The sequence below is a fragment of the Sphingomonas anseongensis genome (assembly GCF_023516495.1).
GTDB lineage: Bacteria > Pseudomonadota > Alphaproteobacteria > Sphingomonadales > Sphingomonadaceae > Sphingomicrobium > Sphingomicrobium anseongensis.
Genome location: NZ_JAMGBC010000001.1, coordinates 2,120,893 through 2,225,188, shown reverse-complemented (window position 1 = coordinate 2,225,188; position 104,296 = coordinate 2,120,893). Strand labels below are relative to the sequence as shown.

109 protein-coding genes and 2 tRNA genes (1 of these 111 cut by a window edge) are annotated in these 104,296 nt (G+C 64.9%); 44 read left to right on the top strand and 67 right to left on the bottom strand.

Translation table 11 applies throughout. The features are described 5' to 3' along the window. The 26 genes from LZ519_RS11510 to LZ519_RS11390 form a co-directional block, all read right to left on the bottom strand. Positions 1-642, bottom strand: a 642-nt coding sequence (locus tag LZ519_RS11510; protein ID WP_249868808.1) for an outer membrane protein, incomplete at its 3' end; no start/stop codon positions are given. Between the two features lie 160 nt (positions 643-802). Further along, entirely contained in the window at positions 803-1,300 is a 498-nt protein-coding gene (locus tag LZ519_RS11505; protein ID WP_249868807.1) for a DUF2793 domain-containing protein, read from the bottom strand. A 9-nt stretch (positions 1,301-1,309) separates the two neighbouring features. Next, positions 1,310-3,463, bottom strand: coding sequence for a phage tail protein (locus LZ519_RS11500; protein ID WP_249868806.1), 2,154 nt, complete (start codon positions 3,461-3,463; stop codon positions 1,310-1,312). Continuing rightward, positions 3,464-3,880 (bottom strand): NlpC/P60 family protein, encoded by a 417-nt coding sequence (locus LZ519_RS11495; RefSeq protein ID WP_249868805.1) that lies wholly within the window; start codon positions 3,878-3,880, stop codon positions 3,464-3,466. Continuing rightward, the gene (locus LZ519_RS11490) at positions 3,877-4,686 is read right to left on the bottom strand and encodes a DUF2163 domain-containing protein (protein ID WP_249868804.1); all 810 of its coding nucleotides are present in this window, start codon (positions 4,684-4,686) and stop codon (positions 3,877-3,879) included. The genes LZ519_RS11495 and LZ519_RS11490 overlap by 4 nt, the downstream gene beginning before the upstream one ends. Then, on the bottom strand, positions 4,686-6,983 hold the full coding sequence (locus tag LZ519_RS11485; RefSeq protein WP_249868803.1) for a phage distal tail protein, Rcc01695 family: 2,298 nt from the start codon (positions 6,981-6,983) through the stop codon (positions 4,686-4,688). Before LZ519_RS11485 ends, LZ519_RS11490 begins: the two co-directional genes overlap by 1 nt. Continuing rightward, a complete protein-coding gene (locus tag LZ519_RS11480; RefSeq protein WP_348539397.1) occupies positions 6,980-7,555 on the bottom strand; it encodes a tail tape measure protein in 576 nt (191 codons plus the stop codon). Before LZ519_RS11480 ends, LZ519_RS11485 begins: the two co-directional genes overlap by 4 nt. After that, on the bottom strand, positions 7,552-7,749 hold the full coding sequence (locus tag LZ519_RS11475; protein ID WP_249868802.1) for a phage tail assembly chaperone: 198 nt from the start codon (positions 7,747-7,749) through the stop codon (positions 7,552-7,554). The genes LZ519_RS11480 and LZ519_RS11475 overlap by 4 nt, the downstream gene beginning before the upstream one ends. Next, a complete protein-coding gene (locus LZ519_RS11470; protein ID WP_249868801.1) occupies positions 7,746-8,057 on the bottom strand; it encodes a gene transfer agent family protein in 312 nt (103 codons plus the stop codon). Before LZ519_RS11470 ends, LZ519_RS11475 begins: the two co-directional genes overlap by 4 nt. Then, complete coding sequence (locus tag LZ519_RS11465; RefSeq protein ID WP_249868800.1) at positions 8,054-8,461, bottom strand: phage major tail protein, TP901-1 family; 408 nt, start codon at positions 8,459-8,461, stop codon at positions 8,054-8,056. The genes LZ519_RS11470 and LZ519_RS11465 overlap by 4 nt, the downstream gene beginning before the upstream one ends. Positions 8,462-8,485: 24 nt before the next feature. Next, positions 8,486-8,860 (bottom strand): tail completion protein gp17, encoded by a 375-nt coding sequence (gene gp17 / locus LZ519_RS11460; RefSeq protein ID WP_249868799.1) that lies wholly within the window; start codon positions 8,858-8,860, stop codon positions 8,486-8,488. Beyond that, complete coding sequence (locus LZ519_RS11455) at positions 8,857-9,060, bottom strand: hypothetical protein (RefSeq protein ID WP_249868798.1); 204 nt, start codon at positions 9,058-9,060, stop codon at positions 8,857-8,859. Before LZ519_RS11455 ends, gp17 begins: the two co-directional genes overlap by 4 nt. Beyond that, the gene (locus LZ519_RS11450) at positions 9,057-9,383 is read right to left on the bottom strand and encodes a head-tail adaptor protein (protein WP_249868797.1); all 327 of its coding nucleotides are present in this window, start codon (positions 9,381-9,383) and stop codon (positions 9,057-9,059) included. The genes LZ519_RS11455 and LZ519_RS11450 overlap by 4 nt, the downstream gene beginning before the upstream one ends. Further along, the gene (locus LZ519_RS11445; RefSeq protein ID WP_249868796.1) at positions 9,380-9,898 is read right to left on the bottom strand and encodes a head-tail connector protein; all 519 of its coding nucleotides are present in this window, start codon (positions 9,896-9,898) and stop codon (positions 9,380-9,382) included. Before LZ519_RS11445 ends, LZ519_RS11450 begins: the two co-directional genes overlap by 4 nt. Next, entirely contained in the window at positions 9,898-10,182 is a 285-nt protein-coding gene (locus tag LZ519_RS11440) for a phage fiber-tail adaptor protein (protein WP_249868795.1), read from the bottom strand. Before LZ519_RS11440 ends, LZ519_RS11445 begins: the two co-directional genes overlap by 1 nt. Before the next feature lie 31 nt (positions 10,183-10,213). Beyond that, positions 10,214-10,348, bottom strand: a complete 135-nt coding sequence (locus LZ519_RS11625) for a hypothetical protein (protein ID WP_283937325.1) — start codon at positions 10,346-10,348, stop codon at positions 10,214-10,216. Positions 10,349-10,352: 4 nt separating this feature from the next. Further along, on the bottom strand, positions 10,353-12,314 hold the full coding sequence (locus LZ519_RS11435) for a glycoside hydrolase family 55 protein (RefSeq protein ID WP_249868794.1): 1,962 nt from the start codon (positions 12,312-12,314) through the stop codon (positions 10,353-10,355). A gap of 107 nt (positions 12,315-12,421) precedes the next feature. Further along, positions 12,422-13,546 carry a phage major capsid protein gene (locus tag LZ519_RS11430; protein ID WP_249868793.1) on the bottom strand — a complete coding sequence of 375 codons (1,125 nt, stop codon included), beginning with the start codon at positions 13,544-13,546 and terminating at the stop codon, positions 12,422-12,424. A 92-nt stretch (positions 13,547-13,638) separates the two neighbouring features. Next, on the bottom strand, positions 13,639-14,151 hold the full coding sequence (locus LZ519_RS11425) for a hypothetical protein (RefSeq protein ID WP_249868792.1): 513 nt from the start codon (positions 14,149-14,151) through the stop codon (positions 13,639-13,641). A gap of 18 nt (positions 14,152-14,169) precedes the next feature. Beyond that, positions 14,170-14,553, bottom strand: a complete 384-nt coding sequence (locus tag LZ519_RS11420) for an HK97 family phage prohead protease (protein WP_249868791.1) — start codon at positions 14,551-14,553, stop codon at positions 14,170-14,172. Further along, positions 14,550-14,861, bottom strand: coding sequence for a DUF6127 family protein (locus tag LZ519_RS11415; protein WP_249868790.1), 312 nt, complete (start codon positions 14,859-14,861; stop codon positions 14,550-14,552). Before LZ519_RS11415 ends, LZ519_RS11420 begins: the two co-directional genes overlap by 4 nt. Further along, a complete protein-coding gene (locus LZ519_RS11410) occupies positions 14,858-15,973 on the bottom strand; it encodes a phage portal protein (RefSeq protein ID WP_249868789.1) in 1,116 nt (371 codons plus the stop codon). The genes LZ519_RS11415 and LZ519_RS11410 overlap by 4 nt, the downstream gene beginning before the upstream one ends. A gap of 38 nt (positions 15,974-16,011) precedes the next feature. Next, positions 16,012-16,434 carry an HNH endonuclease gene (locus LZ519_RS11405; RefSeq protein WP_249868788.1) on the bottom strand — a complete coding sequence of 141 codons (423 nt, stop codon included), beginning with the start codon at positions 16,432-16,434 and terminating at the stop codon, positions 16,012-16,014. Between the two features lie 36 nt (positions 16,435-16,470). Next, the gene (locus LZ519_RS11400) at positions 16,471-17,790 is read right to left on the bottom strand and encodes a DNA-packaging protein (RefSeq protein WP_249868787.1); all 1,320 of its coding nucleotides are present in this window, start codon (positions 17,788-17,790) and stop codon (positions 16,471-16,473) included. A gap of 2 nt (positions 17,791-17,792) precedes the next feature. Beyond that, the gene (locus LZ519_RS11395; protein WP_249868786.1) at positions 17,793-18,278 is read right to left on the bottom strand and encodes a hypothetical protein; all 486 of its coding nucleotides are present in this window, start codon (positions 18,276-18,278) and stop codon (positions 17,793-17,795) included. Positions 18,279-18,415: 137 nt separating this feature from the next. Next, the gene (locus tag LZ519_RS11390) at positions 18,416-18,676 is read right to left on the bottom strand and encodes a hypothetical protein (protein WP_249868785.1); all 261 of its coding nucleotides are present in this window, start codon (positions 18,674-18,676) and stop codon (positions 18,416-18,418) included. A gap of 93 nt (positions 18,677-18,769) precedes the next feature. Between LZ519_RS11390 and LZ519_RS11385 the strand changes: the two genes are divergently transcribed. The 7 genes from LZ519_RS11385 to LZ519_RS11695 all read left to right on the top strand — a co-directional run bounded on the left by LZ519_RS11385 (position 18,770) and on the right by LZ519_RS11695 (position 25,765). Further along, entirely contained in the window at positions 18,770-19,156 is a 387-nt protein-coding gene (locus LZ519_RS11385; RefSeq protein WP_249868784.1) for a hypothetical protein, read from the top strand. Positions 19,157-19,268: 112 nt separating this feature from the next. Beyond that, entirely contained in the window at positions 19,269-20,939 is a 1,671-nt protein-coding gene (locus LZ519_RS11380; protein WP_249868783.1) for a serine hydrolase domain-containing protein, read from the top strand. Between the two features lie 44 nt (positions 20,940-20,983). Further along, complete coding sequence (gene purL / locus LZ519_RS11375; protein ID WP_249868782.1) at positions 20,984-23,221, top strand: phosphoribosylformylglycinamidine synthase subunit PurL; 2,238 nt, start codon at positions 20,984-20,986, stop codon at positions 23,219-23,221. A 48-nt stretch (positions 23,222-23,269) separates the two neighbouring features. Then, positions 23,270-23,719 carry a hypothetical protein gene (locus tag LZ519_RS11370; RefSeq protein ID WP_249868781.1) on the top strand — a complete coding sequence of 150 codons (450 nt, stop codon included), beginning with the start codon at positions 23,270-23,272 and terminating at the stop codon, positions 23,717-23,719. Positions 23,720-23,757: 38 nt separating this feature from the next. Then, on the top strand, positions 23,758-23,949 hold the full coding sequence (locus LZ519_RS11365) for a (2Fe-2S)-binding protein (RefSeq protein ID WP_249868780.1): 192 nt from the start codon (positions 23,758-23,760) through the stop codon (positions 23,947-23,949). Positions 23,950-24,005: 56 nt separating this feature from the next. Then, positions 24,006-24,485, top strand: a complete 480-nt coding sequence (gene bfr / locus LZ519_RS11360; protein ID WP_249868779.1) for a bacterioferritin — start codon at positions 24,006-24,008, stop codon at positions 24,483-24,485. Positions 24,486-24,505: 20 nt separating this feature from the next. After that, positions 24,506-25,765 carry a DUF418 domain-containing protein gene (locus LZ519_RS11695; RefSeq protein WP_249868778.1) on the top strand — a complete coding sequence of 420 codons (1,260 nt, stop codon included), beginning with the start codon at positions 24,506-24,508 and terminating at the stop codon, positions 25,763-25,765. Here LZ519_RS11695 and LZ519_RS11350 read toward each other — a convergent pair. From LZ519_RS11350 to panB, 8 genes are all read right to left on the bottom strand, one after another. Further along, positions 25,762-26,199 carry an Hpt domain-containing protein gene (locus LZ519_RS11350; RefSeq protein ID WP_249868777.1) on the bottom strand — a complete coding sequence of 146 codons (438 nt, stop codon included), beginning with the start codon at positions 26,197-26,199 and terminating at the stop codon, positions 25,762-25,764. The genes LZ519_RS11695 and LZ519_RS11350 overlap by 4 nt on opposite strands. Positions 26,200-26,276: 77 nt before the next feature. Further along, positions 26,277-27,635: a ribosome biogenesis GTPase Der gene (gene der / locus LZ519_RS11345; RefSeq protein ID WP_249868776.1), complete on the bottom strand. Its 1,359-nt coding sequence runs from the start codon at positions 27,633-27,635 to the stop codon at positions 26,277-26,279. Between the two features lie 43 nt (positions 27,636-27,678). Continuing rightward, a complete protein-coding gene (locus LZ519_RS11340) occupies positions 27,679-29,007 on the bottom strand; it encodes an outer membrane protein assembly factor BamB family protein (protein WP_249868775.1) in 1,329 nt (442 codons plus the stop codon). Beyond that, positions 29,004-29,729: a tetratricopeptide repeat protein gene (locus LZ519_RS11335; RefSeq protein ID WP_249868774.1), complete on the bottom strand. Its 726-nt coding sequence runs from the start codon at positions 29,727-29,729 to the stop codon at positions 29,004-29,006. The genes LZ519_RS11340 and LZ519_RS11335 overlap by 4 nt, the downstream gene beginning before the upstream one ends. 128 nt (positions 29,730-29,857) lie before the next feature. Continuing rightward, the gene (locus tag LZ519_RS11330) at positions 29,858-33,454 is read right to left on the bottom strand and encodes an ABC transporter permease/M1 family aminopeptidase (protein WP_249868773.1); all 3,597 of its coding nucleotides are present in this window, start codon (positions 33,452-33,454) and stop codon (positions 29,858-29,860) included. 16 nt (positions 33,455-33,470) lie between these two features. Continuing rightward, positions 33,471-34,346, bottom strand: coding sequence for an ABC transporter ATP-binding protein (locus LZ519_RS11325; protein ID WP_249868772.1), 876 nt, complete (start codon positions 34,344-34,346; stop codon positions 33,471-33,473). 112 nt (positions 34,347-34,458) lie between these two features. Next, positions 34,459-34,872, bottom strand: a complete 414-nt coding sequence (locus tag LZ519_RS11320; protein WP_249868771.1) for a DUF2147 domain-containing protein — start codon at positions 34,870-34,872, stop codon at positions 34,459-34,461. Positions 34,873-34,981: 109 nt separating this feature from the next. Next, positions 34,982-35,851 carry a 3-methyl-2-oxobutanoate hydroxymethyltransferase gene (gene panB / locus LZ519_RS11315; protein WP_249868770.1) on the bottom strand — a complete coding sequence of 290 codons (870 nt, stop codon included), beginning with the start codon at positions 35,849-35,851 and terminating at the stop codon, positions 34,982-34,984. A gap of 147 nt (positions 35,852-35,998) precedes the next feature. On the opposite strand from panB, the gene LZ519_RS11310 reads away from it, so the two are divergent. Next, complete coding sequence (locus tag LZ519_RS11310; RefSeq protein WP_249868769.1) at positions 35,999-36,181, top strand: hypothetical protein; 183 nt, start codon at positions 35,999-36,001, stop codon at positions 36,179-36,181. A 6-nt stretch (positions 36,182-36,187) separates the two neighbouring features. On the opposite strand, the gene LZ519_RS11305 is transcribed toward LZ519_RS11310, so the two are convergent. Beyond that, positions 36,188-36,622 (bottom strand): hypothetical protein, encoded by a 435-nt coding sequence (locus LZ519_RS11305; protein WP_249868768.1) that lies wholly within the window; start codon positions 36,620-36,622, stop codon positions 36,188-36,190. A 56-nt stretch (positions 36,623-36,678) separates the two neighbouring features. Further along, positions 36,679-37,254: a L,D-transpeptidase family protein gene (locus LZ519_RS11300; protein WP_249868767.1), complete on the bottom strand. Its 576-nt coding sequence runs from the start codon at positions 37,252-37,254 to the stop codon at positions 36,679-36,681. Positions 37,255-37,395: 141 nt separating this feature from the next. On the opposite strand from LZ519_RS11300, the gene LZ519_RS11295 reads away from it, so the two are divergent. Continuing rightward, positions 37,396-37,644 (top strand): glutaredoxin domain-containing protein, encoded by a 249-nt coding sequence (locus LZ519_RS11295; protein WP_249868766.1) that lies wholly within the window; start codon positions 37,396-37,398, stop codon positions 37,642-37,644. Here the strand turns inward: LZ519_RS11295 and LZ519_RS11290 are convergent. Genes LZ519_RS11290 through guaA form a run of 4 tightly spaced genes read right to left on the bottom strand, consistent with a single transcriptional unit; the run spans position 37,641 to position 41,762 of the window. Then, positions 37,641-38,027 carry a GNAT family N-acetyltransferase gene (locus tag LZ519_RS11290; protein WP_249868765.1) on the bottom strand — a complete coding sequence of 129 codons (387 nt, stop codon included), beginning with the start codon at positions 38,025-38,027 and terminating at the stop codon, positions 37,641-37,643. The two genes, LZ519_RS11295 and LZ519_RS11290, sit on opposite strands and share 4 nt — an antisense overlap. 52 nt (positions 38,028-38,079) lie before the next feature. Next, complete coding sequence (locus LZ519_RS11285) at positions 38,080-39,573, bottom strand: M28 family peptidase (RefSeq protein ID WP_249868764.1); 1,494 nt, start codon at positions 39,571-39,573, stop codon at positions 38,080-38,082. A 15-nt stretch (positions 39,574-39,588) separates the two neighbouring features. Beyond that, complete coding sequence (locus tag LZ519_RS11280) at positions 39,589-40,158, bottom strand: hypothetical protein (protein WP_249868763.1); 570 nt, start codon at positions 40,156-40,158, stop codon at positions 39,589-39,591. Between the two features lie 44 nt (positions 40,159-40,202). Next, on the bottom strand, positions 40,203-41,762 hold the full coding sequence (gene guaA / locus LZ519_RS11275) for a glutamine-hydrolyzing GMP synthase (protein WP_249868762.1): 1,560 nt from the start codon (positions 41,760-41,762) through the stop codon (positions 40,203-40,205). A 79-nt stretch (positions 41,763-41,841) separates the two neighbouring features. Here guaA and LZ519_RS11270 point away from each other — a divergent pair, with 79 nt between their 5' ends. After that, positions 41,842-42,372 carry a DUF488 domain-containing protein gene (locus LZ519_RS11270; protein WP_249868761.1) on the top strand — a complete coding sequence of 177 codons (531 nt, stop codon included), beginning with the start codon at positions 41,842-41,844 and terminating at the stop codon, positions 42,370-42,372. Here LZ519_RS11270 and LZ519_RS11265 read toward each other — a convergent pair. Next, entirely contained in the window at positions 42,369-43,370 is a 1,002-nt protein-coding gene (locus LZ519_RS11265) for an LLM class flavin-dependent oxidoreductase (protein ID WP_249868760.1), read from the bottom strand. The two genes, LZ519_RS11270 and LZ519_RS11265, sit on opposite strands and share 4 nt — an antisense overlap. A 191-nt stretch (positions 43,371-43,561) precedes the next feature. Between LZ519_RS11265 and LZ519_RS11260 the strand changes: the two genes are divergently transcribed. Next, positions 43,562-44,980 (top strand): MBOAT family O-acyltransferase, encoded by a 1,419-nt coding sequence (locus tag LZ519_RS11260; protein ID WP_249868759.1) that lies wholly within the window; start codon positions 43,562-43,564, stop codon positions 44,978-44,980. Continuing rightward, on the top strand, positions 44,955-46,145 hold the full coding sequence (locus tag LZ519_RS11255; protein WP_249868758.1) for a hypothetical protein: 1,191 nt from the start codon (positions 44,955-44,957) through the stop codon (positions 46,143-46,145). Before LZ519_RS11260 ends, LZ519_RS11255 begins: the two co-directional genes overlap by 26 nt. Before the next feature lie 57 nt (positions 46,146-46,202). On the opposite strand, the gene LZ519_RS11250 is transcribed toward LZ519_RS11255, so the two are convergent. Both LZ519_RS11250 and rplQ read right to left on the bottom strand, forming a co-directional pair. Continuing rightward, positions 46,203-46,763 carry a hypothetical protein gene (locus LZ519_RS11250; RefSeq protein WP_249868757.1) on the bottom strand — a complete coding sequence of 187 codons (561 nt, stop codon included), beginning with the start codon at positions 46,761-46,763 and terminating at the stop codon, positions 46,203-46,205. Positions 46,764-46,891: 128 nt separating this feature from the next. Beyond that, a complete protein-coding gene (rplQ, locus tag LZ519_RS11245) occupies positions 46,892-47,308 on the bottom strand; it encodes a 50S ribosomal protein L17 (protein WP_249868756.1) in 417 nt (138 codons plus the stop codon). A 423-nt stretch (positions 47,309-47,731) separates the two neighbouring features. Here rplQ and LZ519_RS11240 point away from each other — a divergent pair, with 423 nt between their 5' ends. Further along, on the top strand, positions 47,732-48,070 hold the full coding sequence (locus LZ519_RS11240; protein WP_249868755.1) for a hypothetical protein: 339 nt from the start codon (positions 47,732-47,734) through the stop codon (positions 48,068-48,070). A 267-nt stretch (positions 48,071-48,337) separates the two neighbouring features. On the opposite strand, the gene LZ519_RS11235 is transcribed toward LZ519_RS11240, so the two are convergent. The 4 genes from LZ519_RS11235 to rpsM all read right to left on the bottom strand — a co-directional run bounded on the left by LZ519_RS11235 (position 48,338) and on the right by rpsM (position 50,749). Further along, entirely contained in the window at positions 48,338-48,631 is a 294-nt protein-coding gene (locus tag LZ519_RS11235) for a hypothetical protein (RefSeq protein ID WP_249868754.1), read from the bottom strand. A gap of 133 nt (positions 48,632-48,764) precedes the next feature. Further along, on the bottom strand, positions 48,765-49,832 hold the full coding sequence (locus LZ519_RS11230; protein ID WP_249868753.1) for a DNA-directed RNA polymerase subunit alpha: 1,068 nt from the start codon (positions 49,830-49,832) through the stop codon (positions 48,765-48,767). A gap of 87 nt (positions 49,833-49,919) precedes the next feature. Then, on the bottom strand, positions 49,920-50,309 hold the full coding sequence (gene rpsK, locus LZ519_RS11225) for a 30S ribosomal protein S11 (RefSeq protein WP_241447108.1): 390 nt from the start codon (positions 50,307-50,309) through the stop codon (positions 49,920-49,922). A gap of 71 nt (positions 50,310-50,380) precedes the next feature. Beyond that, a complete protein-coding gene (rpsM, locus tag LZ519_RS11220) occupies positions 50,381-50,749 on the bottom strand; it encodes a 30S ribosomal protein S13 (RefSeq protein WP_249868752.1) in 369 nt (122 codons plus the stop codon). Positions 50,750-50,994: 245 nt separating this feature from the next. Between rpsM and LZ519_RS11215 the strand changes: the two genes are divergently transcribed. The 6 genes from LZ519_RS11215 to LZ519_RS11190 are packed head-to-tail and all read left to right on the top strand — an operon-like array spanning position 50,995 to position 56,740. Further along, entirely contained in the window at positions 50,995-51,921 is a 927-nt protein-coding gene (locus LZ519_RS11215) for a bifunctional riboflavin kinase/FAD synthetase (protein WP_249868751.1), read from the top strand. A gap of 38 nt (positions 51,922-51,959) precedes the next feature. Continuing rightward, the gene (ileS, locus tag LZ519_RS11210; protein WP_249868750.1) at positions 51,960-54,887 is read left to right on the top strand and encodes an isoleucine--tRNA ligase; all 2,928 of its coding nucleotides are present in this window, start codon (positions 51,960-51,962) and stop codon (positions 54,885-54,887) included. Next, complete coding sequence (gene lspA, locus LZ519_RS11205; protein ID WP_249868749.1) at positions 54,880-55,380, top strand: signal peptidase II; 501 nt, start codon at positions 54,880-54,882, stop codon at positions 55,378-55,380. The genes ileS and lspA overlap by 8 nt, the downstream gene beginning before the upstream one ends. Further along, positions 55,373-55,768, top strand: coding sequence for a DUF3035 domain-containing protein (locus LZ519_RS11200; protein WP_249868748.1), 396 nt, complete (start codon positions 55,373-55,375; stop codon positions 55,766-55,768). The genes lspA and LZ519_RS11200 overlap by 8 nt, the downstream gene beginning before the upstream one ends. A 28-nt stretch (positions 55,769-55,796) precedes the next feature. Then, a complete protein-coding gene (locus LZ519_RS11195; protein ID WP_249868747.1) occupies positions 55,797-56,348 on the top strand; it encodes a winged helix-turn-helix domain-containing protein in 552 nt (183 codons plus the stop codon). A gap of 35 nt (positions 56,349-56,383) precedes the next feature. Next, on the top strand, positions 56,384-56,740 hold the full coding sequence (locus tag LZ519_RS11190) for a hypothetical protein (RefSeq protein WP_249868746.1): 357 nt from the start codon (positions 56,384-56,386) through the stop codon (positions 56,738-56,740). Here LZ519_RS11190 and sseA read toward each other — a convergent pair. Then, entirely contained in the window at positions 56,737-57,567 is an 831-nt protein-coding gene (gene sseA, locus LZ519_RS11185; RefSeq protein ID WP_249868745.1) for a 3-mercaptopyruvate sulfurtransferase, read from the bottom strand. The genes LZ519_RS11190 and sseA overlap by 4 nt on opposite strands. A gap of 29 nt (positions 57,568-57,596) precedes the next feature. On the opposite strand from sseA, the gene ung reads away from it, so the two are divergent. Both ung and queF read left to right on the top strand, forming a co-directional pair. Further along, positions 57,597-58,298, top strand: coding sequence for a uracil-DNA glycosylase (gene ung / locus LZ519_RS11180; protein WP_249868744.1), 702 nt, complete (start codon positions 57,597-57,599; stop codon positions 58,296-58,298). A gap of 10 nt (positions 58,299-58,308) precedes the next feature. Then, positions 58,309-58,752 (top strand): preQ(1) synthase, encoded by a 444-nt coding sequence (gene queF, locus LZ519_RS11175; protein WP_249868743.1) that lies wholly within the window; start codon positions 58,309-58,311, stop codon positions 58,750-58,752. On the opposite strand, the gene LZ519_RS11170 is transcribed toward queF, so the two are convergent. From LZ519_RS11170 to hflK, 6 genes are all read right to left on the bottom strand, one after another. After that, positions 58,753-60,774 (bottom strand): OPT family oligopeptide transporter, encoded by a 2,022-nt coding sequence (locus LZ519_RS11170; protein WP_249868742.1) that lies wholly within the window; start codon positions 60,772-60,774, stop codon positions 58,753-58,755. A 10-nt stretch (positions 60,775-60,784) separates the two neighbouring features. Next, positions 60,785-61,198, bottom strand: a complete 414-nt coding sequence (locus tag LZ519_RS11165; RefSeq protein WP_249868741.1) for a nuclear transport factor 2 family protein — start codon at positions 61,196-61,198, stop codon at positions 60,785-60,787. 10 nt (positions 61,199-61,208) lie between these two features. After that, a complete protein-coding gene (locus LZ519_RS11160; protein ID WP_249868740.1) occupies positions 61,209-61,820 on the bottom strand; it encodes a hypothetical protein in 612 nt (203 codons plus the stop codon). 125 nt (positions 61,821-61,945) lie between these two features. Then, a complete protein-coding gene (locus LZ519_RS11155) occupies positions 61,946-63,484 on the bottom strand; it encodes a Do family serine endopeptidase (protein WP_249868739.1) in 1,539 nt (512 codons plus the stop codon). Positions 63,485-63,551: 67 nt separating this feature from the next. Continuing rightward, on the bottom strand, positions 63,552-64,415 hold the full coding sequence (gene hflC, locus LZ519_RS11150; protein ID WP_283937323.1) for a protease modulator HflC: 864 nt from the start codon (positions 64,413-64,415) through the stop codon (positions 63,552-63,554). Continuing rightward, positions 64,412-65,494: an FtsH protease activity modulator HflK gene (hflK, locus tag LZ519_RS11145; protein ID WP_249868738.1), complete on the bottom strand. Its 1,083-nt coding sequence runs from the start codon at positions 65,492-65,494 to the stop codon at positions 64,412-64,414. The genes hflC and hflK overlap by 4 nt, the downstream gene beginning before the upstream one ends. 75 nt (positions 65,495-65,569) lie before the next feature. Between hflK and LZ519_RS11140 the strand changes: the two genes are divergently transcribed. From LZ519_RS11140 to LZ519_RS11130, 3 genes are all read left to right on the top strand, one after another. After that, positions 65,570-66,577 (top strand): Mrp/NBP35 family ATP-binding protein, encoded by a 1,008-nt coding sequence (locus tag LZ519_RS11140; RefSeq protein WP_249868737.1) that lies wholly within the window; start codon positions 65,570-65,572, stop codon positions 66,575-66,577. Beyond that, positions 66,561-67,001: a CoA-binding protein gene (locus tag LZ519_RS11135; RefSeq protein WP_249868736.1), complete on the top strand. Its 441-nt coding sequence runs from the start codon at positions 66,561-66,563 to the stop codon at positions 66,999-67,001. Before LZ519_RS11140 ends, LZ519_RS11135 begins: the two co-directional genes overlap by 17 nt. Before the next feature lie 117 nt (positions 67,002-67,118). Continuing rightward, positions 67,119-67,976, top strand: coding sequence for a type II secretion system protein GspD (locus LZ519_RS11130; protein WP_249868735.1), 858 nt, complete (start codon positions 67,119-67,121; stop codon positions 67,974-67,976). 1 nt (position 67,977) lies between these two features. Here LZ519_RS11130 and LZ519_RS11125 read toward each other — a convergent pair whose 3' ends face one another. Continuing rightward, positions 67,978-69,324 carry a TldD/PmbA family protein gene (locus tag LZ519_RS11125; RefSeq protein WP_249868734.1) on the bottom strand — a complete coding sequence of 449 codons (1,347 nt, stop codon included), beginning with the start codon at positions 69,322-69,324 and terminating at the stop codon, positions 67,978-67,980. 9 nt (positions 69,325-69,333) lie between these two features. Further along, positions 69,334-70,245 carry a 4-hydroxybenzoate octaprenyltransferase gene (gene ubiA, locus LZ519_RS11120; protein WP_249868733.1) on the bottom strand — a complete coding sequence of 304 codons (912 nt, stop codon included), beginning with the start codon at positions 70,243-70,245 and terminating at the stop codon, positions 69,334-69,336. Positions 70,246-70,450: 205 nt separating this feature from the next. Between ubiA and LZ519_RS11115 the strand changes: the two genes are divergently transcribed. The 4 genes from LZ519_RS11115 to pip are packed head-to-tail and all read left to right on the top strand — an operon-like array spanning position 70,451 to position 74,028. Continuing rightward, positions 70,451-70,897: a PilZ domain-containing protein gene (locus LZ519_RS11115; RefSeq protein ID WP_249868732.1), complete on the top strand. Its 447-nt coding sequence runs from the start codon at positions 70,451-70,453 to the stop codon at positions 70,895-70,897. A 36-nt stretch (positions 70,898-70,933) separates the two neighbouring features. Beyond that, positions 70,934-71,674 (top strand): 16S rRNA (uracil(1498)-N(3))-methyltransferase, encoded by a 741-nt coding sequence (locus LZ519_RS11110; protein ID WP_249868731.1) that lies wholly within the window; start codon positions 70,934-70,936, stop codon positions 71,672-71,674. Between the two features lie 12 nt (positions 71,675-71,686). Then, positions 71,687-73,057 carry a glutamate--cysteine ligase gene (locus LZ519_RS11105; protein ID WP_249868730.1) on the top strand — a complete coding sequence of 457 codons (1,371 nt, stop codon included), beginning with the start codon at positions 71,687-71,689 and terminating at the stop codon, positions 73,055-73,057. Beyond that, positions 73,057-74,028 (top strand): prolyl aminopeptidase, encoded by a 972-nt coding sequence (pip, locus tag LZ519_RS11100; protein WP_249868729.1) that lies wholly within the window; start codon positions 73,057-73,059, stop codon positions 74,026-74,028. Before LZ519_RS11105 ends, pip begins: the two co-directional genes overlap by 1 nt. Here pip and LZ519_RS11095 read toward each other — a convergent pair whose 3' ends face one another. From LZ519_RS11095 to trpD, 8 genes are all read right to left on the bottom strand, one after another. Beyond that, positions 74,029-76,230, bottom strand: a complete 2,202-nt coding sequence (locus tag LZ519_RS11095) for a penicillin acylase family protein (protein WP_249868728.1) — start codon at positions 76,228-76,230, stop codon at positions 74,029-74,031. Positions 76,231-76,280: 50 nt separating this feature from the next. After that, positions 76,281-78,560 (bottom strand): hypothetical protein, encoded by a 2,280-nt coding sequence (locus LZ519_RS11090; protein WP_249868727.1) that lies wholly within the window; start codon positions 78,558-78,560, stop codon positions 76,281-76,283. Between the two features lie 187 nt (positions 78,561-78,747). Beyond that, entirely contained in the window at positions 78,748-81,246 is a 2,499-nt protein-coding gene (gene ligD, locus LZ519_RS11085; RefSeq protein ID WP_249868726.1) for a DNA ligase D, read from the bottom strand. A gap of 3 nt (positions 81,247-81,249) precedes the next feature. Next, entirely contained in the window at positions 81,250-82,155 is a 906-nt protein-coding gene (ku, locus tag LZ519_RS11080) for a non-homologous end joining protein Ku (RefSeq protein ID WP_249868725.1), read from the bottom strand. 28 nt (positions 82,156-82,183) lie between these two features. Next, positions 82,184-83,017, bottom strand: a complete 834-nt coding sequence (trpA, locus tag LZ519_RS11075; protein WP_249868724.1) for a tryptophan synthase subunit alpha — start codon at positions 83,015-83,017, stop codon at positions 82,184-82,186. Next, entirely contained in the window at positions 83,014-84,189 is a 1,176-nt protein-coding gene (trpB, locus tag LZ519_RS11070) for a tryptophan synthase subunit beta (protein ID WP_249868723.1), read from the bottom strand. The genes trpA and trpB overlap by 4 nt, the downstream gene beginning before the upstream one ends. Next, on the bottom strand, positions 84,180-85,568 hold the full coding sequence (gene trpCF / locus LZ519_RS11065; protein WP_249868722.1) for a bifunctional indole-3-glycerol-phosphate synthase TrpC/phosphoribosylanthranilate isomerase TrpF: 1,389 nt from the start codon (positions 85,566-85,568) through the stop codon (positions 84,180-84,182). The genes trpB and trpCF overlap by 10 nt, the downstream gene beginning before the upstream one ends. Then, complete coding sequence (gene trpD, locus LZ519_RS11060; protein WP_249868721.1) at positions 85,561-86,616, bottom strand: anthranilate phosphoribosyltransferase; 1,056 nt, start codon at positions 86,614-86,616, stop codon at positions 85,561-85,563. Before trpD ends, trpCF begins: the two co-directional genes overlap by 8 nt. Before the next feature lie 285 nt (positions 86,617-86,901). Between trpD and LZ519_RS11055 the strand changes: the two genes are divergently transcribed. From LZ519_RS11055 to LZ519_RS11025, 7 genes are all read left to right on the top strand, one after another. Continuing rightward, positions 86,902-86,975 (top strand) — tRNA-Gly (locus LZ519_RS11055). A 79-nt stretch (positions 86,976-87,054) separates the two neighbouring features. Further along, positions 87,055-87,140, top strand: a tRNA-Tyr gene (locus LZ519_RS11050). Between the two features lie 141 nt (positions 87,141-87,281). Further along, complete coding sequence (locus LZ519_RS11045; protein ID WP_249868720.1) at positions 87,282-87,851, top strand: response regulator transcription factor; 570 nt, start codon at positions 87,282-87,284, stop codon at positions 87,849-87,851. Between the two features lie 66 nt (positions 87,852-87,917). Further along, the gene (locus LZ519_RS11040) at positions 87,918-88,262 is read left to right on the top strand and encodes a hypothetical protein (protein ID WP_249868719.1); all 345 of its coding nucleotides are present in this window, start codon (positions 87,918-87,920) and stop codon (positions 88,260-88,262) included. A 42-nt stretch (positions 88,263-88,304) separates the two neighbouring features. Further along, the gene (locus LZ519_RS11035) at positions 88,305-88,775 is read left to right on the top strand and encodes a hypothetical protein (protein WP_249868718.1); all 471 of its coding nucleotides are present in this window, start codon (positions 88,305-88,307) and stop codon (positions 88,773-88,775) included. A 9-nt stretch (positions 88,776-88,784) separates the two neighbouring features. After that, complete coding sequence (rlmB, locus tag LZ519_RS11030) at positions 88,785-89,528, top strand: 23S rRNA (guanosine(2251)-2'-O)-methyltransferase RlmB (protein ID WP_249868717.1); 744 nt, start codon at positions 88,785-88,787, stop codon at positions 89,526-89,528. Then, positions 89,528-90,145, top strand: coding sequence for a DNA-3-methyladenine glycosylase family protein (locus LZ519_RS11025; protein WP_249868716.1), 618 nt, complete (start codon positions 89,528-89,530; stop codon positions 90,143-90,145). Before rlmB ends, LZ519_RS11025 begins: the two co-directional genes overlap by 1 nt. 4 nt (positions 90,146-90,149) lie before the next feature. On the opposite strand, the gene LZ519_RS11020 is transcribed toward LZ519_RS11025, so the two are convergent. Then, the gene (locus LZ519_RS11020; RefSeq protein ID WP_249868715.1) at positions 90,150-91,334 is read right to left on the bottom strand and encodes a hypothetical protein; all 1,185 of its coding nucleotides are present in this window, start codon (positions 91,332-91,334) and stop codon (positions 90,150-90,152) included. 109 nt (positions 91,335-91,443) lie between these two features. Further along, positions 91,444-92,136 (bottom strand): pirin family protein, encoded by a 693-nt coding sequence (locus tag LZ519_RS11015; protein ID WP_249868714.1) that lies wholly within the window; start codon positions 92,134-92,136, stop codon positions 91,444-91,446. Between the two features lie 154 nt (positions 92,137-92,290). Between LZ519_RS11015 and LZ519_RS11010 the strand changes: the two genes are divergently transcribed. Next, positions 92,291-94,123: a DUF885 domain-containing protein gene (locus LZ519_RS11010; protein ID WP_249868713.1), complete on the top strand. Its 1,833-nt coding sequence runs from the start codon at positions 92,291-92,293 to the stop codon at positions 94,121-94,123. Here the strand turns inward: LZ519_RS11010 and LZ519_RS11005 are convergent. After that, positions 94,111-95,901 carry an ABC-F family ATP-binding cassette domain-containing protein gene (locus LZ519_RS11005; RefSeq protein WP_249868712.1) on the bottom strand — a complete coding sequence of 597 codons (1,791 nt, stop codon included), beginning with the start codon at positions 95,899-95,901 and terminating at the stop codon, positions 94,111-94,113. The two genes, LZ519_RS11010 and LZ519_RS11005, sit on opposite strands and share 13 nt — an antisense overlap. Before the next feature lie 124 nt (positions 95,902-96,025). Between LZ519_RS11005 and LZ519_RS11000 the strand changes: the two genes are divergently transcribed. From LZ519_RS11000 to wecB, 8 genes are all read left to right on the top strand, one after another. After that, a complete protein-coding gene (locus LZ519_RS11000) occupies positions 96,026-97,264 on the top strand; it encodes a hypothetical protein (RefSeq protein ID WP_249868711.1) in 1,239 nt (412 codons plus the stop codon). Between the two features lie 121 nt (positions 97,265-97,385). Continuing rightward, positions 97,386-97,679 carry a PepSY domain-containing protein gene (locus LZ519_RS10995; protein ID WP_249868710.1) on the top strand — a complete coding sequence of 98 codons (294 nt, stop codon included), beginning with the start codon at positions 97,386-97,388 and terminating at the stop codon, positions 97,677-97,679. A gap of 152 nt (positions 97,680-97,831) precedes the next feature. Further along, entirely contained in the window at positions 97,832-98,506 is a 675-nt protein-coding gene (locus tag LZ519_RS10990) for a response regulator (protein ID WP_249868709.1), read from the top strand. A gap of 80 nt (positions 98,507-98,586) precedes the next feature. Next, positions 98,587-99,894, top strand: coding sequence for a sensor histidine kinase (locus LZ519_RS10985; RefSeq protein WP_249868708.1), 1,308 nt, complete (start codon positions 98,587-98,589; stop codon positions 99,892-99,894). A 92-nt stretch (positions 99,895-99,986) separates the two neighbouring features. After that, the gene (locus LZ519_RS10980) at positions 99,987-102,008 is read left to right on the top strand and encodes a M13 family metallopeptidase (RefSeq protein WP_249868707.1); all 2,022 of its coding nucleotides are present in this window, start codon (positions 99,987-99,989) and stop codon (positions 102,006-102,008) included. 44 nt (positions 102,009-102,052) lie between these two features. Beyond that, complete coding sequence (locus LZ519_RS10975) at positions 102,053-103,066, top strand: polyprenyl synthetase family protein (RefSeq protein ID WP_249868706.1); 1,014 nt, start codon at positions 102,053-102,055, stop codon at positions 103,064-103,066. Positions 103,067-103,098: 32 nt separating this feature from the next. Next, complete coding sequence (locus tag LZ519_RS10970; protein ID WP_249868705.1) at positions 103,099-103,380, top strand: NADH dehydrogenase ubiquinone Fe-S protein 4; 282 nt, start codon at positions 103,099-103,101, stop codon at positions 103,378-103,380. A 49-nt stretch (positions 103,381-103,429) separates the two neighbouring features. Beyond that, positions 103,430-104,296 carry the 5' portion of a non-hydrolyzing UDP-N-acetylglucosamine 2-epimerase gene (wecB, locus tag LZ519_RS10965; RefSeq protein ID WP_348539401.1) on the top strand. 246 nt of this gene lie beyond the right edge of the window, so only the first 867 of its 1,113 coding nucleotides appear in the window; its start codon is at positions 103,430-103,432; its stop codon lies off the right edge, out of view.

The window sequence follows — 104,296 nt, the reverse complement described above, 5'->3', positions numbered from 1 at the left end:
CGTCTTCAGATCGTCGGGAGTGTTCCCAGACTTGAGGTTCGGAACGTTGAAGAACCGATACTTCAGGCCAAGGTCCAGGGTCGGCGAAAGCGCGGTGCGAACACCGGCCACCACCTGCCATGCCAGCTTGGTCTGCGAGACTTCCGCGTCCACCAGCGTGGTGTCGACGACCGGATCGGTTCCGCCGATCGAATAGCGGACGTCGGCAATGCCAATACCCGGGCCGACATAACCGCTCCAGCTGTCCTCGTCGCCGAGGTCGAGCAGGCCGTTGATCATGAACGACAGCGAGCGGCCGTGGCCGTCGGCGCCGAGGTGGCTACCGAAGCCCAGACCGGTCGACGGCTGATCGCGAAGCTCGACTTCATCGAGGCTAGCGTGCTTGTAACCGAGTTCGCCTTCGACCCGGACCATGCCGAAATCATATCCGCCAACGACATCAACGTCCCAACCCGGCTTGAAGTCCAGGATCATTATGTCCTGGGCCGTCGTCGTGTTGGATGCGTCCCTGACGTCGAAGCCAGCGTCTTCGACGAGCATCACGCCACCCTCAATCCCCGCATAGAAGCTGTGATCGCGGGCAAGTGCCGGTGTCGCCAACGCCGTCGTAGCCAGCGCCAGTGCAATGGCAAACTTGCGCATAAAGTAGTCCCCTTTCAAACGCGTTCGAGAACAGAACTGCTCAATTCTCTTATGAGAGGGTCTGTTTCGGCGCAACCGGGCAAGTCGCGGCGCTGTTGCCAAAAAGCCGCATTCATCAAAGCATATGCTCATCAACTTACTGTTACGAAACGATTTTCGTTCATGATGAGATTAGACCATGTTGGCGCAAAGCAGCTAGTATTTGGCCTATTGCAAGACGCGCTTCGGCATCCATCACCGCGCCTCCCGATGGATCGGCAACTGCTCCGCCTCTCGCACCGACCACCTGCAACCCGTCGATCACCAGGCTAGCCCCTCGTAAAATCCCCGTCTCCCAGGCGCCGGAACGGTACAGTGCAAGCGTCCCCGAAGACTTCACGAAAAGCTGCATTCCCTCCGCGGGAGCAAGGAAGCGCCAACCGCCGCTGCCGTAGGCCGCAACGTCGCTCGCAAACCCTGCCCAATCGCCTGTCGGGCTGTCACCGACCAGGTAGGTGCTCCCGGCAACAGGCGAAGCTGGCGGGTCATTCGCGGGCCCGTCTTCAACAGCACACCCGACGAGTACGTCGAGAATCTGGAGGGCCTCGTTATGCCACAGCTCCTTCTGCGCTTGGCCGGGCATGAGTAGGGGCAGCGAAAGCCGCTCGGTGGATTCCATGTCTCGTCCTCAATTGATTATTGAAAGTGATGCGGGCCTCGACACTGCGAAATCGCCGACCTGCTCGACCACGAGCTGCAAATTCCCGCTGCCCAACTGGCCGATCTGGGTGGCGGTGAATTGAGCCGCCGGCGATGGCGTCTCGACTTGGACCTTTGCAGAGCTGCTCATCAGCGTTGCTCGATACAGTTCGACGGCGCTGCCGAGTGGTGCATCGACCCCGTCGAGCCAGTCCCAGCCCAGGCAGCTTCGCCGAACCCAGGTGCAATTTAAGTTGCCGAACGTGTCGAATGAGGCGCGCAAGTGCACCGGGCTCGGCTGCCTCATCGCCTCGCCGGTCACGAGATGCTCGACAAAGGCAGTGCCGTCGTCGCCGAGGCCGAGCGGAGTCACCCGCACCCGCGCGCCCACCTGCGCGCGCGTTAGCGGAAGAGTCAGCAGCCGCGCGGGATTCAGCAGCACGAACGGGTCGCCCACGTTGTGGTCCGCCATCGCCCAGTCCGTGCCGAGCCGGCCACGCAAAAGCCGGCTCAGCCGGAACGTGCCGCTGCCCAACGGAACCGCGTTGCCGAACTGGAACATCTCGGTGCCGAGAAGCGCCGTGTTCGCGCCGGCAGCGAGCGAATCATCATCACGGCTCTCCAGCCACGCATCCGCATCGCTGAGCTTAACATCGACGCTGTTGAGCAAATCAAAGACCGCTGATTGGCCGCTTCCCAGCGCGGTCAATGCTGATCCGATTGCCGCCGCACGCGCGGAATTCGCGGAAAGGGCGACTCCATTGGTTTCGATTGTGAGGGGTATCGACCGCCCGTTATTCCCGGAGGCGGCAATCGCAACTATCGGTGAATCCGCCCTACCCGAGCCGTCATCGGGCAGCTCGACGATTGCAAGTCGCGTCGGCAAAATCTCGATCGCCGGCGAGGTGACGGCACGGCCCGGGTCGGCCGGAAGCGCGTCGACTGCGCCGTAATTCGGCCGCAGCTCCACCACGACGGTAAGCGAATCGATCGTAACCCGCTCCGCCCTCCAGGCGTCGGCACCCTCCCCGACGTGGACAAGGCTGCCTGGCCGCAGATCGATGCGATCAGGAGGCAGGCGAAGCGTGAGCTTGTCCCTCTGCGCCCAGCGCAGGGCGAGCAATGTTTCCGCCAGGCCCTTTGCCGAAATGGCGTCCAACACTGCCGGCAGCTCAATCTGCTCGACCGACCCCGTCCGATCGTTCAGCGACGACCGCGCCAGGCCCGCCTGATACTCGCGTGCCGGGTCGTAGTACGAAATCGTCACGGCCGAAGGCAGCGCGGCTGAGGGCGTTTGCGATCGCTCTATGCGCGGAGCACGACGGTCATCGCCGCTGCACCCGCTGTCTTCCTCGCTGACGAAGCTGGTTCCCGTAGCCGGCGAGATGAGCTTTGACCCGTCGTCCAGCAGCGGAACACCGAATGCGCTTACCAGCTGCTCGACCGCGGCCTGGGCGGTATTTCCATAAGCGGCATAGCCGCCGATGGACTGCACGTCGGCGCTCTCGATCACAGCGCCGCTTACGTCGGCGAGCACTGACGCCACCGTCACTGGCGCCGCATCGGCAATCACCTCGAAGGTGAGGTAAGGAATCCTGTTCCCGAAATCCGCGAGCTGAAGGTTCTCGAACACGGCCAATGCCAGCCCGCGAAACGCCGGTGTGGAATCGATCCCTTCGATCGAAGCGATGAGCTGGTCGCGTTGCTGGTCTTCCGACCCATCGTACAGGCGAAAATCGGTCGCGACCGAAAACACTCCGTCAGCGTTTCGGATCAGCTTGCCGTCGGCCCAAATCCTGCCGATGCCGCTGATCCTGCGCGACGACAGCGCCACAGCGAAGCTTGCGGAGTAGTTGTACGTGACCGTGTCCGGCTGGCCTTTTGCCGCCTCCGTCTGCGCCTGCTCCTGCAGCTCGGTCGACCAGACAACGGTCCCCGCCACCCGCATCGTGCCGAAGATCTTCGGGATGGCCGATCCGTAGCTGGAGGATTGAACTGCGAGGTCGCCGAGGCGTGGACCGCGCCCGGGGCCCGGCCCCAAGAGCTGCTGGTCGATGCTCTGCCCAAGCAAGCTCCCGATTGTCCCGCCAACGGGTCCGCCAAGGGCAGTCCCGACAGTGCTCAACACCAATGTTGCCATCATTCAACTCGACTGGAGGTTGCAGAGCGCGAAGCGGTACATGCCCAGGATAGGCCACTGCGGAGCGCCCGGCGTTTCCACCACCCGCCGCGCTCGCGCGTCCGCGTGTACGAAGCTGCGGCCGCAATCGACAGCGAGGTGAAGCTGCCCTCCGCGAACAGCGCAAAGCACGACATCTCCCACTCGTGAAGCTTCGTTGCTCAAGCGCTGAAAGTAGCGCAACAACTGCGCGTCCAGCTCCGCCGCACTGTTGCCGCTCAGGCTGTAGTCGCGCCGGACTTGCTCCGGCGGAATTCCGAACACCCGGAGTATCAGTCCGACGCAATCGAGGCCCGTTGCCGGGTCTCGCCCTTGTGGCCGGAACCTGACGCCGACGAGGCTGCGCGCGCGCGTCACGGCGCACGGACCCTCGTCGCTCATGCTCCCGGATAGCGGGTGAGAAGGTCGCCGCCCGGAAGGTGCGGCTCGCCCCGGAAGTTCGCCGCGTTGTTGAACCGCGACACGCACGTTTCGAAGCGTTTGTCGCAGCCTTCGCGAAGCTGCACCACCGTCCCCGCGGCCACTTTTCCGCGCGGCCGATCGCGAAGCGAGACCTGGGAGCCGCTGATGGCAAGGATGGCGCTCGCCAGGCCGCAATTCTCACCGCCAAGATAACGCAGCCGGCCGAACAGGAAGCGAACCTCGACGCTGGTATCGAGCTCGAGCACATTTTCGCTCGCGCCCACGACCTTCGCGCGCATCGTTCGTCCTGACATGTCGACCCGGCACTGCCTGTCGCCCAACGCCGCCCGACACTCCGGTGACGTGCTCGGGCACGGCGCGAAGCCGAGGCGCGCGGCGGCGCCGCGCATTTCGGCGGAGAAGCCGTCGCCATCGATGGAAACTTCACCCAACTCGCCTGCCAGCAGCGCCACCGTCTCCGCCTGCGGAGCGCTCCAGTCCGCCGCGATCAGGTTCAACGCGGCTCCGTCCCAGCGGCCCAGCATCAGGTCCGCTTCGGTCAGGCTGTCAGCGCTGAGTACCCCGTCGACGTCGGTCGAATCTCCATCAAGGCCAAGCGATCGGCTGATTGACGCCGGAGTGACGCCAGGCGCTGCGTGGTACGTCACGCCGTCGGCGACCATGTCCCGGTCGCTGCTCGTCAGCGCGAGCCCGGCGCCGTCACTCCTCTCAAGCCGCCAGCAATAAGCGATGGACGTGAGCGGTCCTTGCGCGATCGCAGCCATCACCCTTCCCGGATCTCGATCAGGGGAACGCTCGGTGCCTCGCCAGCCATGAAAGTGGCCCGGTTGATCTCTAGCCGGTCCTCGGCAAAGCGCACCGGGACGTCGAAAAGGAATCCGGCGGTAATGGTCGCGCCCGGCGCGGGCGGCTCGTCGAACACGACGTCGCCAAGCGCCTCCAGGCTCCAGCCGCTGACCTGCTCGATTCCGTCGATCGCCACCCGCACTGTGCCGGCGACCGGCCTCGTGACGTGCCGCTCCTCCCCGCCGGAATAGCTTTTGGTGAGCTTGAAGCTGGTCGTCGCCCCGTCGCCGGTGCCGATCTGCTGGTCGAGCGGTGTCGGATCTCCCGCCATTCCATTCGAGCTGAAGTCGAATGGGTCGCGGAAGCGGAACCCGACTGCCGCTCCGCGCCGCGCGCGAAAGAAGGCAAGCAGCGTCTCGAGCTCGGCGTCCCCTCGAACTCCGGGCCCCGCGTCGAACCTCAATCGCGCCTGCTGCCAATTTGCGTTGCGATACTCATTGCCGCTCGCGCTTGTGACGACATTGGTCGAAAAAGCGGGAGCGACGCTGGCCTCCGCGCCGATCTCGATTGGGAAGCTCACATCGTCGAAAGCGATCACCGGCGATTCTCCGAATAAGGTAAGTCCGTCGCGCACGACCTGCGGAAGCGACCACAAGAAGACCTCGGCCACTCCGCGCGAATTCGCATCCACGGCTGCTGAAACGATGTCGCCCCAGCTGTCGCGCTCGGCCACCTGGGCGACGAAGCCTGCGAAATAATGCTGTTTCTCGAGCGGGTAGCCGAGCCGCTCTTCGACCTCGGCATAGGCATTGACGCGGCGCCTAGTGAGACCCGCGGTCAACCACTCATAATCCTCCAGCTGGAGCACGTCGAAGGCCGGGCTTGCCCAGTCGGTCGGCAAGTTGGCGCGTTTGAGTTCTGGCGACCTTGGGTCGAGCACCGTCGGTAGATAGGCGAGCACGAGCAACTCCGCCTCGGGCGCGCTCGCCTTCACGGCTTGCGCGATCGCCGCCGTGGACGCTGCGAGCAATTTGCCCGCGCGGTCGAGCAAAGCGAGCTGGTCGGCGGACATCTGGCCGCGCACGTCGGCGATCTCTACCGGCGCGCCGCCGAGCGCCGAGTTGGCGGCCTCATCGTAAAGGCAAAGCGCCCCGGTCGGAGTCACCCACCACCACGGCTCTCCGATCTGGATTCTTGGCTGGAGCCCGAACTCGGCCGAGATTGCGGCGAGCTCCACCGCCACGCGTCCCAAAAAATCGATCGCATCCGTGTTAGCCGGCGAGACAAGGCTCGATGGCGGATCCCAAGCCGTCAGCGCCGGACTTCCATCGAATGCGCGCTGCTTCCATTGTTCGGGACAGAAAGTGTCCAGCACCTCGTACGACAGCGACCAGATCAGTTCGTGCCCACGCTCCGCCGCGGCTCGTGCAAACTCCCGATGCCAGGCCAGGGCAGCCGCGTTGAATGTCCGGCTCGAGTCTAGCAGCCCCGCGCCGTCGAGCGCGAAGTAATGGCTCATCCCGACGTAGTGGCTGATCGTCCCGCGGAACCCGAGCCGCTCGGCGGTGTCGATCACCCGCTCCGGCGCAAGATCGTACATGTCGTCATAGCCTGTCGCGATCCGCAATGGATGTTCGGGCACGACGGCGTCCTTCATCGACAGGACGCTGTTCGATCCGTCGCAGCGGATGTCGCCGATCGTGAGGCTCACCCGAGCGGGCGCGGATCGCACCTCCTGCGACCCTTCGATGTAATCGGACGGCACGATGCTGATGAACATCCTGTCGATGTCACCGGGATGCACCGGGTCGGAATCGTCCGGCAGGGAAAAGCCTGCCTCGAGCCCATCGAAGTCGATCGAGACCGTGGCGTCTTCGGGCGTGCCGGACGCGTAATTCCACAGCCGCACGAACCAGCTTCGCGCATTGCCGTCAGCGTCGCGTCCCTCGATCGTCAGCGTCGGCCCGTTGACTTCATCGAGAGGAATTGCGCCGCTCGACTGCCACCGGAACGAAAGCTCCGTATGCGAATAATCGCGGTTCGTTTCCCTCGCATGTGCCGGGTGCGCCCGACCGTCTTGGCTCTCGAAGATCAGCCCGACCAGATCGCCCTTCCTGAGAAACTCGGCTTCCACCTGGAGGCCGTGCCCGTCGCTCGTGGTGACGACGCTCGCGACTGTCCCGAGCGGGAAGTCGACGCGCCAGTGAAGCGGGTCGAACCTTTTCACCCAGGTGGTGACGATCGGCGCGTCGGGGCTGGTGAACCAGTGGTTCACTGCTCGCCCTTTCTAAGCGCTGAGCGCACGGCCCGGGCAATCTGCCGCGACGACCGGCGAAGCGCGTGCGGCTCGTCGCCCCTGGCCGGAGAGACGACCGAGATCGCGACGCGCACATCGCGCGAGCCTTGGTTGAGCTTCTCGATCCTCCCGCCGCCCGAGGGCACGAACAGCTCCGGCCCGCGCTCGCCGACCAGGTACGGGCGTCCCCCACTCACGGGCCCGCCGGTTGCTCGTCCCGGCGACCCGGCAAGGCCTGCGATGAGGTTGCTCAGCCCGCTCAGAAGCCCGGCTCCGACGCCGCCGCCGCCCTGCGGCTGGAACAAGGCGCGAAGCGAGGCCGAAGCGATGTCGGCCATCGCCGCGAGCGCCACCTTCTTCAGGTCGCCGAACCCGATCTTGCCGTTGGAGATCGCTCGAGCGAGCGCGCTGTCGATCAGCCGGCCTGCGCGCCCGACGCCTTGCACAAGCGGGCCCTCGAGCTCACCCCGCATGGTCGAAACGTCGCGGGCGAAAGCCGCGGTGTCGGCGCGAACGCTGATCACCATCTGCTCGATGTCCTGGTCCATCATTTCTCTCGATTGTCGGGAAACTGGCTCAGCATCCGCTCGAGCGAGCTTCGGTCCATTTCAGCGCCCGGCTGACCGTCCAGCCCGAGCGCTGTCGCCAGTTCAGCGGGGGTCGATCGCCAGAATTCCTCCGGCCGCCACCCGAGCAGCGCCGAAGTGATGCCCGCCAGCTCGGCCGCTCGGTCGCCGAATGTCATTTGCCTTTGAGTATCTGCCCCAGCACGAGGCGAAGCGTGGGGCTGATCCCCGCCAGCCCCTGCTCCACCACCGCATCGCCGATCCGCTCGCGAGTGATCGCTTTCGGCCGGGCGCCGGACAGGTGATCGAACAACGCCGCAATTTCCCTCAGCGCGAGCTTGCCCTCGCTGGCCCGTTCGACCAGCGCGAACAGTGGCCCAAGCTCCTGCTCCGCCGCAACGAGCGCCGAGAAGCTCGGCCGAAGGACCAGCGTCTCCCCTCCGACCTGAAGCCTCGCTTCGCCTCGGTGCGGATTGGCGCTGCTCACAGCGCTTCGACCTCGCCCGAGCTTTCGAGCGCGAGCGTGTAATTGCGCTCTCCATTAAAGTCGCCGGCATATTCGAGCCGAGTCACCAGGAACTGGCCCTGCATCCGCTCGCCGCTCTCGAAGCTCAGCTGGTAATCTTGCAGTCCGCCGGTCAAGGCGAGGGCTCGAACCTGCGCTTCGGCGCTGCTTCCGGTGAAGATGCCGCTCGCCGCGACCGACACCGAGCGCACTCCGGCACCCGACAGAAGCTCGCGCCATCCGCCGCTTCCCTTGTTGGTGATCGCAACCGCATCGCCGTTGATCGACAGCTGCGTCGTCTTCAGCCCGGCGACAGTGACGAACCCCGGCGGACTTCCGCCGTCGCCGATCTTGAGCAGGAATGCGCTTCCGCGTTCCGCCGCCATACTCTTCTCCTTCTTTTGATTGGGTCAGGCGGCGAGAAGCCGAGCCCGAAAGTCCACTGCCGTTGCCCACGGGCCGGCGACGTCGCGAATGGTCCGCCGCCTCACGAGGGAGAGGCTCACCAGCTGCCATTCGCTCGCCACCTCGATCGCGAGAACTCTCGCTTCGATCTCGTCGGCAAGCGACTGGAGCCGCGCCGGCTGGTCGTCCCAAAGGGTCACGGCCACGAGCACTTCGCGCCCGCTCCCGTTCTTGTGGCTCCAGTCCGTTTCCGTGGACGCATCGATCGCCGCATAAGGAAAGGTTGCGCGCGCCGGCGGGCCGTCAAACACTCCGGTCAATTCGGCCACGCTTCCGATGCTCGTCGCGAGCGCTGCCTGGATCGTCGCTCCTGCGCTCATCGGCTCGACCTTCCGGCAAAGCGGAGCAGCGGATCGGCAATCCATCTGTTTGCAAGTTTGCTTCCGCGGACCACGACGCTTTCGCCATCGACCGCTGCCGCCAGTCCCTGCCCGCGCATGGTCGTCGCTATCTGTTGGAGCCGGACGCTTTGTGCCGCCCGAGCGATCCGGTTTGCGCGCGCCAGCAACGCCTCCATCATGACCGCGCCTCCTCGCAGCGAAGAACCAGCCGATCGGGCAAGGCTGGGTCATCCAGCAATTGCCGGATCATCATGATTCGCCCGGTCCAGCGGACTCGCTGGTCGATCGCGATCCCGTTGCGCCGGCGGATTGTCACCCGCAGCTTCGGCATCGCGCTAAGTGCCTGCGCTTCGCTTTGCGCACCGACCCCCTCGAGCTCGATCGCTGCCAGGCAGTCTGCAACTCGCTCCCAACCGGTTTCCTGGAGGCCCGTGACTGTGCGTGAGTTGACCGGCCGCTCTATGGTGATGCGCTGGCGAAGCGTCCCTGCGAACTCGCTCATGCCAGCGCCATCCGTCGGTAGGGGCGCCACAGCGCGGTTATCGCCGCCGGGATGCTTCCCCCGTCGCCATCACGGGCCGCGAAAAGATGTGCGACAAGTCGCAGGACCCCGTGGCGGATCGGCTCAGGAATCCCATTGCGATCGGTTGCAATGCCAGTCGTGCCGCTCACTTCTATGATGCCGGACACCGCCGGGTCGACGATCCTGACCCAGCCGTCTCCGCGCGAATCGACGTCGATTGCATAAGTCGAAACCGGTAGCGGCATGCCGTTGCTCGAAACCGAGTTCACCGACCGCACCGGCGAAGCCCCCAGCTTTTGCCAGTCGCCGCTCGCCGTCAGCGCTTCGGTAAAGCCCCGCTCGATGAGTGCATGGCCGATGAATGCTTCGCACAGGCCGCTAGCGCTTCGGATCAACCCTGCAAGCAGCGCCTCTTCCTCGCCGGTTTCCACTCGCGCGAAAGCCTGCGCTTCGGCCAGGGTGACCAACGGCTCGGCGCTCGAACCCCCGGTCATCAGCGCTTCTCCAGCCGCATGGTGATGGAGCGGCTGTCGGTCAGGCCGGACGCCAGGATCACGTGATTTCTGAGGTCGTAGCTGTGACCGCTGATACCGCCCGACGCAGTGACCGTCGCGGTGCTGCCGTCGAAGCTGGCCCAGTCGATATTGACGCCGCCCTGCTCTACCGGGCTGATTTCCCACCGGCTCGCTATCAGGCTGTCCGCGCCAAGATATTCAGCGCCCCAATCTACGGCGTAATTCAGCACCGCCTCGGGGTCTTTTAGCAACAATGTCATCATGTCCTCGCTTCAGGAGGTGTGGGTCCGCGCGTCAGCGGAGCTCGGGTGCCGAGCGCCGGTCCGCCTTGGCGACCGTCACGCGCGATTTCGGCGGCTGATTGCCGCTTTTGGATTGCGCGGTTTCCGCTACCGCCGGTTCGGCCAGGGAGAAGGAAGCGATGCTCATCGCGTCAGGCCGCCAGGCTCGTGCGAGCTTTCCAGGTGGCTTGCGGTCCGGGCACCGTGCAGCGCCAACTGTCGACGGCGCCGGCCGCCGGCTCCTGGAGCTCGACAATGTCACCCAGGATCCCGCTCACCGGCAACGCCGTCATCGTCATTCGCCGGCTCGAATAGACCTGCTTGTTCGATCCGGAGAGAAGCCCGCCCGAAATATTGACCCAGGGTGTCTTCACTCCGACCTGGTCGCCAGCAAGCCGGAGGTAGCCGACGCCGCTGGATTGATCGACGGTCGCATCCGCGGCGGTTCCGACGCTTGCTCCGCTAACCCGGCGAAAATCGCCGCCCCAGACGGAAACGTCGACGGCATAGGCCGCGCCCGATTGATAGCGGATCGCATAGGCCCGGCCTCCATAGTCGTTGTCGAGCAGCCGCACGCGCCCGCAGCGATCTGCGGTGATGCTGACCTGGAAGCGGCTGTCGAACTTGTGATTGACGACATCCAGGCTCGTATTGTCGAGATTGGCGAGCGGCACGCCGGCTGTTCCCAGGATCGCCGGTCCTACAGGGGCGATTGCCGGATCGCTGCTGTCTATGCGGGATTCGCACCCGACCAGGCGCAGGCTGGTGGTCGAACTATAGGTCGTTGACGTCCAGGGCGTGAGCGATCCCACGCTGTTCGTCGCCGCATTATATTTGTGCAGGAACAGGCTTCCGCTCACCTGCGATCCGGGCTGGAGGACCTGCCATCGGTTGAAGTTCACGTCGGCTGCGATGCCGAACACGCAATTGCTTGCACGCAGCATGACTCCGGCGAAATGCGCCTTTTCTGGAACGGTTACGTTGTCGAGATGAAGCTCGACCAGCCCGTTCTTCCAGTCTGCAGCGTTTGACCCGAAGTCGAGCCGGTTGACGTTGCTGTTGCTGATCTGGACCCGCTTCGACGTCGTGGATCCGCTGACCGGTTCCGCTTCGATCACGTCGCCGGCAAATCCCGTGATCACGGCATTTTTCGGAAAGGTCCCGAACTGGATGTCCGAACGCAGCCGCGTCCGGTCGATCACCGCGCAATTGTCGACCACGAAATAGCTGCAGCGGTCCTCCACGGCCGAAGCGAAGCTGATCCCGTCCGCGGCCGGGTCCTTGATCACGACATTGTGGAACCGGATCATCTTCACGGCTGCGTTGGGCGTGATCGCGAACGTGTGGCTTTGCTCATAGGCCCACGGATCCTCTGGGACCGGCGAACCTCTTGCGTTGTGATCCAGCAGCAGGTCGCGAAACTCGATGACGTCCATCGGCGACGTCGGCCGCAGGAAGAACATGCGCTTGCCGTCGGCCTGGATCGCGCCGTCCTTGATCTTGATGACGGAGGACGCGCCCTCGCCGAACATCACAAAGCTCGCGGCCCCCACTGTGAACATGTCGAGCGCCTGGGGATTGATCAGGTAGGTGCCCCGCGGGACGAAGATCGGCGTTCCCGTCATGCAGCCGTGCACGAACGCTGCGACGATCGCAGGCGTGTCGTCCGCTGCTCCGTCCCCGACGGCCGCGAAGTCCTTGACGCTGATGATGTCACCAGCCTTGTCTGCGATCGGCCGCGCCGCCAGCCCCGTCGAAGCGGCGGAAAAGCTCGTGGCCGCGCTCACATCGGAAACAGTGGCGGCGCTCTGGTACCATTCGGCGGCAGTGACCAACGCGACGCTTTTTGTGCCGTTGGAAAAATCGGTCAGCACGCCGCCGATCGGATCGCGCGAAATGCTTCCGTCCGCCTGCAGCGTTCCGCGGCCGACTTCGCTCTCGGCAGACCGGTCGAGCGAAACGACCGAATAATAGAAATTGTCGCCGGCGCTTAGTGCCGACGCAAAGCTGGTAAAGCCCGGCGGAACGTCGCTGAGGACCAGGTTCCCGGTCCCTGTCGTCGTCGTGAAATTCCGGACGAGATCGGCAAACTTCGGCTGAAACGAATCCGCCATTGCGGCTCCTCTGTCTGAACGAAATGCAAGTGGGGCCGCGGGAAGGGGTTACCCGCGGCCCCGTGGCTGCGCACAGGCTGTCCGGGGGACAGCCGGCACAGCTATGGTCAGGCGAACTGGAGCAGCTTGATGGCTTCCGAATTCACGACCTGCCCGCCAACGCGCTTGGTCGCGTAGAAGTGGACGTACGGCTTGTGCGTGTAGGGATCGCGGAGGATCGTCGTCGAATTGCGCTCCGCGATCACGTAGCCCGCCTTGAAGTTGCCGAAGGCGATCGACAGGCTTCCGGCACCGATGTCCGGCATGTCCTCGGCCTCGATCAAAGGATAGCCGAGAAGCGTTGCTGGCTGGCCCGCCGCAAGGCTCGGCTGGAACATGAAGGCCCCGTCGGCGGTCCGGAACTTGCGGATTTCCGCAGCGGTCGCCGAGTTCATCACGAACACCGCGCCCTGCCGGTAGGGCGAGCGCAGCGACTGCACGAGGTCGATGAGATCGTCCTCCGGGTCGGTCGCAGCGAAGCCGCCGGCAACGCCGGTCCCGATCGTCTGCAGAGTGCCCATCGGGCGAACTCCGTCCAGCGCACCCGACGTCGGCGAGCTCAGAAAACCGAGCGGCTGGTTGATTCCGGTTCCGCCGACAAAGGCGGCGCCTTCGGCCCTTGCGAACTCGGCCGCGATTTCCTCGGCCAGGAACGTCTCGACGTCGAACATTGCGTCGTCGAGCATCTGCTGGGTGACCGCCGGATTGGCGTACAGCTCGCCGGACGGCGGCACGATCTCGGTGAAGGTTGGCGTGCCCGTTTCGGCGCGGCCATCCTCGAAGCCGACGAAGCCCGACGGGGTCCCGCCGCTGGCGATCAGCTTGCGATAGCCGGCGCTCCCGACCTTGACGACATTGGCGATCGAACGGATCGGCGAGATGGCTTTGAGCGTGCTGTCGATCTGCTCATCGATTTCCTTCGGCACCGCGTAACCGCCGATGGAATCTGAAGAATTGTCGATCGCCTTGGTCTCGAGCCCGGCCTCAATTCCCTTTCGCAAATATTGTTCACTGAACATATTTGCGCCCTGCGATTTGACCCCATCGAGCGCCGGCCGCTGCGGCGCGATCGCACCGCTCGCGATCTTCGCCTTGAGCAAATCGAGCTCGGCCTTGAGCCGCGCAACTCCATCTTCTTCGCGCTCCAGGGCGTCGAACGACTCCTCGAGCGTATCCGCCTTCACTTCCACCATTCGCATTGTCTCCTTTTGAACTCGCGCAAAAAAAGGCCGCGGTTTCCCGCGACCCTCGTCACCTCATTTCGTCATCCCGGACTTGATCCGGCTCAGAACCTCTTCTGGTATTTCTCGCCCGGGATCGCCCGGATCGAAATGATGCGATCCACGACCATCAAATGTTCGTAATCGTTCTCATGCCCGAAATTGCCGGGCACCTTCGTTCGCCTGCCAATGAATTCAATCCGATGGACACCGTCGGGCAGATCGCGCAGCAGGTGCGCGTTTGCTGAAAACGTAAGCCACGTTCCTCGCGGTGCTTCCTGAAGTGAACCCTCGTTCCAATGACACTGCTGCCTTGTCGGCATTGGACAGAAATTCGACCACTCCCAACCGTGGTCCCAAAGTCCGCTCCACCGTTGCGCTGGCAACATCTCGAAGCAGTTCGGATCGTCCGGATCCCAAGCCGCCACACCCCCGAACCGCAGGTCGTTCAGGCAGCGCTCTTTCATGCCGGGATTTGCGGCGCGGATTTTCTGCATCTCAGCATCGGAGAATGCGGGCTTCCGATGGTCGCAGCCGACCAGCAGCAGGCTGATCGCGATGACAAACCAACCCCTCATGCGCGGAGCTTCGCTTAATCAAACATCAGTTTCAACCGCATGTACCCGCGCCAGCCTCTGCATCGGCCGCTTGACCAGGCTGACTTCCACTAGGTCGAGCTCCCGCAACTCCCGCAGCGATCCCGCCGCCCGTGCCTCCCGCACCCGATAGCCGAAGCTGAGCCCGCGAAGCCCACGGCGCACCAGCTCGCCGACCCGCTCGTCGACCACTCGCGCAATCACCCGAAGCCCGCGCTTGTCCTCGCTCAGATGCTCGACGCTCCCGACCGGTTGGCCCTTGTGCTGCAAAAGCAGCGGCACCTCGCCGGCGCGCTTCAGCGCCTCCGCGAACGCACCCTTTCGAACGACGTCGCCGCCGCTGTCCGGGCGGTCGAAGATCGCCGCATAGCCCGCGACCCTCATCCGCTCACCAGGTCCGTAAGCCGAAGCTTCACCGCGATCCCGATCAGCAGCATCGCCAGCGCGATCCGTACCAGCCACGTCACCACCGCGCGCCACGCGGTCCGCTTGGCGTCGCGCCACGCGGACAACAGCTCGCGCAATTCGTCCATGTCCCGCCGCGCCCGCGCATCGTCGAGCCCCAGCGCGCCCAGCGCCCTTCGCGCTCCGGACTGGCTCGATTCCTCGACCAGGGCGCGAAGCGTCACCACGTCGATCACTCGCCCGTCGGCCTGCGCGACCAGGGTCGCAAGCAACGCGTCGTTCGTCATTCGGCTTTCTCCGCAGAGAAGCCGAGCATCGCCCTCTTTTCCGAATCGCTCAGGAACCCAGCCGCGCCGACCTGCTCCCAGAGCTTCGCCCGGTCCTCGGCAAGCTCGCTGATCTGGTCGGTGTCGACCGCTAGGCGTACCGGCCCCATCCAGTCGCTCAGCATCTCCGACAGCGCGTCCAGGATCCGCGCCGCCATCGGCAGGATCGTCTGCCGATACAGCGCCCGCCCCGCCTCGCGGGCATTGGCATAAGTGGCGTCCCCCGGAAGCCCGACCAACACCGGGGGAACGCCGAAGGCGAGCGCGATGTCGCGCGCCGCGCCTTCTTTCAAAGCGACGAAATCCATGTCCGCAGGCGTCAGGCTCAGCGCCTGCCACTTCAGCCCGCCCTCGAGCAGCAGCGGCCGCCCCGCATTCTGCGTCCCCGAAAATTCGCTCTCCAGTTCGCTCTTCAGCCGAGCGAACTGATCGGGCGAAAGCAGCGCCCCGTCCGCGGGCTCATATGTCAGCGCACCGCTCGGCCGCGCCGCATTGTCGAGCAGCCCCTTGTTCCATCGGCTCGCCCGGTTGTGCACGCTGGCGGCGGCGATCGCCGCGTCCAGGCAGCCCATCCCATAATGGTCGTCGCGCGGGTGGAGCGAGCGGATGTGCGCAACCAGCGCCCGCCCAAGCCCGTCCTCCCTCGCCAGCCGCGTCGTGCGTCCGCCGGCGCGATATTTGTAAGCAATCGGCCATCCGTTCGAATCCGGCTCGACGCTGACCCGCTCCGGCCGAAGCATCGCCAGCTCGCCCGGCTTCTCGTCCGCATCGATCAGCACCTGCACATAGGCATTGCCGTGCAACAGGAGCGCCGCGCCGATGCCTTCCAGCAGTGCCCCGTCGACCAGCTTCGCCGCCGCCTCGTCGCCTTCCGCCGAATAGACGGTCAGCGACCCAAGCATCCCCGCGACCAGCCGCACCGCGCGCTGTCCGACCGGGTTGTTGCGATAGACCTCGTCGAACTGCGCCTCGTAAGAGCGCGCAAATCCCTCGCCGCCCGACGCGCCGAGCCAGGCAGGCACAAGCGCCCGCTGAGGCTCCGGCGCGCTCTTGCGGCCGAACCACCATGCCATATTTGCTCCTGATGTTGCGGCCTTGCTGCCGCCAATAACTAGCTGCCGAGATGCTTCAGGCAGCGCTCAATATGCTCGTCGAGAGCCTTCAAATACTTCCCGCCCACTTCAGGCCGGAAGCTTATGAGATCAACACTCCCCTTTCGACGATTGCAGTCGCCGCACGCAAAAACGAGGTTGTGCAAATAGTCGCCGCCGCCATCCTTCTTGGGCCGCAGGTGATCTCGAGTGCAATCCTGCGACAGTCTCTGTTTCGGCATGTGCTTCTCACAGTGAAAGCACTTCGCCCCATATTTCTCGAGCGCCGAGCGCAATGCCGCCGCAGCGCCTAGCTCCTTCTTATCATGCCCTACTTTGTAGAGCGGTGTGCCATTGCCATCGACACGCGAGAACTTGATCCGATTGTACGGTTCCTGGCTCGCCAGCGGATGCGCGGCCACAATTCGGTTCAACATACTCATCCGCGCAGTCTTGCCGATGAACTTTGAAAATTGCGTTTAAAGCCGCCGCACCCGCGGCAGCCCGCTCTTCGTCTCACCCAATTCGGTCATCGCCCACACCATCGCGTCGGCGCGGTCTGGAGACCGCCCCGGCCCTTCATATTCGCCGCCGGCGATCATTCCCGCCATCTGGTCCTCCAGCTTCGGGAAGCACCCCGCAAGGAACGCCTTGCCCGCCTCGAACCGAAGCGCGACCGGCTCCGCGCGCGCCACCTTGCCCTTCGACGCGTGGACCAGCTTCACCTTCACCGGACAATCGGCCGCGCGAAGAACGCTCGCCACCATCGCCCCGCCATTGTTCGCTTCGGCAACCACCACAGACGCGCCCCAGCGGGCGGCCGCTGCAGCGACGCGATTGGCCCAGCCTTCGGGGCTCAGCCCCTGCACCGTCTCGTCGGCGATCACGTAGAGCTCCTCGCCGCGTTTTCCCGCGACCACGATCCCGCACGCATCGACTCCCTCGCCGACCCCCGCCGGCGGGTCGACTCCGACCACGATCCGCTCGCAAACAGGCGCCGTCGACCGGCACCTCTCCATCAATTCCCGAGGCCACAGCGACCCCTCGATTTCCTCGATCAGCTCGCCGTCCAGCTCCTGCCGCCCGATCCGCGTTCCGCCATAGGTGGCGACCATCACCTCGACGAACCGTTCGTCCAGGTTGATGTTGTCCCCGGTCCGCCCGGTCGTCGTCACGGTCCACTTCTCGTCGCGGATCCGCTTCAGCAGCTCAATGCTCCTCGGCGTCGTCGTTACCAGCGCCCGCGGCCGGCTTCCCCGGCGAAGCCCCATCTGCAAGTTCATCCACGCCGATTCCGGGCTCCGCCATTTGGCGAGCTCGTCGCACCAGGCGAAATCATGCTCCGGCCCGCGAAGGCCTTCCGGATTGTCGCCTGAAAACAGCTGCGCCTCGCTCCCGTTGGGCCAGCGAAGCCGTCCCATGCTCGGCTCCCAGCTCACCCGGTGCCGCCGCCGCTTGGCGACGCTCAATATCCCGCTGACGCCCTCGACCATCACCCGCCGCGCTTCGTCGATCGTCGCTCCGACCAGCGCGATCCTAACGCCAGGCCTGCTGCGTGCGATCTTCTCCACCCATTCGGCGCCCGCGCGGGTCTTCCCGAACCCGCGCCCGGCCATCATCAGCCAGGTCCGCCAGCCCTCTGTCTCTGGCGGCAGTTGCGCCTGGTGCGCCCAGCTTTCGAAGTCCGCGTCCAGCGCCAGTACGTCGGCGGGAGTCATGCTCCAGATGATGCGCCGCTGCTCCTCGGGAGAAGCAGCGAGCAGGGCGCGGATCAGGTCGCGCTCCGTTCTATATTTCACCGTCAGTCCCGGTTGCGCAGCCGCTGCAGTTTCTTGAACAGCCGCTCCCGGACCTCCTCGATCTCAACCTCAGCCGGCTCCTCGATCGCCTCAATCGCGCTATCACGGTGCATCTTCAGCAGGTGCATGGCGATCTGGTTCGGATACTCACGCATCCGCTCCTCGGAACCATCCTTGCGGACCACGATCTTCTCGGTTCCGTTCAGTGCACGGTCGAGCATCACCAGCTCCAGCCGCTGGTAGGCGGTCGCAATTGCCTCGGCCCAACCGGCGCGGAATGCCGCCACTTTCTTCCTGCGAACGTAGGCGGCCGTCAGCGATATGCCCGCCGCCTCGGCCGCGACCGTGACGTTGCAGGTTTCGCTGAGCGCCGAGAGAAACTGCTTCTCTCTAGCCCGCGTCCACTCGCGCCTGCGGGCCTTCCTGACGATCGGCCTGGCGCCGCCGGCAACAACCAGCTCCTTCGACTTGCGCCCGCCTTTGCCCACTCGCTGTCTCCACAAACAAAAAGGCCGCGCCTCGTGTGAGGCCGGCCCGACTCGGATTCTTCGACTGTGACAGGATGTACCGAAACAGCGTCACGCTGTCAAGGGTTTTTTACCTAATTGGTACAAAACTGGTGTGGCTACTCCTTACCGGCGGCGTTTTCCTGGTTGGCCTGGGACTCATCGGATCCGGGCGCGACGCCCAGCTCGGCGAGCGGCTCCTTGGGCGCGTTGGTGATTTCGTTGCCGACCGTCGCAGCACCGTCCTGGCTGCCCGATCGGCTGGCGATGCTTGCGAGGAGGACGAGAAGGAATGCGATAGCGAGCCCGGTCATTCCCACGCGCACCCGCTGCGCCGTGCTTCCGGCGCGATGCTCAGTAAGGCCGGTTCGGTGGGGCATCGTCGACGAAGCTATGGCTGGCTTCGACAATATGCAAGTTGCGAACAGCAACTGCTCTTGACGAACTTCGGTCCGGCGGCGAAACCGCCCGGCATGACTCGCATCCCGCTTCTGCTCGCACTTGCTGCAACCGCTGCGCTCGCCGGTTGCAAGAAGGAAAACCACACCATCATCGCCGGTCCTGACGGTGACGCCGCCAACCAGGCGCCGCCCACCAACGGCCCGATCGTCCTCCCGCCGTCGATCGCGTCCAGCAAGATCTACCGCTGCAAGGACAACAGCGTGGTCTACATCGACTGGCTGTCGGACAATAAGTCGGCCAACTTCCGCGCGAACCAGACCGACGTTCCGGTCACGCTCGCCACTACGGAAGCCGGCAAGCCGATGACGGCGCAAGGCTATTCGCTTACCGGCACTCCGGAAGGCGGCACCATCACCCTCGAGCGTCCTGGCAAGGGGAGCCAGAGCTGCAAAGCCTAAGCGCTCACTGACATCGAATTTGACCCCGCGGCGGAAACGCTGCGGGGTTTTTCTTTACCTCCTTGACGACGGTCCCACCGGGCCACAGGCTCGGTTCCAAGGGGGAGCATCCATGCTGATCGACCGGCGCGGCTTTGCGAAAGGGGCGGCCGCTTTTGCTGCCGCTGGAGTATTCAGTGGAAAGGCCGCGGCCCAGCGGCTCGTTGCGGGATCGCCCCAGGCCCGGGCGCTTGCCGCCATCCGCGACTATGCGGAGGCGCATCGCCGCTACCTCAATCTTCCCGGAATGACCGTCGGAGTGACCAGCCCCAGCGGCTTCGCGACGTCGCTCAGCGTCGGGTTTGCCAATGCCGAGACCCGCGCCCCGATCGCTCCCGACACGCTGGTTCAGATCGGCTCGATCAGCAAAAGCTTCCTCAGCGCGCTTCTCCACCAGTTCGCTCAGGAAGGCCGCTTCAAGCTTTCCGACCGGATCGTCCGCTTGCTCCCGGAAACGGCGCTCCCGCGCACCAGTCCGATCGAGGTGCAGCACCTGCTCGACCACGTCGCCGGGTTGCCCGGAGATCCGCCGCTCTTCGTCCGCGGCGGTTTGTGGACGGCCTATGCGCCGGGCAAGCACTGGCATTATTCGAACACCGGCTACGACCTGCTAGGCCAGCTCGCCGAACATTTCGGGAAGAAACCGCTCGACCGGCTGCTCGCCGAGCGGATTTTCGAGCCGCTGGGGATGCGCCTTACCCGAGGTGCAATCACGTCGGGCGAACGGCTGCTCTACGCGCAAGGGTATGAGGCTGCCGACGAGACCGTCCCCTTCGTCCGGGGAGCGCCTTTCGCCCAGGCGCCCTGGGTCGACGTTACCACCGGCGCCGGCTGCATCGGCTCGACCGCGTCCGACATGAATCACTATCTCCGCACCCTCGCCAACGCGGCCAAAGGCCTCGGCGGAATGGGTCTCGGCGCGAAGGAAGCGCTCGCCTACGTCACTCACAAGGTGCCGAGCGACTCTCCGGAAATGGCCTATGGGAACGGCCTGATGCACGTCGAGGACAAGGGCCGCCGCTATCTTCATCACACGGGCGGCATGGTGTCATTCGCTTCGTCATTCCACGTCGACGTCGACAATGGCGTGGGGGCGTTCGCCAGCTCCAATGTCAGCGCCTTCCTCGATTATCGACCTCGCAAACTGACCTTCTTCGCCGTCCAGGCACTTGCCGCGGCCGAGGCCGGGCAGAAGCTCCCCGACCCGCCCGCGCTGGAGCCCAAGCTTCCCGAGGCCGCCGACTATGTCGGGATCTACCGGACAAGCACGGGCCGCAGCTTCGAGGTACGCGGCGGGCCCAGGCTGACGATAATCTCGAACGGCAACGAAGCCCCGCTGGAACCCGCCGGCGAAAATTCCTTCCGCACTCTCCACCCCGATTTCCGGGCCTTCACCTTGATGTTCGAACGCGGCAACGGAAAGGCGATCGTCGCTCACTGGGGTCCGCAAAGCTTCGTTCGCGAAGGGGTCATGGCGAAACTGCCGGGAAGCGATCCGGCCCTCGCTCGCCTCGCGGGCCGCTACGTCAACGACAGCCCGTGGTGGGGCACGACGATCGTCGTCGAGCGCGGCGGCAAGCTGTGGATCGGTACCGACACCCCAATGACGCCGGTCGGAAAGAATCGCTGGCGGGTGGGGGAGGAAAGCTGGAGCCCGGAACGCGCCTCCTTCGCCGATTTCATCGACGGGCAGCCGCAGACCTTCGTCTTCTCCGGCGTCGAGTTCGCGCGGCAGGACACGTGAGGCGAGCCTAGCCCGCGCTCGCGAGGGCGGCTAAGGGCGCCCCCATGGACGTCGCCGAACTCTCCCGAATCACGCCCGAAATCGTCGCCGAGCACGGCCTCAACGACGAGGAATATCAGCGTATCCTGAAAGCGCTCGGCCGGGAGCCGAACCTGGTCGAGCTGGGGATCTTCTCGGTGATGTGGTCGGAGCATTGCTCCTACAAGTCGTCACGGGTGCACCTGAAGAAGCTTCCGACCGAGGCCCCCTGGGTGATCCAGGGCCCCGGCGAGAATGCCGGCGTGATCGATATCGGCGACGGCGATGCGGCCATCTTCAAGATGGAGAGCCACAACCACCCGTCCTACATCGAGCCCTACCAGGGGGCGGCGACCGGGGTCGGCGGAATCCTGCGCGACGTCTTCACCATGGGCGCTCGTCCCGTCGCCAACTTGAACGCGCTCCGCTTCGGCTCGCCCGACCACCCGAAGACCCGGCACCTCGTCGCGGGCGTCGTCCACGGGATCGGCGGCTACGGCAATTGCGTCGGGGTCCCGACCGTCGGCGGCGAGGTCAATTTCGACGAAAGCTACAACGGCAACATTCTCGTCAACGCGATGACCGTCGGGGTCGCGAAGCAGGACAAGATTTTCTACTCGGCCGCCGCGGGCATCGGCAATTCGGTCGTCTATGTCGGCTCGAAGACCGGGCGCGACGGAATCCACGGCGCAACCATGGCGAGCGCCGACTTCTCCGAGGACAGCGAGGAAAAGCGCCCGACTGTCCAGGTCGGCGATCCGTTCACCGAAAAGCTTCTGATCGAAGCCTGCCTCGAGCTGATGGCCTCCGACGCGATCGTCGCCATCCAGGATATGGGCGCCGCCGGCCTCACATCCTCCTCGGTCGAAATGGCGAGCAAGGGCGGCGTCGGAATCCGCCTCGACATGAACAAGGTGCCGTGCCGCGAAGAAGGCATGACCCCGTACGAGATGATGCTCTCCGAAAGCCAGGAGCGGATGCTCATGGTCCTCAAGCCCGGCCGCGAGGCCGAGGCGGAAGCCATCTTCCGCAAGTGGGAGCTGGATTTCGCGGTGATCGGAACGGTGACCGACACTGGCCGCATGGAGCTCGTCTGGAACGGCGAAACCGTCGCCGACATCCCGCTCGACCCGCTCGCCGACGAGGCGCCGCTGTACGAGCGCCCCTATGCTGCGCCCAAGGCGCCCGCGCCTTTGACCGACATCCCCGAAAGCGCCGACCTCGCCGCCGACCTCGTCGCTCTGATGGGGTCCGCCGCTCTCGCCTCGCGCCGTTGGGTCTGGGAACAGTATGACCAGACGGTCGGCGCCGACACGGTGCAAAGGCCGGGCGGCGACGCCGCGGTCGTCCGGGTCCATGGGGCGAAGAAAGCGCTCGCGATCACCACCGATTGCACGCCGCGCTATTGCTTTGCCGACCCATTCGAAGGCGGCAAGCAGGCCGTCGCCGAAGCCTACCGCAACCTCTGCGCTGTCGGCGCGAAGCCGCTTGCGATCACCAACTGCCTGAACTTCGGAAATCCGCAGCGGCCGGAGATCATGGGGCAGTTCGTCGGCTGCGTCGAAGGCATCGCCGAAGCCTCCCGCGCCCTCGACTTCCCGGTCGTTAGCGGCAACGTCTCACTCTATAACGAGACCAAGGCCGACGACGGGTCGTCGCTCGCGATCTTGCCGACCCCCGCCATCGGCGGTGTCGGGCTTCTCGACGATCATTCGACGATGGCCACCATCGCCTTCAAGCAGCCGGGCGACGTCCTGGTCGTCATCGGCACGCGCGGAGGCCACCTCGGCCAGTCGCTGTGGCTTCGACAGATTCATGATCGAGCCGACGGCCCTCCGCCGCCGGTCGATCTTGAGGCGGAGCGCCGCACCGGCGAGTTCGTGCGCGAGCAGGCAAGGCTCGGCGCACTCAGCGCCGTCCACGACGTCTCGGACGGCGGCATCGCCGTCGCGATCGCCGAGATGGCGCTTGCCGGAAACGTCGGGGCGTTGATCCAGCCGTCAGGCCCGGGCCATGTCGCACGCCAGTTCTTCGCCGAGGACCAGGGGCTGTACGTCGCGACGATCGATGACGGACACCTTCTCGATTTCCTCACGGGCGCCGACGCCGCGGGAGTCGAGGTCGAGCCGATCGGCCGGACCGCCGGCAAGCGGCTGATCTTCGAGCTTGCCGACCGCGATTTCTGCATCCCGCTCGATCAGCTCCGCGCCGCCCACGAGGGCTTCTTCCCCAGGCTGATGGGCGAGGACGCGGCTCTGGCCTAGACAGCGCCGGGGACCGCGCTAGCCTCGCCGCGAAAAGGGGGGCTGCTCATGTGGAAGCCGATCGCGCTGGCGACTCTCGTAAGCGGAATGCTCGATATCCTGCTCGCGATCGGGCTGACGCTGGCCTACGGGCGCGAACCCGCCAACATGCTTCGGTCGGTCGCTTCCGGCGCCTTCCCGGCCGCCGTGGACATGGGCACGTCCGGAGCGATCCTCGGCCTGCTCGTCCATTTCGCGCTGATGGCGATCATGGCGACAGCGTTCGTGCTGCTGGTTCGGTCGCGGCCGGTGCTTCTCGAAACGCCGTGGAGGACCGCGCTCGCGTTCGGCGTCATCACCTATTTCGCAATGAACTGGCTGGTCGTCCCGCTCCGCTTCGGAACGCCGCTTCCGCCCAAGACGATGTCGATCGCAACCCAGCTGTTCGCCCACATCGTGCTCGTCGCGATCCCGTTCGTCCTTATCGCCCGCCGCTTCCTCAGGGCCGCTCCTGAATAACGTTGCGAATGGTTCGCATTATCGTTATATGCCGGCAAATGATCCTGTGCGTCTGCAACGCCATCACCGAGAGCGAAGTTCGCGACCTGGCCCGCGCCGGCGCCCCAACGCCCGAACAGGCCTATGCCGCGCTCGGCCATGAGCCGCAGTGCTGCAGTTGCCTCTCCTACGCGCAGAAGCTCATGGACGAAGAGCGACGGGCTCACCCCAAGCTTCGCGCCGTCGCCTGACTTGACCCTCTTCCCGCCGCGGCGCATGTGGCCGGGGCGACGCGAGGAGGCCGCGAATGAAGGGCGACCCGAAGGTCATCGAGCTACTGAATGAAGCGCTCAAGAACGAGCTGACCGCGGTCAACCAATATTGGCTCCACTACCGCCTTCTGGACAACAAGGGCGTCAAGCGGCTGGCCGAATTCGAGCGGTCCGAATCCATCGACGAGATGAAGCACGCCGACAAGCTTGCCGAGCGCATCCTGTTCCTGGACGGGCTTCCCAATTTCCAGATGCTCGGCCGCTTGCGCATCGGCGAAAGTGTCGAGGAGATCCTCCGCGCCGATCTCGAGCTGGAGATGGAGGCGCTGGACCAGCTCAAGCCCGCCATCGCGCATTGCGAAGACGTCCGCGATTACGTCAGCCGCGACCTGTTCGCCGAAATCCTCGAAAATGAGGAGGAGCATGTCGATACTCTCGAACAGCAGTTCGAGATGATCGCGAGCATGGGCATCCAGAACTACGTCCAGCTTCAGTCAGAGGCCGCGAAAGACTAGGTCGCCGAAGGGGGCGGCAGGTGGCGACGGCTTCATCCGACCGGATCGTCAGCCTCGACCTCATCCGCGGTATCGCGGTGATGGGGATCTTCTCCGTCAACATCGTCGCCTTCGCGATGATCCAGGCCGCCTATCTGAGTCCCCCCGCATACGGGGGCTGGCACGGGGCCGACGGCCTGGTCTGGGCGCTCAACATGCTGCTGGTCGACGGCAAGTTTCGAACCCTGTTCTCGATGCTCTTCGGTGCCTCGATGCTGCTCGTGATCGAGCGCGCGGAGCGGTCCGGGCAGAACGGCTGGACCGTCCATTGGCGGCGAATGGCCGTGCTTCTCGCTATCGGCGCCGCCCATGCCACCCTGATTTGGCACGGCGACATCCTCACGCTCTATGCGACCACCGGCTTCGTCGCCTATTTCTTCCGCCGGATGCCGGTCCAACGGCTCGCCGGCCTCGGCCTGTCGCTCTCGCTGTTCAACCTGCTGCTGTTCGGGGCGATTGCGGCGACCCTCGTCCATCAGGACCTGGCCGCCCACGGCCCTCATCCCGACGCCGAGACCCTGCGCAACTGGAACGCGAACGCGGGCTCCTTCTTCCCAACGGCCAAGGCAATCGCGCAGGACAAGGCGATCTATGGCGGGTCGTGGCTTGCGATCGTCGCCCATGAGGCGAGCAGTGTCGCGCAGATCATCACCAACAACCTCGTGCTCCTGCCCGACACGCTGGGACTGATGCTTCTCGGCATGGCCGGGTACAAGTCGGGCTTCCTGACGGGCGAGTGGAGTGACGATCGCTACCGCCGCGTCGCAGCCTGGGGCATCGCCCTCGGGCTGGCCGGTTTCGGTGCGTTGGTCGCGGCGGATTTCGCCACGCGCTTCTACGTGCCGCTCGTCCTTGGCGGCTTCATGGCGGCGATGGTCCCCTTCCGGCTCGTCATGGCCTTCGGCTACGCCGCGCTGATCGTGCTTCTGTTCCGCCGCCCGAGCGCGCTTCGCGCCCGCTTCGCTGCTGTCGGGCGAGCCGCCTTTACCAACTACATCGGCACCTCGCTGGTGACGACGCCGATCTTCTACGGCTGGGGCCTTGGGCTTTACGGCAAGCTCGGCCGGGCCGAGGCGTGGCTGCTTGTGCCGCTGGTCTGGGCGTTGATGCTCTTGTGGTCGAAGCCGTGGCTCGACCGCTTCACCTACGGACCGTTGGAATGGCTGTGGCGCTCGCTCGCCCGAGGCAAGCTGCAGCCAATGCGAAGGAAGCCGGACGCTCCGGCGGCCGCGGCCGCCTAGATCCGGCCGAAAGTCTGGTTGTTTGCCTTACGGCCGAAACCGCTGGCCGCAGGCCGCGAGCGCGACAGCAGCGGATTGGTCGCCTTGTCGAACAGCTCAACCGTCTGCTCGAACATCTTACGAAGCTCGACCACCTCGGGCACCAGCTCGTCGGGGAAGCGGCGGGATTCGACGCAGAACCGCGCCGTCGTCTCGATCAGCTCGGCGATCTTGGCCATGGGCTCGGCACCGAGCTGGCGCGATTCGCCCTTGAGCGTGTGCGCCGGGATGACGAGCGCAGCAGTGTTCTGCTCGCGCATCGCCTGTTCGATCTGGCTGACCGACTTGGCGCCGTCCTCGCGGAAATAGCCGAGGATTCGAATGAAGCCCGGCCCGAGCTCGGTCCGGCTACGCTCGAAATGCACCCAGTCGACGATATCCTGGTCGTCGCTCACCCACTTCTCCTTGGCGCCCGGCGTCCCGGGCACTCGTCCACTAGCCTCCAGTTAGCGCGCGAACGGTAAATTTAGCCTTAGCGGGACTGGTCGAACGGATTCTTGGGCGATCGCAGTGTCATGCGCAGCGGCACGGGCCCCAACCCAAGCTCCCGCCGCATCGAATTGAGCAGGTAGCGGCGATAGCTTTCCGGAAGCTCGCTGACCCGAGTCCCGAAGACGACGAAGCTCGGCGGCCGTGATTTCACCTGGGTGATGTAGCGAAGCTTGATCCGCTTGCCCCCGGGAGCCGGCGGCGGATTGGTTTCGATCGCCGCCTCGAACCAGCGGTTGAGCTCGCCCGTGCCGATCCGCCGCGACCATTGCTCGCGAACCTCGAACGCGGCTCCGATCAGCTGGTCGATCCCCTTGCCGGTCTTGGCGGAGACGGTGAGCACGGGAATGCCCTTGATCTGGGCCAGCCCCTCCTCGAGCGCCGCCTTCACTCCGTTGAACAGCGACGAGGCATTCTCCGCCACGTCCCACTTGTTGATTGCGATCAGCAGCGCCCGGCCCTCGTCGATCACCTGCTCGGCGATCCTGAGGTCCTGCGCCTCGAGGCCGCGGGTGGCGTCGAGCAAGAGCACGACGACTTCGGCCATGTCGATCGCGCGGCGAGCATCGGCGCTCGACAGTTTCTCCAGCTTGTCGGTGACCTTCGACCGCTTCCTGAGGCCGGCAGTGTCCACGATCTTGACCGGCCTGCCCTGCCATTCCCAGTCGATCGAGATGGAGTCGCGGGTTATGCCAGCCTCCGGTCCGGTGATCAGCCGCTCCTCGCCGACCATCCGGTTGACGAGCGTGGACTTGCCCGCATTCGGCCGGCCGATGATCGCGAGCTTGAGGGGAGCGCCCGAGTCGGGCTCCTCGTCCTCGATTTCCGGCTCATCCGCACCTTCGCGTTCGAGGAGCGGAAGAAGCGCTTCGAACAATCCGGCAATCCCCTCGCCATGCTCGGCGCTGATCGCAACCGGGTCGCCGAGGCCTAGCCGATAGGCGTCGAGCACTCCCGCCTGGCCCGATCGAGCCTCGGCCTTGTTGCCGACAACCACGACAGGCGTCTTGCTGACCCGAAGCCAGCGTCCGATTTCCTCGTCCAGCGAGGTGATCCCTTCGCGCGAATCGAACAGGAACAGGGCAACGTCAGCCTCGCGAACCGCGGCCTCGGTCTGCTTGCGCATCCTCCCCGGCAGCGTCTGCGGGTCCTCGTCTTCATAGCCAGCGGTATCGATGATCCGGAATTCGAGCCCGAAAAGCTCAGCCTCGCCCTCGCGGCGGTCGCGGGTCACGCCCGGGCGGTCGTCGACCAGCGCCAGCTTCTTCCCGACGAGCCGGTTGAACAGCGTCGATTTCCCGACGTTGGGACGTCCGACGATTGCGACGGTGGGAAGCGGCATTGCGCCTCTCTAAGGCCGCGCCGCCAGCCGTCCACCCTCCGCTTTAGCGGAACGCGTGCAACCGCCCGTCGTCGTCGAGAACGTAAAGCATGTTGTTGGCGACCACCGGCGGCAGGCTGACGCCCGCCTTCAGCTCGGTTTGCCCCTGCACCGCTCCGCGGTCGGGATCGACGAAGATCAGCGCGCCTTCGCTGCTAGCGACGATCAGCCGCCCGCCCGCAAGGATCGGCCCGGCATAGCTGATCGGCCCGTTCTTGCTCTTGGCGTTGCGGAATTCGGGAAGCTGGGTGATCCAGCGAATCTTGCCCGAGGCCCTGGCGATCGCCATCAGCTTGGCGTCGTCGGTAACCACGAACAGCCAGTCGCCGGCGACCCAGGGAGTCGTGATTCCCGCGAGGTTCAATTCCCACATGCGCTGGCCGGTGATGAGCTCGAGGGCAACCATCCGGCCGCCCTGTCCGATCGCGATCACCTGGCCGTTGTCGATCACAGGATCGGCGTCGACGTCGGCGAGCGAGGAGACGCTGGTCCGGATGCTGGTCCGCGCGAGCGCGTCCTGCCAGACCACTCGGCCGTTCTCGTAGCGGTAGGCATTGAGCTCGCCGGAGGAGAATCCGGCAACGATCGTGCCCTGTGCATAGGCCGGTGAGGCGACCCCGAAGATTCCCGCGATCTCGAGCGCCGCAGCGGCGCTCCAGTTGGTCGAGCCGTCCGTCAGCTTGAGCGAATAGAGCTGGTTGTCCTGGCTCATGACATAGACTGCGTCGCCGCCCACGGTCGGCGATCCGCGAAGCGGTCCGCCGGGACGAACCTGCCAGACGATCCCGCCGTTCGTTGCGTCCAGCGCCGCGACGAAGCCCAGTCCGTTGGTCGCGTAGATCCGCCCGTTCGAATAAGCGACTCCGCCGCCGTAGAGCGAAGCGTCGTTACCCCTCTCGGTGCCGAACTGGCTGGCCCAGACGGTCGCTCCTGTCTGCGCGTTGAAGGCGCGCACGGTCGCGGTGGTGTCAATCGTGTAGACGCGGCCGTCGGCGACGATCGGAGCAGCAGCGAGGCGCGCCGCGACACTCGTTCCCTGGCCGATGGACACGGCCCAGGCCTGGTTGAGGGTGCCAGGAAGGGCGACGTGGCCCGGGTTCTTGGATTCATTGCCCCCGGACTGCGCCCAATTGGCGTTCGTCACGGGCGCCGGAAGGCTCATCGGAAGCGCGGCCGTCGCCGGATCGACGGAAACGTTGGTTTCGGTCGCGAGTACCGCGATCCGCTCGCCGACGACCGGAGTCGAAGGCTTGCCCTTCTTGAAGATCCCGCATCCGCTAGCGGCGAGCGCCGCGGCAATCAGGAATCCAATCTTCAGCTGCTTGCGGTTCATTCACTTGTTCCTGGCTGGCTCGCCGGCGGTGCGGCGGCAGTGATGTCGATGCCGAGCGTGCCGGCGATTTGCTGAGCGCGGTTGCGGAGCGTTTCCGGCACCTCCAAGTTCGTCGCAATCGCGGCGAACAGGCGGCCGGCCTTGTCCTTCTGGCCCTGCTTCAAATAGGCCATCGCGGTCATCTCGCCCGCGGTTCCGAACCAGGCGTTGCCCGGCTTGGCGAGCGGCTCGAGCCTGGCGATCACCTCCTCCGGCTTGAGCGTATCGAATTCGAGGGCGGTCGAGCGGATCGTCGCGGCGTCGCGATAGGGGTCGGGAATGCCCTTGTCGTTCACGATTGCCCTGTATTTGCCTAGCGCCGTGGCCCGGTCGCCGGAGTCGAGCGCGATGGCCGCATCAGCCATCAGCGCGACTGCCCGAACGACGTCGTTGCCCGAATCCTCGAGCGGCTTGAGGCGGGTCTTCGCGCCTTCGGCGCCGCCGCTTCCGATTTGCTCGTAAATCTTGGTCAGCTCTTCCGACTGCGCCTGCGATTTCTCGATCTGCTTCTGCTGCCAGTAGAGATAGCCGCCGACGGCAGCGAGGAAGAGAATGAGAGCAGCGATCAGCCACTTGCCATAGGTCTTGGCGAAGCTTTGCAGCTGGTCCCGCCGCAGGTTCTCGTCCACCTCGCGAAGGAAGGCCTGGTTGGGTTCGTCAGGAGTGTCGGGGGTCAGAGCCAAGGATGCCTCAACTTACGAAGACCGAACGGCCGTTGCGGAGCCGCTTCCCTCCCCCACGGGAGATGAACGGAAGCTGGCGGCGCTTCGTCTAGCCGCTGCGGTGGGAAAGGCAAAGGGGCTGGGCACGCTCAGCCGGCGCTTACGTCCTTCACATTGTCGTCGCTGTTCCGGTCTACGTAGAAATTATACGGATCCACGCCGGCGAAGCTGGGCTTCGCCTTGCTCCGGATCACGATTCGCTGGTTGCCGTTGCGGATCCTCTCGTGGCCGATGACGATCACGTCCTTGGCGGAAAAGGCGCCGAGCCCCGGGCGGGCGGTGAACAGCCCGACCTCGATCGGCTCGTCGAGCTTGGCCTTGGTCTCATCGCCCTTGCCGTTCGCATAGACCTTGCCGGCCGACACCGTCAGCGTCGTCTCCCACTCGCTGCCGACCTTCTTGGTCACCGCTTCGCTGACCTTGAGGTCATAGAGCGTGATCTTCTCGAACAGGTCGGTGATCAGCTGCTGCTGCTCGGGCGTCTTCGCTTCCTTCCGGAACTCGTCGATCAGGTCGACGGAGCGAAGATAGGGCGCGCCCTTGAACCGGAACCTCGCATCGAAGCGCGCGAGCGCCCGGTTGACCGCATCCTCGCCCAGCCGCTCCTGGAGCAGGTACATCGCGACCGCGCCCTTGCGGTAATGGATGTAGGGCTGGTTCTCGACCCGCTCGAGCGGAAGCTCCTCGACCGCCTCGGCTTTCCGCCCGCTCAGATAATTGTCGAGCTCATATTTCAGGAAGCGGCGGATCTTGTCCGGGCCGTAGAGGTGCTTCATCACCATCAGCGCCGAATATTGCGCTAGCGTCTCGCTGGTGATCGTCCCGCCCTGCATGTCGGCGCCAATGACCTGGTGGGCCCAATATTGGTGGGCCATTTCGTGGGCGACGACATAGGTGGTGAAGTCGATCTTCTCGGGATCGTTGGTGTTGGCGTTGAAGCCGATCGATTCCGAATAAGGCATCGTTCCCGCAAAGGCCTGGGCGAAGCTCGCATAGCCCGGGAATTCGATGATCCGGGCATAGTTGAACTGATAGGGCCCGAAGTTCGCGCGATAATAATCGAGCGCACTGCCCATCGCGTTCAGCATCTTCTGGACGTTCCAGTCGTGGCCCGGGTGGTAGAAGACGCTGAGCTTGATGCCGTTGTGCTCGCGGGTCGCCTGCTCATACTTCGCCGACTGGATCGAGAAGAAGTTGAGGATCGGCGCCGGGCTGACGAACCGCGCGGTCCGCCGTCCGTTGCTGGTCGTGTCCGAGGTTCGGTTGCCCGGCGCGATCGGGATCTGGTCCGCATCCGTCGTCAGCGTGATGTCGGACATCACCCAGTCGGCGTGGATGTAGTTACGCGCCGTGGCCTTCATGTCTTCCAGCTTCGCCGGGCGAAGCTCTGGCGGAAGGCCCTGGCGGCGGCGCTGGGTGCGATCGCTGAGCAACCCGTTGCGGTCCATCCCGATGACCGGCGCGAAGGAGAAATTGTTCGCGAACGTGCCGTTCTCGATGATGTCCGTCTCGGGCCGGCCGGCGCGGAAACCGCGGTGCCAGATCTGCGAAGCGAAGTTCAGTTGCGCCGATGCGCCGGGAGCAAGCGGCGTATCGAAACGGTAAATCCGATAGGCGAACTTGGGGTCGTCCTGGATTAGCCGCGCGCCCTGGATCGTCAGGTTGGTGAACTTGGCGTCGCGATCGCCCTGCCGAACATGCACCTCGCTGATCGGCGCGCTGGTCTTGTTCTGGAGCAAGTAGCTGCCGGTCGCGACCAGTTTCTTCTCGTTCGGGAACAGCTTGACGTCCAGGGATACCCTGGTGACCGCCGGCATCGGCAGGCTCTCGAACTTCAAATACTTCCGCTCATACTCGGCCTGGTATTTCTCGACGTCGTCCGACGTCTGGTAGCGGTTGAGAACCTTGATGTTGTAATAAGCGTAGGCGCCAGTCGCGGCCATCGCGACAGCAGCGGTGCCTAGCACCGCAAGCGAGGTCGCCGACGCATTGCGCCGCATGCGCCGCAGCCTCACGCGAAGCGAAAGATCGGTCCCGCGCGGCCACAGCAGATGAGCGACGACGATCAGGATCACGGCGAAGCAGAGCCAGTAGAGCTGGAACACGACCGAGCCGAACCAGAAGCTTCCCTGGCCGACGAAGTCGCTCAGTGGAACATTGGGCCCTTCGCCGTAGCGGTAGAGCGGGTCGGAATAACCCATGTTCTGGAGGAAAATCCCCGCGACGAACCAGACGAACAGGATTGCCCAGCCCGCATATTTGTTGGGGCTGAGCACCTGAACGAAGACGGCAAGCACCGCGATCAGGAGGCCGTCCACGGCTGCGGGCAGGATGAACCATGTGATGAAGTCGCCGGCCCCTAGCTCGCGAGCGCCGTTCAGCACTTCGTAGAGGATGCCCGTGAGAAGGCCGGTCGAGTTCACGATGAGCAGGACCACGAAGATCGCCAGGATCTTCGGGACAGTCATCACCCAGCTCGCGACGGGCGTTGAATCGAGGATCTCGTTGACGTTTCGGTCACGCTCCCGCCAGACCAGCTCGCCGCCATAGAAGGCCGCGATCAGAAGCAGGGTCACTCCATAGCCCCCGCGGACCATGCTCACCGTCGCCGACACTGTCGGGTGATCCGACGTTCCGTAGGTCGACGGGCTGAACCAGAGCAGGACCGAGCTCAGTCCGACTCCGAACAGCGTCAGCACGATGAGGCCGGGGCTGGTCAGCACCTGGCGCATCTCGATCCGAAGGCGCGACACGAATTGCGCCCAGCGCGACGGCTTGAGATCACGGGCAGTGAAGGCCCCGCCGCCAAGCTTCGGCGCCACCTTGGATGCCACGCCTTCGCGCGCTTCGCGCTTTGCCATCCGCCTGAGGCGCCATTTCGACGGCGCGCGCTCGGTCATCGTGAAGGTCCACAGCGTGAAACCGAGGAACGCCAGCCCGAGAAGCACCGCGAAGATGCGGTTGAACAGCAAGGTGCCGCTCAGCTCGACCAGCCGATTGTTCATTTCCGACTGGGTCCAATAGCGAGTGACCTGTCCGAGAGCGGCGGTGCCCAGGGGCTCCCACTTTGCAGCGGTCTCTCGATATTCGATCTTCTGGCCGACGATGCTGGAGGTGATCAGATAACCGATCACCAGCGCGACGGTGCCGATATACGCCGCCATCATCGACCTCAGGCGCGTCGCCAGCGCAAACAGGATGGCGCTGGTCAGGAAGATGTTGGGAATGGCGAAGATCAGGAACGGCCAGCCGTAATATTCGAACTTCTGCGGGCCGATCGTTTCCGGATCCACCCAGGGCATCATCGACCCGAAGGCCATCCCGAGCGGGATCGCGACGTAACCCAGAAGGGCGATGATGAAGCCGCCGAGGAATCGCCCAAGGATGATCTGCGTGGGCGAAACAGGCGTCGATCGGACGATCGGCGCAAAGCCGCTGCTGTCGTCGCGAACGATCGCATTGGCGACGAAAGCGGTGACCACGAACAGGTAGAAGAGCGAGAAGACCGAGGTCGCGACCGCGATCGCATAAGGCGCGTTTTCGTGGACTGCACCGGGGGTCCCGATGCTGACGTTCTCACTCGCGGTGATCCCGAAGCCCAGAAGGAAGAAGATCGCCACGGCGACCCAGAAAACCGGGTTCTTCAGCTGGTAGCGGATTTCGAACCTGGTGATTCCCAGCAGCATTGCCCCGCCCTCCCGCTCAGGCCGCGCGGCGGAGGGTCGAGAGCGTCGAGAAATAGACGTCCTCGAGCCCTCCCTCGACCGGCTCGAAGCCTTCGGGCTTCTTGTCGGCCAGCACGTGGACGATCGTGTTTCCGGCGAACAGCCGGGTCGAGATCACCTCATGGGTCTGCTGATATTGCTCGAGCTCGAAATGGGGAATCGTCTTCTTCCACACCTTGCCGCGGGTCGAGGCGATGAGCTCAAGCGGCTTGCCTTCAAGCTGCACTCGCCCGTTGGCGAGGACCGCCATCCGCGGGCACAGGTCGGCAACGTCCGCCACGATATGGGTCGAAAGGATTACGACGACATTGTCGCCGATCGCCGCGAGCAGGTTGAGGAAGCGGTTGCGCTCCTCCGGATCGAGGCCCGCAGTCGGCTCGTCGACGATGATCAGCTCGGGGTTGCCGATCAGCGCCTGCGCGATCCCGAATCTCTGCCGCATCCCGCCGGAGAAGCCGGCCAGCGACTTGTAGCGCACGCCCCACAGGTTGGTCTGGTTGAGGAGGGTCTCGACGACCTGCTTGCGCTCCGACGCCGAGGTGATCCCCTTGAGGATCGCGACCTGGTCGAGCATCGAATAGGCCGAAACGCGCGGATAGACTCCGAAATCCTGGGGAAGGTAGCCGAGCGTCCTTCGAAGCCGCTGCGGCTCGGCGAGAACGTCGATGTCGCCGAAGCGGATCGTGCCCGATGTCGGCTCCTGGAGAGTCGCGACGGTCCGCATCAGCGTCGACTTGCCGGCCCCGTTCGGCCCGAGAAGCCCATACATCCCGCGTGGGATCGAAAGGCTGACGTCATCCAGAGCGACGGTGCCGTTCGGATAGGTGTGCGACAGGTTCTGGATTTCGAGCATCGTTCCCCCCGGAGAGCTGAGCAACGAGGCCTAACTGGCTGATTTCAGACTAGCAACCGCCGGTTGGCAGATTCGACGAACGGCTGTGGGGCTTATGGTTATTCCCGGCGCCCTATCGAACTCTCGTCCACTTCTGCGACTTGCACCCGATGCCCGCGAAAAGGCAGCCGCGCGCCACGACCGTATTCTCGTCCTGGACAGTGCCGGTGCCGGTAAGGACCTTGTTGAGATCGGGGACGAACACCTTTCCCTTCCACACCTTCGGGCTGACTTCACGGAATTCGCGGAAGAGCTCGGTTCCGACGAGGTTCGGCGTCCCGCCGCGCGCGGAATCTGCCTTGGCCTTGTCGTTCGCCCAGACGACGGTCCCGCAACGGGTCTTTCCGCAGGGATGGATTCGCACGTGAACGCTGTTCGACGGGTTGCGCAAGACCAGGTCCTGACTGCTCTTCTGGGCAAGGGCCGCCGGCGGGGACAGGAGACAGGCCGTCCCAGCCAAGGTCGCGACCCGAAGCAGATAACGCATACTTCCCCCTGTCTGTGAGGGAGACGAAGTAGGCGCAGGGCCCAGCTGGCAAAATCGGCATAATGCTGGAGGCAGCGCCAAAGGGCGGACCTCCGCCCCTAGCTTCGCGCTAGCTTTTCGGCCGGTAAGTTTGCTCGCTGGACGGGAAAGTCCGCGACCGCACTTCCTCGGCATATTTCTGGGCCGCGCCGGCGATTTCTCCGGCGAGGTCATGATAGCGCTTCACGAAGCGCGGGGTACGCTCGAACAGGCCGAGCATATCCTCGGTGACGAGGACCTGCCCGTCGCACTGGGCCGACGCGCCGATCCCGATGACCGGAATCGCGACTTCCTTGGCGATCCGCGTGGCGAGTTCTTCCATCACCCCTTCGACCACCATCACGAAGGCGCCGGCATCGGCGACGGCGACGGCGTCGGCCAGGATCTTGTCCGCCTCCATCCCTTCGCGGCCACGCACGCCGTAGCCGCCGAGCACGTTCACCGCCTGCGGAGTCAGCCCGACGTGGCCGATCACCGGGATTCCGCGGTGCGTCAGGAAATCGATGGTCTCCGCCATCGCTTCGCCGCCTTCCAGCTTCACGGCCGCGCAGCCCGTCTCCTTGAGCACATGGGCGGCGCTCGCGAACGCCTGCTCGGGCGATTCCTCATAGCTTCCGAACGGCATGTCGACGCCGACCAGCGCGTGCCAGCTTCCGCGAACCACCGCGGCGCCGTGAGCGCACATCATGTCCAAGGTCACGGGAATGGTCGAGGGCAGGCCGTAGATTACCTGGCCGAGGCTGTCGCCGACCAGGAGCATGTCGCAATGCGGGTCGAGCAGTTGTGCCATGCGCATCGTGTAGGCGGTGAGCATCACGATCGGCTGCTCGGTCTTGCCTTCAACCTTGCGCCCGCGGATCGAAGGGACCGTGGTCCGCTTTCCGGGGACCGGCGACGGCGTCGCCCGGCTGGTATCGGTATCGATCGTCACTTTGGACATCGGCGGGCTTCTACGGGTCGGCGGCGCTTCAGCCAAGCCCGCTACGGAAACGCATTGGCGATAATGCGGAACAACAAAGGTCCGCAAAAGTCGGGCGTGCAGGTGCGGCGCTCGATCGGGTGCCGTGGTGAGTGAATTGGAGTGACAATGATGATGGATCGTCACCTGCTGACCGATCTTGGCCTTGCCGCCCTGATCGCGATCCCAGCGGTGCTCCCAGCAGCACCGACCCCCCGAAGCGTCGACAGTCATGTCGCCGCGGCCCAGTCGTCGGTCGCGATGGCGGACTTGAGATCGGACGCGGCCCGCGCTTCGCAGGCCCAGGGCTAAGCGACGCTAACGGAGCCAGCCTCGCTTCGCCGAGTGGCGAGCGAACCAGAAGATCGTCCAGGTGATCGCCGCGACCGCGATGGCGACTGCCAGGTCGTTGGAACTGATCGTCTCACGCAGGTTGGGAACCAGAAGCAGGCCCGCCAGCCAAACCACCACCGCAGCCAACGATATCAGCATCAGGGGTTGGGCAAGCTTGCGTCGAAGCAGGAGCATGAGTGCTCCGGCCAGCCCGATCCACACAGCAATCGCATAGGCGGCGGTCAGCCAGACGGGCTCCGCATCGAACGCCGCCCGCTGGTCGAGCGGAAGCGAAGCGGGGTCGGCGGTGACGTGCATGAGATAGGTTACGCAGCCGAGCGCCATGAACAGGAGCGAGGCGATCGCACCGGCCCAATACCAGCGGGCGAGCGGCCGCCGCGAATAGAGATTGTCGCGCATTGTTCCCCCCTGCAGTCGGATGCAGGATAGCAGACGAACGGCCTTTCGCCAGCGGATCAGCCTTCGATAACGACCTTCGTGCCGACCTGGGTGAGGCCATAGAGGCGCTCAGCGAACTTCAGCGGCAACCGGACGCACCCGTGGCTTGCCGGATAGCCGGGGTTCGGTCCCGCGTGGAAGGCGATGCCCTTGGCGTCGTACATCTGCATGAAGGGCATCGGCGCATTGTCATATTTGCGGCTGTAGCCCTTCACCTTCTTCAGGCGCACCTGCCAGAAGCCGAGCGGCGTTTCGCGGCCCTTCTTGCCGGTGGAGGCAGTTGCAACTCCCACAAGCTTGTCGCCGCGATAGACGTAGAAAAGCTGCTGGAGCCGGTCGATGACGACCTTGGTCTCGCCGTCCTTCGGCACCTCGGCCGCCCATTTATATTCCCCGGGCTTGAGAGTCAGGGGGCCGAACAGCGCGACTGCGTCCTTGTGCGCCTGGGGCGCGGCGCCTTGGCTCCATTGATAGGGTAGCTCGAGCGACACAGGCGGTGGCGGCGCAACGGCCACGCGCCTCGGCGCGGTCGAGCAGCTTGCGAGCAGCGCAGCGACGGCCGCCGCGACGGTCCATTTGATCACGGTCCTCATGGATCAGTGAAACAGCCGAAGCGGCGGCTTTCGTCAATCCGTCGGTAAACGCGAAATTAGCGGTTAACCGCGAAAAAATGCAGCGGGGCCGGAACTTGGTCTCTGCCGCCGCGCTTGGACAGGCCCAGCAGGAGTAAGCCGGTGCCTCAGTCCGTGACGCTTTTTCGAATGATCCTTCCGGAGCATACGTGCCCCTATGGTGTGCGGGCTGCGGAGTTGCTCGACAGCGCGGGGATCCGGTTCGAGGACCGGGTCCTTCGATCGCGCGAGGAGGTAGACGCGTTCGAGGCCGAGCATCAGGTCGACACCACCCCGCAATGCTTTGTCGACGGCGAACGGATCGGCGGGTCGGAAGAGCTGGAACGCTGGTTGGAAGCCCAGGCGGCCTAGTCGCGCACCTGCTTGGCAAAGCGCGCGCTGGTCCGGTCGTACCCGTTCCGCTCCCAGAAGCGGTGTGCGTCGGTTCGCCGCAGGTTGCTGGTCACCTCGACAAGCTGGCAGCCTTTGTCCGCAAGCATCCGCTCCGCCGCGGCGACCATCTGCGCGCCGATGCCCTGGCTCCTGAAAGTTTCGTCGACCACCATAAGGGATATTCGCCCCACGGGGGCCGGCCGGTGGAGCACCAAAGTCATCGAGGTGGTCAGGCAGCCGACCACCCCATCATCCATCTCCGCCAGCAGGGCGCAATGACCTGCGGCTTCGATTTCGGCGAGACGGGATTCGACCTCCTCGGCCGTCACTGGATAGCCAAGCTCGTCGATCAAACGCGCCATTGCTTCGGCATCACCCGCCGTCGCGATGCGGATCCGGGCCTCGCTCACAATGTCAGCGCGGCCTCAGCGGGCTTGTCGGTTTCCATGCGGGAGGCTGCGGGTCGTCTGCCACTCGCTCGACGAGCTTGTAGAAGAAGCGGTTGAAATCGGCCGCGGCCTTGAAGTCCATCGGCTGCTTCAGATCGTCCTGCGGCTTGTGATAGCCGGTGCGGTACCAATGGCGGTAGATCTGCTCGCTCTTCGTTCCGGGCCGATAGCCGAACACGAAGTTCACCGCCGGAATGCCGGCCTGCATGAACGGCCAATGGTCGGTCCGGCGGAGCAGGTTCCGCTCCGGCTCGGGATCGTTTTGCACTGCGATTCCAAGCCCGTTGGCAACGGCCCGCGCATCTTCGCCAAGGCTGCTGTCGTCGAGCCCGTGCACGGTTAGCAGCTTGAGCGGGAAGATCGGCCGCAGCTGGTCGAGATTGATGACACCGGCGATCCGCGACAGCGGCATCGTCGGATGAGCGACGAACCAGCGCGACCCCAGCAGCCCCTTCTCCTCGCCGGTCCACGCGGCGAATATCACTGGTCGCTGGAATGGCTTTCCGTGCCTCCGCTCGGCGAGGCGGATCAGAAGCGCCACATAAGCGGCGTCGTCCAGGGTCCCGTTGTATAGCCGGTCGCCATTGACCGGCTCGCCGTAGCCGTAGCCGTCGAGATGGGCGCCGAGCAGGATCGCCTGGCCGGCGAGCTTCGGGTCCGACCCCGGAAGAATCCCGACGACGTTCGGCGATGCGATGTCGCGCTGGCGTATCGTGAAGCTGGCCCTGAAACGCTCGCGAAGCGAGAAGCTCGGCAGCGGCTTTCCCGAAGCGCCGTCGCGGATGAGGACATTCCCCTTTTTCGAAACGGTCGTCAGCAGCTTCCCGAGAGAGCCCGCGTTGAGCGTCATCCTGAGGAACGGATCGCGGTCGGGCTTGGCATCCGCATGGGTGACGGTGCGTGCATAAGCATAGGGCCAGCGCGGCGGCTCGACCGCGAATCCAGGGTCGGCGATCGTCAGGATCCCGACAGCCCCGGCAGCGCGAACTGCCTTCTCGCGCTCGGCGCCACTGGGCAGCCCTTCGCGATGCGTTCCGTGGCAGACGACGATCGCGCCCCGCGCGTTGCGAAGCGCGCCGGGGGCGCAATAGCCGCCGTAATAGAGAGGCGCGTCGACGCGCGCCGGGGTAGCCGCGTTGGGGGAAATCGTAAGGTCGTGAAGGAAGACGAGCGGGCGGGCGCCGGCCCGGATCGTTGCTTTGGTGATGGCGATCTCGTGCATGGGCACCGTCTGGAACCAGCCGCCGTTCTCGCCTGCAGGCTTAACCCCCGCTGCCTCGAGCCTCGCAGCGACTAGCTTCGCCGCGCGAAGATAGGCCGCCGAGCCGGTGTCGCGCCCTTCCATCGCATCGTTGGAAAGCTCGCTCGTGGTGCGCCACCATTCGGTGGTGTCGGCATCCATCTTCGGCCCCGCCCCTCCGACAAGGATTGAGACGGCAATGGCAATCGCAAGCTTCACAGACATAAATCGCCTTCATCCAACCGTGTCGAAGACGAGCCACGGATAAGCGAGCAGGTACACGACCGCAAAGATCGCGAGTGCGCCATGGAAGCGCTCATTGCGCGTCCGCATCGCGATCACGAGCAGCACGGACAGTGCGACAATCGAAACCAGGTAGGACGGGCCTAGCGACCGGAAATGCGCCATCCCCTTGAGCAACGTATCGGCGACATCGATCACCTGGCCCGCCAGCAGCAATCCGAAGAACCACCGCCGGCGGGAATAGAAATAGTCTTTGAAGCCGTCGTAGCCGGCAAGGTCGCGCGGGAAGAGCAACGCACACCACAAAAAGATCAGGAATGCGTATGCAAGGACAAATAGGAAAAGCGTGAACGTCCAAACTTGGACACTCGAGAGCCGGAATTCGAACCACCACCAGAAGATCGCCCGGAGGAAGATCGCGGCGACCCAAAGCAGGTGCACCCAGTAAAGCTTTTCGCGTTTGGGATGCTGGACGATCCCGCCGATGCCGTGGAGCAAATGCGTGACTCCCAGCCCGATTATCACCGAGGCCAGCACCATCACATAGTTGAACATGTCCATGGCGCCGCTTCCCCCCAAAGCGCAGTCCTAGAGAATGCGACCAGTCATTCCCATTCGATCGTTCCCGGCGGCTTCGACGTATAGTCGTAGACGACCCGGTTGATGCCCTGGACCTCGTTGACGATCCTCGTCGCTGCGCGGCTTAGAAAGACGGCGTCGAACGGATAGACGTCGGCGGTCATCCCATCGACGCTGGTCACCGCCCGAAGCGCGCAGACGAAATCATATGTCCGGTAATCGCCCATTACGCCGACGGTCTGCACGGGAAGAAGCACCGCGAATGCCTGCCAGATGGCGTCGTACAGACCGGCGTTGCGGATCTCCTCGAGGTAGATCGAATCCGCCTTGCGGAGAATGTCGCATTTCTCCTCGGTCACCTCGCCGGGGATTCGGATGGCGAGACCGGGGCCGGGGAATGGATGGCGGGCGACGAAAGCTTCGGGGAGTCCGAGCTCGCGGCCGAGCACGCGGACCTCATCCTTGAACAGTTCGCGAAGCGGCTCGACCAGCTTCATGTTCATCCGCTCGGGAAGCCCGCCGACATTGTGGTGGCTCTTGATCGTGACGCTCGGACCGCCGGTGAAGCTGACGCTCTCGATCACGTCCGGGTAAAGAGTCCCTTGGGCGAGGAAGTCGGCGCCTCCTATGCGCTTCGCCTCCGCCTCGAACACGCTGATGAACTCGGCGCCAATGAACTTGCGCTTCTTCTCCGGGTCGGTGACGCCCTTCAGGCCGCCGAGGAAATCCTTGCTGGCGTCGACGTGGACGAGCGGGATGTTGTAGCTGTTGCGGAACAGGGAGACGACTTGCTCAGCTTCGCCCGCGCGCATCAAGCCATGGTCGACGAACACGCAGGTCAGCTGCTCGCCGATCGCCTCGTAGATAAGAACGGCGGCGACCGCGCTGTCGACGCCGCCCGAGAGCCCGCAGATCACCTTCCCGTCGCCCACCTGCTCGCGGATCTCGGCGATCTTGGCGTCGCGGAAACCCGCCATAGTCCAGTCGCCGGCGCAGCCGCAGATGTGCCGGGCGAAATTGGCGAGGAGCTTGCCGCCGTCCGGAGTGTGAACCACCTCCGGGTGGAACATCAGGCTGTAGCGCTTCGCCTCCTCGTTGGTGGCGATCGCGAAAGGAGCGCCTTCGGACTTGGCGACGATTTCGAAACCGGGCGCCAGAGTCTCGACCCGGTCGCCATGGCTCATCCACACCTGGTGGGTCTCGCCGACGTTCCACAGTCCGTCGAACAATGCCGACGGTGCGACCACCTCGATGAAGGCGCGGCCGAATTCCTTCTGGTCGGAGGTGACGACCTTGCCCCCCAATTGCTGGTGCAGCGTCTGCTGTCCGTAGCAGATGGCGAGCAATGGAAGGCCGCTGTCGAACACCGCCTGGGGCGCTCGGGGGCTCTCGCTGTCTATTACGGACGACGGTCCGCCGGAGAGGATGACGCCCCTCGGCTTCATCCGCTCGAACGCCTCTTCGGCCGTGTTGAAGGGCGCGATCTCGCAATAGACGCCCGCTTCGCGCACCCGCCGGGCGATAAGCTGGGTGACCTGACTTCCGAAGTCGATGATGAGGATGGAGTCGGTGGGTTGGACCGTCATGGCGGGCGGATAGGTATCGCGCCGCCCGCTGTCAAAAAGTCGCTATCGATCCTCTAGGCCGCCGGTGCGTTCACAGAGCATGAGCGAGCAGCCTCCGATCTTCACCATCGGCCATTCGACGCGATCGATAGAGGAGTTCGTCGAGCTTCTTCGAAGCGGACCGGCGAACCTCGTCGTCGATGTGCGGACGGTGCCGAAGTCGCGCCGGAACCCGCAATATGGCGAGGACGTGATTGCGGACGAGCTGGCTCCCTACCAGGTCGGCTACACGCGGATCGCCGGTCTCGGCGGACTCCGTGGCCGATCCCACGAGGTCCCACCCGAAGTGAACGGCTTTTGGGAGAACCAGAGCTTTCACAACTATGCCGATTACGCGCTATCGCCGCAGTTTGCCGCTGCCCTCGACGAGCTGCTCGAGCTGAGCTCCGAGCGCCGCTGCGCGATCATGTGCGCGGAAGCCGTCTGGTGGCGCTGCCACCGGCGGATCATCGCCGACTATCTGCTCGCGCGCGGACGGACGGTGCTGCACCTGATGGGCGACAGCCGAGTCACTCCGGCGCAGCTGACGCCGGGCGCAAAGGTCGAGGACGGCTCGATTGTCTATCCCTAAGCCGCGGGTTCCGGTTGCGGCTGGAGCACCGCCTCGGCGAGCAACTCGTATGAGCGGATTCGCGCGTCCGGGTCGTAAATCTGGGCGGTGACGATCAGCTCGTCCGCCTTGGTCTTCCTGATGAACTCCTCGACCTCCTGCCGCGCCTTGTGCGCAGCACCGATCGCCGAGCAGGACAGGACGCTTCGGAGGATCGCGCGCGCCTGCATCGGCAGGGTGTCGGCGTAACCGGCTTTAGGCGGCGGCAACTGCATCGGCTGCCCCGTTCGAAGCGCGACGAATGCCTGCTGGATCGACGTCGAAAGCAGCTCCGCCTCGTCGTCCGTGTCGGCAACGAATGCATTGAAGCCGAGCATCACATATGGCTCGGCAAGTTGCTCGGACGGCTCGAATCGCTGCCGGTAGAGCTCGATCGCCTCCATCATCATCTGCGGCGCGAAGTGCGACGCAAAGGCGTAAGGAAGCCCCAGCGCCGCCGCCAGTTGCGCACCGAACAGGCTCGACCCGAGTATATAGAGCGGAACGTCCAGCCCCTCGCCGGGAATGGCCCGAACTCTCCCGTTGTCGCCCCGGAAATAACGCATCAGCTCGACGACATCGTTGGGGAACTGGTTCTCGTCGGCCGTCATGCTGCGCCGCATTGCATAGGCCGCCGCCTGGTCGGTCCCGGGCGCGCGTCCGAGGCCGAGATCGATCCGGCCCGGAAACAGCGACTCCAACGTCCCGAACTGCTCGGCGATGACGAGCGGCGCATGGTTCGGAAGCATCACGCCGCCCGCGCCTATGCGGATGGTCGACGTCTGCGATCCCACAAACGCGAGCGCCACTGCCGTGGCCGCGCTTGCGATGCCCGGCATCGAATGGTGCTCGGCCATCCAGTAGCGGGTGTAGCCGAGCCGCTCGGCGGCTCTCGCAAGCTCGGCCGAATGTCGTAGCGCGTCGCCGGCGTTGCCGCCTTCAACGATGGGTGCGAGGTCGAGGACGGAGAGCTTTACCATGTCCCCTCAAATGGTCGGCGCCGGCTTCCGTTCAATGCCTGATCGCACAGCCGCCCTTATCGAAAGATAGGATTGCCGGACAACATTGATGGTGCGACGCCGTGCGCCGTCCACCGGCCCTGTATTGCCGGCGGCGCGTACAGCTTAGGGGAGCTGTGCATGGCTGGTGATTACGGGCGGGGGGCTGCCCGGTGATCTTCAATTCGCTGACGTTCATCGTCTTCTTCGCCGTCGTGTTGGCGATGCACAACGCGCCCTTCAGCTGGCACCAGAAGAAGATCAACCTGATGATCGCGTCGTATCTTTTCTACGCCGCGTGGAATCCGCCGTTCGTTATCCTGCTTTGGGTCTCGACGGTGGTCGACTGGTGGGCGGCGCAGTGGATGGTTCGCGCCAAGCGCGAGCACACCCGCCGAGTCTGGATGCTGATCTCCGTCGTCGTGAACCTCGGGATGCTCGGCTATTTCAAATATGGCGGCTTCCTGATGGACAATTTCGTCTCGGTCGCGAGCTCGATCGGGATCGTCTACCAGCCGCCGAAGTGGGACATCATCCTGCCGGTCGGGATCAGCTTCTATACGTTCGCGACCCTGTCTTACACGCTCGACGTCTATCTTCGGCGATCGGCTCCCGCGGGTAGCTTCCTCAATTACGCCCTGTTCGTGACCTTCTTCCCGCATTTGGTGGCCGGCCCGATCATGCGGCCGACCGAGCTGGTGCCGCAGTTCGAAACGCCGCGGAGGGCGCACTCCAACCAGATATTTTTCGGCCTGGCGCTCCTCACCCTCGGCATGTTCCAGAAGGTGGTCCTCGCCGACGGCTTCCTCGGTCCGGTTGTGGAGTCCGTCTACGACGCGCACGGATCGGTGCCCGGAATGCTCGACAGCTGGGTAGCGACGCTCGCCTTTGCCGGACAGATCTTCTGTGACTTCGCGGGCTATTCGACCTCGGCGATCGGGGTTGCCTTGTGCCTGGGCTTCGCGATGCCGGACAATTTCCGCTTCCCCTACGGCGCGGTCGGCTTCTCCGATTTCTGGAGGCGCTGGCACATCACCTTGTCGAGCTGGCTTCGCGATTATCTCTACATTCCGCTCGGCGGAAACAAGCACGGGCCCGCGCGCACCTATGCCGCGCTGATGGGCACGATGCTTCTGGGCGGACTGTGGCACGGCGCGAACTGGACCTTCGTCGTCTGGGGCGGGCTCCACGGTCTGTATCTGTCCGTCGAGCGCTGGCTGAAGACGCGGTTCAAGGGCTTCACTCCCGGCCGAGTGACCTTGCTCGCTCTAGCTGCGCTCACGTTCGTGCTCGTCAACGTCACCTGGGTCTTTTTCCGGGCAAAGACGTTCGGCGGCGCGGCGCTCGTCCTGAAGGGAATGAGCGGGCTCGCCGTCAAGCCGGAGCCGCTCATCCCGGCGGGCCCGATGATCATCGCCCTGGCGATTGTCGGAGCGATCTTCGGAACGCACGTGGCGATGCGCAACACGACGCTGGAGGCCGTGCTGGAGCGCACTCCCGCCCTGGTCCTCGGGTCGGCGTGGGCAGTTTTGCTTTTCGCGGTGATCATCGAACAGGGGCAAGGCAATGCCTTCATCTATTTCGCCTTCTAAGGCCCGAAGGCACGAGATCCACGGGACTCACGAAGGCGCGCTCCCCCCAGGCCTGAGGAAGACCGCGTCCGACCGGCCCGGGCAGGCTCAGCCGGTCCCCACCCGCGACATTCCGGCGCAGCCCTGGGCGAAGATGGGCATCGCCGTGTTCCTCGCGGTCGCGCTGATGGTGTCACTCTGGGAATATCAGGCACGGACCGCCATCGGACTTCGCCCCGGCGACATCGGCGACAGCCCGCAGGCATGGGCAGAGGCCCGGCGAGCGGCCGACCATGCGACCGTTGCGATCATCGGCGACAGCCGCATCCTGTTCGATACGGACCAGCAGCGCTTCCAGGCTTTGACCGGAGTGCGCCCGGTCCAGGTCTCGCATGTCGGCACCAATGCGCGAATGCTGCTGGACGGCTTCGCCGACGACCCCAATTTCCGCGGGCTGTTGATCGTCGGCCTCGCCGACACGATGTATTTCGGGATGCCGGTGATGGGGCTCGGGCAGACCGCCGTCGACAATTACTCGAAGAACGGGAAGCCTTCGCAGCTAAGCGGGCTGTGGCTCGACCGCCAGCTTCAGCGCTTCCTGGCGTTCATGGACAACGAATATCGCCTCAGCCGAATGGTCAACGAGGTGGACACGGGTTGGCGAAAGGGCGTCGACAGCCCCTACGAAGACGTCTGGAAGATTTCGGTCACCTATCCCGGCCGCCAATATGTGATGTGGGACCGGATCGAGACCGACCCCTATCTTCGTGCCCACGCCAGGCACGCCTGGGATGGCTTCAAGGGCAAGCCGATCCCGCCGCCGCTCGCGAATGCAGTGATCGCCAGGAGCGCCGAGGCCATTCGCCGGATCCGCGCCAGAGGCGGTGACGTCATCTTCGTCCGGCCTCCGTCAGCGCCGCCGATTCGTGTCAACGAAGAGCAGCGAATTGCCAAGGCGCGCGGATGGGACGCGCTTCTCGTCGGGACGCGTGCGGCAGGAATCCACGCGGACGATCTTGCCCAGGCGCAGAAGCTGAACCTGCCCGAATGGTCGCATCTCAGCGGCAAGTGCGCGACAGTGTTCACGGACGCTTATGTGCGGCGGCTGGTCCAGCTGTCTCCGCGCCTGCACTTGCGGGCGGACGCCCCGCCGCCGCTCACCCGAGCCGACTGCGTCAGCTTATAAGGAAAGGCGCCGGAGCTCGCGTGAGCCCCGGCGCCTCGTTCGCCCTGGTTGGAGCGATTAGTAGCGGCGGTCGATGTCGATGTCGCGGACGTAGCCGCGATAGTCGACGTCGCACTTGAAGGTCAGGTCCGCCTGGGCGTTGTTGTAGCCGCCGTACGTACCGTAACCGCCATATCCGCCGTAGTTCATGCCACTGGTCGCATAGCCGCGAACGCGCAGGGTCGTGTTCGACCGCTGGTCGACGCGCGTGACCCCGAGGACCCGGCCTTGGCTGTAGGCATTGGTGTAGCCGTATGCTCCTCCGTAGCCGGCGTAGCCGCCGTAGCCGCCATAGTTGCTGTAGCCGGCGAGCCGTTGCTGAACCGCGGCCGTGCACTGCTGCACCGCCCTTTGCTGGTTCATGCCATAGCCGTATTGGCCGCCGTACTGACCGTACTGCCCGTACTGGCCGTACTGGCCGTACTGGCTGCCATAGGGATTGATCACCGACTGGATCACCTGGCCGATGACGTTTCCGTAGCCGGAACCCGGATAATATTGCGCAGCGGCCGGGGCCGATGCGCCGAGCAGAGCGGCCATTCCAACCGCACCGATCGCAATCTTTTTCACAGCCTTCATGGCCACTCTCCTTCGAACAAGCTCGATTCGATGGACACAACGAACCGAGGATGCGGAAGGTTTAGGCGCGCGCGATTGCACCGCCGCTGAATGCAGCGGTCTGCCAATATTCAGCTTGGTTGAAGGGCTTAGGCTTCTTCGAGCTCTTCGGTCATGACCGGGCCGGAATCCTGTCCCTTGGCGGCGGGGTCACGGTCGACGAACTCGATGATCGCGATCGAGGCGGAGTCCGACATGCGGATGCCGGCTTTCACCACGCGGGTGTAGCCGCCGTTGCGATCGGCGTAGCGAGGGCCGATGACGTCGAACAGCTTGCGCTCCTGGGTCTCGTCCATAATCCGCGAGTGGGCGATGCGACGGTTCGAAAGTCCGCCCTTCTTCGCCAACGTAACCAGCTTCTCGACGTAAGGACGAAGCTCCTTCGCCTTGGCGGTGGTGGTGGTGATCTGCTCGTGCTTGATCAGCGCGGCCGCCATGTTGCGGAACAGGGCCGTCCGGTGGCTCGAGGTGCGCTGAAGCTTACGATGGCCAACACGATGGCGCATATTCATTCTCCGTTCGTCTGGAGCCCGTGTGAGGTAGCTCCGGCCAGGCCGCGCTTGTGGGGGCGGCCGTCCCCAAAACAAAAGCGGCGGGAAGCGTCCCGCCGGCAGGCGCTCCTCAACCCCAAGAGCGCTTCGAAGTCAAGCTTGGCGATCTCACCACCAATGACGCGGAGACTAGCCCCGCCAACCGTACGTGAGCGTCGATCAAGGCCTGCCGGCGGGCGCCCGCGACCGGTCGCCGACATCCCTAGCTGTCCGAATTTCGTGCCAAAGATCAACTTCTTATGGCTGTTCACGTCTCCTGCCGCACGGGGGGCGCGAGTCGTCGTTACTGAACGGACGAACTCGGCACTCGCTCGTTTTGATCCCCAGCCAAGCAGGGCGTGGACTCGCTTCGCCCTGCCCAACACCAGGAGAAGACCGATGAGTAAGCGTATCATGATGGCGGCAGCGGCCGCTTCGATTGCCTTTGCCGCCCCGGCAGTAGGCCAGAACCTCGGCAGCGGACTCGTCAACGTCCAGATCGGCGACGTGACCTTGCTGAACAACTTCCTGAACAACGACCAGATTGCGGCGCTCAACAACCTCAACATCCCGGTCACTGTTCAGGTCCCCATCGGCGTTGCGGCCAACGTCTGCGACGTCAGCGCCAACGTGCTCGCCAAGCAGCTCAAGAGCGGTGACGCGACCTGCACCGCCAAATCAGGCTCGCAGGCTCTCGCTCAGAGCGTGAACAAGCAGCTTCTCAGCCAGAAGAAGTAACCAGACTCACCGATTGAGGGGTGGCCGACGCATTGCCGGCCGCCCCTTTTTTCGTGGGCCTGGCCGCTCTGATTTAATGATGACAATCATGTCGCTTCCGCAGCAAAGCTTGCGCCCGAAGCTCTGATTTTGCTTGTAACGGGACCGGTTTTCTGGCCAGAGAATCGCGTTGGCAGCCACCCGCCAGAGGCTCAAGCCGGCATTTGGGCGGTCCTTTTCCCTTCGGGGATTGGGGCCGCCCCTTTAATTTGTGGCGCTTTCCCGACCTCAGCGCCGCTTGGGCGCGGCGGTCCTTTTCTTGCGCGCTCGCCCGTGGCTTGCGGGGCGCTTCTTGGCCTTGCCAGCCGTTCGGCCTGCCGCGACGCTGGTCCCTACCGCTTCGATCGGGCGTGACCCGGCCGGCACTTCCGAGACATAGTCCCTCGGCTTGCGGTACTTTGCCGAAACTCCGGGCATCACCTTCTTCACCAGGGCGAAGCCGGCAATCGCCGCGATCGCTGCGCCGAACACCATTCGAAAGTTGAAATTCCTGTAGGGATCGTTGCGCCTTCGGTCTGCCATATCTGCCTCCGTCCAGGCGCGTCGCGGCTTGGCGGTCGCCGCCGCGAAGCACTGGTCGCGCGGCCGATAGCACAAAAGGAAAGGGCCGCCCCATCGGGACGGCCCTCCTTTGTCTCGTAAACCCGGCGGCTGCTTAGCCGAGCATTTCCTGCTCGAGCTTCTTCGCCATTTCCTCGATGTTCTCGGGCGGCCATCCGGGGATGTCCATTCCGAGACGAAGGCCCATGCTGGCGAGCACTTCCTTGATCTCGTTCAAGGACTTGCGGCCGAAGTTCGGAGTACGAAGCATCTCGGCTTCGGTCTTCTGGACCAGGTCGCCGATGTAGATGATGTTGTCGTTCTTCAGGCAGTTGGCGCTGCGAACCGACAGCTCAAGTTCGTCGACCTTCTTGAGAAGGTAGCGGTTGAGCTGGTTGGTGTCGGCCGGAGTCTCGGCGGCCATCGCCGGCTGCCCGATCATCGCCGGAGCAGCAGCGCGGACCTGGCTGTCGTCGAAGTGGACGAACAGCTGCAGCTGGTCCTGGAGGATCCGGGCCGCATAAGCGAGCGCATCTTCCGGGGCGACGGTGCCGTCGGTCTCGATCGTCAGCGTCAGCTTGTCGTAATCGAGCTCCTGCCCGACGCGGGTGTTCTCGACCTTGTAGGCGACCTGGCGGACCGGGGAATAGAGCGCGTCGACCGGGATCAGCCCGATCGGAGCGTCGACCGGCCGGTTGGCCTGCGCCGGGACATAGCCCTTACCGATGTCGGCGGTCAGCTCCATGTTAAGAGTCGCGCCCTGGTCCAGGTGGCAGATGACGAGATCGGGGTTGGTGATCTCCATGTCGCCTGCGGTCGCGATCATCCCTGCGGTGACTTCCGCGGGGCCGGTCGCCGAAAGCTGGAGCCGCTTGGGCCCCTCGCCTTCCATCTTCAGAGCGATCTGCTTCACGTTGAGGACGATGTCGGTCACGTCCTCGCGGATTCCCGGAAGCGAACTGAACTCGTGGAGCGCGCCCTCGATCTTGATCGAGGTGACTGCGGCGCCCTGGAGCGAGCTGAGCAGAACCCGCCGAAGCGAGTTGCCGAGAGTCATTCCAAAACCGCGCTCGAGCGGCTCCGCGACGAAGACTGCGCGACGGCGGACGTCGCCATGGCCCTGCTTCCTCTCGAGAGCGTTGGGCTTCTTCAATTCCTGCCAGTTCTTTGCGTTGACGGCCATTTTCATCCCTTGGCAGTTGGGGGCTTCGCAGCCCCGATTTGAAATCTCTGTTCGCCGTCCCCGGCAAGCGGGGACGCACTCGTCCGATTACACCCGGCGGCGCTTGCTCGGCCGGACCCCGTTGTGGGGGATCGGCGTCACGTCGCGGATCGAGGTGATCGTGAATCCGACCGCCTGGAGGGCGCGAAGCGCGCTCTCACGGCCCGATCCCGGTCCCTTGACCTCCACTTCGAGCGTCCGGACGCCGTGCTCGGCGGCCTTCTTGCCCGCGTCCTCGGCTGCGACCTGGGCGGCATAGGGAGTCGACTTGCGGCTGCCCTTGAAGCCCATCATCCCGGCCGAGCTCCACGCGATTGCGTTGCCCTGAGCGTCGGTGATGGTGATCATCGTGTTGTTGAAGCTGGCGTTCACGTGAGCCACGCCGGCCGTAATGTTCTTGCGTTCCCTTCTGCGGAGACGCTGCGGTGCCTGGGCCATTAAGCTAAATCCTGTTCAAAACTGCTGACGGTGGAGTGGGAAGAAAGAACCAAGAGTCCCTCGGACTTCGGTTATTTCTTCTTCCCCGCGATCGGCCGTGCCTTGCCCTTGCGGGTGCGCGCGTTGGTATGCGTGCGCTGTCCGCGGACCGGCAGGCCTTTGCGGTGCCTCAGGCCCCTGTACGAGGCGAGGTCCATCAGCCGCTTGATGTTCATCGCGGTCTCGCGGCGAAGGTCGCCCTCGACCGTCTGGTTCGCATCGATTTCCTCACGGATGTGCAGGACTTCCTGGTCGGTCAGGTCCTGGACCCGGCGCTCGGGCGCGATGCCCAGCTTTCCGATGATCGTCTTGGCCGTGGTTCGGCCGATTCCGTGGATGTAGGTGAGCGCGATCTCGACGCGCTTGTTCGATGGGATATTGACGCCGGCAATACGTGCCATTCTATTTCCTTTTTAAGCTCCACAGGCGATCATGCTTCGCGAGAGGGAAAGCCCACTCGTAGAAACCGCCGCCTATCTCCTCGCTATGTGGTCCCGATCAAAACGAAAAACCGACGCGCGCACGAATGCGCCGCCGGAAACCGGTAGATCGGGATAGGACCCATGTAGGATTCCACTACTGCCGAGTCAAGCTTGGGAGGAGCGCGATTGCCGAGCGTGACGCTGCCGGATAGAGCCGGCGTCCAATGATCCGCCTGTCGCACGACCAGCCGATGCCGGAAAGCCTCCGCGGGAGCGTGGTCGCGCTCGGCAATTTCGACGGCTTCCACCTGGGCCACCAGGCCGTCGTCAACCGGGCGATCGCGCTCGGATTTCACGAGCGGCGGCCGGTGATCGTCGCTACCTTCGATCCCCACCCGGTCCGCTTCTTCAAGCCCGACGTGCCGCCGTTCCGGCTGACCAGCCTCGACCAGCGCGAGCGGCTGTTCGCCCATGCCGGTGCCGACGGCATGCTGGTGTTCGGCTTCGACAAGGCGCTGGCGACGACCAGCGCCGAGGATTTCGTATCAGACGTCCTGGCCAAGCGGCTCGGGGTGGCAGCTGTGGTTACCGGCACCGACTTCACCTTCGGCCGCGGGCGGGCCGGGAATGCCGAGACCATGAGCGAGCTGGGCAAGGCTCATGGGATCGACGCCGAAACCGTGGCGCCGGTTATCCTCGACGGCGAACCTGTTTCCTCCAGCCGGATTCGGCAGGCGCTCGCCGCTGGCGATACGGCGAGCGCGACCCACCTCCTCACCCGCCCTTTCGCCGTCGAAGCGGTCGTCCAGCGCGGCGACGGCCGCGGCCACGACCTCGGCTTTCCAACCGCCAACGTGTCGCTGGGCCGCTACCAGCGGCCGGCCTATGGGATCTATGCGGTACGCGTGCGGCTCGATGACGGAAGCGAGCATAGCGGAGCGGCCAGCTTCGGAGTTCGCCCGACGTTCGAGGAGGGCGAGGAATATCTCGAGACCTACATCTTCGACTGGGACGGCGACCTTTACGGCCGTACCATCGAGACCGACCTGGTCGCGTTCATCCGGCCGGAGAAGAAGTTCGACAGCGTCGACGCGCTCGTCGAGCGAATGCGCGAGGACGAAGCGGAAGCGCGCCGGCTGCTCGGTCCCTAGTTTGCATTCCGCAAGCCGCCCGCTAAGGCCCGCGGTCAATGGCTGACGCGCCGCAAAAACCCGATTACCGGCCGACCGTATTCCTACCGAAGACCGACTTTCCGATGAAGGCCGGGCTTCCGCAGAAGGAGCCGGCGATCCTTGCCCGCTGGGAGGAACAGGACCTCTACGGCGAAGTGCGGCGTGCGCGCGCGGGGAAGCCCAAGTTCATCTTCCACGACGGCCCGCCCTACGCCAACGGCGACATGCACATCGGTCATGCGCTGAACCACGTCCTGAAGGACATGGTGGTCCGGACGCAGACGCTCCTGGGCAAGGACGCTCCCTACGTTCCCGGGTGGGACTGCCACGGCCTTCCGATCGAATGGAAGGTCGAGGAGCAGTATCGCAAGAAGAAGCTCAACAAGGACGAGGTGCCGGTCAAGGAGTTCCGCGCCGAGTGCCGCGCCTATGCCCAGCATTGGGTGGACGTTCAGCGCGAGCAGCTGAAGCGGCTCGGCATCGGCGCCGATTGGGCCAACCCCTACCTGACGATGCAATATGACAGTGAGGCGACCATCGTCTCGGAGCTGTTCAAGTTCGCGAAGAGCGGCCAGCTGTACCGCGGCGCCAAGCCCGTGATGTGGTCGCCGGTCGAGAAGACCGCGCTGGCCGAGGCCGAGATCGAGTATGAGGACATCGTCTCGACCCAGATCGATGTCGCGTTCGAGATCGTCGAGAGCCCGATCCCCGAGCTGGTCGGCGCCTATGCGGTCGTGTGGACAACCACGCCGTGGACAATCCCGGTCAACCAGGGAATCGCTTACGGGCCCGACGTTGATTACTTTCTAATCATGACGGTCGTTCCTAGAGAGGACGATGAGTCACAAGCCGAATACGAAGCTCGTCTAGCCGCGAATCCGTGGCACAATGGAAAATTCCTCGTCGCGCGTGAGCTAGTGGATGCCTTCTTAGATCGAACGCAGAGCGCTCAGGCTCGAATGGCGCTCTCGGAACTGATTTGCAAAGGCTCAGACCTCGCCGGCACGATCGCCCGCCACCCGATGCACAAGCTCGGCGGGTTCTTCGCGAAACCGCGTCCGTTCCTCGCCGGCGACTTCGTCACCACCGACCAGGGCACCGGCCTGGTCCACATGGCGCCCGACCATGGCGAGGACGATTTCGAGCTGTGCCGCGCCAACGGTATCGACCCGGTGTTCGCGGTCGATGCGGGCGGCTTCTACCGGCCCGACTGGCTCTGGCTCGGCGGGCAAGGCTCGGTCATCAACGCCAAGTTCAACGCGCCCGACGGGCCGATCTGCTCCGACCTTCGCGAAGCCGGCGCCCTCCTCGCGGCGAGTGCGGACTTCAAGCACAGCTACCCGCATTCGTGGCGGTCGAAGGCAAAGGTCATCTATCGCTGCACCCCTCAATGGTTCATCCCGATGGACAAATTGATGGACGAGCGGAGCTGCCGCTGGTTCTTCGAGAGCCGGTGGGAGAACGAGGGCGGCGCACTCCTCGAAAAACCGCTCGAGAAGCGTCCCAAGCGCTCGCTTCGCCAGGTAGCGCTCCACGCCATCGCCGACACCCGCTTCGTCCCCGAGAAGGGACGCAACCGCATCCAGTCGATGGTCGAGGGCCGGCCGGACTGGGTGATCAGCCGCCAGCGCGCCTGGGGCGTGCCCATCGCGCTGTTCGTCGAGCGGGCGACGGGCGAAGTCCTGGTCGATCCCAATGTGAACAGCCGCATCGTCGAGGCGATCCGCGAACAGGGCGTCGACGCCTGGGACGAAGCCAATGCGGCGCATTTCCTCGGCAACCGCAACCCTGACGATTACGAGATGGTCGGCGACATCCTCGACGTCTGGTTCGACAGCGGCTGCACCCACGCCTTCGTCCTCGAAAGCGGACGCTGGTCCGATCTGGTCTGGCCGGCGGACCTCTATCTCGAAGGGTCCGACCAGCACCGCGGCTGGTTCCAGTCGTCTCTGCTCGAAAGCTGCGGGACCCGCGGCCGCGCGCCTTACAATGCGGTGCTCACCCACGGCTTCACGATGGACGCCAAGGGCATGAAGATGTCCAAGAGCCTTGGGAACACCGTCGATCCGCTCGACCTCATGCGAGATTACGGCGCGGACATCCTGCGGCTGTGGGCGCTGTCGGTCGACTTCACCGAGGATCACCGCATCGGGAAGGAGATCCTGAGCGGAGTCGCCGACCAGTATCGAAAGCTCCGCAACACCTTCCGTTACCTGCTCGGCGCCTTGAGCGATTTCGACGGCGCGGACGGCGTGGCGCCGGGCGAGATGCCCGAGCTCGAGCGTTACATGCTCGGCCTTCTCAGCGACCTCGACGAGCGGCTTCGCACTGCGATCCAGGATTTCGACTTCAACGATTATGTCCGCGCGCTTACCGATTTCTGCAACGAAGACCTGTCCGCCTTCTACTTCGATATCCGCAAGGACGTGCTCTATTGCGACGTCGATGCGCTGACCGGCCGCCAGTCGCAGACGCGTCGAGCCTATCGCTCGGTGCTCGACGTCCTTTTTCACGCACTCATCCGGTACGCAGCGCCGGTGCTGGTCTTCACGTCCGAGGAGGTGTGGGGGACCCGCTTCCCGGAGGGCGGAAGCGTCCACTTGCTGGAATGGCCGAACGTCCATCTGGCCCCGGAGCTCAGGGTCGATGCCGCCTCGTGGGCGCGCCTTCGCGAGCTTCGGGCGATCGTGACCGAGGCGATCGAGCCGCTTCGCCGCGACAAGGTCATCGGATCGAGCCTGGAGGCCGAAGTCACGCTGCCGGAGCTTCCCGCGCCCGCGGAATTGCTCGCCGAATTGTTCATCACGTCGGCGGTTCATCAGGGCGACACTTTGAAGATCACAAAGACCGGCAACCACAAGTGCGGGCGCTGCTGGCGCTACCTGCCGGAAGTCGAGGAGGACGGGGATTTGTGCGACCGCTGCGAGGAATATGTGGATGCGTGAGCGCACGTTCGGCTTCACGATCGCGCTGATCGTCTTTCTGGCCGACCAACTGGCCAAGTGGTTCGTATCGGGCCCGCTTCACCTCCAGGAAGTGGCGCAGATCACGATCCTTCCGATCTTCAACTTCACCTGGACCGAGAATAACGGGATCTCGCTCGGCCTGTTCAACGCGACGACCGAGGTCGGCCGCTGGATGCTGGTCGGTGTGACGAGCGCCATCGCGGTCGCGGTTGCGGTGTGGATCGGCCGCGAAAGGCACCGCTGGGACCAGGCGGCGCTGGGCATGATCCTCGGCGGTGCGCTGGGCAATATCCTCGACCGGGTGCGCCACGGCTATGTGGTCGACTTCGCCGATCTTCACTTCGGGGCGTTCCGCCCCTTTTTGGTCTTCAATGTCGGCGATGCTGCTATTAGCATCGGCGTCGTCATCCTGTTACTGCGCGCGTTCCTGATGCGCGGCGAGGAACCCAAGGAGTCCGTCGAAAATGCGTAAGAGCCTTATTCTTTTCCTGACTCCGGCGATTGCGCTCGGCGGCTGCGCCCATAGGACCAGCACGCCCGACGAGTTCGCGGTGGCCCGAAACGCTCCGCTGGTCATCCCGCCGGATTATACGCTTACCCCGCCGGTTGCCGGAACGGTCACCAGCACCCCGGAAGATTCGCAGCAGCAGGCGATCGAAGCCTTGTTCGGCGGGCCCGCTCCGCGGCCGCCTTCGGAAACGCTCCTTCTCGACGAGGCCGGTCGCGACCGCGCCGCGCTTGGCGCCCGCTCCGTCGCTGGCGACCCCGCGACCAACGTTATCGACATGGGCGCAACGACGCAGGCGATCATCGCCGCACCGGCCAGCGACAGCGACGTCGCATCCGCTCAGGTTCCCTAAGTGGGAACGAGGGGGGTAGAAGAAGCCAATGGCTGAAGAAACGCTCTCGACCCGCCTGGTGGAAGTCGAGTCGATGCTCGACCGCTCACGGCGTCGCTTCGAGGAAGGCACCCGCCTGGTCGAGGAAGCACACAAGGCACTCGCCGAAATCCAGCAGGCGCTGATCGGATCGCCCGACAGCATATCACCGCAGGAAAGCGAGGAAGCCGCGTCGCGGCTCCTGACGTCGCTTCGAGCGTCGGGCGGCGAGATGCCCGAGACCCTGTGCGGCGGGCGGCTTTCAGTCGACCAGATGCAGCGCCTTATCCGGATCGACGGCCATCCGATCGGGATTACCGAGATGGAGTATCGGGTGCTGGAGCTGCTTGCCTTCGCCCGCAACAATGTCGTCACCCGAGCGATGCTTCTGAAGCACCTCTACCGCCGCGCCGACGACCAGCCGCAGCCCAAGATCATCGACGTCTTCATCTCCAAGCTGCGCAAGAAATTGCGGAGCGCGGCCGGAGGCACCGAGTTCATCGAGACGATCCCGCAGCGCGGCTGGATCCTTCGCGACATCTCCCCGCAGTCGGGCGCTTAACACTTCCTTAGGCATGCCCGGCGACAACCGGCGGAATGTTGCATCTGTTCGCCCAAAGCCCTGCACCGCAACCGTCCGAGCGACTCCACCCGGAGCCGGTCACCCGCCTTGCGAGCCTTCGCAACGCGCTGCGCGTCGTGGACGAGTTCGGCGGCGGTCCGGCAGGCGACATGGACGATGAGGTTTCAGTGCGGTGGGAGAGCGCGGACGAAGCAGCCAGGCGCTGCTTCGACCGTCGCTCGGCCGAGCTGGTTTCGGTCGCGGCTGCCGGGCTGGAGGCGGTGTCCTTCCAGCGCGATCAAGGGCTGGAGACCAACATCGCTGCGCTTCGGGTCATCGCCGACGAGCTGAAGACCGGCCTCAAGGACCTCGAGCAGATCTTCAGCCGCTAGGCCGGGCCGGTCGCCTTCGGGGTAGCCGGATCGGCGCCCCATTCCGTCCAGCTTCCGTCGTAGAGCCGAGTGGTGTCGTTGCCGAGCAAGTAGGCTGCGAACAGCAGCGAATTGGCCGTGACTCCAGATCCGCAGCTGGCGACGAACGGCTGCTTGGCATCGACGCCGCCCTCCTCGAACAGCTGCTCCAGCTCCTTGCGCGACCTGAAGGTCCCGTCCTCATTGTAGAGCGCCGAGAAAGGCACGTTGCGGGCGCCTGGGATATGGCCTGCCGCGACACCGGGCCGCGGGTCGGGCTCGCTTCCCTCGAAGCGCGGGGCGCCGCGTGCATCGACAATCGGAAGCTCGATTCCGCCCAGGATTTGCTGCTTGGTGACTACGTCGCCGCGCTCGGCTGTTTGAAATCGCGCGTTTCGCGGCTCCTGCTCACCGGACTGCGTGGGGCGACCCTCCGCGATCCATTTCTGGAAGCCGCCGTCGAGGATCGCGACCTCACGCACTCCGAAATGGCGGACCATGAACCACCCGCGGGCAGCGGTTCGGATCGGCGAATTGTCGTAGACGACGATCCGGTCGTCGCTGCTCACCCCCAACTCCTCCATCGCCCGCGCAAAATCTTCCGCGGTCGGGAGCATGTGGGGCGCCGGGTTCGCCCGGTCGCTTACCGCGTCGATGTCGAGGAAGCGGGCGCCCGGGATGTGCGCCTGCAGATAGTCCTCTCGGCCATTGCGGCCGCTTGCCGGCATGTGCCAGCTTGAGTCGATGATGGTGAGGTCCGCTTCGCCGAGATGGTCGGCGAGCCATTGCGTCGAGACGAGCGATTCCATTTCGCGATCATAGGCTACAATAAGCGCCGATGGCGACGCAGGAGATCAAGCTTCATCCCAGCTGGCTGGACCCGCTGCGCAGCGAATTCGAACAGCCGTACATGCGCGAGCTCAAGCAGTTCCTGCTTTCCGAGCGACAGAGGGGCCGGACGATCTTTCCGCGCGCGCCCAACTGGTTCCGAGCGCTCGACCTGACGCCGCTCGACAAGGTGCGCGTCGTCATCCTCGGCCAGGACCCCTATCACGGACCCGGCCAGGCGCACGGCCTTTGCTTCTCCGTACCGCCCGGAGTCCGGCCGCCGCCGAGCCTCGTCAACATCTTCAAGGAGCTTCGAAGCGACCTCGGAATCGAGCCGTCGCCGCACGGCTTCCTGAAGCATTGGGCCAGCCAGGGCGTCCTCCTCCTCAACAGCGTGCTCACGGTCGAGACGGGCCAGGCTGCATCGCATCGCGAGCGCGGGTGGGAGCGGTTCACCGACGCGGTCGTGCGGCTGGTGAACGGCAAGAGAGATCCGGTCGTGTTCCTTCTCTGGGGAAGCTACGCGCAGAAGAAGGCGGCATTCGTCGATACTTCGCGCCACCTGATTCTCAAGGCTCCGCACCCTTCCCCGCTCAGCGCCCACAGCGGCTTCCTGGGCTGCCGCCATTTCTCCAAGGCGAACGCGTTCCTCGAGGAGCGCGGCTTTGCGCCGATCGACTGGGCGTTGCCCGAGTGCGCCGCCGCCGAGTAAGGGGCGCGCCATGGAACCCAAGCATCTCGGCAAGCAGAGCGCCCTGCCCTCGTCCCCGGACGAGGCGGTGCTCGATTACGTGCCGAACCCTCGGCCGGACGAGCTGTACCTAGTGCGCTTCGCAGCGCCCGAGTTCACGTCGCTGTGTCCGATCACCGGCCAGCCGGACTTCGCGCATCTGGTGATCGACTATGCGCCCGGCGAGACGATCGTCGAGAGCAAGAGCCTCAAGCTGTTCCTGAGCGCCTTCCGCAACCACGGCGCATTCCACGAGGACGTCACGGTCGGGATCGGCAAGCGCCTGACCGGGGAGATGAAGCCGCAATGGCTTCGAATCGGCGGCTACTGGTATCCGCGCGGCGGAATGCCGATCGACGTCTTCTGGCAGTCGGGCTCGCCGCCCGGCGGGCTATGGATCCCCGACCAGGGCGTGCCGGCGTATCGGGGACGCTGACTAGCGGTAGCTCGCCTCGTCCGGTTGCGGAGCGTCCGTGGTCGCGGGGAGCGGATCAGCCGCGCGGCGGCGAGTCCAGACGTACAGCGAGCCGACGAGGAGGACGAAAAGGAGGACTCCGACCGGCATCTGCCATCCGGTCGCGCCGGTTACCGCGAGCACGTCGGGATTGTCCGATCCTGCGACGAGGCCCGCATAGACGACGTTGAACAGGCTGTCGCCGACGATCAGGCCGGTCGCGGCAAGGACGCCGAGCCGCTCGGCAAAGCCCGGCTGGTCCTGTTTCGCCGCCCAGCGGTTGTAGATGTGGCCGATGACCGCTCCAACGACGATCAAGGCGGTCACTCCGACCGGCAGGTAGATGCCCATGCCGACTCCGAGCGGCGGCAGTGCCCAGCCGCGTTTGGTCCCGCGCAGCACCTCGTCGGCGATGACCGCAACGACCCCGATCGCTGCGCCGATTCCGATGAGGTTCCAGTCGAGCGTGCCGCCGAGCACCCCCTGCGCGATGGCGGAGATGAGTGCCGCCTGCGGTGCAGCCAGCGCGCCCTCTCCGGCTCCGGGAGCTCCGGCGAAACCGAAGCTCTGGTTGAGCAGGTCGAGGATCGGCGGGATCACGACCGCGCCAAAAAGCACTCCGAGCACGAGCGAAACCTGCTGCCGCCACGGCGTTGCAGCGACCAGCTGGCCGGTCTTTAGATCCTGCAAATTGTCGTTGGAGATGGTCGCCACGCCGAAGATGATCGCGGTCACGAACAAGGCGAAGGCGACGAGCGCCTTGGTCGAGTCCGCGTCGACAGCCGGGAACAGCAGAGCGAGGATGATCGAAATCCCGAGCACCGACAGGATTCCGACCCCCGAGATCGGGCTGTTCGACGCTCCGATCAGGCCGGCCATGTAGCCGCACACCGCGGCGATCACGACGCCCGCAATCAGCACGTAGATGACGCTCAGCCCGATGGTTGCGCCGGGGTTGGCGGCAATCGGATTGGTGCTCGCAAACGCGAGCAGGAGCAGAGCGATCGGCAGCATCGAAACCAGTATGACCGATCCGACGATGGTGATCGGAATGTCGCGCTCGGTAATGTCGAGCGACTCGTTCCCGCCGCTTCGCCGGGCGCGGTTGGCGGCCATCGCGCCGACGATGCCGCGCGAAATCGGGCCGATCACCTTGAGCAAGGTCCAGATCGCCGCGACTCCGATTGCGCCCGCGCCGACGTAGCGGACCTTCGCGCTGAATATCGTCGCCACGAAATCGCTCAGCTCGGTGCCCACGGGGGCGCCCGTGGAGGTATAGAGGGGCAGGAGAATGATGAAGCCGATGATGATTCCGGCGAGCATCGCCAGCCCGACGCTCAGCCCGACCAGGTGGCCGACGCCGATATAGGCCATCGACAGCCCTGCCGAGAGATTGGTCGCTCCGGCGCCGATCCGGAGAGTGCCGTCGGCGGATTCGGCGACGAGCTTCATCTTGGCGAGCAGCGGATAGGCGGCGGACATCAAGGCGGCGACGACCATCGCCGCGAGTCCGCGCTTGTTCTCCTCCGCGCCGCCCACTCCTGCACCGACCTTCAGCACTTCGGCGGCCGCGACGCCCTCGGGGTATGGCAGGTCCGAGCCGGTGACGAGCGCTCGGCGAAGCGGCACCGAATACATCACCCCCAGGATCCCGCCGATCGCGATCACCGCCACCGATAGCCAATAGGGAAAACCGGTCCACCAGCCGACCATCACGAGCCCCGGCAGGACGAAGACGATCGCCGACAAGGTGCCCGCGGACGAAGCGATGGTCTGGACGATGTTGTTTTCCTGGATCGTCGAATCGCGGAAGAACTTCAGGACCGCCATCGAGATGACCGCAGCCGGAATCGACGTTGCGAAGGTCAGGCCGGCGCGAAGCCCGAGATAGACGTTGGCGGCGGTGAACAGCACGGTGATCACCGCGCCGAGGATGATTCCGCGCAGGGTGAGTTCGGCCACCTTACCAGTTCCGCGCAGGCCCGACCCGGTCACTGTTGCCATTCGCGTTTCCTTACTTCTTGTGCGGTTTGGGGGTGGGCGAGCTCGCCGGCGGGATCGGGCTGGAGTGGCGCCGGACACATTGCCAGCGGCCTTCCTCGTGAACCCACACGTCGGTCAGAAGCACCGAATCCTCGATCGGGCGGCCGAGATAGGAGACCCGCCAGCGAGCCTCCACGGTGCCGATGATCATGCTTTCCCGGACGTATGCGTCCTTCACGTCCAGATCGATGCTGATCAGTTCGCGCTTCTGGATGGCGTCGAGCCATTCCTCGCGCGACAAAGTGAACGGGCCGATCGAACGGGTCCCGATCAGGACGAATTTGGGATGGATCAATAGCCGGAGACGGGCGATGTCCTTGGCACACAAGGCGTCGCGCCATTCACGCTCGAGTGAATCGATCAGCTCCCACTTCGTTTCGATCACCGGCCGACCCTCATTGCTTCGCCCGGCGGAAGATGATGTTCGCATCATAGCGGTGCATGACCAAGGTCTTGCCCTCGATCGTCAGCGGCTCCCCTCGAAACGGAGCCTGGCCGGCATCGTTCATGTCGAGCCGGAACAGAAGCCGGTGGCCGCGGTCCGCGCTAAGCACCACCGGATCGTCGGCAGCTTCGTACACGGGCATCAGCAGCCGGACGGAGGTTGCGCGCTTTCCAGGCGGGAGGACCACGTGCCCGTCGTCCTCGGCATAGATCGCCACCGGTCGGTCCATGCCCTCCAGGGCGACGATGGCCGTGATCGGGGTCCAGGTGACATCGCCGCCGCCGACGGCAACATAGAGCTCGCCGGCCGGCGCGGGATCGTCTTTGAGGAGTGAGAACGCCGGCTGCCTGGGCATTGGGTTGCTGGTCAGCCGGACAATGTTCCCGTCCAACGCCCAGTCGCCCTGCGCGACTTCCGACGCGGCGCCATAGTCGAACTGGTAGCGAAAATGCCCGTCGGCCTTGAGCTCGAGCGCGCCCGCCATTTCCATCTGGTTCGTCGCATAGACGCCGGCAAGGGGAGCGCTCGGCTGCGGGTTCGCGCCGATGAGAAGCGCCGCCAATGCCGCCGCAAAACTCACCGGCCGCCGTCCGCGAACGGAGGCATTGTCAGACCAGCCAGAACGTTCCCCTGCTCCACCGTCCTACAGTTGCGAAACTATGGGCAGCGCGCAAGCGCTAGATGTTCTTAACCGCGGATGTCGACGCCGACGAAGGCCTCGGGTGCCGTGCCTCGCTTGACGAGCAGGAGGACGCTGGTCCGGCCTGCGCGCTTCGCTGCCTCGACCGCGGCAACCACTTGCGCGGGCGTCGTCACCCGCTGGCCCTGGACCGCGAGGATTAGATCGCCGCGCTGAAGTCCCTTTTCGGCCGCGTCGCTCGAGGAATCGATCGCGGTGATCACCACTCCGGCGGTGCCCGCTGGGAGGTTGAGGGCGCGCGCGATCTGCGGCGTCAGGGGCTGGAGCGATAGTCCGAGAGTCGAGCCGGCCGACGTCGTCGGGCCAGGAGCCTGGTCGGTGCCCGGAGTGCCCTGGCCAAGCTGCTTGGCAAGCTCTTCCTCGGTCGGGCGCTGGGTAATCGTCACGGGGATCGTGATGTGGCGTCCGCCGCGGATCACCTCGATGGGGATTCGCGATCCGACCGGAACGTTGGCGACCAGATAGGATACCGTCTGGTCCGGGTTCACTTCCTTGCCGTTGACCGAGATGATGACGTCGCCCTGCTGGATGCCCGCCTTTGCCGCGGGATCGCCAGGCTGGACCGCGCGGACGATCTCGCCGCGATCTTTTGGCAGACCGAGCGAGCCGGCGATGTCCTCGTCGACCGACTGCAGGCTGACGCCCAGATAGCCGCGCTCCGGCTTCTGCCCTCGGCGGAGCGCGTCGATCACCGGCTTGGCGGCTTCTTCGGGAATTGCGAGTCCGATTCCGACGTTCGTCCCGGTTGGCGAGATCAGCGCGGAGTTGATGCCGATCACCCGGCCGTTCATGTCGAACATCGGGCCGCCCGAATTGCCCATGTTGATGGCGGCGTCGGTCTGGATGTAGCGGTCGTAGGCACCGGTTCCCGCGATCCCGCGGTTGATCGCGGAGATGATTCCGGCGGTGACGGTGCTTCCGATGCCGTAGGGATCGCCGATGGCGACGACCCAGTCGCCGATCCGCGCGCGGCTGCTGTCGCCCCACTGGACGTAGGGCAGGTTGGTGGCGTCGATCTTGAGAAGGGCGAGGTCGGCGAGCTCGTCCCGGCCGACGATCCGCGCAGTATATTCCTTGCGGTTCGACATGGTTACGGTGACCGTGTCGACGGTGCCGGTCCCGTTCGCCCCTTGGATCAGGTGGTTGTTGGTAACGATGTAGCCGTCAGGCGAAATGATGAAGCCGGAGCCGAGCGATCCGGTCTCCTGAGTGCGCGGGCCGCGCTGGCCCTGCGGCGGAGCGGGAATTGGAGCGCCGAACTGGCGGAACAGCTCTTCCAGCGGGTCCACCTGCTGCTGCTTCACCGTGACCTTCTGCTTGGTCGAGATGTTGACGACCGCCGGCATCACTCGGGCAGCGAGATCTGCGAAGGAGCCCGGGGCGCCAGGAACGGGGGTGATGGCGGTGCCCGGCGCAGTCTGCGCTCCGACCGGGCCTGTCGCGAGGGAAAATGCAGTACCACCCAGGAGGAGGGCCGTTGCGACCCCATAGGCATAGCGCACTTTTCGGGACTCCTTTGACTTCATCGATACCCCTTGGTCTGGATTTTCACCACCGCACTAGGCCGGGAGAGTGAACTACAATTGAACGCCCTCACTTCGACCGGCCGGAGAATTGCTTCAGGTAATCATTGTCCGGCGACAGGATAACGGTGGTCGGCGCGGGTTTATCCGTCCCGTCGCCAAGAAATGTCGTCTGGTAGGACTGCATGGCCCGGTAGAAGTCGTAGAAAGCCGGGTCCATTCCGAAGCTTGCGGCGTAGGTCCTCGCGGCATCGGCGTCCGCCTGGGCTCGGATGAACTGCGCCTGCTTGGCGCCTTCCGCCCGGATCGACCGCGCTTCCTGCTCGCGCGCCGTGCGCATCCGCTCGAATGCGGATTCGAGCGGAGTTCCGCTTGGAAGATCGGTGCGCTTGATCCGCACGTCGATGATCTCGACGCCATATTGGCCGGCGATCTTGTTCAGCGAGCTTCGAACGTCCTCCATGATCCCCTGCCGCTCCGGCGTCAGCAGCGCGGCGAAGGATACCTTGCCCAGCTCGTTGCGGACTTCGGAGCCGAGGATCGGGCGAAGCTGGTCGGTGAGTTGCGCCTCGGTCCGGGCGCGAACGTACATCAGCAGCGGGTTGACGATCCGGTAGCGCGCGAAGGCGTCGACCTCGAGCCGGCGCTGGTCGGTGGACAGCACCTGCTGGCGCTGCATGTCGACGTCCTGCACTCTCTTGTCGATCCAGACGATCTCCTCGGCGAACGGAATGCGCCAGGATATTCCCGCGCCGGCCGCGCCGATCGGGCGCCCGGGCTTGTATTCGTTGAGGATTCGCACCGGCTTTCCGAAGCGGACGATCACCGCCTCTTTCGTTTCCGGGACGATCGGGAAGCTGGCGATGATCAGGAACAGGAGGAATAGCGCCGAGACGGAGGCGAGGATCGGGTGGCGGCGGACGGAGTCGATCATTGCGGCGCTCCTTCCGTCGGCTGTGACTGCTTGGGCGGCGGAAGCGGCTGGTAGGGCAGTACCCCGGGCGCCTCGATGATCGTCTTGTTAACGCCCTGGAGAACGCGCTCCATCGTCTCGTAATACATTCGGCGGCGAGTGACTTCCGGAGCGAGCCTGTATTGCTCGTAGACCTTCTGGAAGGCGGTCGCTTCGCCCTGCGCCTTCTGCCCAAGCTGAAGCGAATAGGCGTTGGCGTTGTTGATGTAGGTTTGCGCGTCCTGCTGGGCGGCGGTCACCTGCTTGAACGCGTCATTGACCTGGTCGGGCGGATCGGCCTGCTTGATCGCAATGCCCTGAATCTGAATTCCCGAGCGATAATGGTCGAGAATCTGCTGCATCTTCTCGGCGACCAGAGTCTCTATGTCCGCTCGCCGGTCTCCCATGGCATCGTTGAGGCTGACCTGGCTGATGATCGAGCGCATCGCGCTTTCGGCGACCTCGTGGATCGTCTCGTCCGGCTGGGCCAGCTCGAACAGGTAAAGCTCCGGCGTGCGGATGTTCCAGCGCACCGTGTAGGCGATATCGATCAAATTCTGGTCGCCGGTCAGCATCAGGTCGGTGGAATTGCCCGATCCCAGATCGGTATTGCGGATGTTTTCGACGTCGATCTTGCGCACCTTTTCGATGGGCGACGGAAGCGTAAGCCCGACACCGGGCGAGAGAGTGCGGCTGTAACGCCCGAACTGCGTGACGACTCCGCGCTGGCTCGGAGAAATGCTGTGGAAGCTGGTGAACACCAGCCAGACCGCCAAGAGCCCCAGCGCGCCCCACAGGATCAGCGAAGCGTTGGGCCGTCCCGGAAGGCCGCCACCGCCACCGGTCGAGAAGCGCGCCCGGCTCCGGCGAAGAAATTCGTCGAGCGAGGAGCCGCCAGTCATCGGATCGGCAGCCGTGCGCTTACCGCGCTTGGGGGTTTCCCCCCACGGGCCAGGCGCGGGTTCTTCCGGCTCGTCTCCGGAACCCTTCGGGCCCCAAGGACCCTTGTTGTCGGCAAAAAGGCCGCGTGCGCGACCGGCCCACCCCGAAATCATGCTCATGCAGCCTTCTATAAGAAGCCCCTCGGGCGAAAAACAGTGGCAAGGCAGTTTCGAATTCCTATGTCGTTCAAACAAATGACCACCGCCGACGGCCTTCAAAGTCTCGATGCGCTCGATTGCGGCAGCCGCATCCGCTCGCGCCGGCTCTCCGACGGCGTCGTTACTCTCGTCGTCGACGCGTCAGGCCTGTCGGCGGCCGAGCGCAACAAGCTCGAGGCAGAGCTGACCTCCGCGGCGCGAGCGATCGAGGGCGTCAAGGACATCCGAATAGCTCTTACGGCGAGCCAGCCTCGGCGGACTCTGATCGCGGTCGCCAGCGGCAAGGGCGGAGTGGGGAAATCTACGCTGTCGACGAACCTGGCGATCGCCATCGCCCGGACCGGAAAGAAGGTCGGGCTGATCGACGCGGACGTTTACGGGCCCTCGCAGACGCGGCTGCTCGGAAGCGACGAGAAGCCGACCGCTGACGACAAGAAGCTCAACCCGGTCGAGGCTCATGGAATCCGCTTCCTGTCGCTTGGCCAGCTGGTTTCCACCGGCCACGCGCTCGCCTGGCGTGGGCCGATGGCGTCGGGCGCGCTCGCCCAGCTGATCGAGGCCAATTGGGGCGACGCGGAAATCCTGGTCGTCGACCTCCCGCCGGGGACCGGCGACGTTCAATTGTCGCTGATCCAGAAGTCGAGGCCCGACGGAGCCGTAATCGTGTCCACCCCGCAGGCGCTGTCCCTGATCGACGCGACGCGCGCTGTCGATTTGTTCGGCAAGATGTCGGTGCCGGTGATCGGGCTCGTCGAGAACATGTCGGGCTATACGTGCCCGCATTGCGGCGAGCAGTCCGACCCGTTCGGAAGCGGCGGCGCCGAAGAGGCCGCGGCGGCGATGGGCATCCCGTTCCTCGGTCGTATTCCCCTCGACTCCGCGCTTCGCGAAGCGTCTGACGTGGGAACTCCGCCGGCAGCCAGCGGCGGACCGCAATCGGAAGCTTTCGAGGCAATTGCTCGCAAGTTGATGGCGTCGCTCGAAACAAGTTCGGCCGACGAGCATTCGCCTGTCGAGGAGATGGCCGATGCTTCGAGACGATGACGAGATTGCCGAGCTTCTGAGCAATGCGCGGACGATCGCGATGGTCGGAGCGTCGGACCGGCCGGACCGCGCCTCATATGGAGTGATGAAGTTCCTCCAAGACCGCGGCTACCGTGTACTGCCCGTCAATCCGACGATTACCGGTGAGCATGTCCACGGCGAATATGTCTGGCGCGAGCTGTCGCAGATCGGCGAGCCGATCGACATCGTCGACATCTTCCGCAATTCAGAAGCCGCCGGCGAAGCGGTCGACCAGGCGATTGCAGTCGGCGCCAAGGCGGTGTGGATGCAGCTCGGCGTGATCAACCCAGAGGCCGCGGGGCGGGCCGAAGCAGCCGGGCTCAAGGTGGTGATGAACCGCTGCCCGAAGATCGAGATTGCGCGCCTTGGTATTCCGGCGGTCCGCCAGGCATCTGCAAGCTAGGCTCAGTTGGCGGGGGTTACGTCACTCACGAAGAACGGCTGAGCAGCACATTGCATTTGGAACGAGGCAAACTCCCGCTGGTCGAGCTGCGACCAGTCGCCTGCCACCCCGTCGATCTTGATCTCCTTGATCGACATTCCCGTCGACAGCGTCATTCTCGAAACACAGATGGTCGAGCTGACCGAAACCGGGGCGAAAGCGGTCGGAATCGACTTCGCCAACGCCAATGGTCAGCTGGGCGTGGTCACCTACCAGGGTGGGCAGTTCATTCCGCCGGGAGTCCCGGCTGGCGATCACCTGACCAGCTTCCAGTTCCAGGCCGCGCTGTACGCCGAGATTCGCAAGGGCAACGGCCGCATCGTCTCCAAGCCGCGGATCGCCGCGCAAAGCGGCTCGACCGCCAAGATCATCACCGGCGACGCGCTTCCGATCCTAACTGCGATCACGCTTTCGGGAGTGAACGGCGTTTCGCAGCAGGTCCAATATGTGAACGTCGGCGTCACCTTGCAGATCGCGCCGAGAGTCAGCGGCGACGGCTTCGTCACCAGCCACGTCTATGCGGTCGTGTCGAGCGTGACCGGCTTCAGCCAGGGCTATCCGACAATCAGCCAGCGCCAGGCGGAAACGTCGGCGACCGTCAGGGACGGCGATTCGTTCGTCATCGGTGGCCTGACGCAGGACGAGAACATCACCAACAAGTGGAAGATCCCGATCCTCGGCGACATCCCGATCCTGGGCCAGGCGTTCAGGACCGACCGCAACACGCGTTCGCGGACCGAGCTTTACATCATCGTCACTCCGCACGTCGTGCATCGCGTCGGATCGCAGGCGATGACGGTGGCGAGGCAGGAGCCGTACGATTCGCAGCCGGTGACCACCATCCCGGGACCGGCGAACGGCCAGCCGCAATATTATCCCCAGCAGCTGCCGAGCGACATTCCCTCCGGCGACCCGCTGCAGCCGCCCCGGCGCTAAATCAGGCGGTCCCCACGGTCATTTCCGGGATCAGGATCGTCGGCGCATCAATGCCCCGCCGGAACTCCAGGTCGGACGCAGGCTCAAGGCTGGCGAACATGTCGAGCAGGTTGGACGCGATCGTGATTTCCTGCACCGCCGGACCGATCTCTCCGTCCTTCACCAGGAAGCCGACTGCGCCGCGGCTGTAGTCGCCGGTCACCGGGTTGGCGCCCTGGCCGATCAGCTCGATCACGAGCAGAGCTTCCGGAAATGCGGCCAGCAACTCCTCGCGGCTGCGGCTTCCCGCTTCCATGTAGAAATTCGTCGGCGAAACTCCGGGTGCGCTGCCGACCGATCGCGCCGCATGGCCGGTCGGCTGGATTCCGAGCTGGCGGGCCGAAGCGCTGTCCGCCATCCACCCGTCGAGCACTCCGCCGGAGACGATCTCCGTCCGTGCAACCGCCACGCCTTCCCCGTCGAACGGTCTTGAGCGCAACCCGCGAGGGCGAAGCGGATCGTCGACGATGGTGACGCCTTCGCGGAAAATCTTCCGACCGAGTTTGTCCTGCAGGAAGCTCGACTTGCGCGCCACCGAGGAGCCACTGATCGCGCCGGCGAAATGGCCGAGCAGGCTGCCCGATACCCGCGGGTCGAACAGGACGGGCATCCTGCCCGCTTTTGGCCGCACCGGATCGAGTCGTGCGACGGCGCGTCGTCCCGCCTCTCGGCCTATGCTCTCGGCGCTGTCGAGGTCGCTCAGGTGCCGCGCGCTTTGCCACCAGCTGTCGCGCTGCATCGAAGCGCCTTCCCCGGCGACGACGGACGCGGAGCACCCGTGCCCGGTGCCAGAGAAAGAGCCGGAGAAGCCGCCGCTGGTCGCGAGCGCAATGACCGAAGCGGAAGTGCTTGCGCCCGCGCCGCTCGAGTTGGTGACTCCGGGCACCGCGAGCGCGGCGGCTTCGCATTCGAGCGCGCGCTCGCGAAGCTGCGCCGGATCTGGCTCGGCGGGGTCCACGGTATCGAGATCGGCGAACGGGCTGGAGGCGAGAAGACCGGGCGGCGCCAGTCCTGCGAAGGGATCTTCCGGCGCTTCGCCCGCCATTGCAACGGCGCGCCTCACCAGCTCGCCCAACGCCTCTTCCGACAGATCCGAGGAGGCGACCGAGGCCGACCGCGCGCCGAGGAACAGGCGAAGCCCGATCTCCTCGCCTTCGGAGCGGCCGACATGGTCGAGCTCGCCGAGCCGCACCTGCACCTCGGTCGATCGTCCGCCCATATAAAGGACGTCGGCGGCGTCGGCGCCGGCCTTGATTGCGCGGCTGACCAGCCGCTCGGCTGCGTCGCGGCATTCGTCGAGGGAAAGCATGGCCGCCCGTTAGCGGCTGGAGAAGCCGACGACCAGCATCGCCAGGAAAACCAGCAGGCCGCAGGTGCGGTTCGACCTGAACAGGGCAAGCGCCAGCTCCCCGTCGGCGGGGTTCGCTCGAAGCGCCTGGTTAGCGAGGTGGAGCGCAGCCGGCACCAGCGCGAGAAGTGCCAGCCAGTCCGGCCGCACCGACCAGATCGCGCTGACCCACAGCAGTAGGGCCAGCGTGTAAAAGATACCGACGCCAAGCGCGGCCTTGTCGCCGAGGCGGCGGGCGCTGCTCTTCACCCCCACGAGTGCGTCGTCCTCCATGTCCTGGATAGCGTAGAGGGTGTCGTAGCCGATCACCCACGCGACGCTTCCCAACCAAAGCAGGATGGCGGGCCATGCAAGATCGCCGGTCACCGCCGGCCAACCGACCAGCGCTCCCCACGAAAAGACGATTCCGAGCCACGCCTGCGGCCACCAGGTGATCCGCTTCATGAACGGATAGGCTGCGACAGGCGCAACGCTCACCAGCGACACGATTTGCGCCGTCCGATTGAGCTGCAACAGCACCACTAGAGCGAGAGCGAGCAGCATGGCGATCAGGACGGTAGCACTGGCCGCCGTCACCCGGCCGCTGGCCAGCGGGCGAAGTCTTGTGCGCTCGACCCGACGGTCCAGGTCGCGATCGACAACATCGTTGTAGACGCAGCCCGCGCTCCGGGTCGCGAAGGCCCCGAGCGCGAGCCAGGCAAACAAGTCCCAGCGGCCGCCCACGCCGGCCAATGCCACCCCCCAGGCACACGGCCAGTAGAGAAGCCAGGTCCCGATCGGGCGGTCGAGCCGCATCAGCGATGCGTAGGGACGAAGCGGCGGCGGAAGCGCACCGACGAAGCCGCGCCGCTCGCTGTCCGGGACGATGTCCGCCGAATGCATGCCGCCCGTATCGACGAAGTTTCGACGGTTCGGAAGCCCGGCGGCGCGCGAGCGAACCGGCGGGCCGAAACATCCCGCGCCGCCCGACCGAGCAGCGCCGCCGACGAGCCGGAGCGAAGTTAATCCACGTTAGCGTCAAAAATTTGCTCGCGGGAGTTGCATCCGAAAACTGAAACAAGCGTTGTGGACCTGTAACGACGACCGATTGAAGGCCGCCGACGGGACGCCCGCGGAGATGTATGAGGCCTATTTTACCCGGCGCCTTCTGAAGGCGCTCAGCCTCGCGGAGGAGGCGACGGACGCCGATGAGCGTTCGGTTCACCTGCGCACTTCACGTTACTATCGCGACCTCCTCGAACATCCCGAAAAGCGCGGCGCCTATCGTCATCCCACACGCATCGGCGCGACACTTCATCATCTCGGCACCCACCCACGCCGAGTGATCGTCTCCGACCTGTCGACTTGCGGGTTCAGGATCGAGATCGATGCGCGAGCGAAGCCGGGCACGGTCATCATGCTGGAGATCGGCGGCCTTTCGCCGCTCGACGCTTATGTGGTCTGGCAGGAGGGCGTCCAGGTGGGCTGCAAGTTCCTGAATGAACTCCACCCCGCGCTGGTCGAGGCTGCGCTTGCGGTAAGCTCGCGCATCTAGTGGTCTCAACCGCGGCTGGCGGCTAAGCCCGCATCGATGCCCGCCACTCCAGCCTGGCCGCCCAAGAGCCTGCCGCGCCTATTTATCCCGCAACCGTTGGCCGAGGCCGCCAAGGTCGAGCTGGATCAGGCGCAGGCAAACTACCTCGGCAATGTCCTGCGGCTTGGTGAGGGCTCCGAATTGCTCGTCTTCGACGGCGAGTCCGGGGAGTGGCTGGCGCGGATTTCAGACGCTTCGAGGAAACGGATGACTCTCGCCGTGGAGCGGCAGACCCGCGGTCCCGAAACGGTCCCCGATCTTTGGCTCGCCTTCGCTCCTGTGAAGCGGACGCAAACCGACTGGCTGGTCGAGAAAGCGACCGAACTCGGTGCGGCGCGGCTGGTCCCGGTGATCACCGAACGGACGATCGTCGACCGGGTGAAGCTCGAGCGGTTGAAATCGATCGCCATCGAGGCTGCCGAGCAGTGCGGGCGAACCCGCCTGCCCGAGCTTGGCCAGCCGCTGCCGCTGGCCCGTTTCCTCGAACAGCGGGCGGCGGACCGGACGCTCTACTTCGCGGACGAGACCGGCGGCGACCCGGCCGGCTCAGCGTTTGCCCCGGGCCCAGCGGCAATCCTCACCGGACCGGAGGGCGGCTTCACCACGGCAGAGCGCAACCTGATCCGCTCGCAGCCTCGCGCAATCCCGATTTCGCTGGGACCGCGAATCCTCCGCGCCGAAACGGCCGTCCTTGCCGCTGTCACTATCTATATGGCGCTCGCCGGTGACTGGCGCTAATCGCCGCCGCGAATGACGACGCGGACCGACGACAGCGACAGCGCGCCGATCGAGAGCCGCGATGACCTTTTGGCGACCTTCGCCGCGGGCGAGAAGGTGCCCGACCGCTGGCGAATTGGGACCGAGCACGAGAAGTTCGTCTATCGAACCTCCGACCATCGCGCGCCCTCCTACGACGAGCCCGGAGGAATCCGCGACCTGCTGATGGGGCTGACGGAATTCGGGTGGAAGCCGGTGGTCGAAAGCGGCAACGTCATCGCTCTCAGCGGACCCGACGGAACCGTGAGCCTGGAGCCGGCCGGGCAGTTCGAACTCTCTGGTGCGATGCTCGACAACCTTCACCAGACCTGTGCCGAAGCCGGCCGCCACCTCGCCCAGGTCAAGGCCGTGGGCGAAAAGCTGGGGATAGGCTTCCTGGGTCTTGGCATGTGGCCGGACAAGACTCGAAGCGATTTGCCGGTGATGCCCAAGGGCCGCTACGCGATCATGCTCAACTACATGCCCAAGGTCGGCAATCTCGGCCTCGACATGATGCTTCGCACCTGCACGATCCAGACGAACCTCGACTATTCATCCGAAGCGGACATGGTGAAGAAGTTCCGGGTCGGGCTGGCGCTTCAGCCGGTCGCGACGGCGCTCTTCGCCAACTCGCCGTTCACAGAGGGCAAGCCGAATGGCTACCTCAGCTACCGAAGCCATATCTGGGAAGACACCGATCCGGACCGGACGGGAATGCTGCCCTTCGTGTTCGAGGACGGCTTCGGATACGAACGCTACCTCGATTATGCCCTCGACGTGCCGATGTACTTCGTCTTTCGGGACGGGAAGTACGTCGACGTTGCGGGCGAGAGCTTTCGCCAGTTCCTCGACGGAAGGCTACCGCAGCTTCCCGGCGAAAAGCCGCTCCTGACCGACTTCGTCGATCACCTCTCGACCATCTTCCCGGAAGTCCGCCTCAAGAGCTTCCTCGAGATGCGCGGGGCGGACGGCGGACCGTGGAGCAGGATCTGCGCGCTTCCCGCGCTGTGGGTCGGGCTGCTCTACGACGACCAGGCCCTCGATGAAGCGTGGAATCTGGTCAAAGGCTGGACCATCGACGAGCATGAGGCACTTCGGCGCGACGTCCCCAAGCTGGCGCTCCGGGCGCAGGCTCCAGGCGGCGGAACGGTCCATGACCTCGCCGGCAAGGTCGTCGACATTGCCGCGCGGGGGCTTACCCGGCGCGGACGGCTCAATTCGGCTGGGGATAATGAAAGCGGCTTCCTCGACCCGCTCAACGAAATCGTGGCGAGCGGCAAGACTCCCGCCGAACGCCTTCTCGACCTCTATCACGGGGAGTGGCAGGGAGATCTCAGCCGCATCTACTCGGAGATGAGTTTCTGATGGACATTGCAACGGCGCAGCGCCGCACCCTCTACCCGCCGATCCAGCCCTATGACAGCGGCCATCTCGGTGTCGGCGACGGCCACAGCCTTTACTGGGAGCTATGCGGCAATCCGGACGGCAAGCCCGTGGTCTTCCTTCACGGCGGACCTGGCGGCGCATCGAGCCCCGACCACCGACGGCAGTTCAACCCGGACAAGTACAAGATCCTGGTGTTCGACCAGCGCGGCTGCGGCAAGTCGACCCCGTTCGCGAACCTGGAGAACAACACGACCTGGGACCTTGTCGAGGACATCGAGAAGCTCCGGACGCAGGTCGCCAAGGTCGAAAAATGGCAGGCGTTCGGGGGAAGCTGGGGCTCCACGCTCGCGCTCGCCTACGCCCAAACGCATGCCGAGCGGGTTACCGAGCTCGTCCTTCGCGGAATCTTCCTCTTCCAGCAATACGAGCTCGACTGGCTGTACAAGGAAGGCGGCGCGTCCTCGCTCTATCCGGACAAGTGGGAGGAGTTCGTCGCTCCGATCCCCGAAAACGAGCGCGGCGATCTCCTGCAGGCCTATCGCAAGCGGCTGACCAGCGATGATCCGGCTTTGCAGCTACAAGCGGCCAAGGCATTCAGCGCCTGGGAGGGGAATGTCGTGACCTTGCTTCCCAGCCCGGAGGTGATGGAGGAGTTCACCGAAGGCGACAAAGCCATCGCGATCGCGCGCATCGAGAACCACTACATGATCCACAAGGGCTGGCTGGAGGAAGGCCAGCTGCTGCGTGACGTGGGCCGGATTCGCAACATTCCCGGAGTCATTGTCCAGGGCCGCCACGACTGCTGCACGCCTCCGCGCGCCGCATGGGCGCTGAAGAAGGCCTGGCCGGAGGTCGATCTTCGGATCGTCCCCGATGGCGGTCACCTCTACAACGAGCCGGGAATCCTCGACGGGCTGATCCGCGCTACGGACAAGTTCGCCGACCGCTGATCAGCCGCCGGGCCGGTACACCCGTTCGGTGTGACCCTTGAGCTGGTCGGGATAGAAATAGACTTCGCGGAGCGCGCCCGACGCGTAGCGAAGTGCTTCGTCGTTGAAGTGCGGAGAATTTGGATGGCCGCTTTCGCCGCCCGCGGTGATTGCGCGCGCGCGGACCCGTTTCGGCCCGAACTCGACTACTGCCACGAAGCTGTTGCCGTTGGTCCCGTACCATTTCTTCGTGCCCGGCTTCTGCGATGCTCCAAACGATGCGAGCGAGCCCCATTTGTTCGAGGTGAATCCCACGGGAATGCTCGGCGCGTTGTCGTCGAATGGCGGATCAATCAGCGGCGAGATGCGCTGGAAGCGATTGACCTCGCCCCACGGCACGCGCCAGCCGCCGAAGTCGCGGTTGAGCCGATCGAGCGCGCGGCCGAACGCCGTCAGCTTTTCTGCCGCACTCAGCGCTTCCATGTGGCGGAACGGATTTTGTTGGTCGTTCCACTTTCGAGCCGCGACCATCTTCGTCAGCTCGTCGCCCCAGAATTGCGCGACGGTATTTGGCACGGACTCGGTCGACCAGCGCTTGTCCCATTTGTTGAGCGCGGCAATCGGCGCCGAGAACCGCGCGCGGCGCGGGTCCTTCGCGGGCAGCGCCCGCCACGCCTTCACCAGCATCGGAACAAGCACTTCGAAGCTTGGCTGGGCGCTGTCGAAGGCCGTCGCCTGGAGGCGGTCGAGGCTCCACTGGCCCGGCTGGGTCAGCAGCCTCGTCGCGTGGACCGTGCGGTAATTCTCGCCCGCCATGTCCAGATATTTCGGAAAGGCTGCGGACTTGGGCGAAAAAGGTCCCGCCGCGGAATAGAGCCAGTCGTTGCTGTTGAAAGCCCAGCCTGTCGGCGGGTTGATCGTGTTCGGCAGTTCCGACACCGGATGGAGGCCCTGCCAGTCCGTAGCGCGGTCGCTGCCGTCGACGGGCCTGGTGTAATCAAAGCGATTGTCGCGCTTGGGCATGAACTGCGGCGCCAGGACCGCGATCTCGCCCTTGTCGTCCGCGAAGACGGTGTTGTTGGAGCTGTTCGCCTTGAGGTCGGACACCTTCATGAAGGACGCGAGGTCAGTCGCCTTGGTGCGAAGGTAGGATTGCTGGAGCGCCTCGATCGGACGGTCCATCATCGCGAACGCGATCCAGCAAATGCGCTGATCCTTATGTGGCGGAGGCGCGCAGCTCGAGCTCAGCTCGCTTCGAATAATCGGGCCGCGATGCGTGTAGTAGGTGGTGAAGCTCCGCTCGCCGAAGCTGCCGTCAGCTTTGCGAAAGCGGATCGTCACCGGCCGCTGCTCCATCACCCGCCACTCGCTTCCGTAGCGATAGCGGGGTCCGAGCTCCGGCAGCTCCACCTGGTAGGCGAACTCGTCGACATTATCGACGCCGCTGGAGGTGTGCATCCAGCCGGCGTGCGGGTTGAAGCCCTGGTAGATGAAGAACTGGCCCCAGGTGACCGCGCCGTAGGCGTCCAGGCCTTCGCTGCTCTTCATCTGAAGCTCCGAGCGGAAGTAGAAGCTGGTGTGCGGGTTGATGAGCAGAAGCGAGCCGGTGCCGGGTGCCGCGAGCTTCGGCGCGATGGCGATGCCGTTGGATCCCTGCGGCTCGAACACGGCACCGTCCGCGGTGGCCGTGCGCGACGCGTTATGGCCGGTATAGAATTTCGCTAGCTCGTCGAGATCGATCCGCTCGATGTCGCCGCCGATGCTCCCTTCGGTGAAGCTGAGCGCCATCCATGGTTCGAAGCGCGTCAGCACCTTCGGATGCACGTCGGGGTGGGTTTCGAGATAATAATTCAGCCCATCCGCCCAGGCGCGCATGAGCGTCTTCAGCCAGTCGGGGCTCTTCAAATATTCGAGCTTCAGCTTGTCGTCGCTGACGTACAGCCGTGCTCGCAAGTCCTGCCAGATCGCCTTTTCGCCTTCGGCTTCCGCCGTTCGCCCGAGCGCAGTCAGGTAATTGGCCTCTATGCGCGGGAAGTCGTCTTCCGCCTGCGCGTAGATCATCCCGAACACCGCGTCCGCGTCGGTCTGCCCGCTGACGTGGGCGATGCCCCAGTCGTCGCGGGCGATCGTCACTCGCAAGGCCTCGGATTGCCAGCGATGGAGGTCGTCCGGGCTTGCGGCGGCGGTGAGGAGGAAGAGAAGCGGGAGGGCAAAGGTGCGCATGCCGGCTTTTGTAACCGGCATGCGGCGACCGTCCACCCTCCCGGGTTTTCCTACCTCACTTCGGCGTTCAGCCGGCTGATCTCGTCGCGGCGTTGCGGCGAGACGCAAACGTGATCGCCAGGAACGGCATCGCGCCAGACGAGACCGCTCAGGCAGGTATCCGGTCCATAGGCGCCGGAAGGGTCGTGATTGGACGCATCGAGCCGGTTCTCGTCGGCAATGCGCTTTCCTTCGTCCGCGGACACGCATTTGTGATCGCCGGCGTTGGCGAGCCGCTCGACCAGTCCCTCGGGGCAGACAGAAACGGCGGCCACGGTGCCCAGAGCCTGTATCGCCCCGCGCCGCTGCCGCAGCGTTCCAAGAGCGCCCTCGACGGCCGGCGAAGGCGGCTTTGGAGTTGCAGTGGCGCTGTCCATGACCTCCAGAGTTCCGGTTGCGGCCGCCGTATCTATAAGCCCGGGCCGCGAGCTGCCGGTATAGGCATAGTCGCGGCGGCAGACCGTGCCGGAGTGACAGGCGAAATCGACTCCGCCCGGCGGAAGCGTAATCGCGACGTCGGGGAACCAGACCGGGAAGTCCCAGCTGTCCGACCAGACACCTACGTCGATGAAGGCGTGCGCGTTCACTCCGGGGGTGACGATGAAGCCGATGTTATAGACCGGCTGGCCGATCCAGAAGCTGCTCTTGTGATCGGTCGGGTTGATCGCAAGCGGCAGCTTCTTGCCGTTCACGATGAGCTGGTCAGTCCCGCTGACATTGTCGTGGACCGTCATCCGAAGCGCGTCCGAATGGAGCCCGACCTTCACGGCAGGGTGCACCAGGATCCCGGCGGCGCCCCAGTTGCCGTATCCCATCAGCAGGTCGATCTGGTCGAACACGAAGGGAATTTCGCCCGACGACGTTCCGGGCGCTGGCGGAGTGAATTGCCCGTGGGTGTAAGGGGCCGGGAGCTTGTCCGCCAGGTCGTACCCGACGGTCAGGGTCTTGTGGCCCTCGCCCATCAGCGGAAGCTTGTAATCGTAGCCGGCCGAGGCCTTCAGCTCGGCCACGAACTCCTGCCCGTTGAAAATCTGGGTCGAGGCGAGTCCGGAGGCGGCATATTGCGCCGGCGTCCCGTCGACCGGGTTCATGCTCGCGATCAGATAGCCCTTCTCGCCGCTGCTATCGCTCACCGTCCTGTAGGTACCGTCGAGGACGATCGGGAAGCGGAGCCCGAAGCCGTAGCTGAAGCCCGCCCTCGCCCCCGCGTAATAGGTCACCGAACAGCCGACCCAGCACCAGTTGATCGTCTTCTCGATCCGCTTGCTCCACTCATATTGGCGGCCGAGCGTGAAGCCGGTGAGGAACACGACCTTCGAAATGGGCTGGTTCTCGACGACGGGCAGGTTGAGGGCCGCGGCTTCAACGCCGAGCCGTCGGTAGTCCGCGACCATTGCTCGGCTGCCCTTGTCGACTTCATCCTCCTTCGGGATGAACATCACGTCTTCGATTTTGGTCTCGGCGGAGCTGATCAGCTCCTCCGCGAGGGCATCGTCATTGAGGGACTCCAGGCGAGTAGTCTCCGCTGCGCCGATATCGGCGGCAATCTTCTCCCGCTCGGCCGGGTTGGCGAGGATCGCCCGGAAATTGGCTACCTGCGCGGCGGTCTCCGCATCCTGCTTCGCCCAGTCTTCCCTCGCCTTGGCGATCGCGGCGTCACGTTGCGCCGGGTCTTCGACATATCGGGCGGAGTTGGGATTGGCGTAATCGGCGACCTTCTGGCTTTCAGACAGCCGCTCGGCGCAGCTTACTCCAGCCTGCTCGATCTGGCTTCGCCGCGAGGAATCGCTGCACGCACCCGGCTTGATCCGGTAGTTGAGGAAGGACCGGACGATGAGGCCCTGCGGAACGACATAAGCGTTCACGTCGGTGGCTTTCACCGTCACCGCGCCCGGCGACGCCTCGAGCCGGCGGGCGATGTTCGGAAGCGCGTCCTTGTTGGCGAGCATCGCGGACAGATCGATCGTGGAGCTTCCCAGCTTCAGCGCGCGGGTCGAGCGCATTTCGGAGAGCGACAATTCGCGCTCGACCGGCAGCGCCTGGATCGAGGTCAGCGGGTTGGCACTCTGGACGACGAGCGTTTTCGGAAGCGACGGCGCCGCGACCATCGAAACGATCTGTACCTGGTCGGCTGCTTGCTCGACACGAGGCACGACCACGGCAAGCTTGGGTGAAGCGAGCGCCTGCGCTCTCAACTGGCGACTGACCGGTGCTGCGGATTGAGCGTGAGCAGCGGACGAAATGGCGATGATGGCCGAAGCGGCGACGCAATTGAGCAGAGCCTGACGCATTGGAAGATACCCCCGTTACAATGCCTTGGGCCCTCCGAGTCGCGAGCCCCTCACCCCACCTGTTCGCAAGAGCAACCGCTAGCTTTTGGCCTCCGGACGTGTTCCCTGATCCCGCGCTGATCTTATCACATTTCGGCGCGCGGCGAACGACCAGAATGGCGGGGTTGTCGGACTTCGGCCAGCGATATCAGGCTTTTGGCAGCGCCTGCTTCGCCTGTCCCCAGCCTTTCAGGAACTTGGATTCCGATCGCTCGAAAAGGAGGTCGAGCTCGCGGATGGTGAAGGCGTTGCCGCCTTCGTAATCGTCGAGCTCGTCCCAGGCGATCGGGGCGGCGACCGGAGCGCCTTCCCGGGCTCGCGCCGAATAAGGCATGACCGCGGTCGACCCGCGCTGGTTGCGCAGCCAGTCGAGGAAGATGCGGCCCTTGCGCTGCACCTTGCGCATGTTGGCTGTGAACCGCTCCGGCTCGGCTTCCGACACGGCGCGCGAGAAGCGCTCGGCGAAGCTGGTCACCGCATCCCAATCGGCCGATGCGTCGAGCGGCGCGATGACGTGGATGCCCTTGCCCCCGGTCAGCATCGGGAAGGTTTCGAGGCCAAGATCCTTTAGCAGCCCGCGAAGCCGCCGCGCGGCGTCCCTGACCGCGCCGAAATCGAGTCCCTCGTCGGGGTCGAGATCGAAGACGAGCCGGTCGGGAAATTCGACCTTGTCCGCGCGGCTTCCCCAGCCGTGGAATTCGATCGTCCCCATCTGCACGCAGGACAGCACTCCGCGGATGTCGTCGAAGTAGAGATAGTCCTGAACCTCGCCCTTCTTCTCGCGGATGGGCACGTGCTTGACGTCCTCGCCCATCGATCCGGTGTCGTGCTTCTGGAAGAAGCATTTCTTGGCGCGTCCCTGCGGGCAGCGGATCAATGTGATGGGACGGTTCGCCACGTCGGGCATCAGCAACGGGTCGACCGCCGCATAATAAGAGGCGAGCTCGTACTTGGTGATCTTCTCGGTCGGGTAGATCGCCCGGTCAGGGTTGCTGATCGTGATCCCGAAGCTTTCCGGAGTCGGGTGCTCGCGCGCCTTCGCGCCCGCCTTCTTCGTGACCTTGGACAGCTTCTTGGGCGTCTCGACCACCACTTGGCTCGCCGGCTTGTCCTCGCGGAGCGCGATGAAGCTCGGGTGGCGAAGGATACCCTCGGTCGTGAACTCGGTGAAGGCCACCTCGCAAACCAGCTCCGGGCGGATGTAATGCGCGCCCTTGCGGTCGGCTCGCGGTACTTCGACCGGGGCCTCCTTCGTCTCCAGCGACTCCATCATGTCCATCAAATCGTGGAGCATCTGCGTGTTGAAGCCGGTGCCCACCTTGCCGACGTAGGTGAGCTTGCCGTGCTCCTTCGCGGCCAGGAGCAAGGAGCGGAAGCCGACTCGCCGGTCGCTTTCCGACCAGCCGACGATGACGAATTCCTGGCGCTGGATGCACTTGATCTTCAGCCAGTTCTTGGTCCGCTCGCTGCGGTAGGGCGCGCTTGCCTTCTTGGCGATTACGCCCTCGCCGCCCTCGGCGCATATGGCGTTGAACAGCGCCTCGCCCTTGCCGACCACATGGTCGCCGAACAGGATCACCGACGGCGCATTCTCCAGCAGCTTCGCCAGCCGCGCCTTGCGCTCGATGTTGGGAAGCTTGCGGATGTCCTCGCCGCGATCGACGAGCAGGTCGAAGGCGTAGAAGACGAGGTTCTTGCCGCGGCTTTCCTTGAGCGTTGATTGAAGTAGCTGGAAGTCGGGCTTGCCCTCGTCGTTGAGCGCCGCGGCCTCGCCGTCGATCAGGCATCCGGGCGGGAGGTTCGCGGCTGCCTTCACCAGCGCCCGGAACTTGTCGCTCCAGTCCTTGCCGTTGCGCGTCCAGGCCGTCGCGGCGCCGCTGCCGGTCGCGATCAGCAGCCGGTAGCCGTCATATTTATACTCGAACAACCAGTCCGACCCCGCCGGGACCTCGTCGACCAAAGTCGCCTTTTGCGGCGAGACGAAAGCGGGCGGCGCGTCGGCAGCTTTCTTCTTCGCCCGCCCGCCCTTCTGCCCGCGGCGGTTGGATCGCCAGACGTCCTCCCCCGACGCGATCTCCGCCATGGTGCGACCGGTGGTCACGCTGGTCACGGCTTCATCGACCAGCTCGTCGCCATTCTCCGCATTGGCATATGCGTCGGTGACCTTCTTGAGCATCCATGTCTCGCGCTTGTCGCCCGGCCGCGGCTTCAAGCGGAACATCACCCACTCGCCCTTCATCCGGTCGCCTTCGAGCGTGAAGTGTAGATGCCCCTCCTCGATTGTCTTGCGGGGGTCCTTGCCGGGCTCGGGAATCCAGCGGCCCTGATCCCACAACATGACGGTGCCGCCGCCATATTCCCCGGCGGGGATCGTCCCTTCGAAACCGCCATAGTCGAGCGGGTGATCCTCGGTGCGCATCGCCAGCCGCTTTTCGGCCGGGTCGAGGCTCGGGCCCTTGGGTACCGCCCAGCTCTTGAGCACGCCGTCCATCTCCAGTCGGAAATCGTAATGGAGGTGCGAGGCGTCGTGCTTCTGGACGACGAAGCTGTCGCCCTTCCCCTTGAGCTTGCGGCCCTTGGGCTCCTTCGTCTTCGAGAAGTCGCGCTTGCGGTTGTAGGTGTCGATGTCGAGCTTGCGCGAGGCCATTGCTTACTTGCGGCCGCCCGCCGCTTTTTTCTTCGCGGTCCCGGTCGATCGCGGCCGGGCCTTTGACCGAGGCGCCGGCTTGGCTTTCGGCTTGTCCTTCGCAGCTCCGCCGCCGCCCCCGGCCTCGAGGCTTTTCTTGAGCGCGGCCATGAGGTCGATCACGTTGGAGCCCTTGGGCGGCGCGGCATCAGCATCCGGATCCTGGATCACCTTTTCGCCCTTGGCCTTCTGCTTCTCCTTGATGAGCTCCTTGAGCGCATCGATGTAGCGGTTGTGGAATTCGGACGCGTCGAACTTGCCCGTCTTCTTCTCGATCAGCATCGATGCGAGGTCGAGCATGTCCTCGTCCGGCTTCGAATCGCCGATCTCGCGGAAATAGCTGTTCGCCTTGTGGACCTCGTCGGCATAGCGGAGCGTCTCGAGCAGGATGCCGCGACCGCACGGCTTGATGGCGACCACATATTCCTGTCCGCGCATCGCCAATTGGCCGATCCCGACCTTCTTCGACTTTCGAAGGGCATCGCGCAGAACGATGAACGCGTCCTCGGCGAGGTCGTCCGCCGGAGCGACATAATAAGGCTTTTCGAAATACATCGCGTCGATGTCACCCACGTCGACGAACTGGACGAGGTCGAGAGTCTTCTTGCTCTCCAGCTTCACCTTCTCGATTTCTTCCGGGTCGAGCAGGACGTAATGGCCCTTGGAGACCTCATAGCCCTTCATGATCTCGTCGCGGTCGACCGGGCCGATCCCCGGTACCACCTTTTCATACTTGATCCTCTTGCCGCTGGGCTCGTGGACCTGGTGGAATTGGATCGACGCGCCACTCTTGGTGGCCGGATAAAGCTCGACAGGAATCGACACGAGCGCGAGCCGGATCTGTCCTCGCCAAATTGGGCGGGCTGCCATCGGCGCTTCTCCTCAAGAAGTTCGCCGGTCAAACCGCTTGGGCGTAAGACTCGTTCCGTTGGCACGACGGATCGCGGCGCGTGGCCGCTTTGAGCTCGGAGACGAGCGGCGCGACCGCCGCTGCGGGAGACGATGCGTCCGCTGCGGCCGACACGATTGCCGAGCCCGCGATGACTCCGGCCGCCCCAGCAGCGAGCGCCTCGCGGACATGGCTCGGCTTTGAAATCCCGAAGCCGAACACCGGCGGCGCAGCGCCGAGATCGCGAAGCCTATCGACCAGAGTGGGATCGAAGCAGCCAGACTGATGGGTACCCGTGATGCCCCGGCGGCTGACGCAATAGGTGTAGCCGGACGACAGCCGAGCGATCATTCGAAGCGCTTGCGGAGGCGTAGTTGCGGCTGCGATCAGCACCGGCTCGATCCCAGCTTCCAGCATCTCGTTGGCCCACGGCTCCGCTTCCAGCGACGGCAGGTCGGCGACCAGCAGGCTATCGGCGCCGGCCTCTGCCGCGCACTCGAAGAAATTCCGGCGGCCGCGCGCCATCACCAGGTTCGCGTAGGTCAGAATTCCGATGGGCACCTGCGGATGGAGCGATCGGAATCCTGCGATGAGGTCGAGACAATCGGCGGTGCGGACTCCGGCACATAAAGAGCGGTTCGCGGCCGCCTGTATGACCGGTCCGTCTGCGACCGGGTCGGAAAAGGGGATCCCGACTTCGATCATGTCCGCACCGCCGAGCACCAGCGCATCCAGGACTCGAGCGCTGGTCAGGGGATCAGGATCGCCGAGCATCACGAAAGCGCCGAACGCGCCTTCGCCTTGCTCTCCGAGGCGATCGAACATTTGCGCGTAGCGGCTCATGCGGCGGCCTTTGCCGCAGCAGCGTCGAGCAGGTGCTGCGCCTGAGACACATCCTTATCGCCGCGGCCGGACAGCCCGACGACGAGCAGCAGCTCCGGGTCCTGCCTCGCGAGCTTGAGCGCATGAGCGAGCGCGTGCGCGGATTCGAACGCGCAGAGGATCCCTTCCGACCTCGCCAGCAAGGAGAAGGCGTCGAGCGCTTCGGAATCGCTCGCCGCGACATATTCGGCGCGGCCGCTTTCCTTGAGATGCGCATGCTCGGGACCGACGGCGGGATAATCCAGACCCGCCGAGACTGACCAGCTGTCGGCGATCTGCCCGTCTTTGTCTTGAAGCACATAGGTCTGCGCTCCGTGGAGAATCCCCTCGCGGCCGCGCAGCAGGGTCGCGCCATGGTGAGTGCCGTCGAGGCCACGACCCGCCGCTTCGACGCCGATCAGCCGAACGTCGTCGTCGAGGAATTCGGAAAACAGCCCGATCGCGTTCGATCCGCCGCCGACGCAGGCGATGGCCGCGTCGGGAAGCCTGCCCGCCTGCTCGATCACCTGCGCGCGAGCCTCGCGCCCGATCACCCGCTGGAACTCGCGAACCATCAGCGGGAATGGGTGCGGGCCGGCGGCGGTGCCGAGCAGATAATGCGTGTGCCCGAAGCTCGCCGACCAGTCGCGGAGCGCCTCGTTGATCGCATCCTTGAGGGTGCGCCCGCCGCTTTCCACCGGCACGACTTGAGCGCCCATCAATTCCATCCGGAAGACGTTGAGCTTCTGCCGCTCGACGTCGTCGGCGCCCATGTAGACGGCCGTCTCGAACCCGAGCAGCGAGCCCGCGATCGCGGTCGCCACTCCGTGCTGACCAGCCCCGGTCTCGGCGATCAGTCGGCGCTTCCCCATCCTGCGAGCGAGCAGCGCCTGGGCAAGCACCTGGTTGGTCTTGTGCGCACCGCCGTGAAGCAGGTCTTCGCGCTTCAGATAGATGTTGCCGGGAAGATTGCGGCAGCGGGTCAGCGGAGTCGGACGGCCGGCGTAATTGGCAAGCAACTCGTTGAGCTCGGCGGCGAAAGCTGGGTCGTCCTGCGCATCGAGGAAGGCGGCCTCGAGCTGCTCGAGTGCGGGAACCAGGATTTCGGGGACGTAGCAGCCCCCGAACCGGCCGAAGCGGCCATTCAGGCGCACAGGCGCTGCTCCTGCCTGGAGTCCGGCCGGAGGGCTTCGAACAGCGCGCGGATCTTTCGCTCCGACTTCACGCCGGGGAGCGCGTCGGCGGAAGAACCGACGTCGATCGCATAAGCGCCGACCGCGGCCGCAGCCCGTGCATTCGCGGCGCCGATGCCGCCGGCGAGCAGCGCCCGCGGGAGCCGCGCGCTTCCGCCGACAATTCTCCAATCGAAGCTTCGTCCGGTCCCCCCCGGCCCGCTGTCGAACAAGGTGCGATCGCCGCCTCGAAAACCGATCGCGCTGCTCGTGCCCACGGGGACCGCGGTCCACACTTCGCATTGGTCGGCTAGCGAGCGCCGGATACGCCTCACATAGGTCTCGTCCTCGATACCGTGAAGCTGGATCGCGTGGAGGTTGAGCAGCGTCGCAATGTCGGTGACGATCCCGCTCGGAGCGTTCTTGAAGATCCCAACCGGAAGCATCCCTCGCTTGCGGACCACCCCGGCCAGCGGGGCAGCGGCCTCGGCGGTAAGGTGGCGCGGGCTTCCAGGCACGAAAACGAATCCGGCGAAGGTAGCCGGAGCAGCTGCAAGTACGTCCTCCGGCTGGCGCAAGCCGCACATCTTCACCCGCCCAAACACCAGCTTTCGAGCCGCCTCGGCCGGGCTGTCGGAGGCCATAAGCGAGCTTCCGACCAGGAATGCATCGACGTGCCTCGACAACCGCTCCACGTCTTCGCTCGAGCGGATCCCGGATTCGGCAACGACGACGCGGCTGCGCGCAAGGTGCGCCAGGCGCTCGGTGGTCCTGAGGTCGATCGAAAGATCGCGAAGGTCGCGATTGTTGATGCCGATGATGTTGGCGCCGAGCGCATTGGCGCGCCGCATTTCGCACTCGTCGTGGACCTCGACCAGCGCGTCCATTCCGACCCGGCGCGCCTCGGCGATCAACTCTGCGGCCAGCGAGTCGTCCACGAGGGAAAGCATGACCAGGACGGCGTCGGCGCCCGCGATGCGCGCCTCCACCACCTGCCGCGGATCGAGGAAGAAATCCTTGGCAAGTATCGGACCGTCGAAGTCGCGCCTCGCAAGCGCGAGATCCTCGAGAGAACCACGAAAATGACGTTCCTCGGTCAGCACGCTGAGCGCATCGGCGACGCCGCTATAGCCGCGCGCGAGTGCGCTTACGTCGGCGGCGGGCCGGATCGAGCCCGCCGAGGGCGAGGCTTTCTTGATCTCGAGGATGAAGCGGCTTCCGGGCTGCGAGAGGGCGTCGGCGAGGCTTCGGCCGGTGGGTCGCGCCCGTGCCCGAAGCGAATCCAGCGCAATTCCGGCGAGACGCCCCGCAAGTTCCGAGCGCTTCGACTCCGTGATCTCGGCGAGGACTCCTTCAGCCACGGCTGCCCTCGATGAAATCATCGAGCAGCCGCCGTGCACTCCCGGTGGAGATGGCGTCGAACGCACGCTCGACTCCGTCGCGAAGGTCGTCGGCGACGCCCGCGATCTCGAGCAGCGCTCCGGCGTTGATCGCCACGATCGACCGCTGCGCGTCGGAACCGCGTCCGTCCAGGATATCGGTGAGCAGCTGCGCGTTTTCAGCCGGCTCTCCACCGCCGATCGACTCCAGGTCGAAGCGGGGCAGGCCTGCCTGCTCGGGAGTGATCTCGACCGTTTCCAGCTCGCCGTCGACCAGCCGGACCGCGCGGGTGAAGGCGTGGACCGCGATTTCGTCGAGCCCGGAACCATGGACGACGAGCGCCCGCTTCACTCCGAGCGCCCGCAATGTTTCCGCGATCGGAATCAGCAGGTCCGGATGAGGAACCCCCAGCAGCTGGACCCTCGGCTTGGCCGGGTTCAGGCACGGGCCGAGCAGGTTCATCACCGTCCGCACCCTGAGCGCTCGCCGAACGGGCCCGGCGTGCGCGATTCCTGGATGGTAGGCGGGCGCCAGGAGGAAGCAGAAGCCGGTCTTATCAAGAAGGTGGCGCGAAGCTGGGGGGCTGACATCCAGCTTCGCGCCTAGCGACTCGAGCACATCCGCCGAGCCGCATCTCGAAGTGAAGGAACGGTTGCCGTGCTTGACGACAGGGAGGCCGCAGGCCGCCGCGACGATTGCGGCCGCCGTTGAAACGTTGATCGATCCGGAGCAGTCGCCGCCGGTGCCGCAACTGTCCGCGAACAGATAGGAGGGCGATGGAAAGGGCCGCGCCGCTTGGCGAAGCGCGAGCGCGGCGCCGGTCAGCTCCTGTGCTGTCTCGCCCTTGAAGCGGAGAGCGACGAAGGCGGCGGCCATCAACGGCTCGGGCAGGCGTCCTTCGACCAGTTCGGTGAAGACCGCGCGCGCCTCTTCTCGATCGAGATCCTGGCGATCGAGCAGGCGTGCGATTGTGTGCTCGACCTGGCGCTCAGCCGGAATCGGATGAGGCGTCGAGAAACTCGGGGACACGGAAACTAGACTGGGCATTAGTCACCTGAAACAAAAAAGCCCGCCGGTGGCGGGCGGGCAGTCGATTGATCGGTTGCTTAGTCGATCAGTCGCGCCATCGCGCCGCAAGGGTCGACGCGCGCCACCAGAAGCGGACGGTCGAAGTTGCAGCGGTGGCGTTCAGATGTGCCATTGCCCCGCGTGATAACGGAATGTCGCGGACCCGGTCAAGCTGCGCCCTCGCCTTGCCAATTCGGTTGACGATCCCAGATGGGCAATGGCATTGCGCGCGTCGCTGCATCGCGAGCGGGTGTAGCTCAATGGTAGAGCAGAAGCCTTCCAAGCTTACGACGAGGGTTCGATTCCCTTCACCCGCTCCAACTTCGCGACCTGTGCTGCCGTCCATGGAGCGCGTTGACACAAACTGACCGGCTCGCCACATGGCGCGCCTCGCCTCGTGGAGAGGTGGCCGAGTGGTTAAAGGCAGCAGACTGTAAATCTGCCCGCGCAAGCGTACGCTGGTTCGAATCCAGCCCTCTCCACCATCCCCCGCACGAATGCCGAAAAGCCACAGCCTTAACTTTCGATAACCCTATGTCCTTGGCCAGAACGTCCATTCTGACGTAAGTTGCCGCTGACTCGGTCTTGAAATCGGGGCAGAAGGAACATTGAAAGGAAGTGCTCGGGTGCCGAATTCCGCGCTCAGGGACGATAGTCCCGCGGAGCAGGACGTAGTCGAACGCGTTGCCAAGCTGACCGAAGGGCAGCTCGACTGCCTTCGGCTGGTCAACCAGCATTTGTCTTCAAAAGAAATCGCGGTCGAGCTCGGAATCTCGCCCCATACGGTCGACCAGCGCGTCCGCCAGGCGCTGCAGACACTGCGCGTGTCGCGGCGCTCGCAGGCGGCACGCATCGTCGCGCAATACTCCGGCCCATATCAACGGTTGATACATCAATCGCCGTACATTGGCGGCGACGCCCCGGCAGCCGAGGAAGGTGCCGCGGTCAGCAATCAGATTCGGCACGCTGGTCGCGCAGGGGAGGTCTGGGAGGGTCCGGGCTTTCATACCGAGCAGAAGAACGAATCTTTTCGGCCTTCCCTGCAATTACCGTTCGCAACGAGGAGTCACCCCCGGAATGAGATGAGTGTCGGCCTTCGGCTGCTCTGGATCGTGGTAATCGCGACCGGTGCTGCTTTTTCGGCCGGGATGTATCTCGCCGGCCTCGAGAGCCTCGCAAGGCTGCTCAAAAGCTAGCCGAACCCGCCTGATCCATCCGGTACAATTCACTCCGAGGCAGCGGCCTTCGGAGAAGGAGCAATCATGCGCAAGCAAGTCATCCAAGACGCGGCCTATGAAGTCGCGACCCAGGTCCGCGCGGTCGAGGACACGATCGACGCCGCACTGAACGAGATCGCTCAGCTGCAGTCGCGGATCATTCACGTGAACACCGTCGCCGGGGTCAGCTACGGAGTGATCCATCCCTCGCTCGAGAAGCTGGCCTCGGCGGTCACGAGGCTGGTCGACACGCGCGGCGAGATCGTCGCCTGCCACGAAGCCCTGGCCGACGCCAAGTTGAAGGTTCCCGGACTTCGCGAAGTCGCCTGGGGCGACGGCGATCCTTGCCCGCCGGCAAGCGCCCGCGCCGACCTTCGAATCGTCGCCTGAGGAGGTTGACCGGACCGTAGCAATGCGGTCCGGTCCGCGACCATGATTCCGCACTGGGTTCTCTTCTGGTTCATCCTCTTCGGGACCTGCGGCTACGCGCTGTGGCGCGGTCGCAAGTACGAGCGGATCACGGCGATCGTCTGCATCACGGCCACGGTCGTCTCGAGCGCCGGCCATGTGCTCTCGAACGCTTTGTACCTGTCGGTCAGTCGCACCGACACGGTCATCGATTCGGCGGTCCTTTTGGCCTTCATTGCCATTGCGTTGCTCTCTGACCGGTTCTGGCCATTGTGGGTGGCCGGGCTCCAGCTCGTCGGAAGCGGCTCGCATCTAATGCGGGCAATGGATGAGAATTTGCTCCCCCGCGTCTACGCGACCGCGGAGCGGTTCTGGAGCCTTCCGATCCTTCTTATCCTGGTGATCGGCGCCTGGCGCCAACATCGCCGGACCATCGAGGCACGGCGCCGCGAGGCCGAACGCCCAGCCGCTGGACTAACCCGCTCCGCAAGCTAAGCGGGCGGGATGGCCCGCAAGCGCTCTCACCAACAACACCACGGCACGCCCAAGCGCCCGCGCTTCTGGGGGCGTCACGCGGTTGCAGCGGCGCTCGACAATCCGAAGCGGATCGTCAGCAGGGCCTGGGCCACCCGCGACGCGGCCGAGCTGATGCAGTTCCCGAAAGATGTGCCGGTCACCCTTGCGGACGTTGCGGACCTTGGACGGCTGGTCCCCGGCGACGCGCCGCACCAGGGGCTGGTGATCGAAGTCGAGCCGCTCGAGGAGATGTGGCTCGACGACCTCATCGCCGGAGCGCCGGAGCGCTCGGTGCTGCTGGTCCTCGACCAGGTTACAGACCCCCATAATGTCGGCGCGATCCTGAGGTCGGCGGCGGCCTTCGGGGCGATCGGAATCGTCACTCAGGATCGCCACTCGCCTCCTGAGAGCGGAGCGCTCGCCAAGGCGGCGTCCGGCGCGCTCGAGGTCGTCCCGTGGGTCCGGACGGTGAATCTCGCCCGGGCGCTCGGCGACATCGCCGAAGCCGGCTTCTGGCGCGTCGGCCTTGCCGGCGATGCGGACATGGATCTCAAGGAGGCGCTTGGCCCGAAGCGGGTGGCGCTCGTGCTGGGAGCCGAGGGGCCGGGGCTTCGGCAGAACACGCGCGAGCATTGCGACGCGCTTGCCCGCCTGCCGATCAGCAGCGCCGTGGAAAGCCTCAACGTTTCGAACGCTGCCGCGGTCGCCCTCTACGCAGCGACCGTCGCCTGATGGTTAGGACTGCGGACAGCATTCGCTTGGCGGTCGAGGCGTTGGCCCGGCGCGAGAAGGCCTTCGCTTCAGTGGTCGAAAAGCACGGCGTCCCTGAGCCGCGCCGGAGCGAGCCTGGAGCGCACACCTTGCTCCGTACCATCGTCGGGCAGCAGGTCAGCGTCGCCGCGGCCCGCTCGATGTGGTCGAAGCTGGAAGCCGCGTATGGCTCCCCGCCCGAGCTCGAAGCGATCCTGACCGCGACCGACGAGGAGCTGCGGTTGGCCGGTATCTCGAGGCAGAAAGCCGGCTATGCGCGAAGCCTCGCCGAGCTGGTGCTGTCGGGCGAGCTCGACCTTAGCGCGCTCCCCGAGGACGACGAGGAAGCGATCGCGCACCTAATCAGGATCAAGGGCATCGGCCGCTGGTCGGCGGAAATCTACCTTCTGTTCGCGGAGGGGCGGCCCGACGTCTGGCCGGCCGGCGACCTGGCCGTGCAGATCGAAATCGGCCGCCTCATGGGCATCGAAGGGAAACCTTCGGAAAAGCAGCTTCGCGAGATTGCCGAAGCCTGGCGGCCGCATCGCGGCGCAGCAGCGATCCTCGCCTGGCACAGCTACAACAGCAGCGTGCTCTGAACCTCTAAGTGCGGACCTGGACCTCGTGCCGGCGGGCTCCGAGGCCACGGAAGATTCGCGGGCCGAGATCGAGCCTGAAGGGCGCGAGCTTCTCGCCCTGAGTCTCCTTGCCCACCAGGTAACTGGTCGACGTCTGCCCCTTATTCGCGCCCCACGAGTAGATGGCGTTGAAGGCGACCATGGGCACGAAAAGCGAGCGCCCCTCGATCTCGATCGGTCGCACCTGGTCGCGCGCCAGGAAGACGGCGGTGTTGACCGTGATCCGCTTCATGGGCGGGATGACCGGGATCTTGTCGCCCTTGCCGAGCGGATTTTCGAAGAACAGGCGGATCTCCTGATCCTGCATGGGCCCAGCGTTGAACAGCGACGCTTCGATGACGACGTCGCGTGCCGGGCCGTTGCCGGAATTATAGACCGTCAGCTCGAAAGCGACGGCGGCCTTCTGCTCGTCGACGACGGCGCGATCCGGGTTGAACTCAATCTCAAGCCAGGGCCTGAGGCGGGTCGAAACGATGCCGGCGGGCGCCGGTTGCGGCGGTGCAGGCGGCGGCGATTCGACTGCTCCAGCTCCTGCGGGGGTCACGGCCTGCCGCACAACGGGATCGGGGGCCGAAGGCTCGGGCTCTTCGAACAGATCCAGGGTCGGCCCGCTCGCCAGCCGCTCTCGCGGCCGCTGGCGAAGGAAGAACCAGGCGACTGCTCCCGCAAGGGCGATACCGGCGATGATCCACGGGAGCATCGGGACATTCTCCGAGCCGGACGTGGTGGCTGCGGGCGCCGCAGGCACCGGCTCGGTCGTCGCCGGCGCGGGTGGCGGAGTGTCGAAGATTGGCGTGGCTTGCCGCGGCAAGTCGGACGCGTCGACCTGCGGAGCGGGAGTGGCAGAACGGTCCCTCGCTGAATCGGTGGCTGCCCGGGGTGCCTCGACTCCCGGAGCGCTCCTTGGCGCGGGCGCAGTCGTGGTTGTGGCCGGCTGGCGTGCCTGGGGCGCGGGCGGCTGCTCCGTTGGAGTCGGCGCGGGACGCGTTACCGTCCCGTTCAGAGTGAAATCCCTCAGCTGCGGCGGCCCCACCAGGTCGTTCTGGGTGGGCGTAGGAGTGGTCGTATTCTGCGTCTGCTGGGCAAGCGCCGGCGGCCCCGCAACGATGCAGAGGGCAGCTGCGACAATGACCGCCAAACGCGCTTTCATGATCCCCCGACGATGATCGGATTTACGCGGGTTGTCCGCGCGGCCTGCTCATGACGCCGCGCAGGCCGCACTTCAAGCATAGCTTACATGAACGTTCGTCGACCGACCGCTAGCGCGCTTCGACCAGCACAAGCTCGGCGTCTTCGTCCGCCTGGATCGTCAGCAGCTCTTCGCCGACGATCGCGACTCCGTCGCGAGCATTGGCTTCATGGCCGTTCACCCGAATCTTGCCGCTCGGCACCAGGTACACGTGGCGCGCCGGACTGGTCGCGAACGTGATGCTCTCTCCCGCGGGAACAGTCGCCCCAAACACCTTGGCGTCGGAATTGATCGTGAGCGCGCCGTCGTCGGCCTTGCCGCTCGCCAGCAACTGGAACTTGCCTTCGCGGCTTTCCTTCGGGAACGGCATCGCGCCCCACGCCGGATCAGCCCCCATTCGGTCGGTTTCGACCCAGATCTGGAACAGGGTCGTTTCCTCCTCCTCCAGATTATATTCGGAATGCGTCACTCCGGTGCCGGCGCTCATCACCTGGACGTCGCCCGCGCCGGTGCGGCCCTTGTTGCCCATCGAATCCTGGTGGGTGATCGCGCCGGTGCGGACATAGGTGATGATCTCCATGTCGCGATGGGGATGCGGCGGGAAGCCGCTCTTCGGAGCGATTCGGTCGTCGTTCCACACGCGGATCGCGCCCCAGCCCATTCGCGCTGGATCGTAATAATTGGCGAAGGAGAAATGGTGGTGGGCATCCAGCCACCCATGGTCGGCGCTGCCGAGGCTGTCGAAAGTGCGAATGTCGATCATGCGACCAAGATGGCGACCCGCAGTCGGGCTTCAAGTGTCATGGGCGTGACCGTAGCGGCTACGGGCGGCCACGCTCGTTCGACGAATGGCTGTTGCTCCCGCGTCAAAAGCGTCCGAACCTGTGGCCGACTGCTTCTCCTAAAAGGACTCGCCGATGGACCGCCGCACTTTCCTTTCCACGAGCACTGCCGCGCTTGCCGCACCCCTTGTTTCGTCGGTTGTTCCAGGAAAAGCGCTGGCTCTGGTCCAGGGTGCTGCCGGAACCGGCGATGCTGCGCTCAACGCCGCCTTCGACAAGATCTTCACAGAAACGATGAAGGATAGCCCCGGCTACGCCACTGCCCTTGGCGTCGACGTAGGCGAGCTCGCCTATCTCCATTCGACGTTCGATCCGAAGCCGTTCGACCAGTCGCGCCGGGAAAGCGTTGCCAAGGACCAGGCGTCGCTCGCGCTGCTTCGCTCGATGGACCCGGCGACCCTTTCGCCAGCCGCCGCGCTGAACCGCGAGATCGTGATGTACGGGCTCGAGCAGAATCTGGTCGCCTATCCGAAGTTCGGGATCAGCAGCGTCCAAAGCCCCTATGACATCACCCAGCAGGACGGCATCTATTTCGGGATTCCCGACTTCCTCAACAGCACGCATCCTGTGAACAATGCGGCGGACGCGGAGGCGTATCTGTCGCGGCTTTCCGACTTCGCGAAGCTGCTGGATTTCGAAACCGAGGACCAGAGGGCGCAGGCCGCGCGCGGCTTTCTCGCTCCCGCCTGGGCGCTAGACCTCGCGCTCGGCCAGATCGCAAAGCTTCGCAACCAGCCGGCCGTAAGCAACGGCCTGGTCACTTCGCTTGCCGATCGCGCGAAGGCCAAGAATATCCCGGGCGACTGGGCTGCACGCGCAACCAAGATCGTCGAAGGCGACGTCTATCCGGCGCTCGACCGTCAGGTGGCGATGCTCAACCAGTTGAAGCCGACCACTCGCCCCGGCGACGGCGCAACCCGGCTTCCGAACGGTGAAGCGATATATGCCGCGGCGCTCGCCGAAGCGACGACGACGAACATGACGCCCGAAGAGGTGCACAAGCTGGGGCTGGACCAGGTCGCGGAATATACTGGCAAGCTCGACGCGATCTTGAAGACGGCTGGCTTCACCAAGGGCTCGGTCGGTGAACGGCTCGCGGCCCTGAACGCGTCGCCGGCGCAGCTTTATGCGGACAATGACGAAGGACGTGCCGCCTTGCTGGCGAGCCTGAACGCGAACGTGAAGCAGATGACCGGCCTGCTTCCAAAAGCGTTCAAGACCATGCCGACTCAGCCGCTGGAAATCCGGCGGGTCCCGGTCGAGATCCAGGACGGAGCGTCCAACGGCTATTACAATCCGGCGTCGCTCGATGGTTCACGCCCTGCGATCTACTGGATCAACCTGAAGTCCACGCACGACTGGCCGAAATATTCGCTCCCCTCGCTCACCTATCACGAGGGCGTTCCAGGCCATCATCTTCAGATCAGCCTGTCGCAGACGTCGAAGGACATCCCGATGCTGCGCAAGATCAGCTTCTTCAACAGCTACCTCGAAGGCTGGGCGCTCTACGCCGAGCAGCTATCCGACGAGATCGGCGGCTACAGCGGAATCGAGAACGCCGGATATCTGCAGTCCTTCCTCTTCCGCGCGTCGCGCCTCGTCGTGGACACCGGGCTAAATTCGAAGGGCTGGAGCCGTGAGAAGGCGGTCGATTACATGACCGCGACGACCGGCTTCCCGAGGCCGCGAGTCCAGCGCGAAGTCGAGCGTTATTGCTGCTCGATCGGGCAGGCCTGCAGCTACAAGATCGGGCATCTCGCCTGGCTCCGAGCGCGGGAGAAGGCGAAGGCGATCCTCGGGTCCAAGTTCGACATTCGCGAATTCCACGAGATCATCAAGGACGGTGCGATGCCGCTGACGATCCTGGAGAAGCGCGTCGAGGAAAGGGCCCGCGCTCAGCTAGCCTGACGTTGCAGCTCATCCGCCATTGCTGCGACCTCCAGCCAGCGCTCCTCGGCGGCGTGTTTCTCGGCGCGCAAATCCGCGACGCGCTTTGTAAGGTCGGCGAAGCGGGCGGGATCGCTGGTGTAGAGGTCCGGGTCGTGGAGCGCGTCTTCCGCCGCAGCGATTTCGGCCTCGATCCGCTCGACCTCGCCCGGCAGCCGATCAAGGTCGCGCTGATCCTTGTAGGTCAACTTCACCGCCGCCTGCGCAGGGGTGACTCGCTGCGGCCTTGCCGGGGCAGGCTTTGACGCCGCCTTGCGCGGCTGCCGCCTCTTCTCCCAATCGCCATAGCCGCCGGCAACGATGTCCACCTTTCCCGACCCGTCGAGGCCGAGCGTGATCGTCACGGTCCGGTCGAGGAAATCACGGTCGTGGCTGACGAGCAGCACCGTGCCCTCATAGTCCGCGATCACTTCCTGGAGCAGGTCGAGGGTTTCGAGGTCGAGATCGTTGGTCGGTTCGTCGAGGACGAGCAAGTTCGCCTCGCGTGCAAACTCGCGGGCAAGCAACAGCCGCGACCGCTCTCCGCCGGAGAGCGAGCCGACCGGAGCGTCGGCGATCGCCGGGTCGAACAGGAATTCTTTCAGATAGCCCATGATGTGCTTCTTGTGCCCGCGGACGTCGATCCAGTCGCCACCGTGGGCAAGGACGTCGCGCACCTTTTTGCCGGGCTCCATCAGCTTGCGCTGCTGGTCGATGACGATCCCCGACAGGGTCTTCGCAAGGGCCACCCTTCCGCTGTCCGGCGGAAGCTCTCCGGTGAGGAGCTTTAGAAGGGTCGTCTTGCCGGCCCCATTGGGACCGACGAGGCCAATCCTGTCGCCGCGCTGGATCCGCAGCGAGAAGTCGCGGACGATCGGCCGCTCGCCGTAGCTCTTCGACACGTGGTCGGCCTCGATCACTGCCTTCGACCGCACCTGGTCCTTGGCGAGGGCGAGCTTGGCCGCTCCGGGTCCGCCGAGCATCGCCGCCCGGTCCGCGCGCATTTCCTGGAGTTTCGCCAGCCGCCCCTGGTTGCGGCGGCGCCGGGCCGTAACTCCGCGTTCCAGCCAGCGGAGCTCGAGCGCAAGCTTGGCGTCGAGCTTCTCGGCCGCCCTCGCCTCTTCCTCATAGACCTTCTCGGTCCACGCCTCGAAGCCGCCGAAGCCGATCTCCGCCCGGCGGAGTGTTCCGCGGTCGAGCCACAGGCAGCTCTTGGTCAGCCGCCTCAGGAACGTCCGGTCGTGGCTGATGACGATGAAGGCGCCGGTGAAGCGGCCGAGCCACTGCTCGAGCCATTCGATCGCGCCGAGATCGAGGTGGTTGGTCGGCTCGTCGAGAAGAAGGACGTCGGGCGCCTGGGCGAGCGCTCGGACGATCGCCGCCCGCCGCCGCTCGCCGCCGCTGGCGGTCGCCGCCGGCCGGTCGAGGTCGATCCCGATCTGGTCGGCGATCGCGGCCGCTTCATGGGGCGCGGGAGCATCGTCTCCCGCGAGCACCCAATCCAGGAGCGAGCCCGACGCGCCGATGTCCGGATCCTGCTCCAGCAGCACGACCTTGGTGCCCGGAACGATGGTCCGCAGCCCCTTGTCGGGGTCGATCTGGCCGGTGAGGCAGCGAAGCAGGGTCGTCTTGCCCGCGCCGTTGCGGCCGATCAGCGCAAGTCGGTCGCGGGGCCCGACGTAGATGTCGAGGCCGCGAAACAGCCATCCTTCGCCCTGGATAAGGCCGAGGTCTTCGTAGGAGAGAACGGGAGCTGCCATAGCGGCGCCCTAGGCGAGCAGGGCGGGCGAAGTCACCCCTGGTTGCCCACTTGCCCGAATCGTAACGCCGATTAAGGTTTGACCATATTAGACATTGGTCGCGGCCATTTGGGTGGGGGAATTCATGCGTTTTCATTTGGGTGTGGCGGCCGTCCTGGCCGCGGCTTTGAGCTCGGCTGCGCAGGCGGGAGCCTTCCCCGACTATGCGCCGGATGGGAAGATGTGGATGAGTTGTTTCGTATCGCTGAAAGATACGGAATATGGCGCGAAGAACCCGATCGCGCTCGGCGGCTATTGGCTGATCGATGTGCCCGAGGGAACGCGCAAGGAGACCCTCGATCGGCTGAAGGCGCAGTGGCTAGATGAATATCTCGACCGGATCCCAGCCGAATTTCCAGGATACGTACCGCGCATGGCGAACGGCGAAGTTTATGACGCCCGTTGCGGAAGCTATTATGATCGAAGCGATTTCCCCGCATATGGAGCGCACCACAAAGAGCCGGTAACCTCGCAGGGCGTTTTCCGTTCGGATTTCGTGCCGAGCTTCGCCGAGGCCTGGATTTCCACCCGCGAATATGCCCGCGATTATACCGGCGAAGTCGCCTTCTCTGGCAACATCAAGCCCAGCAAGCCGGCGACGAAGAAGCCAAGCACGCCAACGTCGGAGCTGACCATCGTTGCTCCTGGTGGCGCTTCGCAGGGCGAGAGCGACGCGGAGGCCCGCAAGCAGAAGGCCAAGGAAGCTGAACTCGCCCGTCAGCAGGCTCGCGAACAGCGTGAAGCCGAATTCCAGGCGAAGATGGCCGAGCACGAAGCCGGCGTCGCCGAGTACAATCGCAAGGTTGCCGAGCGCGAGGCGGAGATCGCCCGTCAAAATGCGCAGCAATCCGCTGCCAAGGAGGCCGCCGCCCGCGAGCTGGAAGCCTATCGGCTGAAAGCCGCCGCGGCCGAGCGGCTGCAGAAGGAATATGACGCGGCTCAGAAGCGGCACTCGCTGTGCATCACGGGCAATGCGCAGGCCTGCGCGGATATCGCGGCCGGCAAACCGGTGGCAACCGAAGTGGCCGATGCCGGCAAGGCCTCGACGGACAGCGATGCAACGCGCTGCGTCTCCAGCCCCGTGGTCGGCCAAAGCACGACGTGGAAGGACGCCATTGCGGCCACGGTGATCAACGGATGCCCGACCGCCGTCGATATCCGCATCTGCCTGCTTCGCGAGGGCGGATGGAATTGCGGCGTCAATTGGGGCCTCAAGCCGCAGGAAAGTTGGGCCTGGTCGTCGTTCAAGAGCAACGGGGAGCTTTTCTGGGACGCTCGAGTGTCGGGTTCGAGCCGGCCCCTCGCGAGCCCCGCAGGCATGTAGCCGCCCGGACTCGCGCGTGAGTGGTGCTTTATGGCAACATCCATTCCCTGAACGCTCCCAATCGGCAGCATTCATAGGCCATTCAATGCTTTGTGATACAAGCCACGCAAAGAGAATTGCCATGCGCCTGTTTCGTACCCTTATCCCGGCCGCGCTCGCCGCCAGCCTGATTGCCGGACCGGCCCTTGCCGATCCGCCGCGCGATGCCGAGCGCGCCTTCCAGGCGACCCGCGAAGGCCGCTCGATGCCGCTTCCAAAGATCGAGCGGCGGGTGATGCCGCTTCTGCCGGGCGCCGACTATCTGGGGCCTGAGTTCAACGGCTCGACCTACCGGCTGAAGTTCATGAAGAACGGCCGCGTCATCTGGGTGGACGTCGACGCCGCCACCGGCCGCATCAAGGGCCGCTCCCACTAGCCTTCGCTAGCGCAGCTGCGCCGTCACGCTTACTGCCGTGACAGGTGAAAGCCGCATTGACATTTGCCCCGCTCTCCCCAGCTTTCATTCCGGACAAGCAACCGTTCAGCTTCGCACGTGTTGAACGCAGAACTGCTCCAGGGGATTAAACAATGCGCGTTCTGATCGTCGAAGACGAACCCAACCTCGGGCGGCAGCTCCGTTCGACCCTGGAGGGTGCGGGCTATGCGGTCGACCTCGCCACGGATGGCGAGGACGGCCATTATCTCGGCTCGACCGAGGATTATGACGCGATCGTCCTCGATCTCGGCCTTCCCGAGGTTGACGGACTCACCGTTCTCGACCGTTGGCGCAAGGAAGGCCGCAAGATGCCGGTGCTGATCCTGACCGCCCGGGACAGCTGGTCCGACAAGGTCGCAGGGCTCGATGCTGGCGCCGACGACTATCTCGCCAAGCCTTTCCAGACCGAGGAACTGATCGCGCGCCTCCGCGCACTCATCAGGCGCGCCTCGGGCAATGCTAGCTCCGAGCTTCGCGCCGGCGACATTCGGCTCGACACCCGATCGGGCAAGGTGACCAAGGACGGCGAGCCGGTGAAGCTCACCGCGCAGGAGTACAAGCTCCTGTCCTACCTGATGCACCACAAGGGCAAGGTGGTGAGCAGGACCGAGCTGATCGAGCATATCTACGACCAGGATTTCGACCGCGATTCGAACACGATCGAGGTATTCGTGACGCGCATCCGAAAGAAGCTCGGCGCCGACGTCATCACCACCATTCGCGGCCTCGGCTACAGCCTCGAGGAGCCGGAGGAACGGCACCTTTGAACGAGGCGGCCAAACCGGCCGGGACCCAAAGCGTGAAACCTCGGCGCAGGCGGCCTAGAATCGGGTCGATCACGCGGCGAATGATCGTCGTCGCGGCGCTGTGGATTTCGATCCTCCTGCTGACCGGCGGCTTCGCCCTCGACCGCGTGCTGACGACGTCCATCGTCCGGAACTTCGACGACCAGCTCACCTACGTGCTGAAATATGCATTGGTGTCCGCCGCGGAGATCGGCCCTGACGGCGAAGTCCGGTTTAGCCGCCAGCCCGCCGATCAGAGATTCCTCCGCCCCTATTCCGGCGTCTATTTCCAGGTTTCAGGCAAGGGCGCCGAGCCGTTCGTCTCCAGGTCGCTGTGGGACCGGCGGCTGCGCGTAGCCGGCGGCCATCTCGACCTGGAGCCGCACGTCTACAACAGCAATGAATTCGCCGGCGAGCCGCTTAGGGTCGCGGAGATGGACGCGGTTCTTCCCGGGTCCAACGTCCGATGGCGGTTCCAGGTCGCGCAATCGCGCGAGATGATCGACAGCCAGATCCACGATCTTCGCGAGACCCTGTTCTGGAGCTTCGCGGCGCTTGGCGCCGGGCTTCTCGTCCTGGCGGCGCTTCAGACCGTCTATGGGCTTTGGCCGTTGCGGCGGGTCCAGCGGGAGGTCGCGGCCATCCGGTCGGGCCAGAAGCAGCGCATCTCCGACACCTTCCCGAGCGAGATCGAGCCGCTGGCCGAGGAGATCAACCAGCTCCTGGCTCACAGCGAGGAGCAGGCGGAGGAAGCGCGAAGACATGCGGGGAATCTCGCCCACGCGCTCAAGACACCGCTGACTGTCATCACCAATGCGGCGACCGCCCACAGCCCCCAGCTGGACGAGACGGTGATCCGCGAGGCCGCGCTGATGCGGCGGCAGGTCGATCACCACCTCGCCAGGGCCCGGGCGATCGGCCGGCGCGCGTCAGGGCAGGCTCGCGCCTGCGTCTGGGAGAGTGTCTGCGCGGTCCAGCGCGCCGTCGAGCGGCTCTACGAAAACGTCACGGTGGACATCGCCGGAGACAAAACTGCCGAGATCCGGGTCGAACGGCAGGACCTGGACGAGATGATCGGCAACCTCGTCGAGAACGCGGCCAAATATGGCGGCGGCCGGGTGTTCATCACAGTCGAGCGCCAGGGCACGACGGTGGACGTCGTGGTCGAGGACGACGGGCGCGGAATCCCGGAAAAGGAACGCGAGGCGCTGTTCGCGCGCGGGGCGCGGCTCGACACGGACAAGCCCGGTACGGGCCTTGGCCTCGCCATCGTCCGCGACGTCGCCGACATCTATGGCGGCACGGTCACGCTCCAGGAAAGCGAGGACCTGGGCGGCCTTCTCGCAAGGCTGTCACTGCCAGCCCGTTAGCGGCGCCAACCGCACTTTCATCGAAAAGCCGCTTGCAAGCGGCCGCCGCGGGGATAGGGTCTCGTCACACGATTCCGGAGGGGAATTTTCCTATGCGTTTCCGTTACTTGCTGCTTGCGGGCGCCGTCATCGCCGCAACTCCCGCGCTGGCCGCGGACCCGGCGCCCCGATACGGCACCTGGGGCGTGGCGACCGAGGACATGGATATGTCCGTCAAGCCGGGCGACGATTTCTTTGAATATGCCGAAGGGACCTGGCTGAAGAACCACCCTATCCCTAGCGACAAGACCGGCGCCGGCTACAATTACGAGCTTCCGGACGAGATCGAGCAGCAGGTGCGGACGATGGTTGAGCGCGTGGCCGCCAAGGCCGACACGCCGATCGCGCGGAAGATCGGCGATGCTTATGCCGCATGGATGGACGAGGCGGGAATCCAGCAACGCGGGCTGGAGCCGCTAAAACCCTATCTCGCGAAGATCGATGCGGTGAACAGCCGCAATGCGCTCGTCGAGCTGATGGCCCAGCCGGGTTATGCAGCGCCGATCGGCATCGGCATCAGCACGGACCAGGACGATCCGACTCGCTACACAGTGGCCACGGGGCAGGCCCGCCTCGGCCTCCCGACCCGAGATTATTACCTTCTGAAAGGCGAGAAGTACGACGCGATCCGCAAGGCGTATCGCGACTATATCGTCCAGCTCGGCAGGCTTGCCGGCCTGTCCGATCCCGAAGGCCGCGCCGACCGGATCCTCGCCCTCGAAACCTCGATTTCGAAGGACCAGTGGACCCCCGAGCGCCGCCGCGACCCGGTAGCGACACACAACCCGATGACGGTCGCCCAGCTTCAGAAGCTGGCGCCCGAGTTCAACTGGGCGGAGACCCTTCGGTCGATGGGCCTCGGTTCGCCGAACAAGGTCGACGTCGCCGAGACGACGGCGGTGACCGCGGCCGGCAAGCAAATTGCTGACGTGGCCCTCAGCACCTGGAAGGAATATCTCACCTTCCGCTTCATCAGCGACCACGCCACCTACCTTCCCAAGCCGTTCGACGACGCGCGCTTCGGCTTTTACAGCCACACGCTCAACGACGTGCCGGAGCAGCGGGCCCGCTGGAAGCGCGGAATCCAGATGCTCGACAACAGCCTGGGCGAGGCGGTCGGGCAGCTCTACGTCGCCGAGCATTGGCCGGACGCAACTGCAAAGCAGGCGCAGGAACTCGTCGACGACGTCCGCGCGGCCTATGCCGACAAGATCGCCCATGCCGACTGGATGGACGAGCCGACGCGCAAGGCGGCGCTCGAGAAGCTCGGCACCTTCGATCCGCGGATCGGCCACCCGGTGAAGTGGATCGATTATTCGAACCTGCAGATCAGCCGCACCGATCCGCTGGCCAATGCGATCGCCAGCGAGAAGTTCGGCTGGGAGCTCGATCTTTCGCGCTATCCCAAGCCGGTCGATCGCGATCTCTGGTACATGAACGCCCAGACAGTGAACGCTTATTACGACCCGACCATGAACCAGATCACGGTTCCGGCGGCGATCCTTCAGCCGCCCTTCTTCGACGCCAATGCCGATCCGGCGGTCAATTATGCCGAGACGGGCGCGACGACGATCGGGCACGAAATGGGCCACGGCTTCGACGACCAGGGCCGGCAATATGATGCCAAGGGCCGGCTTCGCGACTGGTGGAGCAAGGCGACGGCCGACAAGTACAAGGTGAAAGCGGAGAAGCTGGCCGCGCAGTTCGACCAGTATGAGCCGATCCCCGGAGTCCATATCAAGGGCAAGCTGACGCTCGGCGAGAACCTCGCGGACTTGGGCGGGCTTGAAGCGGCCTATGACGCCTATCGCCGCTACGTGTCCCGCCACGGCGAGCCGCCGGTCATCGACGGTTATACCGGCGACCAGCGCTTCTTCATCGCCTATGCGCAAGCCTGGCAGGGCAAGCGCCGCGAAGGTGCTGTTCGCCAGCAGCTGCTGAGCGACCCGCACAGCCCGGAGAAGTATCGGGTCAACGGAATCGTCCGCAACTTCGACCCCTGGTACAAAGCGTTCAACGTGCAGCCCGGCGACAAGCTCTACCTGCCGCCCGAAGAGCGCGTCCACGTCTGGTAACGGCGGCTTTTGAAATTCGGCACCGTCCCCGCTACGGCGGGGCGGTGACCGCTACCGTCCATCCGCTGCACGCCAAGCCCGAGCCGTCGCTCGAGCCGCTGATGCAGATCGTCGGCGAGGACATGAACGGCGTGAACGCCGTCATCCTCGAGCGGATGCAGAGCAAGGTTGCGCTGATCCCCGAGCTTGCGGGGCACTTGATCGCCGGGGGCGGCAAGCGAATGCGACCCATGCTGACTCTCGCTTGCGCGAGGCTGCTCGGCTACCCTGGCACCCGCCATCACAAGCTGGCAGCGGCGGTCGAATTCATCCACACCGCCACCCTACTCCACGACGATGTCGTCGACGGGTCGGGGATGCGCAGGGGCAAGCGGACTGCCAATCTCATTTGGGGCAATCCGGCGAGCGTGCTGGTCGGCGACTTCCTGTTCAGCCGCGCCTTCGAGCTGATGGTCGAGGACGGCAGCCTCAAGGTGCTCAAGATCCTCAGCTCCGCGTCGAGCATCATCGCCGAGGGCGAGGTCGAGCAGCTGACCGCCCAGCGACGGATCGAAACCGACGAAGACCAGTATCTGTCGATCATCGGCGCCAAGACCGCCGCTTTGTTCGCCGCCGCGTGCCGCGTCGCCCCGGTCGTCGCCGAGGCCGACGAGGAGGTTGAGCTGGCGCTCGAAAGCTATGGCCGCAACCTCGGCATCGCCTTCCAGCTAGCCGACGACGTGATCGATTACGATTCCGACGCGGAGGTCATGGGCAAGGGCGTCGGCGACGACTTCCGCGACGGCAAGATGACGCTACCTTTGATCCTCGCCTACGCCCGCGCGGGCGAGGACGACCGGGCGTTCTGGCGCTCCGCGGTTTCCGGCGAGCGGGTCAGCGACGACGACCTCGCCAAAGCGATCTCGCTGATGCGATCGACCGAGGCTTTGGCCGACACGATCGAATGCGCCCGCCATTACGGCCGCCGCGCGATCGACGCCCTCGCCAACTTCCCCGCGGGCAAGGCGAAGAGCGCTCTGGCCGAGGCGGTCGAGTTCGCGATCGCCCGGGCCTATTGATTCCGACCGCGCGCTTTGCCACGTCCAGCCGCATGAACGTCGCCCGTATCTCAGAGCTCGATCGCCGGACCACGCAGGCCGGGCGCGCCAATTCCGGCCTTTGGCTTCTGGAGTTCGAGCGGAAGGAGGCGCAGCGTCCGGACCCTCTGACCGGCTGGAACGGATCGGGCGACACCAAGACACAGGTGCGGATCACCTTTGCCACCAAGGACGAGGCGATCGCTTATGCCGAGCGCCACAACATCACCTATCATCTGGTCCCGGCGACGCCGGTAAAACTCAAGCTCCAGGCCTACGCCGACAATTTTCGTTGAGTCCTGACCCCGCGGGCGGCAGGGTCGTCCCGCCGAGCTAGGGGGAAGGCTGTCCAGTAGCGTAGTTCTGATTGTCGGAACCCGTCCCGAAGCGATCAAGCTCCAGCCTGTAGCACTGGCTCTCGCTGGCCGCGGCCTTACGCCGTTGCTGATATTCACCGGGCAGCATCCGCAATTGCGCCCGGCCGATTTCGGGCTCGATCGTTTCCCCGCGACCAGGCTCGAATGCCCGGGACAGGACGATCCACACCGCCACGTGGGCGAAGTCACAAAGGTCGCAGTGCCTGTGCTGCGTGAAGCGGCGCTGGTGCTGGTGCAGGGCGATACGTCGAGCGCTCTCGGCGGGGCGCTCGCGGCGAGGTTGGCGCACGTTTCCCTCGGGCATGTCGAAGCCGGACTGAGGAGCCACGACCGCCGCCGCCCCTGGCCGGAGGAGGAGTTTCGGGTTGCGATCGACGCCGAAGCCGACCTTTTGTTCGCCCCGACCGAGCTAAGCGCAGCCAACCTCCGGCGCGAAAAGGTTCGCGGACAAATCCACGTCACCGGCAATAGCGGAATCGACTCAGTGCTCGCCGCGAGCAGCGGGCTCGAAGCGGCTCGCGCGGGACCGAAGCGGCTGCTGGTCACCTGTCACCGGCGGGAAAATTGGGGCGAAGGCCTGGCCGGCGTCGCCGCGGCTCTGATGCAGATCGCAGCGGAGAAGCTGGCGCAGGTCGAGGTCGTGCTCCACCCCAACCCGGCTCTCGCGGCGAGCATACGCGCGATGCTTGCCTACCAAGCGGGAATCGTCTTCCGGCCGCCGTGCAGCCACGGCGAGGCGATCGCCGCGATGCTCAGCTCCGATCTCGTCCTCAGCGATTCGGGTGGAATCCAGGAGGAAGCGGCCGCGCTCGGCGTTCCGCTTCTCGTGCTCCGC

Excerpts from the sequence above, each read along its gene's own strand:
- LZ519_RS11035 (WP_249868718.1), top strand. The coding sequence starts at position 88,305 with ATGATTCCGCACTGGGTTCTCTTCTGGTTCATCCTCTTCGGGACCTGC.
- LZ519_RS11110 (WP_249868731.1), top strand. The coding sequence starts at position 70,934 with ATGCCCGCCACTCCAGCCTGGCCGCCCAAGAGCCTGCCGCGCCTATTT.
- hflK (WP_249868738.1), bottom strand. The coding sequence starts at position 65,494 with ATGAGCATGATTTCGGGGTGGGCCGGTCGCGCACGCGGCCTTTTTGCC.
- hflC (WP_283937323.1), bottom strand. The coding sequence starts at position 64,415 with ATGATCGACTCCGTCCGCCGCCACCCGATCCTCGCCTCCGTCTCGGCG.
- LZ519_RS11135 (WP_249868736.1), top strand. The coding sequence starts at position 66,561 with ATGCTTCGAGACGATGACGAGATTGCCGAGCTTCTGAGCAATGCGCGG.
- LZ519_RS11390 (WP_249868785.1), bottom strand. The coding sequence starts at position 18,676 with ATGCCCCACCGAACCGGCCTTACTGAGCATCGCGCCGGAAGCACGGCG.
- LZ519_RS11325 (WP_249868772.1), bottom strand. The coding sequence starts at position 34,346 with ATGCTCGAAATCCAGAACCTGTCGCACACCTATCCGAACGGCACCGTC.
- LZ519_RS10995 (WP_249868710.1), top strand. The coding sequence starts at position 97,386 with ATGCGCCTGTTTCGTACCCTTATCCCGGCCGCGCTCGCCGCCAGCCTG.
- LZ519_RS11455 (WP_249868798.1), bottom strand. The coding sequence starts at position 9,060 with ATGATGGAGGCGTTGCTGGCGCGCGCAAACCGGATCGCTCGGGCGGCA.
- LZ519_RS11200 (WP_249868748.1), top strand. The coding sequence starts at position 55,373 with ATGCGTAAGAGCCTTATTCTTTTCCTGACTCCGGCGATTGCGCTCGGC.
- LZ519_RS11405 (WP_249868788.1), bottom strand. The coding sequence starts at position 16,434 with ATGAGTATGTTGAACCGAATTGTGGCCGCGCATCCGCTGGCGAGCCAG.
- ligD (WP_249868726.1), bottom strand. The coding sequence starts at position 81,246 with ATGGCCTCGCGCAAGCTCGACATCGACACCTACAACCGCAAGCGCGAC.
- LZ519_RS11215 (WP_249868751.1), top strand. The coding sequence starts at position 50,995 with ATGATCCGCCTGTCGCACGACCAGCCGATGCCGGAAAGCCTCCGCGGG.
- LZ519_RS11140 (WP_249868737.1), top strand. The coding sequence starts at position 65,570 with ATGACCACCGCCGACGGCCTTCAAAGTCTCGATGCGCTCGATTGCGGC.
- LZ519_RS11020 (WP_249868715.1), bottom strand. The coding sequence starts at position 91,334 with ATGAAAGCGCGTTTGGCGGTCATTGTCGCAGCTGCCCTCTGCATCGTT.
- LZ519_RS11435 (WP_249868794.1), bottom strand. The coding sequence starts at position 12,314 with ATGGCGGATTCGTTTCAGCCGAAGTTTGCCGATCTCGTCCGGAATTTC.
- LZ519_RS11290 (WP_249868765.1), bottom strand. The coding sequence starts at position 38,027 with ATGGCGCGTTTGATCGACGAGCTTGGCTATCCAGTGACGGCCGAGGAG.
- LZ519_RS11340 (WP_249868775.1), bottom strand. The coding sequence starts at position 29,007 with ATGAACCGCAAGCAGCTGAAGATTGGATTCCTGATTGCCGCGGCGCTC.
- LZ519_RS11240 (WP_249868755.1), top strand. The coding sequence starts at position 47,732 with ATGAGTAAGCGTATCATGATGGCGGCAGCGGCCGCTTCGATTGCCTTT.
- LZ519_RS11300 (WP_249868767.1), bottom strand. The coding sequence starts at position 37,254 with ATGAGGACCGTGATCAAATGGACCGTCGCGGCGGCCGTCGCTGCGCTG.
- LZ519_RS11475 (WP_249868802.1), bottom strand. The coding sequence starts at position 7,749 with ATGACATTCGGCGACCGAGCGGCCGAGCTGGCGGGCATCACTTCGGCG.
- LZ519_RS11505 (WP_249868807.1), bottom strand. The coding sequence starts at position 1,300 with ATGGAATCCACCGAGCGGCTTTCGCTGCCCCTACTCATGCCCGGCCAA.
- LZ519_RS11280 (WP_249868763.1), bottom strand. The coding sequence starts at position 40,158 with ATGGACATGTTCAACTATGTGATGGTGCTGGCCTCGGTGATAATCGGG.
- ubiA (WP_249868733.1), bottom strand. The coding sequence starts at position 70,245 with ATGCATTCGGCGGACATCGTCCCGGACAGCGAGCGGCGCGGCTTCGTC.
- bfr (WP_249868779.1), top strand. The coding sequence starts at position 24,006 with ATGAAGGGCGACCCGAAGGTCATCGAGCTACTGAATGAAGCGCTCAAG.
- LZ519_RS11095 (WP_249868728.1), bottom strand. The coding sequence starts at position 76,230 with ATGCGCACCTTTGCCCTCCCGCTTCTCTTCCTCCTCACCGCCGCCGCA.
- LZ519_RS11320 (WP_249868771.1), bottom strand. The coding sequence starts at position 34,872 with ATGCGTTATCTGCTTCGGGTCGCGACCTTGGCTGGGACGGCCTGTCTC.
- LZ519_RS11425 (WP_249868792.1), bottom strand. The coding sequence starts at position 14,151 with ATGAGGGGTTGGTTTGTCATCGCGATCAGCCTGCTGCTGGTCGGCTGC.
- LZ519_RS11000 (WP_249868711.1), top strand. The coding sequence starts at position 96,026 with ATGCGTTTTCATTTGGGTGTGGCGGCCGTCCTGGCCGCGGCTTTGAGC.
- ung (WP_249868744.1), top strand. The coding sequence starts at position 57,597 with ATGGCGACGCAGGAGATCAAGCTTCATCCCAGCTGGCTGGACCCGCTG.
- LZ519_RS11450 (WP_249868797.1), bottom strand. The coding sequence starts at position 9,383 with ATGAGCGAGTTCGCAGGGACGCTTCGCCAGCGCATCACCATAGAGCGG.
- guaA (WP_249868762.1), bottom strand. The coding sequence starts at position 41,762 with ATGACGGTCCAACCCACCGACTCCATCCTCATCATCGACTTCGGAAGT.
- LZ519_RS11170 (WP_249868742.1), bottom strand. The coding sequence starts at position 60,774 with ATGGCAACAGTGACCGGGTCGGGCCTGCGCGGAACTGGTAAGGTGGCC.
- LZ519_RS11380 (WP_249868783.1), top strand. The coding sequence starts at position 19,269 with ATGCTGATCGACCGGCGCGGCTTTGCGAAAGGGGCGGCCGCTTTTGCT.
- LZ519_RS11465 (WP_249868800.1), bottom strand. The coding sequence starts at position 8,461 with ATGGCGGCGGAACGCGGAAGCGCATTCCTGCTCAAGATCGGCGACGGC.
- purL (WP_249868782.1), top strand. The coding sequence starts at position 20,984 with ATGGACGTCGCCGAACTCTCCCGAATCACGCCCGAAATCGTCGCCGAG.
- LZ519_RS10970 (WP_249868705.1), top strand. The coding sequence starts at position 103,099 with ATGAACGTCGCCCGTATCTCAGAGCTCGATCGCCGGACCACGCAGGCC.
- LZ519_RS11410 (WP_249868789.1), bottom strand. The coding sequence starts at position 15,973 with ATGGCATGGTGGTTCGGCCGCAAGAGCGCGCCGGAGCCTCAGCGGGCG.
- LZ519_RS11235 (WP_249868754.1), bottom strand. The coding sequence starts at position 48,631 with ATGGCAGACCGAAGGCGCAACGATCCCTACAGGAATTTCAACTTTCGA.
- LZ519_RS11255 (WP_249868758.1), top strand. The coding sequence starts at position 44,955 with ATGCCTTCATCTATTTCGCCTTCTAAGGCCCGAAGGCACGAGATCCAC.
- rpsM (WP_249868752.1), bottom strand. The coding sequence starts at position 50,749 with ATGGCACGTATTGCCGGCGTCAATATCCCATCGAACAAGCGCGTCGAG.
- gp17 (WP_249868799.1), bottom strand. The coding sequence starts at position 8,860 with ATGAGCGCAGGAGCGACGATCCAGGCAGCGCTCGCGACGAGCATCGGA.
- der (WP_249868776.1), bottom strand. The coding sequence starts at position 27,635 with ATGCCGCTTCCCACCGTCGCAATCGTCGGACGTCCCAACGTCGGGAAA.
- pip (WP_249868729.1), top strand. The coding sequence starts at position 73,057 with ATGGACATTGCAACGGCGCAGCGCCGCACCCTCTACCCGCCGATCCAG.
- rpsK (WP_241447108.1), bottom strand. The coding sequence starts at position 50,309 with ATGGCCCAGGCACCGCAGCGTCTCCGCAGAAGGGAACGCAAGAACATT.
- LZ519_RS11265 (WP_249868760.1), bottom strand. The coding sequence starts at position 43,370 with ATGGTAAAGCTCTCCGTCCTCGACCTCGCACCCATCGTTGAAGGCGGC.
- LZ519_RS11190 (WP_249868746.1), top strand. The coding sequence starts at position 56,384 with ATGTTGCATCTGTTCGCCCAAAGCCCTGCACCGCAACCGTCCGAGCGA.
- LZ519_RS11365 (WP_249868780.1), top strand. The coding sequence starts at position 23,758 with ATGATCCTGTGCGTCTGCAACGCCATCACCGAGAGCGAAGTTCGCGAC.
- LZ519_RS11270 (WP_249868761.1), top strand. The coding sequence starts at position 41,842 with ATGAGCGAGCAGCCTCCGATCTTCACCATCGGCCATTCGACGCGATCG.
- LZ519_RS11490 (WP_249868804.1), bottom strand. The coding sequence starts at position 4,686 with ATGGCTGCGATCGCGCAAGGACCGCTCACGTCCATCGCTTATTGCTGG.
- LZ519_RS11305 (WP_249868768.1), bottom strand. The coding sequence starts at position 36,622 with ATGCGCGACAATCTCTATTCGCGGCGGCCGCTCGCCCGCTGGTATTGG.
- LZ519_RS11040 (WP_249868719.1), top strand. The coding sequence starts at position 87,918 with ATGCGCAAGCAAGTCATCCAAGACGCGGCCTATGAAGTCGCGACCCAG.
- ileS (WP_249868750.1), top strand. The coding sequence starts at position 51,960 with ATGGCTGACGCGCCGCAAAAACCCGATTACCGGCCGACCGTATTCCTA.
- LZ519_RS11155 (WP_249868739.1), bottom strand. The coding sequence starts at position 63,484 with ATGAAGTCAAAGGAGTCCCGAAAAGTGCGCTATGCCTATGGGGTCGCA.
- LZ519_RS11430 (WP_249868793.1), bottom strand. The coding sequence starts at position 13,546 with ATGGTGGAAGTGAAGGCGGATACGCTCGAGGAGTCGTTCGACGCCCTG.
- LZ519_RS10980 (WP_249868707.1), top strand. The coding sequence starts at position 99,987 with ATGCGTTTCCGTTACTTGCTGCTTGCGGGCGCCGTCATCGCCGCAACT.
- LZ519_RS11480 (WP_348539397.1), bottom strand. The coding sequence starts at position 7,555 with ATGATGGACCAGGACATCGAGCAGATGGTGATCAGCGTTCGCGCCGAC.
- LZ519_RS11370 (WP_249868781.1), top strand. The coding sequence starts at position 23,270 with ATGTGGAAGCCGATCGCGCTGGCGACTCTCGTAAGCGGAATGCTCGAT.
- LZ519_RS11010 (WP_249868713.1), top strand. The coding sequence starts at position 92,291 with ATGGACCGCCGCACTTTCCTTTCCACGAGCACTGCCGCGCTTGCCGCA.
- rlmB (WP_249868717.1), top strand. The coding sequence starts at position 88,785 with ATGGCCCGCAAGCGCTCTCACCAACAACACCACGGCACGCCCAAGCGC.
- panB (WP_249868770.1), bottom strand. The coding sequence starts at position 35,851 with ATGTCCAAAGTGACGATCGATACCGATACCAGCCGGGCGACGCCGTCG.
- LZ519_RS11005 (WP_249868712.1), bottom strand. The coding sequence starts at position 95,901 with ATGGCAGCTCCCGTTCTCTCCTACGAAGACCTCGGCCTTATCCAGGGC.
- LZ519_RS11420 (WP_249868791.1), bottom strand. The coding sequence starts at position 14,553 with ATGAGGGTCGCGGGCTATGCGGCGATCTTCGACCGCCCGGACAGCGGC.
- LZ519_RS11415 (WP_249868790.1), bottom strand. The coding sequence starts at position 14,861 with ATGACGAACGACGCGTTGCTTGCGACCCTGGTCGCGCAGGCCGACGGG.
- LZ519_RS11250 (WP_249868757.1), bottom strand. The coding sequence starts at position 46,763 with ATGAAGGCTGTGAAAAAGATTGCGATCGGTGCGGTTGGAATGGCCGCT.
- LZ519_RS11105 (WP_249868730.1), top strand. The coding sequence starts at position 71,687 with ATGACGACGCGGACCGACGACAGCGACAGCGCGCCGATCGAGAGCCGC.
- LZ519_RS11500 (WP_249868806.1), bottom strand. The coding sequence starts at position 3,463 with ATGATGGCAACATTGGTGTTGAGCACTGTCGGGACTGCCCTTGGCGGA.
- LZ519_RS11015 (WP_249868714.1), bottom strand. The coding sequence starts at position 92,136 with ATGATCGACATTCGCACTTTCGACAGCCTCGGCAGCGCCGACCATGGG.
- LZ519_RS11440 (WP_249868795.1), bottom strand. The coding sequence starts at position 10,182 with ATGATGACATTGTTGCTAAAAGACCCCGAGGCGGTGCTGAATTACGCC.
- LZ519_RS11310 (WP_249868769.1), top strand. The coding sequence starts at position 35,999 with ATGATGATGGATCGTCACCTGCTGACCGATCTTGGCCTTGCCGCCCTG.
- LZ519_RS11025 (WP_249868716.1), top strand. The coding sequence starts at position 89,528 with ATGGTTAGGACTGCGGACAGCATTCGCTTGGCGGTCGAGGCGTTGGCC.
- trpA (WP_249868724.1), bottom strand. The coding sequence starts at position 83,017 with ATGAGCCGCTACGCGCAAATGTTCGATCGCCTCGGAGAGCAAGGCGAA.
- LZ519_RS11495 (WP_249868805.1), bottom strand. The coding sequence starts at position 3,880 with ATGAGCGACGAGGGTCCGTGCGCCGTGACGCGCGCGCGCAGCCTCGTC.
- LZ519_RS11230 (WP_249868753.1), bottom strand. The coding sequence starts at position 49,832 with ATGGCCGTCAACGCAAAGAACTGGCAGGAATTGAAGAAGCCCAACGCT.
- LZ519_RS10985 (WP_249868708.1), top strand. The coding sequence starts at position 98,587 with ATGATCGTCGTCGCGGCGCTGTGGATTTCGATCCTCCTGCTGACCGGC.
- LZ519_RS10990 (WP_249868709.1), top strand. The coding sequence starts at position 97,832 with ATGCGCGTTCTGATCGTCGAAGACGAACCCAACCTCGGGCGGCAGCTC.
- rplQ (WP_249868756.1), bottom strand. The coding sequence starts at position 47,308 with ATGCGCCATCGTGTTGGCCATCGTAAGCTTCAGCGCACCTCGAGCCAC.
- ku (WP_249868725.1), bottom strand. The coding sequence starts at position 82,155 with ATGGCAGCCCGCCCAATTTGGCGAGGACAGATCCGGCTCGCGCTCGTG.
- LZ519_RS11195 (WP_249868747.1), top strand. The coding sequence starts at position 55,797 with ATGGCTGAAGAAACGCTCTCGACCCGCCTGGTGGAAGTCGAGTCGATG.
- LZ519_RS11125 (WP_249868734.1), bottom strand. The coding sequence starts at position 69,324 with ATGCTTTCCCTCGACGAATGCCGCGACGCAGCCGAGCGGCTGGTCAGC.
- sseA (WP_249868745.1), bottom strand. The coding sequence starts at position 57,567 with ATGGAATCGCTCGTCTCGACGCAATGGCTCGCCGACCATCTCGGCGAA.
- LZ519_RS11385 (WP_249868784.1), top strand. The coding sequence starts at position 18,770 with ATGACTCGCATCCCGCTTCTGCTCGCACTTGCTGCAACCGCTGCGCTC.
- lspA (WP_249868749.1), top strand. The coding sequence starts at position 54,880 with ATGCGTGAGCGCACGTTCGGCTTCACGATCGCGCTGATCGTCTTTCTG.
- LZ519_RS11445 (WP_249868796.1), bottom strand. The coding sequence starts at position 9,898 with ATGACCGGGGGTTCGAGCGCCGAGCCGTTGGTCACCCTGGCCGAAGCG.
- LZ519_RS11625 (WP_283937325.1), bottom strand. The coding sequence starts at position 10,348 with ATGAGCATCGCTTCCTTCTCCCTGGCCGAACCGGCGGTAGCGGAAACC.
- queF (WP_249868743.1), top strand. The coding sequence starts at position 58,309 with ATGGAACCCAAGCATCTCGGCAAGCAGAGCGCCCTGCCCTCGTCCCCG.
- LZ519_RS11330 (WP_249868773.1), bottom strand. The coding sequence starts at position 33,454 with ATGCTGCTGGGAATCACCAGGTTCGAAATCCGCTACCAGCTGAAGAAC.
- LZ519_RS11090 (WP_249868727.1), bottom strand. The coding sequence starts at position 78,560 with ATGCGTCAGGCTCTGCTCAATTGCGTCGCCGCTTCGGCCATCATCGCC.